The organism is Antarcticirhabdus aurantiaca (assembly GCF_009765365.1).
GTDB classification, from domain to species: Bacteria; Pseudomonadota; Alphaproteobacteria; order Rhizobiales; family Rhizobiaceae; genus Antarcticirhabdus; species Antarcticirhabdus aurantiaca.
In genome coordinates this window covers 230,687-342,344 of sequence record NZ_VTOM01000002.1, presented here as the reverse complement: position 1 = coordinate 342,344, position 111,658 = coordinate 230,687, and the positions used below count along the sequence as shown (strand labels likewise).

The following is a 111,658-nucleotide window of genomic DNA, read 5'->3' as shown; positions in this document are numbered from 1 at the left end:
AAGCCGTCCTCGCGCCCCAGCGTCATCGCACGGCCGTTGGCGGCGAAGGGGAAGCTGCCGACGAGGATCTCGCCGCCGCGCGCCTTCGCGCCCTCCGGCGTGAGGCCGACGGACACGATCTCGGGATCGGTGAAGGCGATGGCGGGAATGGCACGGGCGTCCCAGCGGCGCTTGTTGCCGGCGGCGATCTCGGCGACCATCTCGCCCTGCGCATAGGCCTTGTGGGCGAGCATCGGCTCGCCGGTGACGTCGCCCACGGCATAGACGCCGCGCATGGAGGTGCGGCACTGCTCGTCGACGGCGATGAACGGCCCGTCCATGTCGAGCACCAGCTCCTCGCGGCCCCAGCCTTCGGTGAGAGGCTTTCGCCCGACGGTGACGAGCACCGCGTCGACGGCTAGGCGCCGCTCGGCGCCGTCCGAGCCTTCGAGCACGAGGTCGCCCGAGCCGCCCGAGGCGAGACCCCGCGCCTTGGTGTCCGTCAGCACCTCGACGCCGAGGGCGTCCAGCCGGGCGCGGACCGGGCGCACCAGCTCGGCGTCGAAGAGCGGCAGGATCTCGGGTGCCGCTTCAACGATGGTGACGCGCGAGCCGGCCTTGGCGAAGGCCGTGCCGAGCTCGGCGCCGATGTAGCCGCCGCCGATCACGGCGAGGCGCTCCGGCGGGCGGGTCAGGGCAAGGGCGCCTTCGGAGGAGATGACCTTGCCGCCGAAGGGCAGGCCGGGCAGCGCCACCGGCACCGAGCCCGTCGCGATCACCACGGTCTCCGCCGCGATGCGGGTCTCGCCGGTCTCGCCCTCGACGATCACGGTCTTGCCGTCGAGGAAGCGGGCGCGGCCGGGGACGGTGCGCACCCGGGCCTTCTTCAGGAGGCCGGTCACGCCGTTGTTCAGGCGGTTGACGATGCCGTCCTTCCAGCCGACCACCTCGGCCCAGTCGAGGCTCGGCGAGCCGGCGGCGATGCCGGGAATGGCCGCGTTCTGCCCCGCTTCCACGAGGCGATGGAACTCGTCGGCGGCGTGGATCAGGGCCTTGGAGGGCACGCAGCCGATGTTGAGGCAGGTGCCCCCCGGTCGGCGGTCGTCGACGATCACGGCGTCGAGCCCGAGCTGGCCGGCGCGGATGGCGGCGACGTAGCCGCCGGGACCGGCGCCGATGACGAGGAACTGGCAGGTCAAGTCGGCCATGGGATCACGCCTCGATGAACAGCATCGCCGGGTTCTCGACGAGCCCCTTGATGCGCTGGACGAAGACGGCCGCGTCCCAGCCGTCCACCACGCGGTGGTCGAAGGAGGAGGAGAGGTTCATGCGCCGCCGCGGCACGAAGCGCGCGCCGTCCCAGACCGGCCGCACCTCCATGCGGTTGACGCCGAGGATCGCGACTTCCGGATGGTTGATGACGGGCGTCGTCGCGATGCCGCCCAGCGCCCCGAGCGAGGTGACAGTGACGGTGGAGCCCGTCAGCTCCTCGCGCGTCGCGCCGCCGCGCTTGGCGGCCTCGGCGAGACGGGCGATCTCGGCGGCCATGTCCCAGAGCCCGCGCGCCTCGGCATGGCGCAGCACCGGCACGACGAGGCCGGCATCGGTCTGCGCGGCGACGCCGACATGGACGCCGCCATATTGGCGGATGATCCCGGCCTCGTCGTCGAAATGGGCGTTCATCGCCGGGCTGTCCTTCACGGCGAGGACGAGGGCGCGCACCAGGAAGGGCAGGAGCGTCAGCTTCGGCCGCTCGCCGCGCTTGTCGGCGTTAAGGGTGGCGCGCAGCTGCTCCAGCGCCTCGCAATCCACCTCCTCGACATAGGTGATCGGCGCGATGCGGTCGCGGGCCGTCGCCATCTTCTCGGCGATGCGGCGGCGCAGGCCCACGACCTTGACCTCGATGACGGAGGTGTCCGCGCCGCGCCGGGCTGCGGAGGACGGCGCCCCGCCCTCGCCGCGATCGAGATGGGCGGCGAGATCCTCGGCGGTGATGCGGCCGGCCGGACCGGAGCCCGCGATGCGGCGCAGGTCCACGCCCGCCTCGGTCGCGCGGCGGCGGACGGCGGGCGAGGCGAGGGGGCGCTCGCCGGCCGGGCGGGGACGGCCGGGTTGCGTGGCCGACGAACGGCCTGCCGCCGGGATGGCCGGTCGGCCGGTTTCTTCCTTCGGAGGAGGAGATGGAGCGGGTCGGTCGGAGGGGGGGACCTCGCCGCGGCTGCTCTGCCCAGCCGCGTCACCCGTTCGAGGCTGCGGTCCGCCATCCGCTCTCGACTTCGCGTCTTCGTCGACGGGGGAGATCGCGCCTCCGGCTGGCCGGTGACCATCGGAGGCCCCGCTCTCGGCCGGTGTTTCACGTGAAACGGCCGCCTCCGCCGGCTCCGTTGCCACCGCACCGCCCCCGACTTCCAGCCGGATCAGCGGCGAGCCGACCGCCAGCATGTCGCCGACGCTCCCGCCGAGCCAAGCGACGGTGCCTTCGACGGGGGAGGGGATCTCCACCGTCGCCTTGTCGGTCATGACGGCGGCGAGCACGGCATCTTCGCGGACGGTGTCGCCGACGGCCACGTGCCATTCGACGAGTTCGGCCTCGGCGACACCCTCGCCGACGTCGGGCAGGCGGATCGTGCGGGTGCTCATGCGATCAGCCCTCCATCGCGCGGGTCAAGGCTTCGCCGACCCGGGCCGGGCCGGGGAAGTAGTTCCATTCCTGCGCGTGCGGGTAGGGCGTGTCCCAGCCGCCGACGCGCCCGATCGGCGCTTCGAGGTGATAGAAGCAGCGCTCCTCGACGGTCGCGACGAGCTCGGCGCCAAAGCCGGAGGTGATCGTCGCCTCGTGGACCACGACGCAGCGCCCGGTCTTCTTCACCGAGGCCTCGATCAGCTCGACGTCGAGCGGCACGAGGGTGCGAAGATCGATGACCTCCGCGTCGATGCCGGTATCCTCGGCCGCCGCCAGCGCGACGTGGACCATGGTGCCGTAGGCGAGCACGGTCACGGCGGAGCCCGCGCGGCGCACCTCGCCCTTGCCCAGCGGAACGGTGTAGCGCCCTTCCGGCACCTCGCCGAGCGGGTGCTTGGCCCACGGCGTGACCGGGCGCTCGTGGTGCCCGTCGAAGGGACCGTTGTAGAGCCGCTTGGGCTCCAGGAAGATCACGGGATCGTTGTCCTCGATCGCCGCGATCAGCATGCCCTTGGCGTCGAACGGGTTGGACGGGACGACGGTCTTCAGGCCGGAGACGTGCGTGAACAGCGCCTCGGGCGACTGCGAATGCGTCTGCCCGCCGAAGATGCCGCCGCCGGTGGGCATGCGCACCACGAGCGGCGCGGTGAAGTCGCCGGCCGAGCGGTAGCGCAGCCGCGCGGCCTCCGAGACGATCTGGTCGTAGGCGGGATAGACGTAGTCGGCGAACTGGATCTCGACCACGGGGCGCAACCCGTAGGCCGCCATGCCGATGGCCGCGCCGACGATGCCGCTCTCGTTGATCGGCGCGTCGAAGCACCGGCTCTTGCCGAAGCGCTCCTGGAGGCCTGCGGTGCAGCGGAACACCCCGCCGAAATAGCCGACGTCCTCGCCGAACACGACGACGTCGGGGTTCGCCTCCATCATCACCGCATGCGCGTCGCGGATCGCCTCGATCATGGTCATGCGCGGCATGGGACGGGCTCCTGGGGGTGGTGGGGCATTGCTGCCGCAACGATGCCGAAGAGGGCGCCTCCCCCTCTCCCGCCCATGGGAGAGGGTGCCCCGAAGGGGCGGGTGAGGGTTTTTCCAGGGATCGCCGCGGAGGCACGCAGGGCAGCGGAAACGCGACGGCCGGAGACCCTCATCCGCCTGCCGGCACCTTCTCCCGAAACGGGAGAAGGGAGCGGTGGCGCCGCCGCAGACCGGCCGGAGAAGGCGCTGCGGCCCCTCTCCCCGACGGGGAGAGGGTGGCTGCGATGCGGAGGCATCGCGGCCGGGTGAGGGCCTCGTAGGGCGCGAGCGCGTCCATGGATGACGGGTGCCGACGCGTCCACCGCGAACGGACGCAAACGCCGGCGCGCTACGGAGCCCTCATCCGCCCCTTCGGGGCACCTTCTCCCCAGGGGGGAAAAGGAAGTGGCGGCTGAAGCGCCGCGCTCTACCGATGACGGGTTCATCCTCAATACCCCGCCTCCTGCCGCTGCCGGCGCAGGTGCGGGGGGAGCGTTTCGTAGACGTCCTCGAACATGTCGCGCACGCTCGGGCCGGGGCCGTCGTGAAGGGTGCCGAAGGTCTCGGCCTCGCGCTGGGCGGCCAGCACTTCGGCGTCGATCTCGGCTTCGGCCTGGACGTGGCGCTCCTCGGTCCAGGCGCCGATCGTGACGAGGTGGTTCTTCAGGCGCGTGATCGGGTCGCCGAGCGGCCAGGCGTCGGACTCGTCCTTCGGGCGGTAGGCGGCGGGGTCGTCGGAGGTGGAGTGGGCGGCGGCGCGGTAGGTCACCCATTCGATGAGCGTGGGGCCGAGGTTCCGCCGCGCCCGCTCCACCGCCCATTTCGAGACGGCGTGGACGGCGAGGTAGTCGTTGCCGTCGGCCCGGAGCGAGGGGATGCCGAAGCCGAGGCCGCGGGCGGCGAAGGTGCCCGAGCCGCCACGGGCGATGCCCTGGAAGGTCGAGATGGCCCACTGGTTGTTGACGACGTTGAGGACCACGGGCGCCTTGTAGGTCGAGGCGAAGACGAGGGCGGCGTGAAAGTCGCTCTCGGCGGTCGAGCCGTCGCCGATCCAGGCGGCGGCGACGCGATTGTCGCCCTTGATGGCCGAGGCCATCGCCCAGCCGACGGCCTGGACGAACTGGGTCGCGAGGTTCCCCGAGATCGAGAAGAAGCCGTGTTCCTTGGAGGAGTAGAGGATCGGCAGCTGCCGGCCTTTGAGCGGATCGCGGCGGTTGGAATAGATCTGGCTCATCATGTCGACGAGCGGGTAGTCGTCGGCGATCAGCAGCCCGGCCTGGCGGTAGGTCGGGAAGTTCATGTCGCCGGCTTGAATCGCCTTGCGGAAGGCGCAGGCGATCGCCTCCTCGCCGAGGCACTGCATGTAGAAGCTCGTCTTGCCCTGGCGCTGCGCCATCAGCATGCGCCGGTCGAAGGCGCGCACGCGCATCATGGTCTTGAGGCCGGCGAGAAGCTCCTCGTCGGTGAGCGATCCCGCCCAGTCGCCGACCGCCCGGCCCTCGCGGTTGAGGACGCGGATGATGGAATAGGCGAGGTCGCGGATCTCGGCCGGGTCGACGTCGACCGGCGGGCGCTTCACCGAGCCGGCCTTGGGGATCTTCACGCCGGAAAAGTCCGGCCGCCCGCCAGGGCGCACCTCGGGCTCGGGAACGTGCAGGCTGAGTCTCAAATCCATCCGATCCTCCCAAATCGTGCGGCCGCGGCCGGTCCTATCCCTGTTCCGCCGAGCCCTTCGCCGCGGCGCGGTCGAGGAAGCGGCCGATGCGGGCGCGCGCCTCGCCGTCCTCCCAAGCATCGGCGAGAAGCGCGGCGGTGCGCGCCAGAACGGCGTCGTCGATGACGGGCCCGCCCGAGCGGGCGAGCGCCTTGGCGCGCGCGACCGCCGCGGGGGCGGTGCGGCGATAAGGGGCGAGCTCCGCCGCCACGGCGGCGTCGAGGCCGTCCCCCGGCACGGCCTTGGCGAAGAGGCCGAGCGCGACGCCCTCCGTTGCGTCGAAGGCGCGGGCGGAGAAGAAGACGCGGCGGGCGGCCCCCTCGCCCATGCGGGCGAGAACGAAGGGCGAGATCGTCGCGGGGATCAGCCCCAGCGCCGTTTCCGTGAAGGCGAAGCGCGCGCTGTCGGCTGCGAGGGCCACGTCGCACACCGCGATCAGCCCGAGCCCGCCGCCAAAGGCCTGGCCGTTGATCCGGCCGATCAGGGGCTTGGGCAATTCGTTGAGGCTGCGCAGCATTCGGGCGAGCGCCATCGCCTGGTCGAGCCGGGCGGCGCGGGGCGCGTCGAACTGCTCGCGCATCCAGGCAAGGTCCGCGCCCGCGCAGAAGCTCCGGCCCTCGCCCGAAAGGACGACGGCTCGGACCGTGTCGTCCGCGCCGAGGTCCTGTGCCGCCCGCGTCAGCTCGGCGATGGTCGCGGCGCTCAGCGCGTTGTGCTTGGCCGGGCGGGCGAGCGTCAGCCGCGCGGTGCCGGCCTCGTCCACGGCGACGCGGATCGTCTCGAAGCCGCTCATGCCGCCGCCTCGCTTCCCGTGCGGAGCGAGCGCGCGAAGGCGGCGGCCCGCTCCAGCGCGGTCGGGTCGAGCCCGGTGTCGAAGCCGAGTTCGACGAGGCGGCGGTGGAGCGACAGCGTGTCGACGTTGCCCGCCGCGCCCGGCGCGAAAGGACAGCCGCCGAGGCCGGCGACGGAGGCGTCGAAGGCGCGAAGGCCGAGATCGAGGCTCGCCTCGACGTTGACGAGCGCCCGACCGGCCGTATCGTGGAAGTGGCCGGCGAGGCGGGTCGCCGGCAGCTCGGCGAGGAGTGCGGCGAGCATGGCGCGGATCGTCTCCGGCGTGGCGCGCCCGAGCGTGTCGCCGAGCGAGATCTCGGCGCAGCCGAGTTCGGCGAGCGAGACGGCGACGGATGCAGCGGCCACGGGCGCGACCGGCCCGTCATAGGGGCAGTCGGTGACGCAGGAGACGTAGCCGCGCAGCGGCAGGCCGGCGGCGCGCGCGGCCTCCGCGACGGGGCGGAAGCGCTCGAGGCTGTCCGCGATCGAGCAGCCGATATTGGCCTGCGAGAAGCCCTCGGAGGCCGAGGCGAAGATCGAGACGGCGTCCGCACCGGCGCCGCGCGCGGCCTCGAAGCCGCGAAGGTTCGGCGCCAGCGCCGAATAGCGGATGCCGACACGCCGCCGGATGCCGGCGAGCACCGCGGCGCCGTCCGCCATCTGCGGCACGCGCTTGGGCGACACGAAGCTCGCGGCCTCGATCTCGGCAAAGCCCGCCTGCGACAGGAGGTCGACCAGCCGGACCTTGTCGGCGGTCGATACCGCGCGCGGCTCGTTCTGGAGGCCGTCGCGGGGGCTGACCTCGACGATGCGGACGGCGTCGCGCGCGCTCACGGCACCTCCTCCGCCAGCGTCAGGAGAACGGCACCGCTCTCCACGGCGTCGCCGAGCGAGACGGACACGGTTGCCACGCGCCCGTCGCGCGGGCTCCTCAGCGCGTGCTCCATCTTCATCGCTTCGAGGACGGCGAGGACGTCCCCTTTAGCAACCGCGGCGCCGGATTCTGCGACGAGCCGCACGAGGCCGGGCATCGGCGCGACGATGCGGTCGCTCGCCGCGGCCGCCACGGTGTCGCCGCTTGCTGCCTCGCGCCAGAAAGTAAAGCGGTGCGCCTCGCTGCCGAGGAAGATGGTGATACCGTCCGCGTCCCGTGCGACGAGGGCGCTGCGCCGTCGTCCGTCGCGCTCGAAGACGACCCTGCCGTCCGCTTCGCGGCGGCAGATGCCGAAGCATGCGGAACCGTCGGGGAGCGCGACATCGAAGTCGTCGGTTTCATCGGTGTGAACGACTACCTCGCGGCGTTCGCCTGTTTCATCCTGGAGGAGCGCGACTTGGCGTGCCCGTCCCCAGGCGCGGAAGCTGCGCAGCGCGTCGAAGGGATCGCGCCAGCCGATCGCGTCCGGCACCGGTTCGAGGTGGCCGAGGCAGGCGAGGGCGGCGAGCGCCAGGACCTCGTCGGCCTCGACGCGCGCGGGCGCCGTCAGCGCCTCGCCGCGGCGCTCGATCAGTCCGGTGTCGAGCATGCCGGACAGGACGTCGGGGTCGGCGGCGAGGCGGGCGAGGACGCCGAGATTGGTGGCGGGGCCGGCGATGCGGGTCTCCGCGAGCGCCGCGCGCAGCCGCCGGAAGGCCTCGGCTCGGGTTGCGCCGTGAACGACGAGCTTGGCGATCATCGGGTCGTAATGCGGCGTCACGCGGTCGCCCTCGCGCACGCCGGTCTCGACCCGAACATTCCCTTCGGGAAAGCGGAGCGTCGAGAGCCGCCCTGTCGACGGCAGGAAACCGGCCGCCGGGTCCTCGGCATAGAGGCGCGCCTCGACGGCGTGGCCGGACAGGCGCACGTCGTCCTGCCCGATGGGAAGATGTTCGCCCATGGCGACGCGCAGTTGCAGCTCGACGAGGTCGAGGCCGGTGACGAGCTCGGTCACAGGATGCTCGACCTGAAGGCGCGTGTTCATTTCCATGAAAAAGAAGCGATCGGGCCGCAGACCTTCGGAGGCGTCGAGGATGAACTCCACCGTGCCGGCGCCGCGATAGTTCACCGCCCTTGCGGCGCGCACCGCCGCCTCGCCCATGACGGCGCGCAGCTCCGCCGTCATACCGGGCGCGGGTGCCTCCTCGATGACCTTCTGGTGCCGGCGCTGGAGCGAGCAGTCGCGCTCGAAGAGGTGGACGAGGTTGCCGTGCGCGTCCCCGAAGACCTGGACCTCGACGTGGCGGGGCGCGGCGACGTAGCGCTCGACGAGGCAGTGCGCGTCGCCGAAGGCGGCCAGCGCCTCGCGCCGCGCGCTCGCGAGGGCATCGGCGAAGTCGGCCGCGCGTTTCACGCGGCGCATGCCCTTGCCGCCGCCACCGGCTCGCGCCTTGATCAGCACGGGATAGCCGATGCGCTCCGCTTCCCGTGCCAGCCGCGCGGGATCGTCCTCCTCGCCGTGAAAGCCCGGCACCACCGGCACGCCCGCCGCTTCCATCAGGCGCTTGGCCGCGTCCTTCAGGCCCATGGCGCGGATCGAGTCCGGCCTCGGACCCACGAAGATCAGGCCGGCGGCCTCGGCGGCTTGCGCGAAGTCGGCGTTCTCCGACAGGAAGCCGTAACCCGGATGGATGGCCTCCGCCCCCGTGCGCCGCGCCGCGTTCAGGATCGCCGCGCCATCGAGATAGCTCTCCGCGGCCGGCGCCGGGCCGATGCGCACCGCCTCGTCGGCGAGGGCCACGTGCAACGCGTCGCGGTCGGCATCGGAGAAGACGGCGACGCAGCGCATCCCCATCCGCTTGGCGGTGCGCATGACCCGGCAGGCGATCTCGCCTCGGTTGGCGACGAGGAGAGTGCCGATCATCGCGCCCTCCCGCCGCATAGGCTCAGGGCAGCGTCAGCTCGTCGAAAGCGAGCCGCGTCATGCCGTCCGGCACGCGCAGTCGCCGATCGGCGCTGAGGAACACCGTGCAACCGGCTTCCAGCGCGCAGGCGACGTGCAGGGCGTCGGGTAGGGTGAGGCGATTCGCGGCGCGAAGCTCCGCCGCTTGCAGGATGACGTGGCGGTCCAACGGGATGAGGCGCGCCACCACGCCGTCGAAGAAGTCGAACACCGATTGGGCGAGAGTCGTGTCCTTGTCGCGCAGGGGCTTCACCAAGCATTCCAGCAAAGCGACGTCGCTCGACACGACTCGGATCGCTCCGTCGTCGATCCCATCGACAAAGGCGTCCTGCGCAGGGTTGAGTGGCCGCGTGCGCTCGATCATCGCGATCGCGGCGTTTGCGTCGATGTAGTAGATCGCTGGAGAGGGCACGCTGCGTCAGCCCCGGTCTTCCCATTCGTCCCGCAGCGCTCGGATGTCCGCGACGATCTCTTCGACCGTGCGGTCGCTGGGGGCGGAACCCATGAGCTCGCGCAACGAACGCTTCCGCTGCCCGGGCACCGGTCCATCCGCCGCCGCGCGCAGGATCTCGCGGATCTCGGCTTCCGTGGAGCGGTCGTTGGCCTTGGCGCGGGCTTTGAGCTTGTCGAGGACGGCGTCGTCGAGACGCCGGACGGTGACCTGGGCCATGGGGCATGCCTCCTGGTGAAGGCATCATGATAGCCGATCGGAGGTGGTGGCGCATCATCGTCGTCACATCCGGAAGAGGCCGAAGCGGGTGTCGCCGATCGGCGCGTTCAGCGCGGCCGACAAGGACAGAGCGAGAACCTCGCGGCTCCTGGCCGCCGGCACGACGCCGTCGTCCCAGAGCCGGGCGGAGGCGTGGAGCGGGTCGCTCTGCCGCTCGAACTGCTCGATCGTCGGGCGCTTGAAGGCCTCCTCCTCGGCCTCGCTCCAGCTTTCCCCCCGCCGCTCGATCGCCTCGCGGCGGACCTGCGCCAGCACCCCCGCCGCCTGCGGGCCGCCCATGACGGCGATGCGCGCGTTGGGCCAGCTCCACAGGAAGCGCGGCCCGAAGGCGCGGCCGGCCATGCCGTAATTGCCGGCGCCGTAGGAGCCGCCGATCAGCATGGTCACCTTCGGCACCGCCGTGGTGGAGACGGCCGTGACGAGCTTGGCGCCGTGCTTGGCGATGCCGCCGGCCTCCGCCGCGCGGCCGACCATGAAGCCGGAAATGTTCTGGAGGAAGAGGAGCGGCACCTTGCGCTGCGAGCAGAGCTCGACGAAGTGGGCGCCCTTCACGGCGCTTTCGGAGAAGAGGACGCCGTTGTTGGCAAGGATGCCGACGGGCATGCCGTGGAGATGCGCGAAGCCGCAGACCAGCGTTTCGCCGTAAGCCGCCTTGAACTCGTCCAGCCGGGAGCCGTCGACGAGCCGGGCGATGACCTCGCGCACGTCGTAGGGTTGCCGCGGGTCGGCGGGCACGATGCCGGGGATCTCGGCCGGATCGTAGGCCGGATCGCACGGCGTCTCGACTGCGATCGCGGGGCGCTTCCGCGCGTTGAGGTTCGCGACGATGCGCCGGGCGATGGCGAGGGCGTGGGCGTCGTTTTCCGCGATGTGGTCGGCGACGCCGGACTGGCGGGCATGCACCTCCGCGCCGCCGAGCTCCTCGGCCGAGACGATCTCGCCTGTCGCCGCGCGCACGAGCGGCGGGCCGGCGAGGAAGATCGTGCCTCCCCCGCGTACGATCACCGTCTCGTCGCTCATGGCGGGCACGTAGGCGCCGCCGGCCGTGCAGGAGCCCATGACGACGGCGATCTGTGCGATGCCGTCCGCCGACATCCGCGCCTGGTTGAAGAAGATCCGGCCGAAATGGTCGCGGTCGGGGAAGACCTCGTCCTGATTGGGCAGGTTCGCGCCGCCGGAATCGACAAGGTAGAGGCAGGGCAGGCGGTTCTCGTCCGCGATCTCCTGCGCGCGCAGGTGCTTCTTGACGGTGAGGGGATAGTAGGTGCCGCCCTTCACCGTCGCGTCGTTGGCGACCACCATCACCTCGCGCCCCGAGACGCGCCCGATCCCGGCGATGAGCCCCGCCGCCGGCACCTCGCCGCCGTAATGGCCGTGCGCGGCCAGCAGGCCGATCTCCAGGAAGGGCGAGCCGGGATCGAGGAGCCGCTCCACGCGCTCGCGCGGCGGCATCTTGCCCCGCGCCACGTGGCGCGCCCGCGCCGCCTCGCCGCCGCCCGCGAGCGCGGCCCGCGCCGCCTCGCGCACCCGCGCCTCGGCCTCCAGCATTGCCGCGCGGTTGGCGGCAAAATCGGGCGAGCGGGTCGAGATGGCGGAGGCGATCACGGGCATCAGGCGCTCTCCCGGAAGATCTCGCGGCCGATCAGCATGCGGCGGATCTCGGAGGTGCCCGCGCCGATCTCGTAGAGCTTGGCGTCGCGCAACAGGCGCCCGGCGGGATAATCGTTGGTGTAGCCGACGCCGCCCAGCGCCTGGATCGCCTGCAGCGCCATCTGCGTCGCGGCCTCGGCGGCGTAGAGGATGCAGCCCGCCGCGTCCTGCCGGCTGGTCTCGGCGCGGTCGCAGGCCGCCGCGACGGCGTAGACGTAGGCGCGCGTGGCATTGGCCTGGACGTACATGTCGGCGAGCTTGCCCTGCATGAGCTGGAACTCGCCGATCGGCCGGCCGAACTGCTCGCGCTCGTGAAGAAAGGGCACGACGAGGTCGAGGCAGGCGGCCATGATGCCGAGCGGCCCGGCGGCCAGCACGACGCGCTCGTAGTCGAGCCCGCTCATCAGCACCTCGACGCCGCCGCCGACGCGCCCGAGGATGTTCTCGGCGGGAACCACGCAGTCCTCGAAGAGGAGCTCGCAGGTGTTCGATCCCCGCATGCCGAGCTTGTCGAGCTTCTGCGCGGTGGAGAAGCCCGCCATGCCGCGCTCGACGAGGAAGGCGGTGATGCCGCGGGGGCCGGCCTCCGGCTCGGTCCTGGCGTAGACGACAAGGGTCGAGGCGTCCGGCCCGTTGGTGATCCACATCTTCGAGCCGTTGAGCACGAAATCCCCGCCCCGCGCCTCGGCCCGAAGGCGCATCGAGACGACGTCCGAGCCCGCCCCCGTCTCCGACATGGCGAGAGCCCCGACATGCTCGCCGGAGATGAGCCTGGGCAGGTATTTCCGCTTCTGCTCCGGCGTGCCGTTGCGGCGGATCTGGTTGACGCAGAGGTTGGAATGGGCGCCGTAGGAGAGGCCGACCGAGGCCGAGGCGCGGCTGATCTCCTCCACGGCGACGCAGTGGGCGAGATAGCCCATGCCCGCCCCGCCGAACTCCTCCTCGACGGTGACGCCGAGAAGGCCGAGAGCGCCCATCTCCGCCCAGAGCTCGTTCGGAAAGGCGTTGTCGCGGTCGATCTGCGCCGCGCGGGGAGCGATGCGCTCGCCGGCGAAGCGGCGCACCATGTCGCGCAGCGCCTCGACCTCGTCCGGCAGACCGAAGTTCAGGCCCCGCTCGAACATGACGCCTCCTCCTCGTGATCCAGGCCGACGCTGCGCGCGGCCATGGCGACGTAGATGTCCTCGATCGCCTCGCGCGAGAGCCGGCCCGCCGGGTCGTACCAGGTGGTGACGCCGGTCAGCATGGCGATCAGCGCCATGGCTTCGATGGTGGGGTCTTCGATGCGGAAGGCGCCGGAGCGCTGCCCGTCGCGCAGGATGTCGCGCAGGCGCCGCTCATAGGCGCCGCGCAAGGCGTTGATGCGGGCGCGGTTCTCGGGCGCGAGGCTGCGCAGCTCCATGTAGGAAAGGAACACCGCGTCGGCGGCGTCGAAATGGTAGCGCACGTGGAAGCGGGCGAAGGCGGCGAGGCGCGCCGCCGGGCTCGCCTCCGCGCCGGGCAGAACCGCATCCAGCGCCGCCGTCAGCCGCAGGAGATGCGTCTCCATCAGCTCGGCGAGGATGTCCTGCTTGGCGGGAAAGTGGTTGTAGAGGGCGCTCGCCCGAACACCCACGCGGGCGGCGATGTCGCGCATCGAGACGGCGGAGAAGCCTTGGGCGGCGAACAGCGCCTCGGCCGCGCGGCGGATCGCGTCGCGCGTCGCCTCGCCGCGGGCCGTTGTCCCGGCGGCAGAGGCGGCGGCCGGTCCGGCCTGCTTGTCGGCGAACGCTTCCACGGGCCCTCCCAAGCCGATGAAATGAACGGTCGTTCATTCATATGCCGGGGCGGGGCCCCGTGCAAGTGGGTTGCCCCGCTATCGAGGAAGCGCTTGCGGCGGAAGGACTTTGCCCTCATGAGAGGAGCGGGGATGCTTGGCCGGCGAAACGATGCTTCGCGGGCCGAAGGGTCGGATCGAAACGCACGGGGTTGTTCAAGCTGGCGGAACGCATGCAGGCGCTCCCCGGGCTCGGCTGGGGGCTGGCCGCTCTCGCCTTCGCCCTCGCCACGGTCGTGCGCTTCCTGTCCGACGGCCTCCTGCCGCCGGGCTTTCCCTACCTCACCTACTTTCCCGCCGTGGTCTTGACGGCCTTCTTCGCCGGCACCGGCCCGGGCGCGCTCTGCGCCGTCCTGTCGGGCCTCGGCGCCTGGTACTGGTTCATCCCGCCCTTCGGCACCTTCTCGCTGAGCTCTTCCGTTCTGGTGGCGCTCGCCTTCTACGTCTTCGTGATCGCGGTGGATCTCCTCTTCATCCACGTGGCGACGACGACGGTCCGGGCGCTGGAGCGCGAGCGGGGCGTGTCGGGCGGGCTCTACGAGCAGCAGCGCGTGATGTTCCAGGAGCTGCAGCACCGCGTGGCGAACAACATGCAGTTCGTCTCCAGCCTCCTCAACCTTCAGAAGCGCAAGCTCGCCCACGATCCCGCTTCCGCCTCGGCGGCGATCGACGAGGCCAAGGCGCGCATCGACACGATCGGGCGGATCCATCGCCGGCTCTACGATCCGGACACGGCCAACCGGCCCGCCGAGCGCACCTTTCAGGACCTGTGCGAGGACGTTCTGGCGTCCAGCGACGCGTCGGGCGTCCGGGTCGAGGTGAGCGCGCCCGGCTTCGTGTTCGGCCTCGACCGCCTGTCGACGCTGTCGCTGATCCTCGTCGAGCTCGTCACCAACAGCTTGAAGCACGCCTTTCCCGGCGGGCGCGGCGGCCTCATCCGCGTCGTCTTCGAGCCGGCCGGAGGCGGCCGGGTGCGAATGACGGTCGCGGACGACGGCGTCGGCTTCGACCTGTCGCGCCTCGGCACCAATCGCGGCTCGCTCGGCCAGCGCATCGTCGGGGGGCTTGCCACCCGGATTGGCGGCGAGGTCGCCTACGCCAACGAGACCGGGGCCGTGACGCGGCTGACCTTCAAGCCCTGACGGGCTTCCGGCCTCAGCCGGCCTCGTCGATCGCTTCGAGGATGACGTTGTCGTTGGTGTAGATGCAGATCTCGGCCGCGATCTTCATGGCGCGCCGGGCGATCTCCTCGGCCGGGAAGTCGGTGTCGGCGAGGGCTTTCGCCGCGGCGAGGGCGTAGTTGCCCCCAGAACCGATCGCCATGACGCCGGCTTCCGGCTCCAGAACGTCGCCGTTGCCGGTCAGTGTCAGGGTGATGTTCTTGTCGGCGACGATCATCATCGCCTCGAGGCGCCGGAGATAGCGGTCGGTGCGCCAGTCCTTGGCGAGTTCGACGCAGGCGCGCATCAGCTGGTCGGGATACTGCTCGAGCTTGGATTCGAGCCGCTCCAGCAGCGTGAAGGCATCGGCGGTCGCGCCCGCGAAGCCCGCGATGACCGCGCCGTTCTTGCCGATGCGGCGGACCTTGCGGGCATTGCCCTTCATCACCGTGTTGCCGAGGGACACCTGACCGTCGCCGGCGATCACCACGCGCCCGTTCTTGCGGACGGTGACGATGGTGGTGCCGTACATGGTGGCGGGATCGTGCGCTTGCGCGTTCATGGATGGTCTTTCGATAGCGCCGTCGCCCGTCCCTCCTTGCAAGCGGACCGGCGCGGCCGTGGGTCTCGCCGCCCATATGGGGTGCGCCGCCGCATCCTGCAAAAGGCCGCGCCAGCCGCGCCAAGCCTTGGCGCGGCGGCCCGAAGGTTGGTAAGGGGTGCGGCGAGCCCGACCATCCCGCCCGAGCCGGAACCCTTCGCGATGACCGACAGCGCCGCCCCCGCTTCCCCGACGCCACGTGCCGGCGGGCGCCGGGGTCACGTCGAGCGCACCACGAAGGAGACTGCGATCCGCGTCGCCGTCGATCTCGACGGCACCGGCGAGGCCCGCGTCTCGACCGGCGTCGGCTTCTTCGACCACATGCTCGACCAGCTCGCCCGCCATTCGCTGATCGACATGGAGATCGAGGCGAAGGGCGACCTCCACATCGACGACCACCACACGGTGGAGGACGTCGGCATCGCGCTGGGGCAGGCCATCCGCCAGGCACTCGGCGAGCGGCGCGGCATCGTGCGCTACGCCTCGCTGGACCTTGCCATGGACGAGGCGCTGACGCGCGCGGCGATCGACGTGTCGGGCCGGCCCTTCCTGGTCTTCCGGACGGAGTTCCCGGCGCAGAAGATCGGCACCTTCGACACCGAGCTGGTGCGCGAGTTCTTCCAGGCCCTCGCGCAGAATGCCGGGCTGACGCTGCACGTGACGAACCTCTACGGCCTCAACGCCCACCACATCGCCGAGACCTGCTTCAAGGCGGTGGCGCGTGTCCTGGGCTCGGCGATCGCGCACGACCCGCGCCAGGCCGGGCGCGTGCCCTCCACCAAGGGGATGCTCGCGTGAGCGCCTGGACCGTCTTCGAGCCGAAGGACGCGACAGGCCGCACGGCCGGCGCCGTGTTCCTGCGCGACCGCTTCTCCATCCCCGCCTTCCTGTTCGGCCCGTTCTGGCTCCTGTGGAACCGGCTCTGGCTGGAAGCGATCGTCGTGATCGCGCTCGTGGCCAGCCTCGGCGTCCTGGAGCGGGCAGAGGGCTGGGCGCTCGCCGGCAACGTCCTGCCGCTTCTTCTCGCGCTGCTGATCGGCCTGGAGGGGCCGGAGCGCCGCGCGGCACGCCTGCGCCGCGCCGGCTGGCGGGAAGCTGGCACCGTCATGGCCGACAATCGCGACGAGGCGGAGCTGCGCTACTACGCCGGCGCGACGAGCCGCTCGGCCCTGGACAGCGCCGCCCCCGCTGCCTCTGCTGCCTCCGCTCCAGCCGCCCTCGCGCCGCGGACGGGCTCCTTCGGCGGCTTCTTCGGCGGAGGGCGCCCGGCATGAGCGGCACCCTCGCGATCATCGACTACGGCTCCGGCAACCTGCGCTCGGCGACCAAGGCCTTCGAGCGCGCCGCCCGCGAAGGAGGCTCGGACGCGCGCGTTCTCCTGACCAGCGATCCCGAGGCCGTGCGCGCCGCCGACCGCGTCGTTCTGCCGGGCGTCGGCGCCTTCGCCGACTGCCGCGCCGGCCTCGACGCGGTGCCCGGCATGGTGGAGGCGCTGCGCGAGGTGGTGGAGCGCCGCGGCCGCCCCTTTCTCGGCATCTGCGTCGGCATGCAGCTCATGGCGAGCCGCGGGCTGGAGAAGGCGATCACCCCCGGTCTCGGCTGGATCGCCGGCGACGTCGCGCGGATGGAGCCGGCCGATCCCGGCTTGAAGATCCCGCAGATCGGCTGGAACACGCTGTCCGCCCGCGCGCCCGGGCATCCGCTCCTCAAGGACATCCCGACGGGCGAGACCGGGCTCCACGCCTATTTCGTTCATTCCTTCCACCTCGCCGCGCAGGACCCAGCCGATGTTCTCGCCACCGTCGACTATGGCGGGCCGATGACGGCGATGGTGGCGCACGACAACCGCGCGGGAACGCAGTTCCACCCCGAGAAGAGCCAGACCCTCGGTTTGAAGCTCCTCGCCAACTTCCTCGCCTGGGCGCCCTGAGCGTCCACGGCCCCTCATCCGGTCCGTTTCCATGCCGATCCTGTTTCCCGCCATCGACCTGAAGGACGGCGCCTGCGTGCGCCTGAAGCTCGGCCTCATGGAGGAGGCGACGCTCTACAACGAGGACCCTGCGGCGCAGGCGCGAAGCTTCCTGGCCGACGGCTTCACCCATCTCCACGTCGTCGACCTCAACGGCGCTTTCGAGGGCCGCGCCGTGAACGGCGCGGCGGTGGAGGCGATCCTCGCCGCCGTCGGCCAAACCATGAAGGTGCAGCTCGGCGGCGGCATCCGCACGCTGGCCGACGTCGAGCGCTGGCTGAGCCTCGGCCTGTCGCGCGTCATCCTCGGCACGGTCGCGGTGCGCGATCCCGCTCTCGTGCGCGAGGCGGCGCGGCGCTTTCCGGGCCGGGTCGCCGTCGGCATCGACGCCAAGGGCGGCAAGGTCGCGGTGGAGGGCTGGGCCGAGACCTCGCAGCTCACCGCGACCGACCTCGCCAGGCGCTTCGAGGATGCCGGTGTCTCCGCGATCATCTACACCGACATCGACCGCGACGGCGTGCTCGCCGGCATCAACTGGGAGGCGACGATCGCCCTTGCCGAGGCCATCGCTATCCCCGTCATCGCCTCCGGCGGCCTCGCGTCGCTCGACGACATCAGGCGCCTGACGCAGCCCGACGCCGCAAAGCTGGAGGGCGCGATCTCGGGCCGGGCGCTTTACGACGGGCGCATCGACGCGCGCGAGGCGCTGGCGATCCTGCAGGGGTGAGGCGGCTCGCGGTTTCACGTGAAACCGGCGCCATGGCGGTTCGTCAGTTCAACGAAGCGCCGGCTTGCCCTATGTTGAGGGCATGAACATCCAGGTCCCGACGATCCGCACGGCCGACGACTTCCTTGCCTGGAACGAAGGGCGGGAAGGCCGTCGCGAGTTCGTGCGGGGAAGGATCGTCGAGATGATCGGTGGCTCGCACCAGCATGCCGAGTTGGCGGGGCAACTTCTCTTTCTCCTCAAGCTGCGCCTGCCTGCCGATCGCTACAGCGTCACGCCCGCTGATTTCGCTGTTCGGACGCCGTTCGGCATTCGCTATCCCGATGTCATGGTTTCGCCGCGCGGCATCGGTCCGCGTGATCTGGCGACGGCGGAAGCCTTGTTGATCGGCGAGGTCCTTTCCCCGTCCTCCGTCGCCTTGGACTTCGGCGAGAAGATGCAGGAATACACCGCGCTTCCCGCGCTCCTTCACTACGTCGTCTTGTCCCAGGACGAGCCGCGCGTCTGGCTCTGGCGACGCGGCGAGGATGGGGCGTTCGGATCGCCCGAGATGATCACCGGTCACGACGCGGTCCTGCCGCTGGCGGGCTTCGGAATCGAGCTGCCGCTCGCCGAGCTCTATCGCGGCATCGCCTGACGATCGGGAACCCGGCCCGGCGCCCGACCATTCCACCCGCTCGCAAGGGACGATTGCGACAGCGGTACCATCATCATGACGATCTCTCGTACTCTCGGCCTCGCCCTCGCCGGCGCGCTTCTCGCCTCCGGCGCGGCTTCGGCCCAGGTCTCCGTCGAGCAGGACGCGGCCAGCAACAAGCTCCTGATCAACCAGCGCGATCAGGCCGGCAACGCGCCGCAGAAGGACAAGGTCTTCACCACCGGCAACGACAAGAACAGCGTCACCCACGTCCAGCAGCGCGGGCAGACCGATGCGGTGGAGGCGGCGCAGACCGGCGAGACCAACACGATCCGCGCCAACCAGCGCGCCACCGACAACGCGATCTCGGCCACCCAGACCGGCGAGACCAACACGACCGTGGTCCGTCAGACCAACCCGAAATAAGGCGCCGCCCGCCCCGAAATCGCGCCGCCGGCCCTTGACGGAGGCCGGCGGATGCCGCTCAAGGCGGGCATGACGCTGAAAGCCCGCATCATTCCCTGCCTCGACGTCAAGGACGGCCGCGTCGTCAAGGGCGTCAACTTCGAAGCCTTGCGCGACGCGGGCGATCCCGTGGAGGTCGCCCGCGCCTACGACGCGGCGGGCGCCGACGAGCTCTGCTTCCTCGACATCACGGCGTCCTCCGACGACCGGGGCACGCTGCTCGACGTCGTCGCGCGCACGGCCGAGGGCTGCTTCATGCCGGTGACGGTGGGAGGCGGCGTGCGGGCGGTTCAGGACATCCGCAACCTGCTCCTGGCCGGCGCCGACAAGGTGTCGATCAACACCGCCGCCGTCGCCCGGCCCGAATTCGTGGCGGAAGCGGCCGACAAGTTCGGCGACCAGTGCATCGTCGTCGCCATCGACGCCAAGCGCGTCAGCGCGGAGAGCGAGCCCGGCCGCTGGGAGATCTTCACCCATGGCGGGCGCCGCCCGACCGGCATCGACGCGGTCGAGTTCGCGCGGAAGGTCGTGTCGCTCGGGGCCGGCGAGATCCTCCTCACCTCCATGGACCGCGACGGCACCAAGGCGGGCTTCGACCTCGGCCTGACCCGCGCCGTCTCCGACGCGGTCCACGTGCCGGTGATCGCCTCCGGGGGCGTCGGCACGCTGGACCACCTCGTCGAGGGCGTGACCCAAGGGGGCGCGGCCGCGGTGCTGGCCGCCTCGATCTTCCACTTCGGCACCTATTCGATCGCGGAGGCCAAGGCGCACATGGCGGCCGCCGGCATCCCGATGCGCCGCGACCCGCCCGACGTCGGCAACCGGGCCGTGCGGGAGGGATCGGCGCGATGAGCGGCGCGGAACGCTTCACCCTGGCGGATCTCGAAAACATCGTCGCCGAACGGGCCGCATCCGACGATCCGAAGTCCTACACGGCCAGCTTGAAGCGGAAGGGCCAGCCCGTCGCCGCCAAGAAGCTCGGCGAGGAGGCGGTGGAAACCGTGATCGCGGCGATCGAAGGCGATCCCGCCCGCTTGACGTCGGAGGCCGCGGACCTGCTTTATCATCTTCTCGTGGTGCTGGAGATCGGCCGCGTGCCGCTCGCCGACGTCATGGCCGAACTGCGCCGCCGCACCGCGCAGACCGGACTGGAGGAGAAGGCGGCCAGGAATCCCGGCTGATGGATCAGCTCGCGCCAGCTGAAGTCTCGCCCTACCGCGTCTTCTCGGCGGAGGAATGGGCGCGGCTTCGCGCCGGCACCCCGCTGACCCTGACGAAGGAGGACGTGGAGCGCCTGCGCTCCACCGGCGACAAGGTCGATCTTCGCGAGGTCGAGCGCATCTACCTCGCCGTCTCGCGCCTCCTGTCGGCGCATGTCGAGGCCTCGCAGCTCCTGTTCCGCCAGCGCCAGGCGTTCCTGGGCGGCGAGGAGAACCGCAAGACGCCTTTCGTCATCGGCATCGCCGGCTCGGTGGCGGTCGGGAAATCCACGACGGCGCGCCTCCTGAAGGAGCTTCTCGCCCGCTGGCCCTCCTGTCCCAAGGTGCAGCTCGTCACGACCGACGGCTTCCTTTACCCCAACGCCGTGCTCGAGGCCGAGGGGTTGATGAAGCGCAAGGGCTTTCCCGAAAGCTACGACGTCGGCGCCATCCTGCGCTTCCTGTCGGACGTGAAGGCGGGCGTGCCGCGCGTCGAGGCGCCGGTCTATTCGCACCTCGTCTACGACGTCGTGCCCAACGGGCGCGTCAGCGTCGAGGCGCCGGACATCCTGATCTTCGAGGGGCTGAACGTCCTCCAGGTCCGCGACATGCCGCGCGACGGCAAGGCGGTCCCCTTCGTCTCGGACTTCTTCGACTACTCCATCTACATCGACGCCGACGAGGCCGACATCCGCCGCTGGTACGTCGAGCGCTTCATGCGCCTGCGCGACACCGCCTTCCGCCAGGACGCCTCCTATTTCCGCCGCTACTCGCTGATCGGCGAGGCGCAGGCGCTGGAGGTGGCCGAAACGCTGTGGGAGACGATCAACGCGCGCAACCTGCGCGAGAACATCCTGCCCACCCGTCCGCGCGCCGACCTGATCCTGCGCAAGGGGCCCGGCCACCTCACCGAGCAGGTGGCGCTGCGCAAGATCTGACCGCCCCCGCGCCCCCCGCGTGGCGGAGCGCCGCAGAACGGCCTTCCTTGCCGTCATTTAACGTTCGCCGGCCCGTCAAAGGCGCTATGCAAGGCTGGCCTCACGACCGGTTCCCCCCGCGCTCGCGCGCCCGCGCGCCGCGCCCCTGCCGAGGACAAAGTCCCCCGTGTTCGTTTCCTTCTTTCCCCAACCGAAACTGTTCTTCTGGTCGGTTCTCGGCTGGGCGGCGCTGTGTATCGGCGCCTGGTACCTCGGCGCCTCCGAGATCGGGCCGCTGATCGGGCTGCCGCACACCGACGGCGAGCTGCCGGTCGGCGTGTCGCGCTTCTGGTCGGCCGATTTCATCTGGTTCTACATCTACTTCTGGGTCGCGGTCGGGCTCTTCTACCTGTTCTGGTCCCGCTTCCGACCGCATCCCTGGGCGCGCTGGTCGATCCTGGGCTCGGCGCTGATCCTGTTCGTCACCTATTTCCAGGTCCAGGTCTCGGTCGCCATCAACGCCTGGTACGGCCCGTTCTGGGACTTCATCCAGAACGTCCTGTCCAAGCAGGTGACCGCGACGGAAACCGACCTTTACAGCCAGATCGGCAGCTTCGCCGGCATCGCCTTCGTGGCGATGAACGTGTCCGTGCTCAACGCCTTCTTCGTCAGCCACTGGATCTTCCGCTGGCGGCACGCGATGAACGATTTTTACATGTCGCACTGGCCGAAGGTCCGGCACATCGAGGGTGCCTCGCAGCGCGTCCAGGAAGACACGATGCGCTTCTCCCAGATCATGGAAGGGCTCGGCGTCGCCTTCATCGACTCCATCATGACGCTGTTCGCCTTCCTGCCGCTGCTGGTGGCGCTTTCGGCCAACATCACGGCCCTCCCGATCATCGGCCCGATCGAGCATCCGCTCGTGGTCGCCGCGATCGCCTGGTCGGTCTTCGGAACGCTCGCCCTCATCATCGCCGGCATGAAGCTGCCGGGCCTGCAGTTCCGCAACCAGCGCGTCGAGGCGGCCTACCGCAAGGAGCTGGTCTACGGCGAGGACGACGCCGCCCGCGCCGAGCCCCTGACCGTGAAGGCCCTGTTCCAGAATGTGCGGACCAACTACTTCCGGCTGTACTTCCACTACGTCTACTTCAACGTCGTGCGCTACACCTACATCCAGGCGAACGGCATCTTCTCGCTGGTCATCATGGTGCCATCGATCGCTGCGGGCACGATCACGCTCGGCCTGATGAACCAGATCACCTACGCCTTCAGCCAGGTCACCTCGTCGTTCCAGTTCCTTGTGAATTCCTGGTCGACGATCGTCGAGCTGCTCTCGGTCCACAAGCGCCTGCGCGCCTTCGAGGCGGCGATCACCGGGGAGGAACTGCCGGACATCGACCAGCGCTACCTCGCCCGCCGCGACGCCGGCGCGCCGGACGAGGTCGCCGCGGCGCCCTGACGGTCTGTGGATCGACGGTTTGGCACGCAGGGAGGCGCCGGATGCGGCGCCTCCCTTTTTCATGTCGGGCCTCAGCCCTTCAGCGCCGCCGCATGGTCGCGGGCGTAGGTGGCGAGACTGCGTGGCTTGGCGCCGGTGAGGCGCTCGACGCCGTCCGTGACCGCGGCCGTCCAGTTCTCGCGCACGGGGTGGAAGATCGCCGCGAGGAAGCCGGCATAGCCGGGATCGGCGCCGGCCGCGGTCGCCGCCTCGATGAAGGCCTCGTCGCTGACCGCCTCGTAGCGGATCGGCCGGCCGGCCGCCTTGGAGAGGATCTCGGCGGCCTCGGCATAGGAGAGCGCTTCCGGGCCGGTGAGGTTGAAGGCCTCGCCGTCGAAGCGGTCTTCGCTGAGCGCGGCCGCCGCGCTCGCAGCGATGTCGCGCGCGTCGATGAGGCTGGAGCGGCCGTCGCCGGCGGGCAGGCGGATCGTGCCGGCGAGGACGCCCGCGCGCCAGAAGGTGTGGAAGTTGTCCATGAACCAGTTCGGCCGGATGACGACGTGCGGCAGGCCGCGCCTCGCCAGCATCAGCTCCACCTGGCGATAGGGGATGGAGTCGTCCGCCTCGACGCCGAAGACCGAGAGCATCACGACCTTGGTGCCGCGGCGCGCCGCCGCTTCCACCACCGGCGTCAGCGCGCCCAGCACGTCGAGCGTGCCCGAGGGCGCCATCAGGAAGACGGCGTCCGCGCCGGCGAGCGCAGCCTCGATCGAGGCGGGATCGGCAAAGTCGAAGCGCGTGCCGACCGTGCCGTCGGGGCCGTTGCCGGACCGGGAGGCGGCGCGCACGGCATGTCCGCGCGACAGGAGGTCGGAGACGAGCGGCCGGCCCACCGTGCCGGTGGCGCCGAGAACGAGAATGGTCTTGCCCATGGGATGCTCCCTAGGTATCCAGAAGATACTATGTGACGACGAGCAACCATCTACGCCGATCCCGCGACCGGCGAAAGAAGGCACGTTGCGGTGACGTGGTCACCTCGGGGAAACCGGAGAGAAGGAGGCCGGGATGCAGGACGGACAGCGGATCATGGGTGCGGTGGCGATGCCCTACGACGTCTTCGCGGCGAACTGCCCGACGCGGCTCGTGCTCGACCGCCTCGCCGACAAATGGGCGCTGCTCGTCCTGGAACGGCTGCGCGGGGAAACAGTGCGCTTCAACCGGCTGCGGCGCGACGTCGAGGGCGTGTCGCAGAAGGTCCTGTCGCAGACCCTGAAGCGGCTGGAGCGCGACGGGCTCGTCGCCCGCACGGTGATCCCCACCGTGCCGGTGACGGTGGAATACGCGCTGACGCCGCTCGGGCTCAACCTTGCCGACACCGTGTCGGCCTTCGCGCACTGGGCCGAGCGCAACATCGAGGCGATCCTCGCCGCGCAGGCCGCCTATGACGGGCGGGGCGGGGCGGGCGCGTAAAGGTCGGCCCGCGTCGGCGGCAGGCCGGAGGCGCCGAGATGCTTGTCGCGCTTGGACGCCAGCGTCTGGTTGATCATCACCGTGCCGCGCTCGAAGGCGAGGGCGCAGCCCGCGAGATACAGGAGCCAGAGCCGCGCCTGCGGCTCGCCGACCTCCGCCACCGCCTCGTCCATGCGGGCGGTGAGCCGCTCCGCCCAGAGGCGGCAGGTGCGGCCGTAATGCTCGCGCCAGTTCTCGACGTCGTGGACCTCGAAGCGGTGCGCCTCCAGCCGCTCCAGCGAATGGCCGATGAAGTCCAGCTCGCCGCCGGGAAAGATGTAGCGGGTGATCGCGCGATATTCCGGCCCGCCCTTGTGGAAGGCGCGGCGCGTCTTCTTGGCGGGGCGGGCGATCGTGTGGTGGAGATAAAGCCCGCGGGGGCGCAGCAGGCGCCGCACGGCCGCGAAATATTCGTCGTGATGGGCGAAGCCCACATGCTCGAACATGCCGATCGAGGCGACCTTGTCGAAGGTGCCGGTCAGCTCCTGGAACGGCTTCAGCTCGATCGTGACGCGATCGGCGAGCCCCGCATCGGCGATGCGGCGGGTCGCGAGGTCGAACTGCGCGCGGCTCAGCGTCACGCCGTGGCCGGCGACGCCGTAGGTCCTGGCCGCGTGGATCAGGAGCGCGCCCCAGCCGCAGCCGATGTCGAGGAACCGCTCGCCCGGCTGGAGACGGAGCTTGCGGCAGATCATGTCGAGCTTGTCGGCCTGCGCCCGGTCGATGTCGTCGTGCCACTCGGTGAAGTAGGCGCAGGAATACACCATGCGCTCGTCGAGGAAGAGCCGGTAGAAGCCGTTCGACACGTCGTAATGGAAACGGATGGCGCTCGCCGAGGAGCCGCTGGCGCCAGCCTCGGGACTGGCCTCGGCGCCCGCCGGCGCTTCGCGCCGCGCCTGGCGCGAGAGCGACAGCAGGGCGGGCAGGAGGGCGACGAGGCGCCGCCGCCCGAGCCGCTTGAGAAGCGCCTTGGCCTTGACCTTCGGGCGCTTGGCCGCGAGATCGAAGATCGTGCCGTTCTCGACGTCGATCGCCTTGGTCACGTAGGCCTCGACCGCCGTCTCGATGCGCGGGCGAAGGCAGAGGCGCGCGAGAACCGCCGGATCGTTCAGCGCCAGCGTCGGGCCGGTTTCCGGACCGATCCGTTCTCCGGTCCAGAGCCGCAGGCCGACGTCGAGATCGAGCGCGAGCGCCGCGTCGCGCACGAGGGCCGCCAGCTTCTCGTCGTGCCGCATGGAAGCCCCCTCGTTCGGCATCCGCGTCGCGTTCCACGTGAAACCGATGGAGCCAGGCGGTTGATAGCGCGACTGGCGGCTCGCGCGACAGGGGCGGGCGCGCGGCTTCTCTTAGCCGGGAAATCTGTCAGCCGCGATAGCCGGGAAAGCCCGGCACCCCGCCGCGCCTCGGCGGCTCGGGCCGGGCGGACGGCGCGGGCGGAGCCGGAGGACCGGCGTCGGGGCTGCGGGGCGGCACGGCCTCGGCACTCGCGTCCGGGCTGCACCAGCTGCGCCGTGCCTTGCCGTCATAGGGCGCGACGTGGCCCTCGTTCAGGAGCGTGCGCGCGACGTCGCGGTCGCCCGCCCGCATGTCGGCGAGAACGCGGCCGAAATACTTGTCGCCGGTGATCGCCGTCAGCGTGACCTCGTTGTTCGCCGCAGCGACGAGCGCCGCGAAGCGGTCCTGCGCGGCCTGCGCGGCCGCCTTCTCGGACGCGCATTTGCCGCGATGCTCCGGCGCGTCGATGCCGTGAAGGCGCACGGCGACGTAGACCGTCTGCCCGGGCCAGACATAGGCCGCGACCTCGGCCGTGTCCCCGTCGCGCACCTTCAGGATGCGCGCCGTCACCGGCCCCGGCACGGTCTCCAGGTAGTCGTCCTCCGCCGCCGACGCGCCGCCGGCCAGGACCAGCGCCGCCGCCAGGACCGCAAACGAAAACCGGATGGGATCAACGATCGACATGGCGCCGCCTTCAGGAGCTTCCGCCACCATATAGGATCTAAATCCTAACGAACAGAGTCCCGCGGGCGGATCGCGGCCTTGAGGGGCCGCGATCCGCCGAGTGCGTCAGTGGGCGAGGGCGCGCTCGAGCTCGGCCTTGGACATCTTGGAGCGGCCGGCAACGTCGCGCTTCTTGGCCTCGGCGTAGAGCTCGGCCTTGGAGCGCTCCGCGCCCTTGCCGCGCGCGGCCGGCTTGGCGCCGCCGTGATGGCGGTCCTTGGCGGTCTTCTCGGCGACGTCGCCGGGCTGGGCGGAGAACTGCTTGCCCTTCTTCGTGTCGCGACGCTTCTTCTCGGTGGTGCGCGTGTACTCGGCGTCGGACAGGTGCTCGCGCGCCTTCTTCGGCAGGTAGCGCTCGCCAGTCTGACCGCTCGCCTTGCCGGACTTGGTGTTCCACTCCTCCTCGGTCCACTGGTGGAGCGAGTTGTCGGCGCGCTTCTCGCCCTTGAAGCCGCCGCCCTCCTTCTTGTACTCGGCGGTCGCCATCTGGGCCTTGCGGGCCGACCACTGGCCGGCCTTCCCGCCCTTCGAGCCGCTCGTCACCTTCTTCTTCACCTTGTCCCAGAGCTGGGGATTGGTGTGTTCGGCCGTCGTCGACATGGAGTTTCTCCGCTCGTCCTGATGTTGAGCGGGCAATGCGCGAAGCGGCTCGAAGGATGCGGGGCGCGCCTCGATTGCGGCGCCTCGCCGCAAGCGCGAAACTTTCGGTAGATGGAAGGAAACGGCGGCGCCGCGCGCTGGCGGCGCCGCCGTCCCGCCGGGCGATGCCAGGCCTCAGCCCTTCTGGCCCTTGGCGCCGAAGCCGACCGGGGCCGGGGTGGCGGCGCTCGCCTTGGCCTTCTTGTCGGCCTTCGGCTTGCGGGTTTCCTTGTTGCTGCGCATCTGACCCTTGGCCATCTCGTTCTCCCGCGTTCGAACCGCGCCCGTCTGGCCGGGCTTCGGCGAGGCCGCGATGGTCGGTCGCGGCGCGGTCCGCGTCAAGGCGGCTTTCCGACGAGCGATGGCGACTGGCCGCCCCGCCCCCGAGCGGCTAGAGGACGGACGCCTCCAGCCCGGATCCCGCCGCGATGACGCATGCGCAGCCGACCCCCGCCGCCTCGAGCGACAAGCCTCCGCTGCGCCGCGCTGGCGTCTGGGGCTGGATGCTCTTCGACGTCGCGGCGCAGCCCTTCTTCACCGTCGTCCTCACCTTCGTCTTCGGCCCCTATTTCGTCGGCCAGCTCGCGCCCGATCCGGCGACGGGGCAGGTCTGGTGGGCGGGAACGGCGACGGTCGCCGGCCTCGTCATGGCGCTCGCCTCGCCGGTGCTGGGCGCGGTGGCGGACCGGGCGGGGCCGCGCAAGCCCTGGATCGCCGCGCTCGCCGCCGTGAAGGTCTCGGCGCTGGCGCTTCTCTGGTTCGCCGAGGCCGGCTCGCCGCTTCTCTACGCGGCGCTTCTCGTCGGCTCGGCGCAGATCGCGGCCGAGCTGTCCGGCGTCTTCAACGACGCGATGATGCCGCGCCTCGTGTCCGGCCCGGCGGTCGGGCGGGTGTCCAACGTCGCCTGGGGCCTCGGCTATGCCGGCGGGCTCGTCTTCCTGTTCGCGACGCTCGCCTTTCTCGCGGCCTCGCCCGAGAGCGGGCGCACGCTTCTCGGACTTGCGCCGCTCTTCGGCCTCGATGCCGCGTCCGGCGAAGGCGCCCGCGCGTCGGCGCCGCTCGCCGGACTCTGGTACCTCGTCTTCATCCTGCCGATGTTTCTTCTCACCCCCGACCGGCCCGCCGGCGCGCCGCTCGGCGCGGCGGTCCGCGCGGGGCTCGCCGATCTCAGTGCGACCCTCGGGGACGCGCGCCGGCGGCCGATGCTGGTGCGCTTCCTTCTCGCGCGGATGCTCTACCAGGACGGCATCAACGCGCTGCTCGTCCTCGGCGGCGCCTTCGCCGCGGGCATGTTCGGCTGGAGCATCGTCGAGAGCGGCGTCTTCGGCATCCTTCTCAACGTCGCGGCCATCGCGGGGTGCCTCCTGGCCGGCGCGCTCGACGCGCGCGTCGGCTCGCGGGCGGTGGTGCTCGCCTGCGTCGCCGTTCTCGGCGTCGCGACGCTCGGCCTTGCCTCGACGGAGCCGGGCTCGACGCTCTTCGGCCTCGTCGCCTTCGCGGCGCCGGCGAGCGAGGCGGGCGTGCTCTTCGCGACGGCGGCGGAAAAGAGCTACCTCGCCTTCGGCCTTCTCGTCGGCCTCGCCTTCGGTCCCGTCCAGGCCTCCTCGCGCGCCATGCTGGCGCGCGCCGTCGCCGAGGACGAAGCGGGCCGCTACTTCGGGCTCTACGCCCTCACGGGGCGGGCGACGGCCTTTCTCGCGCCCGGCCTCGTCGCGCTCCTGACGAGCGCCAGCCTCGCCTTCACCGATCCGCTGACCGCCTCGCGGATCGGCATGGGCGGCCTCGTCCTGTTCTTCGCGGCCGGCTTCGCGCTGCTTCTGCGCGTCCGGTTGCCCGCGCGCTGACGGAGCGCCGCCGCTCCCTTCGTTTGGCGGGAGCGCGGCGATCTTCCCTAGCGTAATGTAGCGGCGCCTCCGGTCCGGCGCGCCGCCTCGCCCGCGTGTGAATGGGGAGGCGCGACGGGGAGGGTCGCCTCATGTCCGACAGCATCGCCGCGCCCGCCGGAGCGGCCGCGCGATCCGTCCTCGACCGACAAAGGCTCGTCGCCTGCGGCCTTCTCGTTCTCGCCTCGCTGCTCTGGGGCTACGGCAACGTCGCGCAGAAGACGGTGCTGCTCCATGTCGGCCCCTTCGCCGCGGTGTCGCTGCGCACCGTTCTCGGCTTCCTCGCCGTTCTGCCGATGGCGCTGGCCGAGCACGGATCGGTTCGCGCGAAGTCGGTGCCGCCGCCGGCGCGGGGCGAGGTCGCCAGCCTGTCGCTCGTCGGGCTGCTCTTCACCCTGGCGGTGCTCGTCCAGCAGGCGGCCTATGCCAGCGCCAGCGTCACCAATGCGAGCTTCCTCGTCACCTTCGACTCGCTCGTCGCGGCGCTGATCGGCTGGCTCCTGTTCCGGGAGGCTCCGGGGCGGCGGCTCGGGCTCGCCATCCTCGCCTCGCTCTTGGGCGGGGCGCTGATGTGCGGGGCGACGGGCGGGTTCGCGCGCACGACCCCGGGCGATCTCGCAACGCTTCTCTCGGCCATGCTCTTCGGCGGCTGGGTCGTGGCGCTGAAGCGGCACTGCACGGCCCATCCGGGCCGGCCCTTCCGCGCGGCGGCGGCGCAGTTCGGCTTCGCCGCGCTCGCCACCGCGCCGGCGGCGATCTGGCTGGAGGCGCCGAGCGGCGCGGCGCTGAGCGCCGCCCTGCCGGATCTCCTGACGCTCGGGCTGCTCGCGACGGGCGCCGCCTTCACGCTTCAAACGGTGGCGCAGCGCCACGTGTCCGCGCCCTCGGCCGCCATCCTCGTCTCCGCGGAAGGCGTGTTCGGAACGCTGGCGGCCGTGGCCCTTCTCGGCGAGCGGCCGGGGCCGGAGGCGCTGATGGGCGCCGGCCTCGTATCGGCCGGCCTTCTTCTCGTGCTTCTGCCGGCACCGCGCCCGGCTGCCCGAGCCTGACAGTCTCTCAGTGGCGGAAGTGGCGCATGCCCGTCAGCACCATGGCGATGCCCGCCTCGTCGGCGGCCTTGATCACCTCGGCGTCGCGCATCGAGCCGCCGGGCTGGATCACGGCGGTGGCACCCGCCGCGACCGCCGCGAGGAGCCCGTCGGCGAAGGGGAAGAAGGCGTCGCTCGCCACCACCGAGCCCACCGTCAGCGGCTCGGCGCGGCCCGCGCTCGCCGCGGCGTCCTCGGCCTTGCGCGCGGCGATGCGCGAGGAGTCGACGCGGCTCATCTGCCCGGCGCCGATGCCGACGCTGGCGCCGTCGCGGGCGTAGACGATGGCGTTGGACTTCACGTGCTTGGCGAGGCGGAAGGCGAAGAGGAGATCGGACAGTTCGCGCTCGCTCGGCGCCCGCTTCGTCGCGACGGTGAGGTCCGCCCGCTCGATCCGGCCGTTGTCGCGGTCCTGAAGAAGGAAGCCGCCGGCGACGGTGCGCAGCGTCGTGCCGGGCGCGCGCGGGTCCGGCAGGCTGCCGGCGAGCAGCAGGCGCAGGTTCGGCTTGGCCGCGAAGACGGCGACCGCGTCCTCGTCGGCGTCCGGCGCGATGACGACCTCGGTGAAGATGCCGGCAATGGCTTCCGCCGCCGCCCGGTCGAGCCGGCGGTTGAGCGCCACGATGCCGCCGAAGGCCGAGACGGGGTCGCAGGCGAGCGCCTTCTCGTAGGCGTCGAGAAGGCTCGTGCCCACCGCCGCGCCGCAGGGGTTGGCGTGCTTGACGATGACGACGGCCGGCGCCTCGTTCGCGTCGAACTCGGCGACGCATTCGTAGGCCGCGTCGGTGTCGTTGATGTTGTTGAAAGACAGCGCCTTGCCCTGGAGCTGGCGGGCGGTGGACACGCCGGGCCGCGTCTCGGCCGTGCGGTAGAAGGCGGCGCTCTGGTGCGGGTTCTCGCCGTAGCGAAGGGGCTGGGCGAGGGTTCCCGTCAGCGTGGCGCGGCTCGGAAAGGCCTCGCCGAGGCTCGCGGCGAACCAGCCGGAGACCGCCGCGTCGTAGGCGGCGGTGCGGGCGAAGGCCTTGGCCGCCATGCGCCGGCGGAAGTCGAGGCTGGTCTGGCCGCCCGAGGCGCCCAGCGCGGCGACGAAGGCGGCGTAGTCGGCGGGGTCGGTGAGGACGCAGGTATAGGCGTGGTTCTTGGCGCCCGCCCGCGTCATGGCCGGGCCGCCGATATCGATGTTCTCGACGATCGAGGCCGCGTCGGCGCCGGAGGCCACCACCTCCTCGAAGGGGTAGAGGTTGACCACCAGGAGGTCGATGCCCTCGATCCCGTGCTCGGCCATGGCGGCCGCGTGGGCGGGATCGTCGCGGATGGCGAGGAGGCCGCCGTGGACCACGGGATGGAGCGTCTTCACGCGTCCGTCCATGATCTCCGGAAACTTGGTGACGGCGGAGACGTCGGTGACGGCGACCCCGGCCTCCGACAGGGCGCGCGCGGAGCCGCCGGTGGAGAGGATCTGGACGCCGCGGTCGGCGAGGGCCCGGGCGAGGTCCACGAGGCCGGTCTTGTCGAAGACGGAGATCAGCGCGCGGCGGACCGGCACGGCGTCGGGAGCGGGAGTGGCGTTGGCTGCGACGGCCATGGCGTTCTGCGCCTCGTGTCTGGGCGGATCGATGAGGGTTCGCCCCTTCTATGCCGCGGCGCGGGACAATGGCAACGCGGGGGCGGGCCGGCGCGGATGCGGCGGGCGGGGCTCGGTCTCGCAGGTCCGGCGCCGCCCAATCACCGCATCGTCATTGCCGGCGTTCCGCGGCGCCACGAGGGTGTCGCCTTCCTGCACTACGCAAGTCCGGATGCTTGCGTTAGGGGAATTGCAAGCCATTGCCCACAAGTTCCGCGGGCGGCGCGGCCGCGCGCGAGCCAGGCCCCCGCCTTGCCGACCCCACAGGAAGGATGACGATGCTGAACCTTTCCCGCACCCTCAAGCGCATGGCCGGTGCCGTCGCGCTCGTCGCGGGCCTGTCCGCCGCGCCGGCTCTCGCCCAGAGCTGCGGCAACGACGCCTCCGGTTTCAACGCCTGGAAGCAGGAATTCGCCCAGCGCGCCCAGGCCAACGGCATCTCGCAGCGCACCCTCCAGGCCTCGCTCGGCTCCGTCACCTACAATCCGAAGGTCATCAGCCTCGACCGCAACCAGAAGAGCTTCCGCCTCTCGCTGGACGACTTCATGGCCCGCCGCGCGCCCCCGTCCTTCGTGACGAAGGGCAAGCGGATCATGCGCGACAACGCCTCGCTCCTCAACAATGTCGAGCAGCGCTACGGCGTGCCGAAGGAAATCCTCGTCGCGATCTGGGGCATGGAGACGGGCTTCGGCGCGAATTCCGGCGACATGAGCGTCATGCGCTCGCTGGCGACGCTCGCCTATGACTGCCGCCGCTCGGACTTCTTCACCGCCGAATTGCTGGCGGCGCTCGCCATCGTCCAGCGCGGCGACAAGAGCCCGGACCAGATGGTCGGCGCCTGGGCCGGCGAGATCGGCCAGACGCAGTTCCTCGCCACGAACTACCTGAAATACGCGGTGGACGGCGACGGCGACGGCCGACGCGACCTCATCCGCTCCAAGGCGGACGTCCTCGCCTCCACCGCCAACTTCCTGCGTCAGCATGGCTGGCAGCCGGGCGCGGGCTACATGGAAGGCGAGCCGAACTTCGCGATCCTGCGCGACTGGAACCGCGCCCAGGTCTACCAGCGCGCGCTTGCCCTCTTCGCCTCGAAGCTCGCGAGCTGAGTTCCCAAGCGTTTCACGTGTGACACGATCGACAAGGGCGCTCCGGGAGGACCGGGGCGCCCTTGTCGCGTTTCAGGCGGCGTCGAGCTCGGGATAGTGGCGGAAGATGCCGTTCTCGTTGAAGCCGGTCGCCCGGTCGCTGGCGCGATAGGCCGCGATGCGGGGAAGAGCGTCGACTTTGTCCGCCAGGGCATGGGCGAGGGGATAGTCCGGGCGCAGCGTCTCCATGCGTTTCGGGAAGGCGTAGGCGAGGCCGCGCAGCACCTGATAAAGGCCGAGATCCGCATAGGTGATGTCCGGCCCCACAAGAGTTCCGGAGTCGTGCGGATTGCGCGCGATCAGCGCCTCGTACCAGCCGAGGAACTTCGGCATGCGGCTTTCGCGGAACTCCGCGGCCCGGCGCGTCGCCTCCGGCTTCTGATCCTCGTAATAAAGGCCGACGCCGACGGGGTGGTGGACGTCGTGCGCTTCCGCCACGAGGTCGGCGGTGGTGACGGCGATCGAGCGCGCAAAAATCCGCTCGGCTTCCGCCTCCGGCGCGAGGCCGTGGTGCTCGCCGAGAAAGGCCGCGATCACGGCGCTCTGCGAGACCACGAGCTCGCCCTCCACAAGAAAGGGCGGCGCGAAGGGCAGCGGTCCGTCATGGCCGCGTCCTACCATGAAGGCCTGCATCGCCGCGACTCCGCCACCCTCGGCCTCGGGCAGGCGGGCGACGTCGCGATAGGGCACGCCGGCGGCTTCGAGGACGAGGCGGGCGAACTCGCCGCGGCCGGGCAGGCCGGGCCAGTAGTAGAGGTCATAGGGCATCGGCGGATCACCTTCTGGAGCGGCCCGGAGGCGGCGCGCCGGCGCCGTTCCGGGCGGGAAGCTCCGGCGCAAACCCGGTGACGGCGCGAGGGTTCCGGGACAGCCGAGAGGCGGTCCTATGTGCTAAGTGCGACGTTAGGTTTCTCTTCCCATTACGTCAATTTTGCTCGCAAGGCCTGGACAGGACGGGATTTTCCAAAAAGGATAACCGTTCAATGATCATCCCGGGATGATCACGAACCGTTTCGCGAGGTCGTTCATGACAGCTCACGTCCGCTCCTTCACGCCCCGCCGCCTTCTCGGCGCGCTTGCCGTTTCCACCGTCCTGGCGCTGACGGGCGCCGTGTCCGCCGCCCAGCTGAACCTCCACAACGGCGGCGACGTCACCTCGCTCGACCCGCACAAGCTCTCGGGCGACTGGGAGAACCGCGTCGTCGGCGACATGTTCGAGGGGCTGGTGGCGGAGGACGCGCAGGCCCAGCCGATCCCCGGCATGGCCGAGAGCTGGACGGTCTCGCCGGACGGCCTCGTCTACACCTTCAAGCTGCGCGAGGGCGTGAAGTGGTCGGACGGCCAGCCGGTAACGGCGGGCGACTTCGAATTCGCCTTCAAACGGCTGATGGACCCGAAGACGGCGGCGCAGTACGCCTATCTCCAGTACCCGATCAAGAACGCCGAAGCGATCAACACCGGCAAGATCACCGATCCGAACCAGCTCGGCGTGAAGGCCGTCGACGACAGGACGCTCGAGATCACGCTCGAGAACCCGACGCCCTTCTTTATCGGCGCGCTGACCCACTACACCGCCTATCCCGTGCCGCGCCACGTGGTGGAGGCCAAGGGCGACGCCTGGGTGCGCGTGGAGAACATCGTCACCAACGGGCCCTATCGCCCGACGGAATGGGTGCCGGGCAGCCACGTCCAGACCGAGAAGAACCCGGAATGGTACGACACGGCGAACCTCAAGATCGATGGCACGCGCTTCTTCACGCTGGAGGACCAGGCCGCGGCGCTCCGGCGCTACCGCGCCGGCGAGTTCGACATCCTGACGAGCTTCCCGACCGACCAGCTGAAGTGGATCGAGGAGAACCTCCCCGGCCAGGCGCATGTCACGCCCTTCGCCGGCCTCTACTACTACGTCCTTAATTCCACCAAGCCGCCGCTCGACAACGCCAATGTGCGCAAGGCCCTGTCCATGGCCGTGAACCGCGAGGTGATCGGCCCGCAGGTGCTCGGCACCGGCGAGCTGCCGGCCTATAGCTGGGTGCCGCCGGGCATCGCCAACTACGAGGGCGGCCCCGCCACGGTCGCCTGGAAAGACGAACCCTATCCGCAGAAGCTGGAAGAGGCGAAGGCGCTGCTCGCCGCGGAAGGTTACGGGCCGGACAAGCCGCTGAACCTCGTCTTGCGCTACAACACCGAGGACAACCACCGGCGCGTCGCGGTCGCGATCGCCGCGATGTGGAAGCCGCTCGGCGTCAACGTCGAGCTCGTCAATGCCGAGGTGAAGGTCCACTACGCCGACCTTCGCGAGGGCGACTTCGCCGTCGCCCGTGCCGGCTGGCTCGCCGACTACGACGACCCGATCAACTTCCTCGACCTCCTCAAGGGCGGCATCGAGATGAACTACGGCCGCTGGACCAACGCCGAGTTCGACAAGCTCCTGGCCCAGTCCCAGACGACGCAGGACTTGGTGGAACGGGCGAAGATCCTCAAATCAGCGGAGCAGATCGCGCTCGACGACTCGGCGGCGATCCCGATCTACTACTACGCCACGCGAAACGTCGTGTCCCCGAAGATCACCGGCTTCGAGGACAACGTGAAGGACATCCACCGCACGCGCTGGCTGACCAAGGCGGAGTGAGGCGGCGCCGTCGGATGGGGGAGGCGCGGGATCGCCGCTTCCCCCCTTCTCCCCCGCGGGGAGAAGGTGCCGGCAGGCGGATGAGGGCTTGAAGGCCGCGACGCGTCCACCGCGCCCCCTTCTCCCGTTCCGGGAGAAGGTGCCCCGAAGGGGCGGATGAGGGTGTCCACAGGGCTCCGGCGTTTGCGGCAGTTCGCGGTTGGACCGCCGGCACCCGTCATCCGCGGACCCCGAAGCGCCCTACGAGACCCTCCACCCGGCAGCACAGCCTCCGCATCGCAGCCACCCTTCCCCGAAACGGGAAAGGGGCGGGCGCCGCGTTCAAACCCGTCGCGACGTATCCGGCCCCCTCGCTTCTCCCGCTTGCCTTCCTAAAACCATTCCATAGCCGGGCACGGACCCGGCCCAACATCGCGGAGGCCGCCTTGCTCGGTTTCGCCTTCCGCAGGCTTTTGACCGCGATCCCCGTCGTTCTGATCGCCGTCACCGCCTGCTTCTTCATCCTGCGCCTCGCGCCGGGCGGCCCCTTCGACCAGGAGCGGGCACTGCCGCCCGACATCCTCGCGAACCTTCGGGCGCATTACGAGCTCGACCTGCCGCTCTACCAGCAGTACCTCAACTACCTCTGGCGGCTGCTGCAGGGCGACCTCGGGCCCTCCTTCGTGACGAAGGACTATACGGTCGGCGAGCAGATCGCGATCGGCCTGCCCTATACGCTGACCGTCGGCGGACTCGCCTTCCTGCTCGCCGTCGTGATCGGCGTCGCGGCGGGCATCTACGGCGCGCTCTACCAGAACAAAGGGCTCGACTACGTCATCGCCGCCGCCCTGATGATCGGCCTCGTGGTGCCGAACTTCCTCGTCGCGCCGATCCTGCAGCTGGTCTTCGGCGTGCAGCTCGCCTGGCTGCCGGTGGGCGGCTGGGGCGACGGATCCTGGCCCTTCCTGGTGCTGCCGGTCTTCGTGCTCGCCTTCCCGCACGCCGCGCGCATCTCGCGCCTGATGCGGGGATCGATGATCGAGGTCCTGAACTCGAACTTCATCAAGACCGCGCGGGCCAAGGGCATCGGCGCGCGCCGCACGGTCCTGCGCCATGCGCTCAAGCCCGCGCTCACCCCCGTCGTGTCCTATCTCGGCCCCGCCGCCGGCTACCTCCTCACCGGCTCCATCGTGGTGGAGGAGATCTTCGGCATTCCCGGCATCGGTCGCTACTTCATCCAGGCCGCGCTCAACCGCGACTACGGCATGGTGCTGGGCACGGTCGTCTTCTACATGCTCCTCATCGTCCTCCTGAACCTCCTCGTCGACCTCGCCTACGCCCTTCTCGATCCGAGGGTGCGCGCGCGATGACCCTCTACGTCGACAAGCGCGAGGCGCTGGAGCCCTTCGCGAAACACGAGGCGGATGCCGTCCAGGGCAAGCCGCGCTCGCTGACGCGCGACGCGATGCGCCGCCTGTTCTCCAACAAGGCGGCGGTGGTCTCGCTCGTCGTCTTCGTTCTGATCGTGGGCACGGCGCTGATCCTGCCACCGTTCCTTCCCTACGACTACGAGACGCCGGACTGGGCAGCCTTCTCCGCCCCGCCCTCGGTCGAGAGCGGGCACTATTTCGGCACCGACCAGAACGGGCGCGACCTCCTGGCGCGAACGCTCTACGGCACGCAGGTCTCGCTGCTCGTCGCCCTCATCGCGACAACCGTCTCGGTGGTGGTCGGCGTCCTTTACGGCGCTGTGTCGGGCTTCGTCGGGGGGCGCGTCGATGCGGCGATGATGCGCTTCGTCGACGTGATGTACGCGCTTCCCTACATCCTCTTCGTCATCCTCCTGATGGTGATCTTCGGACGCAACGTCTACCTCCTCTTCGCCGCGATCGGGCTCCTGGAATGGCTGACCATGGCGCGTATCGTGCGCGGCCAGACGCTGTCCCTGAAGGAGCGCGAATTCGTCGAGGCGGCGCGGGCGAGCGGCGTCTCGACCTTTCCGATCATCCTGCGCCACATCGTGCCGAACCTCGTCGGCCCGGTGGTGATCTTCGCCTCGCTGACCATCCCCGAGATCATCGTGACGGAGAGCTTCCTGTCCTATCTCGGCTTCGGCGTGCAGGAGCCGCTGACCTCGCTCGGCACCCTCATCTCCGAAGGCGCCGACGTTCTCGAGGTCATGCCCTGGCTCCTTCTCTTCCCCGGCGCCACGCTCGTCGCGCTCCTCCTGTCGCTTGCCTTCATCGGCGACGGCCTGCGCGACGCCTTCGACCCGAAGGATCGGTGACATCCATGACGTCCGCTTCCTCCTCCGCCCCCCTCCTCGAACTCACGGGCTACTCCATCCGCTTCGCCACGCCGGACGGCGAGGTGCAGGCGGTGAGCGGGCTCGACCTCACCCTTGCCGAGGGCGAAACGCTGGCGATCGTCGGGGAGTCGGGCTCGGGCAAGTCGCAGTGCTTCAACGGCATGTTCGGGCTGCTCGCCCGCAACGGGCGCACCGAAGGCCAGGCGCGGCTCGCCGGGGCCGACCTCCTGGCGCTTTCGCCCAAGGCCCTCGACGCGGTGCGCGGGCGGGACATGGCCATGGTGTTCCAGGACCCGATGACGGCGCTGAACCCGGCGCTGAAGATCAAGCGCCAGCTCTCCGAAACGCTTGAAGTGCACCAGGGCCTGTCGCGGCGCGAGGCGGAGGCGAAGAGCCTAGCCATGCTGAAGCGCGTCGGCATTCCCGAGGCCGAGCGGCGGATGAACCAGTATCCGCACGAGCTCTCGGGCGGCATGCGCCAGCGCGTCGTGATCGCGATGGCGCTTTTGTGCCGGCCCAAGCTCATCGTCGCCGACGAGCCGACCACGGCGCTCGACGTCACCATCCAGGCGCAGATCCTGGAGCTGTTTCGCGAGCTCGGGCAGGAGATGCGGACCGCGCTCGTCCTGATAACCCACGATCTCGGCGTGGTGGCCGGCGTCGCGGACCGCGTGGCGGTGATGTATGCGGGGCGGATCGTCGAGGAGGCCGGCGTCGACGCGCTCTTCGACGCGCCGGCGCACCCCTACGCCGCCGCCCTCCTCGCCTCGATCCCGCGCATCGACCGCGACGGGGGAAGCGTCGAGGCCATCCCCGGCCGGCCGCCCAACCTCATCCATCCGCCTTCGGGCTGTCCCTTCCACCCGCGCTGCCGCTTCGCCGACGAGCGCTGCGTCGCCGAGCGCCCGCCGCTTGAGCCCGTCGCGCGGGAGGGGCATGCCATCGATGCCGGCCGCCGCGTCGCGTGCTGGCACCCCTTCGCGGCGGCGCGCGCCGGCAGCGCCGCCGCCGCTCCGACCCCGGAGGCCGTTCTCCATGGCTGAGCCGATCCTTTCCGTGCGCAACCTGTCCACCACCTTCTCGGTGCGCCAGCCCGGGCTCTTCGCGGCGCCCCTCGCGCTCAAGGCGGTGAGCGACGTGTCCTTCGATCTGGGCGCGGGCGAGACGCTCGGCATCGTCGGCGAGTCCGGCTGCGGCAAGTCGACCCTCGGCCGCTCGATCCTGCGCCTGGTCGAGCCGACGGCCGGCCAGGTTCTCTGGCAGGGCCGCGACCTCGCCGCCTTCTCGCCCGCCGAGATGCGGCGCGCCCGGCGGGACCTGTCGATCATCTTCCAGGACCCGATCGCCTCGCTGAACCCGCGCATGACGGTCGGCGACATCATCGCCGAGCCCCTGCGCGTCGCCGAGCCGGACCTGTCGAAAAAGGACCGGCGCGCCCGCGTCGAGCGTGTCATGGCCGAGGTCGGGCTGGTGCCGGACATGATCAACCGCTACCCGCACGAGTTCTCCGGCGGCCAGGCGCAGCGCATCGGCATCGCCCGGGCGGTGGTCACCGAGCCCAAGCTCATCGTCTGCGACGAGCCGGTCTCGGCGCTCGACGTGTCGATCCAGGCGCAGATCGTCGCGCTCCTCGACGACCTGAAGACGCGCCGCGGGCTGACGTTGCTCTTCATCAGCCACGACCTGTCGGTGGTGCGGCTCGTTTCCGACCGCATCCTCGTCCTTTATCTCGGGCGCGTGGTGGAGACGGGGCCCCGGCGCGACGTCTTCGAGCGCCCGGCGCATCCTTACACGCGCGCGCTCCTGTCCGCCGCGCCGGTGCCGGACCCCGCCGCCTCGCGGAGCCGGCGCCGGGTCATGCTGGCGGGCGATCCGCCCTCGCCGATCAACCCCCCCTCCGGCTGCGCCTTCCGCACCCGCTGCCCGATCGCGGAAGACATCTGCGCCAAGGTGCCGCCCCCGCTGGCGGAGGTGGCGCCCGGCCACGCCGGCGCGTGCCACTTCGCCGGCGAGGAAGCGCGGCGCCGGCTGGATGCTGTGGCGGCGGCAGGGGAGAGGAGCGCGGCGTGAGCGCTCAGTATCCGGCTTCCTTCATGTGGCGGAAGGCGAGGATAATCACGGCGTCGAGTAGCCGATCGTAGGTGTAGAGGGCGACGTAGCCCGATGCGCCGAAGTGGATCGGAAGTTCGCGAAGGCCGGGGAGATCGTCCGGCACCGGGCGGCCGATCTCGGGCGCGTCGGACAGGAGTCGGAACTGACGTCGGATCACGTCGGAAGCCCGCCGGCTCGCCTGGGCGTCCCGCGCGTTCAGGAAGCGTCGGCAGCGGTCGAGGCCGGCCGCCGCGCGCGACGTGACGATCAGCCGTGGCAAGCCGGCGGATCCGTTTCCTCCTCGGTACCCCAGCCGGAGAGCCAGCGGTCGACGTCCTCGCCGGTGAGGTGGTGACCGGTCGCCCGGAACTCCGCTTCCGCCTCTCGCGCTTCGCGCAAGAAATCGTCGCGCGCTTCGCCGCGGCGAACGAAATCCTCGATCGCCTCGCGCATCAGGCCTTCTTCCGAGCGGCGATGCCGTTTCGCCAACTGCCGAACCCTGGCTTCCAGGGCGTCGTCGATCGTCACCGATGCCGCCATGGTCGGCATGATCCTTCGATGATGGAGCCAAGGAAACGATACAGCGCAGCCGGTCGGGCGATCAAGCAAGAGCCCGAACGCGAACGGCCCCGGCGTCGCCGCCGGGGCCGTCGGACGTCGTCGCGCTGCCGCGCCTCTCAGGCCGCCGCGAGCATCGAGGCTTCCGGCGCCTTGGCGCCCGTCATCAGCGCGACGGCGTCGGACATGGTCGCGGCCTTGGGGTCGATGACGCAGAGGCGGCGGCCGAGGCGGTGGACGTGGATGCGGTCGGCGATCTCGAAGACGTGCGGCATGTTGTGGGAGATGAGCACGATCGGGAGACCGCGCGAGCGCACCTCCAGGATCAGGTCGAGAACCTTTCGCGACTCCTTCACGCCGAGCGCGGCGGTCGGCTCGTCCAGGATCAGCACCTTCGAGCCGAAGGCGGCGGCGCGCGCCACCGCCACGCCCTGGCGCTGGCCGCCCGACAGCGTCTCGACCGGCTGGTCGATGTTCTGGATGGTCATGAGGCCGAGCTCGTTCAGCTTCTCCCGGGCGACCGAGCGCATCTTCGGCTTGTCGAGCATGCGCAGGTACTGGCCGGCGAAGCCCTCGCGGCGGATCTCGCGGCCGAGAAACATGTTGTCGGCGATCGAGAGGGCGGGCGACAGCGCGAGCTGCTGGTAGACCGTCTCGATGCCGGCGTCGCGCGCCGATTGCGGGTTGGGGAACTGCACGGGCTTGCCGTCGAGCCGGATCTCGCCCGAATCCGGCACCACCGCGCCGGAGACCGCCTTGATCAGGGTCGACTTGCCGGCGCCGTTGTCGCCGATCACGGCGAGGATCTCGCCGGGGTAGAGGTCGAAGTCGGAATTGTCGATCGCGACGACCTTGCCGTAGCGCTTGTTGAGGCCGCGGGCGAAGAGGACGGGTTCCTGGGTCATGCCGAGACCTTTCTGATCCACTGGTCCGCCGCCACCGAGAGGATGATCAGCGCGCCGACGGTGAGCTGCGTCCATTGCGGGTCGGTGCCCCAGATGCGCAGGCCCATGGCGAAGACGCCGACGATGAGCGCGCCGATGAGCGTGCCGAAGACCGAGCCGCGCCCGCCGAAGAGCGAAGTGCCGCCGATGACCACCGCGGTGATCGACTGGATGTTGGCCTCCTGGCCGGAGGTCGGCGAGACCGAGCCGATGCGCCCGATGAGCGCCCAGCCCGCCAGCGCGCAGATCAGCCCCGAGGCGGCGTAGACGGAGATGAGGGTGCGCGAGACGCTGATGCCCGACAGGCGCGCGGCGTCCTGGTCGTCGCCGATGGCGTAGACGTGCCGGCCCCAGGCCGTGTTGTTGAGGATGTAGAAGACCAGGAGCACCAGGAGCACCATGAACACGGCGCCGTAGGAGAAGGTGGCGCCGAAGATGCGGAAGGTCTGTCCGAAGAACTGGAGCAGCGGCGCGCTCTCGGCGAGCTCGGTGGCGCGGATCGTCTCGTTGGCCGAATAGATGAAGTTGGCCGCGAGGAAGATCGACCAGGTGCCGAGCGTCACGATGAAGGGCGGCAGCTTCAGGCGCGACACGAGGTAGCCGTTGACGAAGCCGCAGAAGGTGCCGAGCGCGAGGCCACAGGCGATGGCGAGCGGTACGGGCAGGCCGAGCCGCACCGCGAACTGGCCCATGACGACGGAGGACAGGACCGCGATCGCGCCGACCGACAGGTCGATGCCGGCGGTGAGGATCACGAGGGTCTGGGCGACGCCGATGATGCCGACGATCGTCACCTGCTGGAGGATGAAGTTCAGCGTCTGGAGGCTGAAGAAGCGCTGCCCCAGGAGCACGCCGAAGATCGCGACGGACACGGCGAGAACCAGCACCGGCACCATGGTCGGATTGGCGTGCAGGAAGTGCTGGAGCCGGGCGAGGCCGCTGGTGCGGCTCTCGAACTCGGCGACGCGGGTTTCCCGCGCCGCGGCGGCCTCGAAGTCGGATGGACCGCGCGGCCGCGGCGGCGCGGCTGCGGGACTGCCTGTGGTCTCGCTCATGGGTTCCTCCCGGCGGATGTCGTTCTGGTCGGTCGCGTCCGCTCGGGCGAAGTCTGCGCCCGTGTCGTTCGGCGGACAAGGCGGCGGTGCTCATGCACGCGGCCGGATGCGCCGGCTCGACCGGCGGCAGTGGTCCGGCCTCCCCGCGAGGGAGGCGATCGGCGCGATGTCCCGCTCGAAGGGGTAGATCAGCGGGTCGCGCGGGCCGTGCTTCGTCTGGCCCGATTCTCCGGCGGCCGTTGGCCGCCGGAGAATGGTTCGCTCGCCGGGGATCAGCCCCAGCAGGCCTTGGCCGCTTCTTCCGAGGTCATCGACTTGATGCCCTCGGCCGGCTTGTCGGTAACGAGGTCGACGCCCGTGTCGGTGAAGTCGAGGCCGGCGGTGGCCTGCGGCTTCTCGCCGGTGTCGGCGAACGTCTTGACGGCCTCGACGCCGAGCGCGGCCATCTTCAGCGGGTACTGCATGGAGGTCGCGCCGATGATGCCGGCCTTGACGTTCTCGATGCCGGGGCAGCCGCCGTCGATCGACACGACGAGGACGTTGCCCTCCGCGCCCACCGCCTTCAGCGCCTCGTAGGCGCCGGCGGCGGCCGGCTCGTTGATCGTATAGACGACGTTGATCGAGGGGTCGCGCTGGAGAAGGTTCTCCATGGCGGTGCGCCCGCCTTCCTCGTTGCCGTTGGTGATGTCGTGGCCGACGATGCGCGGGTCCTCCTCGTCGCCGATGACGTTCTTGTCCTTCACGTCGATGCCGAAGCCGGTCATGAAGCCCTGGTCGCGCAGAACGTCGACGGAAGGCTGCGACGGGATGAGGTCGAGGAAGGCGATCTTGGCGTTCTGGGCCTCGTCGCCGAGCTGGGCCTTGGCCCACTGGCCGATCAGCTCGCCGGCGGTGAAGTTGTTGGTAGCGAAGGTCGCGTCGGCCGCGTCGATCGGCTCCAGCGAGGTGTCGAGGGCGATGACGAGGATGCCCGCGTCGCGCGCCTGCTTGACGGAAGGAACGATCGCCTTCGTGTCCGAGGCGGTGATCAGGATGCCCTTGGCGCCGCCGGCGATGCAGCTCTCGATGGCCGCGACCTGGCTCTCGGTGTCGCCGTCGATCTTGCCGGCATAGGTCTGGAGGTTGACGCCGAGCTCCTGGGCCTTGGCGAGCGCGCCTTCCTTCATCTTCACGAAGAAGGGGTTCGTGTCGGTCTTGGTGATGAGGCAGACGAGCGGCGCGTCCTGGGCGGCGGCCGGAGCGACGGCGCCGAACGAGCCGGCGACGAGGAGCGTCGCCGAGGCGAGAAGGGCGCGCGTGAAATGGGTCATGAAGGTCCTCCCGAACGATAAGCGTCGCGGCATCGATCGGGACGCCGGCGGCCGACGCCGCGGGTAGCCTCCCGGCCGCGAATGGCCGGCCTCCCGCCGGTCTCCACGAAAAAAGCAAAACACGAGGTTGCACCCGCTGTCAAATATAAATCAACAGGATTTAATTATTGGCGACAGCGAGTGACTGCTCTAGAGTGGCGCGACGCGGCTGGGGAGAGCCGCGCCGGTTCCGCTCGGACGACGGGTCGGAAGCGCGCGAAGACGGGGAGGTGCGACGGGACATGAGCGAGAGCTTGGCGCTGCGGCGGGACGAAGAGGCGTCCGGCGCCGCCGACAAGGTGCGCGGCTCCAACCAGGCGGGCCTTCGCGCCCACAACGAGCGCGCCGTCCTGTCGCTGATCCGCCGCAACGGGGCGCTCGCCAAGGCCGACATCGCGCGCCGCACCGGCCTGTCGCCGCAGACCGCTTCCGTGATCATGCGGGCGCTCGAGGCCGAGAAGCTGGTGCTGCGCGCCGAGCCGCGGCGCGGCCGCGTCGGCCAGCCCTCCGTGCCGATGCGGCTCAATCCCGACGGCGCCTATGCCTTCGGGCTGAAGATCGGCCGGCGCTCGCTCGACATCGTGCTCATGGACTTCGTCGGCACGGTGCGCGGCCGGCGCAGCCGCCCGGTGCCCTATCCGACGCCGGAGGGCGTCTGCGACTTCCTGGCCGAGGCGCTCGACGCCCTCAGCGACACCCTGCCCCCGGAAGCGCGCGAGCGCGTCGCCGGCATCGGCGTCGGCATGCCGTTCCAGCTCTGGGACTGGGCCGCCGAATGCGGGGCGCCGCCCGGAGCGATGGACGGCTGGCGCGGCTTCGACGTGTCGGCCGCCCTGTCGGCACGAACGGGCCTGTCCGTCCACGTCGCCAACGACGCGACCGCCGCCTGCGGCGCCGAGCACGCCTTCGGGGGGGAGGAAGGAACGGACTTCGTCTACTTCTTCGTCGGCTCGTTCATCGGCGGCGGCATCGTGATCGACGACGCGCTGGTGGTGGGGCGCGACAACAATGCCGGCGCGCTCGGCTCGATGCCGGTGCCGCGCCGGGACCGCCCCGGCGCCGAGCAGCTCATCGCCGTGGCCTCGCTGCATCTCCTGGAAGCGGCGGCGGCGGCCTCGGGGCTGACCTGGAGCGGTATGCGCGACCCGGCTTTCGATTGGACGCGGCTCGGCACGCTTCTCGACGCCTGGATCGAGGAGGCGGCGCGCGGCATTGCCCACGCCGTCGCCTCGGCCTGCGCGGTCTACGACTTCGAGGCTGCGGTGATCGACGGGGCCTTTCCGCCCTTCGTGCGCGAGCGCCTCGTCGAGGCGGTGCGCGCGGGCCTGTCGCGGATCGACGCGCAGGGCCTGTCGCCGGTCGCCGTGCGCCCCGGCACGATCGGGGCGCAGGCGCGCGAGATCGGCGCGGCGAGCCTGCCCTTCTTCGCCAAGTTCCTGCTCGACCACCGCGTCCTCTACGCCGAGCGCAGCTGAGGCCTCGTCAGGCGCCCGCCTGCCAGGCCCTCACCGCGTCGAGCGGGTAGAGCAGCATCAGGACGTTGAGGGCGAGGCCGTCGCGGATCAGCCAGCCGGTGAGGAGCTCGAAGCCGATCGCGATCGCGATCGTCGCCCAGACCGGAAGACGCGCGGCGAGAAGGAAGCCGACGCCCATGAAGGCGATGTCGCTGACCGAGTTCAGAACGCTGTCGCCGAAGTAGTCGAGCGCGATCGTCGCCTCGCGATAGCGCTGGATCACGGCGTCGGTGTTTTCGGTGATCTCCCAGGCGGCCTCGAGGAGCGTCGCGGCGACGAGCCGGGTCCCGAGGCTCCGGCGGCGCAGAACGAGCCAGCCGAGGAGATAGAACACGAAGCCGTGGATGACGTGCGAGAACGTGTACCAGTCGGCGATGTGCTGCGAGTTCTGCGAACTCACCACCTCGCCGTGCCAGAGCTTGACGGTGCCGCAGTCGCAGATCGGAACGCGCCCCATGGCCAGAAGCGTCAGGGCGGCGAGGGCGACGATCCCGAGAACGAGGACGATGTGGACCGGCCGGATGCCGGCGCGCGCGCGCGCGACGGGTGTGGAAGCGGGGCGCCGGCGCGACTGGGGCGGGGCGGAGCCGAGGGGGGCGGTGGGCAGCAGGGGACGCGCCTTTCGAACGGGGATGGCAAGCCTCGAACAAGGATCGCCGGTCTGTCTGTCCTGCGGCTGGAGGCCGCGTCCCGCAAGCCCACCCCGCCCGGAACCTGTTGGTCATGCTGCGATACAAACGGCGCGTCTGGATCCTTGCGGCGTCCCTCGCGGCGCTCGCCGGCTACGTCGACGCGATCGGCTTCCTGGCGACGGGCGGGCGCTTCGTGTCCTTCATGAGCGGCAACACCACGCGCATCGGGGTCGAGGCGGCCGCGGCCTCGGCGGTCGCCCTCGAAACCGGCGGCCTGCTTCTCGCCTTCGTGTCCGGCGTCGTTCTCGGCTCGCTTCTCGGGCGCGTGACCGGGATCTGGCGCCGTCCGGCGGCGCTGCTTCTCGTATCCGGCTTCCTCGCCTGTGCCGCCGGGCTCGACAGCGCGGGCCTCGCCTATGTCGGCCTGCTTCTCGCCGCCGGGGCGATGGGAGCGGAGAACACCGTCTTCGAGCGCGACGGCGAGGTCTCGATCGGCCTCACCTACATGACGGGAACCCTGGTGAAGCTCGGCCAAAGGCTGGCCGAAGCGCTGACGGGCGGGCGGCGGGCGGCCTTCCTGCCCTATCTCCTGCTCTGGCTGGGTCTGGCTTGCGGGGCGCTCGGCGGGGCCTTCGCCTATCCGATCGTGGGGCTCTCGGGCCTGTGGTTCGCCGCGCTCGCCGCCGCGATGCTCGCCGCCGTCGCCGCGCTTCTTGATTGAGGATCTCCGTCCGAGCCCCTTGACGTGCCGGTTCCGCGATCAAGCTTCCATCCTCAACGAAGGCACACTCGCGAAAGGAAGTTCGCATGGGAGACGCAGGCGTGGGTTGGATCGCGGCCATCATCATCGGCGGCATCGCCGGCTGGCTCGCATCGATGTTCATGAAGTCGGACACCGGCGTTCTGATGAACATCCTTCTGGGTATCATCGGCGCGGCGATCGCCAGCTTCCTGTTCGGCATCATCGGCGTCGGCTTCGGCGGCTGGCTCGGCTATCTCGTGGCCGGCTTCCTCGGGGCCTGCATCCTGATCGCCATCTCGCGGGCGGTGACGGGGCGGCGCGCCCGCTACTGACCCGGAGCATCTGGCGGCGCCCGACGCGGACGCCGCCCTCTGGCCCGGTATCCGGCCGGGCAACGCCAAAGAAAAGGGGGCTCGCTCGCCCCCTTTTTTCGTGCCGCCTCACTCGACCTTGGTGATCCGCCCGTCGACATAGGGCGTGTAGGCGCCGTTCTTCGAGGCGAGGTAGTCGGCGACCACCTGATCCATCGGCGGGCCGAAGTCGTAGGCGTTCTTGGCCGTGACGAAGACGTCGTAGCCGTCGCCGCCGCGGCGCATGAAGTCGTTCGACACCACGGAATAGGTCTTGGCGGGGTCGATCGGGACCCACGCGTCCCCCTGGCGCACGCGCACCGCCTTGATCCGCCCCTTGCCCGGCTCCGGCGCATGGCTCCAGTCGACCTGGAGGCCGGCGACCTGGGGGAAGCGGCCGCCGCCCTCTTCGACCTGGGACATCCCGTTCTCCAGCGCGTCGAGGATGCCCTGGCCGCTGAGCTGGAAGGTCGCGACCGTGTTGAGGAAGGGAAGAACGGTCAGCACCTCGCCCTGCGTGACCTCGCCCGCGTCGATCGAGGCGCGAAGGCCGCCGCCGTTGATCAGGGCGATCGTCACGCCTTGCGGCGCCGTGCGCTCCAGGAGCGCGTCGGCGACGAGGTTGCCCATCTGGCACTCGCCCTTTCGGCAGGTCTCGCGCGAGCCGTCGATCGGGGACGGGATGCTCGCCACCACCTTGTTGCGGATCTCGTCCAGCGGCTTGGCGAGCTCCTCCACCACCGCCAGCGTTTCGGGGTCCTCCGCGACGGAGGCGTCGAGGAGGCGGGGCGCGCCGGAGGCGGCCGTCACCTTGCCCGCATCGTCGAAGGTGATCGTCAGGTCGCCGAGGTACTTCGAATAGGACTGCGCCGTCACGATCGGGACGTCGGTTCCGTCCGGCGCCTTGACCAGCGTCGGGTACTTGCCCTCGGCCCCCTCCATGTCGCCGAGAAGGGTGTGGCTGTGGCCGCCGACGATGACGTCGATGCCGTCGACCTCCGCGGCGAGCTTCTGGTCCGGCACGTAGCCGAGATGGCTGAGGACGACGATCTTGTTGATACCCTGCGCGCCCAAGGCGTCGATCTCGCGCTTTACCGCCACCGCCGGCGGCTCGAAGGCGACCTCGCCGGTGGAGGCGATGTCGGGCGTGTCCGGCGTCGTCAGGCCGATGATGCCGATCCGCTCGCCGCCGACCTCCACCACGGTCGAGGGCAGGATCAGGTCGCCGGGCAGGTCCGTCTCGTTGGCCGGATCGATGTTGGCCGACAAGAGCGGGGTCTTCAGCGCGCGCGCGAATCTGGCGAGGACGGGCGGCCCGTCGTCGAACTCGTGATTGCCCACCGCCATCGCGTCGTAGCCGAGGCGGTCCACCATGGCCGCCGTCGCCTCGCCCTTGTAGCGGGTGTAGAAGAGCGTGCCCTGGAACCAGTCGCCCGCGTCCAGCACGAGGACGTTGCCGCCGGCCGCGCGCCCCTCGTCGATGGCCGTGGCGAGGCGCGCGGCGCCGCCGAAGCAGGCCTTTTCCGCCGCTTCCTTGTCCGAACAGGTCGAGGACGACTTGTTGATCGGCTCGAAGCGGTCGTGGACGTCGTTGGTGTGGAGGATGGTGAGGTCGAAGGCCCCGGCCGGGCCGGCGAGCCCGAGGCCGAGCGCGGTCGCCGCGGCGGAGGCGAGAAGAAGCGATCTCATGGAAGCGTCCTGTCGTCTGTCTCGTCGAGGTTCGACGCGGCGGGCGCGGCCGGAGCCGGCCCGCTATGGCGCGCCGCGCGAAGGTTAGACCGGTCCGGCCGCCGAAGACCACCCGTCTTCGCGATCGCGGACGAGGGCGGCCTTTCTCCGTTCGTTGATTGACGGATCAATCAATCAAACTATGCTCCGCCGCACCATACGCCGCAGGGCCGGCCGCTTGTCGCGCAGGGGAGAGGCGCGCCATGCTTCGACGCCCGACAAGCCTCGAGGAGGAGCGCGCCCATGGCCCGACGCGGGGTCGAAGCCGAACGCCGGGACGCTCTCGTCCTCGCCGCCATCGCCACCATCGAGGAGGCGGGCTCGCTCGAAGTGACCGTCGCGGCGATCGCGCGCCGCGCCAACGTGTCCTCCGCCCTCGCGCACCATTACTTCGGCGGCAAGGACGACCTGATGATCGCGGTGATGCGCCATCTGCTGGTCGTCCTGCGCGACGCGGTGCTGACGCGCCTGCGCGACGCGCAAGGGCCGACCGAGCGGCTGCGCGCGGTTCTGTCGGGCTGCCTCGACGCCGATCAGTTCAGCCGCGAGATCGTCTTCGCCTGGCTGTCCTTCTATCTCCATGCCCGCCGCTCGCCGGAAGCGTCGCGGCTGCTCTCGATCTATTTCCGCCGCCTCGATTCCAACCTCGTCGCGGCGCTGCGCCCGCTCTGCCGCGACGCCGATGCCGCCCGCACCCTGGCGCGCGGCATCGGCGCGGCGGTGGACGGCATCTGGCTGCGCCAGGCCCTGGCGAGCGACGGCGGGCCGAACGGCGCGGACGCGGTCGCCAGCATCATGCGCTTCGTGGACGGGGAGATCGGCCGATGAAGATCGTCGCGGAGGCCGACTACGTCCTGGTGGGCTCGGGCTCGGCCGGCTCGGCGCTGGCCTATCGCCTGTCGCAGGCGCCGGGCGGGCACGACGTGGCGGTGATCGAGGCGGGCGGCACCGACGTCGGCCCCTTCATCCAGATGCCGGGCGCCCTGTCCTTTCCGATGAACATGCCGCGCTACGACTGGGGCTACAAGGCCGAGCCCGAAGCGCGCTTGAGGGGGCGGGCGCTCGTCACCCCGCGCGGCAAGGTGATCGGCGGCTCCTCCTCGATCAACGGCATGGTCTACGTGCGCGGCCATGCCCGCGACTTCGACCATTGGGCCGAGAGCGGCGCCAGCGGCTGGGCCTTCCGCGACGTCCTTCCCTACTTCAAGCGCATGGAGGACATGGAGAACGGCGACCCCGACTGGCGCGGCACCGACGGTCCGCTCCACGTCCAGCAGGGGCGGATGGAGAACCCGCTCTACCGCGTCTTCATCGAGGCGGGCGCGGCGGCCGGCTATCCCGTCACCGCCGACTACAACGGCGCCGCGCAGGAGGGCTTCGGGCCGCTCCAGCAGACGATCCGCGGCGGCCGGCGCTGGTCGGCGGCGAACGCCTATCTGCGCCCCGCCCTCCAGCGCGGCAACGTCCGGCTCGTGTCAGCCCACGCGCTGCGGGTGCGGCTGGAGAACGGGCGCGCCGTCGGCGTCGAGATCGCGCGGGGGAGCCGGCGCACGGGCCTCGTGCGGGCCCGGCGCGAGGTGATCCTGTGCGCCGGCGCGATCAACTCGCCGCTCGTTCTCATGCATTCGGGCATCGGCGATCCCGAAACCCTGGCCGCCGCCGGCATCGAGGCGCTCGTGCCGCGCCGGGGCGTGGGCAAGAACCTCCAGGACCACCTGGAAGCCTATATCCAGCAGAGCTGCACGCAGCCGATCACCCTCAACGGCTATCTCAACCTGTTCTCCAAGGGCCGGGCCGGGCTCGAATGGATGATGCTCCACACCGGCCACGGCGCGACGAACCACTTCGAATCCGGCGGCTTCATCCGCTCGGGGGTGGGCGTCGACTATCCCGACATCCAGTTCCACTTCCTGCCGGGCGCCATCCGCTACGACGGGCGGGGCGCGGCGGAGGGCCACGGCTTCCAGGCCCATGTCGGCCCGATGCGCTCGAAGTCGCGGGGCGAGATCCGCTTGACGGGAAGCGACCCGATGGCCGCCCCCTCGATCCGGTTCAACTATATGAGCCATCCCGACGACTGGCGCGAGTTCCGCCAGGCGATCCGGCTGACGCGCGAGATCTTCGCCCAATCGCCCTTCGACGGCTATCGCGGCCCCGAGATCCAGCCGGGCGCCGCCCTGAAGAGCGACGAGGACCTCGACGGCTTCATCGCCGCCCATGCCGAGAGCGCCTACCACCCTTGCGGCACCGCGCGCATCGGCGCGGCGGACGATCCAGACGCCGTGGTCGATCCGGAGTGCCGCGTCATCGGCGTGGAGGCGCTCCGGGTCGCGGACTCCTCGATCTTCCCGCGCGTCACCAACGGCAATCTCAACGGCCCTTCCACCATGGTCGGCGAGAAGGCCGCCGATCACGTCCTGGGACGGGGCATGCTGACGCCGGAGGACCGCGCGCCGGTGATCGCGGAAGGGTGGCGGGAGCGCCAGCGCTGACGGGCGGGGAGACCCCCGCGCGATTTGACTTTCGACCCCCGGATGGCCCAAGTCGCGGGTCATCCAGACACCATCCGGGAGTTGTCCGTCCATGACCGCCTCCACGACCGACCGCACGGAAGTTCACGGCCTGAAGGTCGCGAGCGTGCTCAAGCGCTTCGTCGACGAGGAGGCGCTGCCGGGGACGGGGGTGGAGCCGGACGCCTTCTGGGCGGGGCTCGCGTCGATCTTTGCCGACCTCGCGCCCAAGAACCGCGCGCTCCTCGACACCCGCGAGCGCATCCAGGCGCAGATCGACGCCTGGCACCGCGAGCGCCGCGGCAAGCCGGTGGACGCGGCCGCCTACCAGGCGCTCCTGCGCGAGATCGGCTACCTCGTTCCCGAAGGCGGCGACTTCGCCATCGAGACGGCGAACGTCGATCCCGAGATCGCGACCGTTCCGGGGCCCCAGCTCGTCGTGCCCCTGATGAACGCGCGCTACACGCTGAACGCGGCCAACGCGCGCTGGGGCTCGCTCTACGACGCGCTCTACGGCACCGACGCGCTCGGCGACGCGCCAGACGGATCCGGCTACGACGCGGCGCGCGGCGCCCGGGTCGTCGCCTGGGCCAAGGAGTTCCTCGATCAGGTCGCGCCGCTCGCCGGCGGCTCGCATGCCGACGTCGAGGCCTATTCGGTCCGCGACGGCGCGCTGTTCGTTTCGACCGCCGGCGGCGAGACGGGCCTCGCCGACCCCCGCGCCTTCGCGGGCTTCCGCGGCGCCGCCGAGGCGCCCGAGGCGGTGCTGCTGCGCCACAACGGGCTTCACGTCGAGATCGCGATCGACGCCGGCCACCGGATCGGGGCGGGCGACAAGGCGCACGTCGCCGACGTCCTCCTCGAATCCGCCGTCACGGCGATCTGCGACTGCGAGGACTCGATCGCCGCGGTCGACGCGGAGGACAAGACGGCCGTCTACCGCAACTGGCTCGGCCTGATGAAGGGCGACCTTGCCGACACCTTCGAGAAGGGCGGCCGCAGCGTCACGCGGCGCCTGAACCCGGACCGGGACTACGCGGCCGCGGACGGATCGCGCCTGACGCTGCCCGGTCGCGCCCTCCTCCTCGTGCGCAACGTCGGCCACCTCATGACCAACCCGGCCGTGCTCCTCGCCGACGGGTCGGAGGCGCCGGAGGGCATCCTCGACGCCATGGTCACCTCGGCCATCGCGATCCACGACCTCCAGAAGACCGAGGGCTCGCGCAACTCGCGCACCGGCGCGGTCTACATCGTCAAGCCCAAGATGCACGGGCCCGAGGAGGTCGCCTTCACGGATGAGATCTTCGGCCGGGTCGAGGCGGCGCTGGGCCTCAAGGCCAACACGCTGAAGGTCGGCATCATGGACGAGGAGCGCCGCACCACGGTGAACCTCAAGGAGTGCATCCGCGCCGCCAAGGCGCGCGTCTTCTTCATCAACACCGGCTTCCTCGACCGCACCGGCGACGAGATCCACACCTCCATGGAAGCCGGCGCGATGGTGCGCAAGGCGGCCATGAAGGACAAGCCCTGGATCAAGGCCTACGAGGACCGCAACGTCGACATCGGCCTCGCCTGCGGCTTCCGCGGCGTCGCGCAGATCGGCAAGGGCATGTGGGCGATGCCGGCCAAGATGGCCGACATGCTGGCCCAGAAGATCGGCCACCCCAAGGCCGGCGCCAACTGCGCCTGGGTGCCGAGCCCCACCGCCGCGACGCTGCACGCCACGCACTACCACCGCGTCGACGTCCTCGCCCGCCAGGACGAGATCGAAGCGGGGGGGCCGCGGGGCAAGCTGGAGGACATCCTGACCATCCCGCTTGCCGAGGGGGTCAACTGGTCGCCGGACGAGATCCGCGCCGAGCTCGACAACAACGCGCAGGGCATCCTCGGCTACGTGGTGCGCTGGGTCGACCAGGGCGTCGGCTGCTCGACGGTGCCGGACATCCACGACGTCGGCCTGATGGAGGACCGCGCCACCTGCCGCATCTCCTCGCAGCACATGGCGAACTGGCTGCACCAGGGCGTCGTCACGCGCGAGGAGGCGATGGCCGCGATGCGGCGCATGGCCGAGAAGGTCGACGCGCAGAACGCCGGCGATCCCGCCTACGAGGCGATGGCCGGCCGCTTCGAGGAGTCCATCGCCTTCAAGGCGGCCTGCGACCTCGTCTTCGAGGGCCGCGAGCAGCCCTCCGGCTACACCGAGCCGGTTCTCCACCGCCGCCGCCTGGAGAAGAAGGCCGAGCAGCGCGCGCGCGGCTGAGCCGGGAGCCTGACGGGGAGGGGACCGGCATGGAAACGAGCCGGCGGCGCAGCGTCCTGTTCATGCCGGCCTCGAACCCGCGGGCGATCGAGAAGGCGCGAAGCCTTGCCTGCGACGGCGTCATCCTCGACCTCGAGGACGCCGTCGCCGAGGAGCGCAAGGCCGAAGCGCGGCAAGCCGCCGTCGCCGCGCTCTCGCAAGGCGGCTTCGGCGCGCGGGCGAGCGTCGTGCGGGTCAACGGGCCCGGCACGGCGCATTTCGGGGCCGACGCCGCGACGCTTGCGGACATCGGGCCGGACGTCGCCGTTCTCCTGCCCAAGGTGGAGGCGCCGGGCGACGTGGAGGCGGCGGCACGGCACCTGCCGAACCGGCCGCTCTGGGCGATGATCGAGACCTGCCGCGGCGTCCTTGGCGTCGGGGAGATCGCGCGCGCCGCCGAGCGCCTGCCGCTCGCCGCCCTCGTTCTCGGGCCGAACGATCTCGCCCGCGAGATGGGCTGCCGGCTGTCGCCCTCGCGCCGACCGATCTGGGGCGCGCTGACGCAGATCGTCCTCGCCGCGCGGGGCTACGGCCTTCTCGCGCTCGACGGCGTCTTCAACGACATCGAGGACGAGGCGGGCTTCGAGGCCGAAGCGCGCGAGGGCGCCGATTTCGGCTTCGACGGCAAGACGCTGATCCACCCCCGCCAGATCGAGCCCTGCCACCGCGCCTTCGCCCCGGACCCCGTCGAGGTCGCCTTCGCCCGCTGCGTGGTGGAGGCCTTCCATCGGCCCGAGAACGCCGCCCGCAACGCGCTGCGGGTCGAGGGCCGGATGGTGGAGCGCCTGCACCTCGCCGGCGCCGAGCGGATCCTCGCGCGCGCCGGCGAGGCCTGACCCCCGCGCCCGCGCGAAAAGCGGCGCCGCCGTCATAGTCATGGCGGGGATCGGGGCCTATGAGGACGGCGCTGCGCCGCACAAGAAGCGGTGGCGCCGCTTCGAGCCCCAGCGACCTCCCGGAATCCTTCCATGTCCCGAAACGGCGTCTTCCTGGCCTTTCTAGCCTATATCGCCTTTGCCATCAGCGACGCCTCGATCAAGCTCATCGGCGGGCGGATCGACACCTTCGAGATCGCCTTCCTCGGCGCGATCATGGGCTTCTCGGCGCTGCCCTTCATCCGCCGGCCGGACGAGCGCTACGGCGACGTCCTGCGCTCCACCGTCTGGCATCTCTGGGCCCTGCGGGCGGTGTCGACCGGCATCTCGGCGGCGTCGAGCGTCCTCGCCTTCACCCACCTGCCGATGCCCGAGGCCTTCTCGCTGATCTTCCTGATGCCGATGTTCGTCACGCTCCTGTCGATCGTCTTCCTGAAGGAGGAGGTCGGCGTCTGGCGCTGGTCGGCGATCGTCCTCGGCTTCGTCGGCGTCCTGATCGTGCTGCGGCCGGGCTTTCGCGAGCTGAACGTCGGCCATCTCGGCGCGCTCGTCGCCGGCCTGTCGGGCGCGGTGTCGGTCGTGTCGTTCCGCATGGCCGGGCCGCAGGAAAAGCGCATCTCGCTGTTCGGCGCGGGCCTCGTCGGCGCCCTCGTCCTCAACGGCGTCCTGATGCTGCCGAACTGGAGCGTGCCGGCAGGGGCCGACCTCGCCTTCCTTCTCGGCTACGGCCTCCTCTCGGTCGTGGGCCAGGTGCTGATCATGCTGGCGGTGCAGTACGCCCCCGCCAGCCACATCGCCATGCCGCAATACAGCCAGATGGCCTGGGCGCTCCTGTTCAGCTACCTCCTGTTCCACGAGCCGGTGGACGGCATCGCGCTGGTCGGCATCGCCGTCATCTGCGCGGCGGGGATGCTGACCTGGGCGCGCGAGCGGATCAAGCTGCCGCGCCTGCGCCGCTCCTCGGTCATCCGCCCCCGTTGATCGTGCCGGCGTTCTTCAGGAACTTCTCCCGCACGGCCTGAACGGCGCTCTTGTCGCCCTTCAGGTCCTCGCGGGCCTCGTCCTCCGGCCCGACGCGCCGGGGAGCGGACTTCGTCCCGTTTTCCGTCTCGTCGGGATAGTGCAGCCCGCCCGCCATGGTTTCGTCGACCTCGGTGACGTCGTCGGGGTCGGGCCGGGGATCGCCGCTTTTCGCGTCGCTCATGAAGCGTCTCCTGTCACAGTTCCAGGAGCGCGTAGGGGCGCCCCTCGGGTTTGGGGATGTGGCGCGCCACGTTGTAGACCGGCGCGCCGCCGGGGGTGCGCCCCTCGAAGGCGCCGCGATGGGCGTGGCCGTGGATCACGGCGCCGACGGGAAAGCGGTCGATCGTCTCGGCGAGCCGCGAGGAGCCGAGAAAGGGGAAAATCTCCGGCGGCTCGCCCATCACCGTCTCGGCGATCGGCGCGTAGTGGAGAAGCACGAGGGCGCGCCGCGTGCGAACGCTCCGCAGGCCGTTCTCCAGCTTCATCGCCTCGGCGACGCTTTCGGCCACCATGGCCTTGATCGCCGGCTCGCCGAAGGAGCCGAGCATCGCCCGGCCGAAGCCGCCGGCAAAGCCCTTCACGCCGACGAAGCTCAGGCCCTCGATCTCCACCGCCTGCCCGTCGAGGAGGTGAACGCCGGCCTGGCGCAGGATAATCGAGACCTCCTCGACCTGCCCGCTCTCGTAGTCGTGGTTGCCGAGGACCGCCACTACCGGCACCGAGCAGGAGCGCATGTCCTCGGCGAGGATCTCGGCCTCCCGCACCTTGCCGAGATCGGTGAGGTCGCCGACGATCGCCAGCGCCTGCGCGTTGCGGCCGACATCGGCGAAGAGGTCGCGCCAGGGATGGCGGTCGGTCTCCTTGACGTGGAGATCGCCGATCGCCGCGACCCTCAGGCGCCGCCGGTCGGGATCGCCGCCCTCCGTCCGCTCGTCAATCGTTGCGCCACTCGCCCTCGCCTCCGACATCGGCAAAACCCCATTCCTTGACGTCGATCTCGTAGTCGATGCGCGAGAACATGCGCCCGCGGCAGACCTTCATCTGCGGGGCGGGCAGCTCGCGCTGCCTGGCGAGGCGCTCCAGCAGCTCGTCGAGGAGCCAGGCGGGCACGTGCTCGCGCTCGGTCGGATAGATCCAGCGGAAGGTGAGGAGGTGGGTGAGCAGCACCTCCCAATGCAGCTCCATGTAGCCGAGGAGCCGCTCCCAATCGATCTGGTCGTGGGCCTTCAGGATGACGTGGGCGACGTCGTTGCCGTCGTAGCGGTGGCGCAGCTGGATGAAGCTCTTGGAGAAGACGAGCTCGGTCGGGCCGATGATGCGCACCGGCGTGCCGAAGAGGTCGATCCGGCGCGAATGCTCGAACCAGGCGTCGCCGACGGGCATGGTGCCGTTGGACGAGGCGAAGATGACGTCGAAGAAGTGCTTGCCCTTGAAGACCTTGCCGAGCCAGCGCTCGTCCTCGATCTCGACGGCGTGGCCCTTGGCCTGGAAATGGGCGAGGATGCGCGGGAAGTCGCCCGCCTTGCAGAAGATGTCGAGGTCCTTCGTTTCGCGCACGATGCCGGTATAGGCGCTGACGGCATAGGTGCCGGCGAGAAGGAAGGGCATGCCCGCCGCGTGCAGCTCCTCGAGCACCTCGACGTAGAAGCTTTCCGCCTCCGGGTCCTTGAGGATCGGCGAGGCCTTGGCGTCGAAGGCGGCCCCGCCCGCGGGGACGCCGGATGGCTGATGGTTCATGCGCGTCTGGCTCCGCGGCCGGCCTCGCGCCGCCCGTCGGGCTCAACGGGGCGCGGCGCGGTGGGTTCCGGCCGCCGCGCCGCGCGAGGGCATCAGCCGCTCATGCGCTCGAAGCCGGCATCGTCGTTGCCGCTGCCGCTGTCGAGGTCGAGCGCGACGCCGCGGGAGGACGCCGCCGGGCGGCGTGCCGGCTGGAAGCCGCTCGCCCGCGCCTGAAGCGCGCGAACGTCCTGGCGAGCCGGAGCGGCAGAGGAAGCCGGAGCCGGCGCCGCGGCACGCGGCGTCTGCGGCCGGGTCGCAACCGCGGCCGGCGTCTCCGTGTCGATCCGGAAGAAGCCGGCGCGCTCGTTGAGGGCCTCGGCCTCGGCCGACAGCTCGCCCGCCGTCGCGGTCATCTCGTTGGCGGCGCCCGCGTTGGCTTGCGTCACCTGGTCGAGCTGCTGGATGGCCTGGTTGATCTGCTCGATGCCGATCGACTGCTCGCGGCAGGCCGCCGAGATCTCGCCCACCAGCTCGGCCGTGCGGCGAATGTCCGGCACCAGCCGCTGCAGCATCTCGCCCGCTTCCTCCGAGACCTGCAGCGTCGACACCGACAGCTCGCCGATCTCGGCCGCCGCCTGTTGGCTGCGCTCGGCGAGCTTCCTCACTTCCGAAGCGACGACCGCGAAGCCCTTGCCGTGGCTGCCGGCGCGGGCGGCCTCGATGGCGGCGTTGAGCGCCAGGAGATCCGTCTGGCGGGCGATCTCCTGCACCACCGTGATCTTCTCGGCGATGGTGCGCATGGCCTCCACCGACTGGGCGACGGCAGTGCCTGTCTTCTCGGCGTTGACGTTCGCCTGGGCCGCGATCTTCTCGGTCTGGGCGGCGTTGTCGGCGTTCTGACGAACGTTGGCCGTCATCTCCTCGACCGCGGCCGAAGCCTGCTCGGAAGCCGCGGCCTGCTCGGTCGAGCCGGAGGAGAGCTGCTCGGCCGTCTGCGCCGACAAGGCCGAACCGGAGGCGACCTGGCCCGCGGAGCCCAGGACGCTGCCGATGATCCCGTTCAGCTTCAGCCGCATCTGGCAGATCGCCGTCAGGAGATCGCCGATCTCGTCGTTGTAGTTGTGGTTAATCCGCTCGGAGATGTCGCCGCGCCCGATCTTCTCGGCATGGTGCACAGCCAGCTTCAGGCCGCGGTTCAACGTCGAGCCGATCCACGCCGCCGCGCCGACCCCGGCCAGGAGCGCGGCCGCCAGGATGGCCACCATCCAGGCGCGGGCGGACTCGAAGGTCGCGGTCGATGCGGCGGCGTAGCTGTTGGCCTCGTTCAGGGTGGCGTCCGTCAAAGCGCCGAGACGGGTCGCGAGCTCCTCGGCGATAGGCGCCTGCCGCACCTCGATCAGCTCCTGGGCCGACTTCATCGCGGCCGCATCGCGGTCGGCCTCGCCGACGAGTTCGACGATCTCGTTAATCACCGACTTCATCTCGTCGATCGTCGGCTGGACGGGCGCGAAGGCCTGCCATTCCTCGGGCGTGGACGCCTGCCGAAGGCCGTCGATCTTCTGGTCGAGCAGACCCCAGTCCTTCGTCAGCTGCGCCTTGAGCCGGTCCAGCTCGGCCGCATCGGATGTGATCATCAGCCGCACGGTCGCACGGCGGGCGTCGGTGATCGCGAGCTGCACGCCCTGGATGTTCTCCATGCGGGCGAAGGGCCCTTTCACGAAACTCGTCATGGCCGCGCTGGTTTGCGACATGCCCGACAGGCCGACATAGCCGGCACCGGCGATCATGATCAGTACGGCACCGAACGACGCCGCTAGCTTCATCCGGATCGGTAATCGCATCCTCGTCCTCACTATTGCGAGCTGCCGCATCGTGTGACCGGCCATTGGGTGCGAAAGTAACGGCAATGTATGTTTCTTTAGTTTAAATAAACTAAGGTCTACTTCCCATCGTGTTTTCCCCGCGTTTATAGACCTTCCAGTTCTATAACATTCTGAGATTACATCATCTGCATCGTCTGGTTCCAGTATGTCATCCGCGGTAGCGCGACCCGTCGCCCTTACCCTGGAATCGTTCCAATCTATTGTTATTGTTTGCTTTTCCGGAATGGATTATGACGCCCGGCATCCGCGTCACCGCTCGTACGGTCGCCCATGCTCGTTCCATTCCTCATCATGCTCCGCGAGGGGCTCGAAGCGGCCCTGGTGGTCGGCATCGTCGCCGGCTATCTCGCCCGGACCGGCCGCGCCGCCTGGCTGCCGGCGGTCTGGACCGGGATCTTCCTGGCGCTCGCCCTGTCCTTGTTCGCCGGTGCCGGCCTCCAGCTCGCCAGCGCCGAGTTTCCGCAAGGGATCCAGGAACTGTTCGAGGCGCTCGTCGGCCTCGTCGCGGCGGGCATGCTGACGGCGATGGTCCTGTGGATGCGGCGGGCGGCGCGCTCGATGTCCAGCGATCTCCGGGCCTCGATCGACGCGGCGCTCGCGGGCGGCTCGGGGCGCGGCGTGGCGCTGATCGGCCTCGTCTTCTTCGCCGTCGCGCGCGAAGGTCTGGAATCCGTGTTCTTTCTCCTCGCCCTCTTCCAGCAGAGCCAGGGGGCGGCAGCCCCGCTCGGCGCGCTTCTCGGCATCGGCGTCTCGGCGGTTCTCGGCTACGGCATCTATGCCTGGGGCCTGCGCCTCGACCTCAAGCGCTTCTTCCGCTGGACCGGCGTCTTCATCCTCTTCGTCGCGGCCGGGCTCCTCGCCGGCTCGCTGCGCCACCTTCACGAGGCCGGCCTCTGGAACGGACTTCAGGCCGTGCCCTTCGACCTGTCCGGCTGGCTTCCGGCCGACGGCCCGGTCGGCGTGGTTCTCGCCGGGCTCCTCGGCTACGTGCCGGATCCGACGCTGGGCGAGCTGATCGTCTACGTCCTGTTCCTCGTCGCCTCGCTGACGCTGTTCCTGAAGCCCGCGGGCGGCGACACCGGCGCGCCCCGCCCGGCCGCGGCCGGCCTGTGACCGGAGGCTCGCCGTGACCGCTCCCGCGTCCCGTCCCTCTTCTCCGCCGAACGGATCCGGCGCGCCGAGCCCGCGCGCGCAGCGGATGATGCGCCTCTCGGCCGTCGGCGGGGCGGTCCTGATGCTGGCGGGCGGCTTCGCCTTCTACGCCGCCTCGCAGGTCGCGGCCTCGCGCGGCCCCGCCGACGCGGACGCCGTCACCGTGACGCTGCGGAACGGCGCCTGCGAGCCGATGGCGCTGGAGGTGCCCGCCGGGCGCTCCACCTTCCGAATCGTCAACGAGACCGACCGCGCGACGGAATGGGAGATCCTCGACGGCGTCATGGTGATGGAGGAGCGCGAGAACATCGCGCCCGGCATCACGCAGACGCTGTCCGTCCGCCTTTCTCCCGGCAGCTACGCCATCACCTGCGGCCTCCTGTCGAACCCGCGCGGAACCCTCACCGTCACCGCCGCCGCAGTGACGGCCGGCGCGCCGGCGACCCGGCCCGCCCTCACCGCCTTCATCGGCCCGCTCGCCGAATACCAGGTCTTCGTCGGCGCGGAAGCGAACCGCCTCGTCAAGGCGACGGCGGCCCTGGATGCGGCGGTGCGCTCGGGCGACCTCGACGCGGCGCGCACCGCCTATGCCGCGGCGCGCCTGCCCTTCATGCGCCTGCGGCCCGCCGCCGCGCGCCAGGGCGACCTCGACGCGGCGATGAACGCGCAGGCCGCCTATCTGGAAAAGCGCGAGGCCGACCCGGCCTTCACCGGCTTCCACCGCCTCGAATACGGTCTCTTCGCGCGCAACAGCCTCGACGGCCTCGCGCCCGTCTCGGCCAAGCTCGCGGCGGACGCGGCGACGCTGAAGGAGCGGCTGCGGGCCGACAGGCCGACGCCGCAGGGCATGGGCGAGAACGCCGAGCGCCGGCTCGCCGCGCTCGCCGACACGACCATCCCCGCCGGCGAGGACGCTTACGCCGCGAGCGACCTCGCCGACATCGAGGCGGAGCTGTTGGGCGTCGCCAAGATCGCCCGCCTCTTCGTGCCGATCGCCGAGGACGGCGCGCCGGCCGCCGCCGGCCAGGTGGAAGCGCGGCTGGCCGAGTTCGACGCCGCGCTCGCGGCCCTGCGGGGCGCGAACGGCTATCCGTCCTACGGCGCCGTCGACGCGCCCGCACGCGAGGCGCTTGCGGCACGAGCGCGGGCGCTGCGCGACAGCCTCTCGGCGATGAACGCCGCGCTCGGGCTCGGCGAAGGAGACCTCACGTGACCGCGCCGCGCTGCCCCGCCCACGGCCTCGTCACCGACCGGCGCCGGCTGCTTCTCGGGCTCGGCCTGGGAGCCGCGGCGGCGGCCGCCTGCCCGGCGGGCGCCGCGAGCCTTGCCGGCAACGAGGCGGCCGACGCGCCGGAAAGCGCCGACGCCAACGCTGCCGTTCCCTTCTACGGGCGCCGTCAGGCCGGCATCGTGACGCCCCGGCCGGCCGCCGGGATGATCGCGAGCTTCGACACGCTGGCCAGGACACCGGAGGAGGTCGAGCGCTTGTTCCGGCTCCTGACCGAGCGCTTCGCCTTTCTCGCCGTCGGCGGCCCGGTGCCCGAGCTCGACCCGAAGCTGCCGCCGCCCGACAGCGGCATCCTCGGTCCCGTGGTGCCGCCCGACCGCCTGACGATGACGCTCTCGCTCGGCGCCTCCTTCTTCGAGAACCGGCCCTGGGCCGCGCCGCTGAGGCCGGCGCGCCTCAGCCGCATGACGAAGTTCCCGAACGACGCGCTCGACGCCGACCTTTGCCACGGCGACCTCAGCGTCCAGATCTGCGCCAACACGCCCGACGCGACGATCCACGCGCTGCGCGACCTCATCAAGCAGGCGCCGGACCTCCTCCTGATCCGCTGGAAGCAGGAAGGAACCGTGCCGATCCTGGCGCCGCGCCCCGACGGGCGCACGGAAAGCGCGCGCAACTTCCTCGGCTTCCGCGACGGCTCGGCCAATCCGGACTCGCGCGACGAGCCCCTGATGGAGCGCGTCGTCTGGACGCGCGGCGGCGAGAACGGCGAACCGGCCTGGACGACGGGCGGCAGCTATCAGGCGGTGCGCATCATCCGCAACTTCGTCGAGCGCTGGGACCGCACCCCGCTCGGCGAGCAGGAGCGCATCATCGGCCGCCTGAAGGCCAGCGGCGCGCCGATGACCGGAACCGACGAGGCCGAGCTGCCCGACTACGCCGCCGATCCGGACGGTGCCCTGACGCCCTTCGACGCCCACATCCGCCTCGCCAATCCGAGGACGCCCGGCTCGGAGGCGAGCCTCATGCTGCGCCGGCCCTTCAACTATTCCAACGGCGTCACGAAGAACGGCCAGCTCGACCAGGGGCTCCTCTTCATCGCCTACCAGGCCGACCTCGAAGCCGCGTTCATCGCCGTCCAGAAGCGGCTCGATGGCGAGCCGCTGGAGGAATACGTCAAGCCCGTCGGCGGCGGCTACTTCTTCACCCTGCCGGGCGTCGAAGCGCCCGGCGACTATCTCGGCCGCCCGCTTCTCGAGGCGGCCTCCGCCTGAAGCGCTCCCGCACCCCTTCCTCGTTCACGGAGTCCGATCCCATGCCGAAGCTCACCCTCCGCGGCGCCGCGGCGCTCGCCTTCCTCGCCGCCGCGCCCGGCCTCGCCTCGGCCAACGTGTCGCCGCTCGACATCGTCCAGCCGGTCGCGGACTACAAGATCTACGTGTCCGAGAAGCTCGACCAGCTCGTCACCGACACCAAGGCCTTCACCGACGCGGTGAAGGTGGGCGACGTCGAGACGGCCAAGCACCTCTTCCCCTCGACGCGCATGAGCTACGAGGCGGTGGAGCCGATCGCCGAGCTCTTCAGCGACCTCGACGCCTCGATCGACTCGCGCGCCGACGATCACGAGAAGGCGGAAGAGGATCCCGGCTTCATCGGCTTCCACCGCATCGAGTACGGCCTGTTCTCGAAGAACTCGGCCGAGGGCCTCGGCCCCGTCGCCGACAAGCTGATGGCGGACGTGACCGACCTCCAGTCGCGTATCGAGAACCTCGTCCTGCCGCCTGAAAAGGTCGTCGGAGGCGCGGCGGCGCTGATGGAGGAGGTCGCGGCGACCAAGATCTCCGGCGAGGAGAACCGCTACAGCCGCACCGACCTTTGGGACTTCCAGGCGAACTTCGACGGCTCGCGCAAGATCTTCGACCTCGTCCGGCCGCTGATCCAGACCGACGACGCCGCCTTCGTCGCCAAGGTGGATGCGAGCTTCGACACGGTCGACGAGACCCTCGCCAAGTACCGCGAGGGCGACGGCTTCAAGCTCTACGAAGCCCTGACCGACGACGACCGCCGCGTGCTGGCCGCCAACGTGAACACGCTGGCCGAGGACCTCTCGACCCTGCGCGGCAAGCTCGGCCTGGACTGAGAGCTGCCGGGATCGATATCCTCATAAGATCGTTGAAAATAGCATTGAATGCCACTTCAGAGCGATCTAAGAGCACCTGAATCTATAAATAGCTGATATCGCGCGAAAGAACGCGAACCGCTTTCGGGCGGTTCGCGCTATCATCCGCCTCGCACCGGAAACGAGGGAGCGGGCGAGATGGAGCGGATCGGTCTGATCGGCGGGATGAGCTGGGAAAGCACCGCGGTCTATTACAGGCGCATCAACGAGATGGTGCGCGAGCGCCTCGGCGGCCTCCATTCGGCCGACATCGTCATGCGCTCGGTCGACTTCCACGACATCGTCGAGCTGCAGAAGGCGGGCAACTGGGCGGAGGCCGGGCGGCGCCTCGCCACGGCCGCGCGCGAGCTCGAAGCCGCCGGCGCGCGGATGATCGTGATCTGCACCAACACCATGCACCGCCTTGCCGACGAGGTCCGCGCCGCGGTGCGGGTGCCGCTCGTCCACATCTGCGACGTGACGGGCGAGGCGCTGGTCGCCGCCGGCCGGCGCCGCCCGCTGCTTCTGGCGACCCGCTACACGATGGAGGACGGCTTCTGGCGCGACCGGCTCGCGGCGCGCACCGGCATTCGCGCCGTCGTGCCGGAGGCCGAGGCCGACCGCGCCGCCGTCCACGACATCATCTTCGGCGAGCTGTGCCGCGGGATCGTCTGTCCGAAGTCGCGCGAGCGCTACCGGGCGATCGTCGCGCAGGCCGCCCGCGCGCAAGGCGCCGACAGCGTGATCCTCGGCTGCACCGAGATCGGCCTCCTCGTCGGTCCGGCGGATCTCTGCCTGCCGGTCTTCGACTCGACGCTCCTCCACGCCGACGCGGCGGTGGAGCTGTCGCTCGGCACCGAGGCTCTCGCCCTCGCGGGCTGAGGGCCGAGAGCCGGCGCCTTCAGTCCAGCCGGAAGCGCGACAGGCGCCGGCCGATCTCGGCCACCGCGGCGTCGCCGACATTGGCGAAGGCGACGCGCAGGAAGTCCTCGCCCGCCGGTCCGAAGAACGATCCGGGCAGGGCGACGATGCCCATCCGCTCAGCCAGCGCCTCCGCCACGATGCGCGAGGACACGCCGCGGAAGGGGTGGCGCAGATAGGCGAAGTAGGCGCCGATCTGGAGGAGATCCCAGCCCGGCACCGCCGCGATCGTGTCGCGAAAGAGCGCGGCGCGCGCGGCGATGGCGCGGGCCGTCTCGTCGCGGAACGGCGCGAGCGCCGCGATCATCCCGTCCGCCGCGAGCGCCGCCTGCGGCACGCGCGGGGCGCAGATCTGGACGCAGTCGATCACCTTGACCAGCTCCCCCACCATGCCCGTCCCGGCCACCACCGCCCCGAGCCGGTGGCCCGGGATCGCGTAGGCCTTGGAGAAGGAATAAAGGCTGAGGAGGTGGGTGTCCGCGCCCTCCATGCCGAAGAGGCGGTGCGGCGGCCCCGCTTCGGGATCGAGGAAGTCGCGATAGGTCTCGTCGAGGATCAGCGCGATGTTGCGCTCGCGGCAGATCGCGAAGAGCCGTTCGATCGCCGCCGGCGGATAGACCGCACCGGTCGGGTTGTTGGGCGACACGATCACCAGCGCCCGGACCCTGTCGTCGATCGCCGCCTCGACGGCTTCGGGGCTCGCCAGGAAGCCGTCCTCGGGGCGGGTCGGCAGGGGGCGCGCCTCGATGCCGAGCATGGCGAGCGTCATCTGGTGGTTGAAGTACCAGGGCGTCGGCAGGAGCACGGCCTCGCCGGCGCGGGCGAGCGCGACGATCGCGGCGACGAAGGCCTGGTTGCAGCCGGCGGTGACGACGACGCGCTCGGGCGCGATCTCCGTTCCGTAGCGGGCCGAGACGTGCGCGGCATAGGCGGCGCGGAAGGCGGGGTCGCCGGGGATCGGCCCGTAGCGCGCGACGGCCGGCGCCTCGGCCGCCCGGCCCAGCGCCTCGGCGAGGAGGGCGGGCGGCGGATGGCCGGGAACGGCCTGGCTGCAGTCGATCAGCGGCCCGGCGCGCCCGTCATAGGCGGCGCCCCAGGCCGCGCCGAGGGCGACCGGCGGGGCGCCGACACCCCGAACCAGCGGGTTGGCAAGGCTCATCGGATGCCCTCCTCTCGCATGCGCGACGCAGGCAACGCCGTCAGGCCGCCGCGGACCGCGCGTCGAGGACGCTAGAGATCAGCGCGGCGAGGCGCGGCACGCCCTCGTTCACGGCGCGCGCGTCGGCAAGGGTGAAGGACAGGCGCAGCGTGTTGCGGCCCGACCCGTCGGCGTGGAAGGCGGCGCCCGGCACGAAGGCGACGCGCGCCTCGCGCACGGAGCGGGCGAGGAGCTCGGCGGCGTCGATCCCCTCCGGCAGCGTGACCCAGGCGAACATGCCGCCTTCCGGGCGGTTCCAGGCGACCCCGGCCGGCATGGCGGCTTCCATCGCGCCGAGCAGCGCGTCGCGCCGGGCGCGATAGCTCTCGATCAGCATGGAGACCTGCGCGTCGTAGGCGCGCTCGGCGACGTGGGCGATGGCGATCTGGTTGATCGAGGGGCTGTGGAGGTCGGCCGCCTGCTTCATCAGGACGAGCTTGTCGACGACGACGCGCGGCGCGCAGATCCAGCCGACGCGAAGGCCGGGCGCGAGGATCTTGGAGAAGCTGCCGCAGTAGATCGTGCGGGCGTTCTCGATGCCGCCGGAACGCGCGCAGTCCAGCGCCAGGATCGGCGGCACGGACTCGCCCTCGTAGCGCAGCGCCCGGTAGGCCGCGTCCTCGATGACGACGGTGCCGAGCTCGGCCGAGAGGTCGAGCACCGCCTCGCGCTGTGCCTTGGAGAGCGTCGCGCCGCTGGGATTGGCGAAGTCCGGCACGAGATAGGACAGCTTGACGCGCCCGCCCGCCGCCGCGGCCGCGTCGGCGTAAGCCGCGGGCGTCGTGTTGCCGCCGTCGGGGTTCAGCCGGTCGTAGCGCGGCTCGTAGGCGTTGAAGGCCTGGAGCGCGCCGAGATAGGTCGGCCAGGTGACGAGCGCCGTGTCGCCCGGCGACAGGAACAGCTTGCCGAGATAGTCGAGGCCCTGCTGCGAGCCGGAGGTGATGAAGATGTTCCCCGCGTCGCAGGGCACGCCGAGCTTGCCCATCTCGCCCGCCAGCCAGCGTCGGAGCGGCAGGTAGCCCTCGCTCACCTGATACTGGAGCGCCGCGCCCGCGCCCGGCCCCTGAAGGATCTCGGCATATGCTTCGGCGAAAGCCGCCTTCGGAAAGAGGGCAGGGTCCGGGATGCCGCCGGCAAAGGAGATGATGTCGGGCTGGTCCAGGAGCTTCAGGAGCTCGCGGATCTCGGAGGCCCGCATCCGGCTGGAGCGGGTGGCGAACAGGTCGGTCGGGTTCATGGGGAGGCTCCTCCTCGCGATGGCCTCGCACGCGGCATCATATAAGTCAACAATGCTGACCTAATTTCGCGCCGCAGCACGCGAGGGCTCGCGCGATCCTGATCCGGCCGGCATGGCGGGCGGATGGAGGAGACCCTATGTCGTCGCCCGGGAGGTCCCAGACATCAAGACGGGACGAAACCGAATGGACGACATGAACACGCAGCTCCGGCCGACCGGAGCCGAACTCACCGACATCGACTGGAAGACGCTCGGCGCCCTCGCCGAGGACGGCCACGGGACGATCCCCGAGGGCGCCGACCTGGAGCGGCTCGACGAGCTGGGGCTCGTCACCCGGGTCGGCATCACCTGGGGGCTGACCGCGGCGGGCCGGGCTCGGCTGACTGCTGAAGCCTAAAACTCCCTCGCAACACGGCGGACACGGAGCCGAAACCCGGTTCCCGGTCCGCGACATGCGCCTGCAACGCGGCCGGACGATCCTCGCTCCTCCACCCACGGACCCGCTCGCGCGAGACGCGCCTGCGGGTCCTTTCCCGGGAGATCCCGCGATGATCCGCACCGCTCTTCGAGCCGCCGCCCGGCGCCGCCGGGCCCACGCCACCTTCCGCGCCCTCGACCAGCTCGATGCCGTTCTCCTCGACGACATCGGCCTGACGCGCCAGGACGTGGAGCAGCTGCGCCCGGCCCGCCTCGGCCGCGGCCTGTCCCGGTTTCGCTGATCGGCGGCCTCCGGCGCGCCGCACTGCAACAAGTCGCTAGGGCGCAAGGAACTTCTCGCCGCCTCGCGCGCTTTCCTCCGGTCCAATTCCTTCGGCACCTGGGGTAGGCCCGTGAAATTCGAGAACAACTTCAAAGCCGCCCGGATCACGGGTCGGCCCGCGCTCAAGCGCGCGCGCATCGAGAGCGGACGGCCCTTCCCGCGCGGCGCGACCTGGGACGGGCTCGGCGTCAACTTCGCCCTGTTCTCGTCGACGGCGACCAAGGTCGAGCTTTGCATCTTCGACAGCGAGGGCAAGACCGAGCTCGAGCGCATCGAGCTGCCGGAATACACCAACGAGATCTTCCACGGGTACCTGCCCGACGCCCGCCCGGGCCTCGTCTACGGCTACCGCGTCCACGGCCCCTACGAGCCCGATGCCGGCCATCGCTTCAACCCGAACAAGCTCCTGATCGACCCCTACGCCAAGCAACATGTCGGCGCGGTGCAGTGGGATCACGCGCTCTTCGGCTACACGATCGGCCACGCCGACAAGGACCTGTCCTTCGACGAGCGCGACAGTGCCGCCTTCGTGCCGAAGGCACGGGTCGTCGACCAGGCCTTCACCTGGGGCGACGAGCGGCGCCCGAAGGTGCCCTGGGAGCGCACGATCTTCTACGAAACCCACGTCAAGGGCTTCACCCAGCGCCATCCGACCGTGCCGAAGAGCGATCGCGGCACCTTCGCGGGCCTCATGCACCGCGACGTGGTCGACTACATCAAGAGCCTCGGCGTCACCTCCGTCGAGCTCCTGCCGATCCACTCCTTCGTGGACGACAGCTACCTCGTCGAGAAGGGCCTGCGGAACTACTGGGGCTACAACACGCTCGGCTTCTTCGCGCCCGATCCGCGCTACCTCGCCACGCCCTTCGTCAACGAGTTCAAGGAGCTCGTCGCGACCTTCCACCATGCCGGGCTCGAGGTCATCCTCGACGTCGTCTACAACCACACGGCGGAGGGCAACGAGCTCGGGCCGACGCTGTCCTTCAAGGGCATCGACAACAGCGCCTACTACCGCCTGCTGCCGGACCAGAAGCGCTACTACATCAACGACACGGGCACCGGAAACACCGTCAACACGTCGCATCCCCGCGTGATGCAGATGGTGACGGACTCGCTTCGCTACTGGGCCGGCGAGATGCGCGTCGACGGCTTCCGCTTCGACCTCGCCACCATTCTCGCCCGCGAGCCGACCGGCTTCTCGGAGGAGTCGAGCTTCCTCCATGCCTGCATGCAGGACCCGCTGCTGACCGAAGTGAAGATGGTCGCCGAACCCTGGGACTGCGGCCCCGGCGGCTACCAGGTCGGCCGCTTTCCGCCGGGCTGGGCCGAGTGGAACGACGGTTATCGCGACACGGTGCGCGCCTTCTGGAAGGGCGACGAGGGCAAGGTCCCGGCGGTCGCGGGCAAGATCTCGGCCTCGGCCGACCTCTTCGACAAGCGCGGCCGTCGCCCCTGGGCGAGCGTCAACTTCATCACCGCCCATGACGGTTTCACGCTGCACGACCTCGTCTGCTACAACGACAAGCACAACGAGGCCAACGGCGAGGACAACCGCGACGGCCACAGCCACAACCTGTCCTACAATTACGGCGTCGAAGGGCCGACGGAGGACGAGGGCATCACCGAGGTGCGCTTCCGTCAGCTGCGCAACTTCTTCTCGACGCTGCTCTTCTCGCGCGGCACGCCGATGATCCTGGCGGGCGACGAGTTCGCCCGCACGCAGAACGGCAACAACAACGCCTATGCGCAGGACAACGAGATCGGCTGGATCGACTGGAACGTCACGGAAGAAGGCCGCGGCCTCGCCGAGTTCGTCCAGAAGCTGATCATGCTGCGTCAGTCGCTGCCGATGCTCCGGCGCGGCCGCTTCCTGCACGGCACCTTCGACGAGGAGCTGGGCGTCAAGGACGTCGCCTGGATGTCGCCCTCGGGCGGCGAGATGGGCGATGCCGAGTGGACCGACACCGGCGCGCGCTGCTTCGGCGTCCTTCTCGACGGCCGCGCCCAGTCGGAAGGCGTCCGCCGCCCCGGCACGGACGCGACCATGCTCATCGTCATGAACGCCCACCACGACGTGGTGAACTTCAAGCTGCCGGACGTCGCGGGCGGCCTTCGCTGGCGCTGCATCGTCGACACCAACCTGCCGGACCGCGACGAACTCGTGCCCTTCGAGTTCAACACGGACTACATGGCGACCGGCCGCTCCTTCCTCGTCTTCCTCTTGGAGCCCGAGGAAGGCCATCCGACCTCGGAGGCCGCGAGCCGCGCCTTCGCCCACGTCGCGGAAGCCTTCGCGGAAGCCGCCATCGAGCGCGTGCGCTTCTCCGACGAGGTGGACGAGACGGAGACCGAGAGCGACGAGCCGGAGGAAGCCCCGCTCGCCTGAGGGCGGGCGACCGCTTCCCGTACCAGCACATTGTGGGGCGCGGCGCCGGATCGATCTCCGGCGCCGCGCCTTTTTCGTCAGAACCACGAGAACCCCAAGGGAGCCCATCCGGCATGAAGGCCATCCGCCTCGACAAGCCCGGCGGCCTCGACCGCCTCCGCCTCCACGACCTGCCCGATCCGGGCCGGCCCGGCCCCGGCCAGATCCGGGTGAGGATCAGCGCCAGCTCGCTGAACTATCACGACTATGGCGTCGCCTCCGGCCGCATGCCGACCGAGGACGGGCGCATCCCCATGTCGGACGGCGCCGGCACGGTGGAGGCCGTGGGGGAGGGCGTGGAGGACTTCGCGGCCGGCGACGCGGTCGTGTCCTGCTTCTTCCCGCTCTGGCAGGACGGCGAGGCGGCGGTCGCCGACTTCAAGACGACGCCCGGCGACGGGATCGACGGCTATGCGCGCGAAAGCGTCGTCGCGCCGGCCTCCTGGTTCACCCGCGCGCCGAAGGGGTGGAGCCACGCGGAAGCCGCGACGCTGACCACCGCCGGCCTCACCGCCTGGCGGGCGCTCGTCGTCGACGGGGGTCTGAAGGCCGGCAACGACGTCCTCGTCCTCGGGACCGGGGGCGTCTCGATCTTCGCGCTGCAGATGGCCAAGGCCATGGGCGCGCGGGTGGCGGCGACGTCGTCATCGGACGAGAAGCTGGAGCGGCTGCGCGCGATGGGCGCCGACTTCACCGTGAACTACAAGGCCGATCCCGAATGGGGCTCGGCCGTCATCGACTGGACGGGCGGGCGCGGCGTCGACCACGTGGTCGAGGTCGGCGGCCCCGCGACGCTGCCGCAATCGATCAAGGCGGCGCGCATCGGCGGTCACCTCGCGCTGATCGGCGTCCTCACCGGGCGCTCGGGCGAAATCCCGACCGCGCTCATGATGGCCCGCCAGCAGCGCCTGCAGGGTCTCATCGTCGGCAGCCGCCGGCACCAGGAGGACATGGTGCGCGGGCTCGAGGCGACGGGCATCCGGCCGGTGATCGACCGGAGCTTTCCGCTGGAGGGCATCGCCGACGCCTTCCGCCACGAGGAGTCCGGCCGGCACTTCGGCAAGATCTGCCTGGAGTTCTGACGAACCCCGGCGCCGTCCTACATGACGGCGCCGAGCTGCCAGGGCACGAACTCGTTGTCGCCGTAGTCGAAGCTCTCGCTGACGGTCTTGCGGCCCGAGGCGGTGTCGAGGATCAGCTGGAAGATGCGCCGGCCGTTCTCCTCGATCGTCTCGGTGCCGGAAACGATCGTGCCGCAGTCGATGTCCATGTCCTCGCGCATGCGCTCAAACATCGGCGTGTTGGTGGCGAGCTTCAGCGAGGGCGCGGGCTTGAAGCCCGAGACCGAGCCGCGGCCGGTGGTGAAGCAGATGAGGTTGCAGCCGCCCGCGACCTGGCCCGTCACCGCCACCGGATCGTATCCCGGCGTGTCCATGAAGACGAAGCCCTTCTCGTCGATCGCTTCCGCGTATTCGTAGACCGCCTGGAGGCGCGAGGCGCCGCCTTTCGCGACCGCCCCGAGCGACTTCTCGAGGATCGTCGTGAGACCGCCCTGCTTGTTGCCGTGGGAGGGGTTGTTGTTCAGCTCCGCGTCGCCGCGCGCGGCATAATCCCGCCACCACTCGATCCGGTCGAGGAGCTTCTGGGCGACCGCCGGGGTCGCCGCGCGGCGGGTCAGAAGATGCTCGGCGCCGTAGATCTCCGGCGTCTCGGCAAGGCAGGCCGTGCCGCCGTGGCGCACCAGGAGGTCCGCGGCGAAGCCGAGCGCGGGGTTCGCCGAGATGCCGGAATAACCGTCCGACCCGCCGCATTCGAGCGCCAGCGTGATGTGCTCGGCCGATTCCGGCGTGCGCCGGACGGCGTTCAGCGCCGGCAGCATCGCCTCGATCTCGGCGATCGCGGCGGCGATCGTCGCGCGGGTGCCGCCCGTGCCCTGGATCGTCATGGTGCGCAGCGCCTCGCCCTCGGTCAGGCCCTGGCGCTTGAGGAGGAGCGGGATCTGGTTGGTCTCGCAGCCGAGCCCGATCATCAGGACGGCGCCGACGTTCGGGTGCGTGGCGTAGCCCGCCAGCGTGCGGGCGAGGTAGCGATAGCCCTCGCTCTCCGTGTTCATCGCGCAGCCCATGCCGTGGGTGATCGCGATGACGCCGTCGACGTTGGGATAAGCATCGAGCCGCCCCGTCGCCGGCGCGAAATGCGCGGCGACGGCGCGCGAGACGGTCGCCGAGCAGTTCACCGAGGACACGATGGCGAGGTAGTTGCGCGTGCCGACCTTTCCGCTCGGGCGGCGATAGCCCATGAAGCGGGCGCGTTCCGCCTCCGGCACGTAGTCCGGCTCCTGCGCCCCCGCGCAGAACTCGTGGGTCAGGTCGACCTCGGCCATGGCGAGGTTGTGAGTGTGGACGTGGGAACCCGCCTCGATGTCGCGGCTGGCGAAGCCGATGGTCTGCCCGTACTTCGTGACCGGCGCGCCTTGCGGGATGGCGACGGTCGCCACCTTGTGGCCCTGGCCGATGCGGTCGCGCAAGGCGAGGCCGTCGACGGTCGGGGTTTTGGCGGGGTCGAGGGTCGCGCGCGCGATCAGGACGTTGTCGGCCGGATGCAGGCGGATCAGGGGCGAGGCGCGTTCGAGAACGTCGAGCATGTCAGGTGTCCTTGGGTGTCTCGGCCTCGACGCCGCCGGCATGCACCGCGCTCATCACGGCGAAGGAGCTGTCGAGGTGGATGGTCATGGCGAGCTCGGCCTGGTCGGGATTGCGCCGCTCCAGCGCCCGCACGATCGTCGCGTGCTGTTCGGTGGTCTCGGCCAAGTGGCCGGGCACGGGCGCCGAGAGGTGGCGCATGCGGTCGAGATGCGCCTTCATCAGGTGGACGAACTTCCACATGCGGGGAAAGCGGCTGATCGCCACGATGCTCGCGTGAAAGGCGTCGTCGACCTCGATGTAGTCCTTCAAGGCGCCGCGCCGCAGGATGTCGCGCATGTCGGCGATCAGCGCGTCGAGGCGGGCGATGTCGGCGGGCGTGACGAAGCCGGCGGCGCGGCGGATGCTTTCGACCTCCAGCGCGCGGCGGATCACGAAGCCCTCTTCCGCGACCTCGTAGGCGATCTTGGAGACGTAGGTGCCGGAATGGGGGAAGACGTCGACAAGGTCCTCCTCGGCCAGCCGCTTCAGCGCCTCGCGCACCGGCGTGCGCGACACGCCCCAGCGCAGGCACAGCTCTTTCTCCGAGATCGGCGCGCCCGGCGCCATGTCGAGGCGCACGATGGCATGGCGAAGCAGCTCATATATCTGCTCCGCCTTCTGGGCCGGCCGCTCGACCGTTTCCCGAGCCGCTGCGCCCGTCGACATCGCGAATTTTCCGTTGGTTGTCCGCCGGGGCGGATCGTGCCGCTCCCTCGGTCCTGTCCAACTCATATATCGGTTGACGCGGCGTCTGGCAAATGCGGATTGTCCGCCGCAGCGCGGTCGCTTCGCAGGCGGCGGGCGGAGACGGGAGAAGGTCATGGCGACGGGCATCGACGCGCACCAGCATTTCTGGCGGATCGCCCGCGGCGACTACGGCTGGATGAACGAGAGCGTGGCGCCGCTCCTGCGCGACTTCGGGCCGGACGACCTCGCCCCCCACCTCGCCCGCGCCGGCATTCACCGCACGATCCTCGTCCAGGCCGCGCCGACGGAGGCCGAGACGGCCTTCATGCTGGAGATCGCCGCGGCGAACGAGTTGGTCGCCGGCGTCGTCGGCTGGCTCGACATGGATTCCGATGCCTTTCCCGAGCGCCTGGATGCCGTCCGCCAGAATCCGCGCCTCGTCGGCATCCGGCCGATGCTGCAGGATCTCGACGACGACCGCTGGATCCTGCGCCCGCGCGTCCTCGCCAATCTCGAACGTCTGGCGACGAGCGGCCTCGCCTTCGACATCCTCTGCCTGCCGCGTCATCTGCCGCATGTCACAGAGGCGCTCGGCCGCGTGCCGTCGCTTTGCGCCGTCCTCGACCATATTGCCAAGCCCGAGATCGCGGCGGGCCGGCTCGATCCCTGGCGCGCCGATATCGCGGAGCTCGCGCGCCTGCCGAACGTGTCCTGCAAGGTCTCGGGCCTGGTGACGGAGGCCGCGCCCGACTGGCGGCTTGAGCACTTCCGCCCCTATGTCGACCACGTCACTGAGTGCTTCGGCGAGGACCGGCTGATCTTCGGCTCGGACTGGCCGGTCGCGACGCTCGCCGCGAGCTACGCCGAGGTCGCGAACCTCGCCCGCACGCTCCTGTCCGCCCGCTTCGGCCCCGAGGCTCTCGCCAAGATCTTCGGCGGCAACGCCGCGCGCTTCTACCGCCTCAGCGACATATAAGCCGGCTCATTCATTACCCCAGCAGCATGCGGACGTGGTCGTTGAGGAAGCGGCCGGCGGGGTCGAGCCGGCGGCGCAGCGCCCGGAAGTCGCCGGCGCGCGGGTAGAGGTGCGTGACGTCGTCGGTGTCGAGGAAGTGCAGCTTGCCCCAGTGCGGGCGGGAATCGTAGCGCCTGAGGATCGCGTCGACGTCGCGCAGGTAATCCCAGTAGTCGACGCCCGGCCCGCCGGAGACGGAGAGCGTGATCGAGTCCTGCCGATGGAAGGGGCTCATCCAGGCCTCGTCGCCGGCGGTGAAGCGGTACTCGATGGGGTAGATGCAGTTGGTGTGTTTGTTGAGCATCAACTCGCGCACCGCGCGGACCGCTTCCTTCCCGTGCTCGAGCGGCACGGCGTATTCCAGCTCGTGGAAGTTCGGCACGTATTCGATGGGGTAGACGTCGGAGGAATAGGCGATCTTCTCGAAGGGCGCCTCCATCGGCAGCCGGTCGGTGATGTCCATCACCTTCATCTCGCAGACGTCGGACGTCGCCTTGGTGGTGGAGAGCGGCGCGTCGGCCGTGTCGGCGAGGCAGTAGAGGTGGCGGCTTTCGGGGACGGGGCACCAGAAGAAGCCGAAGTGCCGGTGCTCGGCGGCGAGCTGGTCGTGCCGCTCCATGCACGTCTCGAAGTCGTCGCGCCAGAGATGTTCGTGAAGATTGTAAGCCGGCACGGTCTTCAGCGTGATCGCCGAGATGACGCCGAGGGTCCCGAGCGAGACGCGGGAGGCGAGGAGCATGTCGGGGTCCGAGCCGTCGACGGCCAAGACCTCGCCGTTCGGCTGAACGAGGCGGAGCCCCGCGATCTGCGAGGCGAGGCAGCCGAGCGTGATGCCGGTGCCGTGCGTGCCGGTGGTGAAGGCGCCGGCAATGGCCTGGCTGTCGATATCGCCCTGGTTGGCGAGCGACAGGCCGAGCGCCTTCAGCGCGCGGCCGACATCGCCGATGCACGTGCCGGCGGCCACCGTGACGTGCTCGCCCTCGACGGCGAGAACGCCCTTCATCTTCTCCAGCGAAAGCCGGAGGCCCGTGGTTCCGACCACCGGCGTGAAGGAATGGCCGGAGCCCGCGACGCGCACCGGCAGATCGGCGGCGTCCGCCTCCGCCACCATCTCGCAGAGCTGCGCCTCGCTTTCCGGCGAGGCCTTGTAGCGCGAGATGCAGGACTGGTTGCCGACCCAGTTGCGCCAAAGACCGCCCTTCTCGAATGCCATGGGAAAGCGTCCTTTCAGATCGCGGTGAAGGCGTTGTCGACGAAGAGGTGGGCGCCGTTGACGAAGCTCGCCTCGTCGCTGAGCAGGAACAGCGCGGCGCTCGCCACCTCTTCCGGCCGGCACATGCGCCCTTGGGCGGCCCGGATCGCGGCCTCCGAGGCGTCGACGCCGAAGCCCGAGAGGAGCTCGACCTCGCGATTGCCGTGGGCGGTGGCGATGAAGCCGGGGCAGACGGCGTTGCAGCGCACGTTGCGGTCGCGGAACTCGACGCCGATGGCCCGCGCGAACATGTGCACCGCCCCCTTCGTCGTGTCGTAGAGCACCTCGGCCGGGGTCGCGGCCACCGCCGAGATCGAGGAGGTGCACACGATCGAACCGCCGCCGGCCTCGATCATGCCCGGGAGGACGGCGCGCGTCATCAGGAACATGGAGCGCACGTTCACGTCCATGAGCCAGTCGTATTCCTCGTCGGTAGTCTCCAGGAACGGCTTCACGACGATCGATCCGGCATGGTTGAAGAGCGCGGTCGGGGGCCCGAAGGCGCTCGTCGCGGCAGCCACCGCCGCCTCCACCGCGTCGCGCTTCGACACGTCGGCCTCGGCGAAGATCGCCTCGCCCCCGCCCGCGCGGATCTCGGCGGCGAGCGCCTCGCCCTTGCTCACCTGCCGGTCGACGATCGCGACCCGCGCGCCCTCGCCGGCGAAGAGCCGCGCGGCGGCCGCCCCGCAGCCGTCCGCGCCGCCGGAGACGATCGTGCTGCGCCCGTCGAGGCGTCCTGGGCGTTCCACCATGTGAAGGCTCCTCCTGAATGAAAAGCGGCGGGAGCGTCTTCCGCGCCCCCGCCGGTCGAGCGGTCCGGCCGGCTTCAGCGCGTCTCGCCGACGGCCGTTTCCGCGGCGCGGATGGCGGCCTGGCGGCGGGCGATCTCGTCGCCGATCGGCGGGCCGGTGAAGCGGCGGCGCTCGAAGGCGAACCAGACGATGCCCGCGATCGCGAGGAAGCCGAGGGTGATGTAGAGGGCGTTGCCGTTGGGCGGCTGCACGCCGAGGACGAAGATCAGCGCCATGGCGAGGACCGAGAGGACGCCCGAGACCATGAAGGCGCCGCGGCCAATGTTCCACGGCCCCATCTTCGGCCACTTGGTGCCGCCGTAGGCGAGGAGCCCCGCGACGATCGGGATGGCGAAGGAGAAGAACAGGAAGATCACCGTGCAGGACACGACGATCGCGTAGGCCGAGGTTTCGCCGAAGCTGATCAGCGAGGTGCCCCAGACGAAGAGGACGGACAGGACCGCGCCCGTCCAGATCGCCGCGACGGGCGTGCGGAAGCGCGGGTTGACGCGGGCGAGCGCCTTGGAGGCCGGCAGGCCGCCGTCGCGCGAGAAGGCGAAGATCATGCGCGACACCGAGGTGACGGTCGCGAGGCCGCACAGGAACTGCGCCACGAAGATCGCGGCGAAGAGGATGGTGCGAAGCGTTCCGGGGACCTGCGTGTCCATCGCCCAGAAGAAGACGTTCCAGCCCTGCGCGGCGGCAGCATTCATGTCCGGGATCATCAGGACGAAGGAGCAGAGGACGACGTAGCCGGCGATGCTCGACCAGAGCACCGAGGAGACCATGCCCTGGGGCACGGACATCGCCGCGTCGCGGGTTTCTTCCGAGGTGTGCGCCGAGGCGTCGTAGCCGGTGATTGTGTAGATCGGAAGAAGCAGGCCGAGGAGGAAGGCCCAGCCCATCGACATGTCCGGCCAGACGTTGCCGCCCGCCGCGCCCGAATAGTTGTGGAAGGTGAAGAGGCGGGCCACGTCCCAGGAGGGCGCGAAGAGGAGGCAGGTCGCCGCCAGCGCCACGGAGGTGACGAGGATCAGGGAGCCCGAGAAGTCGGTGAGCTTGGCGGTGAGGCCGATGCCGACGTGGTTGATGATCGCCTGGAGCGCGGTGATGAGGGCCAGGAAGCCGATGCGCGTCCCGATCGTGTCCTCCATGCCGAGGGAAGGACCGAAGGCGCCGAAGAAGAAGTAGTAGGTGCCGACGTTGATCGCGCCGAGAACGGTGACGAGGCCGAGGAGGTTGAACCAGGCGGTCAGCCAGCCGATGAAGCGGTTCCCCAGGATCGAGCCCCAGTGATAAAGGCCGCCCGCCGTCGGATAGGCCGAGGCGATCTGCGCCATGGCGATGGCGAAGACGGCCGAGACGAGGCAGCCGAGCGGCCAGCCGATGCCGATCGCGGCGCCCCCGGCGCCCGAGGTCGCCTGGGCGAGCGAGTTGATGCCGCCCGACAGGATGCAGATGATCGAGAAGGAGATGGCGAAGTTGGAGAAGCGGCTCATCCGCCGCTCCAGCTCCTGGGCGTAGCCCATGGAGTGGAGCACCTGCATGTCGGCGTGCTTCTGGTCGTCGGTGTAGCCGGGCGGCGGCGCGCCGGCGGAGGAGGCGGGGGTCGTGGTCATCGGGCATCTCCGCGTGGGCTGAGAGGACGAGGCTCCGGCGGCTGAAGACGAAGGCGGGGAAACGAGGTCCGACGCGGGGTCCCGGCATGCCGTGTGCACAGACTGGAGGCAGGCTCAAGGAACTGGCAATGTCACCAAAGGGCTATTCGCCCCTGCCGCGGCGCTGCTAGGTTTCGCGCTTCGCGGCAGGCGGCGCACGCGACGGGGAGCCGGAGCATGGAGCGAAGGACGGAGCGGGACGGCGGCGCCGGCGATCGCGCCGGCTGGCAGAACGGCGTCGGCGCGATCATCGCCCATCTGGGCCGGCCCGAGCTGCCGGACATCCTCGACGCGGCGCTGCGGGGGCTCGCGTCCTTCGACCTCAGCGTGATCTTCGCCTATCCCGAGGGCGCGCGGCCGCTGCACCTTCACGACGGACTCGGGCTCCACCGTCCCGGCGCCGCGCTCGACGCCTATCTCGACGGCGCCTTTCTCCTCGATCCCTTCTACGTCGCCTGCGCGAAGCCCGTCGCGCCGGGTCTCTACCGGATGAGCGACCTCGCTCCCGACGCCTTCTTCGAGGGGCACTACGTCAACAACTGGGAGGTCCATCCCTGCATCTCGATGGAGTCGGGATCGCTCGCGGAAGAGATCGGCTACGTCGTGCCGCTGCCGGGCGGGCCGATGGCGGTCTACTCGCTGATGCGCAGCGCCGGCTCGGCGCCGTTCGACGCGGCGGAGTTCGAGCGCCTGGCGTCCGTCGAGCCGGTGGTGCGCGAGGCGATCCGGGCGCAGTGGCGCGATCTCGCGGTCCCCGCGATGCGCGTCGAGGCGGCGGGGGAGGCGGGGGAGGACGGCGCCGAACTCGTGCTCGACCGCGCCTTCGCGGGCTTCTGCCCGGGGCTCCTGTCGACGCGCGAGCGGGTGGTGACGCAGATGGTGCTGCGCGGCCACTCGACCCATTCCGTCGCCGCCCTCCTCGGCATCGCGGAAGGGACGGTCAAGAACCACCGCAAGAGCATCTACGCCAAGCTCGGCATCGCCAGCCAGCAGGAGCTGTTCAGCCTCTTCCTCGCCCACATCCTGGCGCGGCGGGATGGCCCGGACGCGGCGAGCCGGGCCGCCTGAAACGAGGAGCTTCGTCGCCCCCATGGTTGACGCGACCGCATCCCGGCCCGACATCAGGCCGCGCGCGACGCATCGGCGCGGCGACTGACAAAAGGCGGCCATGACCCAGACGGCTCCCCATCACCTGCCCGAGCCGGGCCGCAACTGCTTCCGCATCGAGACCGCCGAGCGCATGTCGGTGATCGTCGATGCGGACGCCTACTTCCGCGTCGCCCGCGCCGCCATGCTGAACGCCAAGAAGCGCATCACCCTCGTCGGCTGGGACTTCGACGCGCGCATCACGCTTGGCCATGACGGCGACGACGAGGGGCCGCGAAAGCTCGGTCCCTTCATCACCTGGCTGGTGGAGCGCAATCCGGACCTCGAGATCTTCCTCCTGCGCTGGGACGTCGGCGGGCTCAGCACGCTGTTTCGCGGCACCACGATCTTCACGCTGATGAAGTGGATGGCCCATCCGCGCATCCACACCAAGCTCGACCGCGTCCATCCCATCGCCTCCTCGCACCACCAGAAGATCGTGGTGATCGACGATTGCCTCGCCTTCTGCGGCGGCATCGACATGACCGCCGACCGCTGGGACACGCGCGAGCACGCGCCCAAGGACGAGCGGCGCCGGCGCCCGAGCGGGGCGCGCTACAAGCCCTGGCACGACGCGACGACGGCGATCAGCGGACCGATGACCAAGGCCATCGCCGAGATCTGCCGCGAGCGCTGGAAGACCGCGGGAGGCGCGCCGGAGCTGACGCCCGTCGAGGGCGTCTCGGCCTGCTGGCCGGAGGGGCTCGACGCCCATTTCCAGGCGCTGCCCGTCGCCGTGTCGCGCTCGGCGCCGGAGGTCGAGGGGCGCCCGCCCGTCCACGAGATCGAGGCGCTCTATCTCGACCAGATCGCGCGGGCCAAGCGCTTCATCTATGCCGAGAGCCAGTACTTCGCCTCGCGCCGCATCGCCGAGGCGATCGCGCGCCGCCTCGACGAGCCGGGCGGCCCGGAGGTGGTCGTGATCAACCCGGTGACGGCGCAGGGCTGGCTGGAGCCGATCGCGATGGACACGGCCCGCGCCCGCCTCGTCGAGGCGCTGCGCCGGCGCGACCGCGACGGGCGCTTCCGGATGTACCATCCCTTCAACGCGGGCGGCGAGGCGATCTACGTCCATGCCAAGGTGCTCGTCGTCGACGACCGCATCCTGCGCGTCGGCTCCTCCAACATGAACAACCGCTCGATGCGCCTCGACACGGAGTGCGACGTGACGGTGGACGCCGACCTCGGCGGCGGAACGGCGGTGTCGGACCGGATCGCGGCGATCCGCAACGACCTTCTCGCCGAGCATCTCGGCACCGATCCCGCGCGCGTCGCGGCCCTTCTCGATCAGACCGGATCGCTGGTCGCGACGATCGAGGCGCTGCGCGGCGAGGGGCGCACGCTGCGCCCCTACGAGGCGCCGGAGCTGACGGCGATCGAGGAATGGCTCGCCGACAACGAGGTGCTGGACCCGGAAGGGCCGGAGGAGATGTTCGAGCCGCTGTCGGGCCGCGGCCTGTTCCGCAACTGGCGCCGGCGGCGGCGGCATCGCCGGGCCTGACCCGCTTCTCTTAATCCGGCAGGCTTGCGGGTCGCGCGCCGCGCGGTTTGCGCTATGGAGGAGCGCGACGCGCCGGACGCGCGATCGCAACACTTGCAGGAGAAGCCCATGAGCGCCGATCGCGAGAGCGCGACCTTCGTTTTTCCGCCGCCGCCGGTCCCGGCGCTCGCCGTGTCGGGCACCGACGCGCTCTTCCCCGTCCACCGCATCTATTGCGTCGGGCGCAACTTCGCCGACCACGCGGTCGAGATGGGCCACGATCCCTCCCGCGAGGCGCCCTTCTTCTTCCAGAAGAACCCGGACGCGCTGCTGCCCTCGGGACAGGACTTTCCCTATCCCCCGGCATCGAGCGACGTGCACCACGAGATCGAGCTCGTCGTGGCGCTGTCGAGCGGCGGCACGGACATCCCGCTCGAGCGCGCGATGGCATGCGTCTTCGGCTACGCCGTCGGCCTCGACATGACGCGGCGCGACCTCCAGGGCGAGGCCAAGAAGGCGGGACGCCCGTGGGAAACGGGCAAGAGCTTCGAGGCGTCCGCGCCCTGCACGCCGATCGTGCCCGCCGCCTCCGTGCCCGAGACCGGCCGGGGCGCCATCTGGCTCAAGGTCAACGGCGAGACGCGCCAGGACGGCGATCTCGCGCAGATGATCTGGAAGGTGCCGGAGATGATCAGCTACCTCTCGGGCCTCTTCACCTTGCGAGCCGGCGACCTGATCTTCGCGGGAACGCCGGCGGGCGTTGGCGCGGTGAAGCGCGGCGACGAGCTTGTCGGCGGCGTCGAGGGCATCGGCGAGATCCGCACCCGGGTCGTTTGAACGGGAGGGCCCCAGTGCCCTTCGAGGCTCGACGTTGCCGGGTAGGGCGCGGCTCCGCGCCCTACCGCGAATAAGTGGCGCGGTGCGCGGGCCGTCGCGTCATGGCGCCTTCGAGAACGGGAAAATCAGCGCAACGAGAACGGGAAAATCAGCGCAAAAAGAAAGGGCTGCCACGGCCTGGAGGGGGATCTCACCGCGACAGCCCTTCTCTTCTCAAGCGATGCCGGTCCCAGAGGGGGATGGGGAACGGGGCACCGCGTACCGTTCGATCCGAAAGCGGGGGACGTGCTTGGACCGAAGGACGACGCTTAACGTCGCGTCGTTGATCAGAAGATGAGGCGGGGGAAGGGATAAATCAAGACGCGAATGCGCGACTGCACGTCACAAGGACGTGAGTCGTTCGAACATTGCGGTCACGTAACAAAGACACGAGCACCGCGCCGGATGCAAGCGGCCGGACGGTCCCGCTCACCGGTCGCGCCCTGAGTGTTGCGGCGACGCCACGCCGCCGCCGAGGCGCGGAGCCGTCATCCTCGCAGGCGCGAGGCATCGAGCGGCGGCGAGGGCTCTTCCACGGCTTGGCGCGAACCGCTATTCCGGGCCCATGAAACAGGGCGACCATCTCTTTCTCGTCGACGGCTCGGCCTACATCTTCCGGGCCTACCACGCGCTTCCCCCCCTCACCCGCAAGTCCGACGGACTGCCGGTCGGGGCGGTGTCGGGTTTCTGCAACATGCTGTGGAAGCTCGTGGAGGAATCGCGCGACACCTCCGTCGGCGTCGCGCCGACGCACTTCGCGGTGATCTTCGACCATTCCTCGACGACCTTCCGCAACGCGCTCTACGACGGCTACAAGGCGCACCGCCCGGCGCCGCCGGAGGATCTGCGCCCCCAGTTCGCGCTGATCCGCGACGCGGTGCGCGCCTTCGACCTGCCCTGCATCGAGAAGCAGGGCTTCGAGGCCGACGACCTCATCGCGACCTATGCCCGCCTCGCGGTGGAAGCGGGCGGCGACGTCACCATCGTGTCCTCCGACAAGGACCTGATGCAGCTCGTCGGGCCGAAGGTTACGCTCTACGACCAGATGAAGGACAAGCGCCTCGGCCCCGATGCCGTGTTCGAGAAGTTCGGCGTCTACCCCGAGAAGATGATCGACCTCCAGGCGCTCGTCGGCGACACCTCCGACAACGTCCCCGGCGTTCCCGGCATCGGCCCGAAGACGGCGGCGCAGCTCCTGGAGGAGTTCGGCACGCTCGAAGCGCTCCTGGAGCGCGCGGGCGAGATCAAGCAGCAGAAGCGGCGCGACAGCCTCGTGTCCTTCGCCGACCAGGCGCGGCTGTCGAAGCAGCTGGTGACGCTCGACGCCAACACGCCGCTCGACGTCGCGCTCGACGACCTCTTCATCCACGAGCCGGACGGGGAGAAGCTCGTCGCCTTCCTGAAGGCGATGGAGTTCACGACGCTGACGAAGCGCGTGGCGGCCAAGCTCGGCACGGACGTCGCCGAAGTCGGCACGGCCAAGCTGTCCGTCGACCGTCAGGCACGCGGACCCGACCTCGACCCGCAGGCGCCCGCGTCTCCGCCCGCACCGTCCGGCGACAGCGCTCTGCCCTTCACGCCGGAGGCGCTGGCCGCCGGTCGGCGCGAGGCGGCGGCTGCCGAGACGATCGACCGCTCGGCCTACGAGACGATCCGCGACGCCGCGACGCTGAAGCGCTGGATGGCGGAGGCCGTGGAGGCCGGCCTCATGGCCTTCGACACCGAGACCGCCTCGCTCTCGGCGATGAACGGCGCGCTCGTCGGCGTCTCCTTCGCGCTGGCGTCGGGCCGGGCCGCCTACGTGCCGCTCGGCCACGTCGCGCCGCCGGAAGCGGCCGACCTCCTCGCCGAGCCCGGCGCGGCCGAGAAGGCGGTCGGCGCGCAGATCCCGATGAACGAGGCCCTCGCCATCCTCAAATCCGTCCTCGAGGACCCCTCCGTCCTCAAGATCGCGCAGAACGCCAAGTACGACTACCTCGTGATGCTCCGCCAGGGGATCGCCGTCGCGCCGCTCGACGACACGATGCTGATCTCCTACGCCCTCGACGCCTCGTCCTCGCTCGAAGGGCACGGCATGGACGAACTCTCCGAGCGCTTCCTCGGCCACAAGCCGATCTCCTTCAAGGAGCTCTGCGGCTCGGGCAAATCCATGCGCTCCATCGCAACTGTCCCCATCGACAAGGTGACGGAATACGCCGCCGAGGACGCCGACGTGACGCTGCGGCTCTGGCGCGTCCTCAAGCCCCGCCTGCCCGCCGACGGCCTCGCCCACGTCTACGAGCGCCTGGAGCGCCCGCTGGTGCCGGTTCTCGCCCGCATGGAGGAGCGCGGCATCAAGGTTGACCGGCAGATCCTGTCGCGCCTGTCGGGCCGCTTCGCCCAGAAGCTCGGGGAGATCGAGGCGGACATCCAGGCCATCACCGGCGAGGGCTTCAATCCCGGCAGCCCCAAGCAGCTCGGCGACATGCTGTTCGGCAAGCTCGGCCTGCCCGGCGGCAAGAAGACCAAGACCGGGCAATGGTCGACCGACGTGAAGGTGCTGGAGGAACTGGCCGCGGACGGCCACGAGCTGCCGCGCCGCATCGTCGACTGGCGCCAGCTCACCAAGCTGAAGAACACCTATACCGACGCCCTCGTCACCCACATGGACGAGGCGGGGCGCATCCACACCTCCTTCTCCATGGCCTCGACGACGACGGGGCGCCTGTCCTCCACCGAGCCGAACCTCCAGAACATCCCCGTGAGGACGGAGGAAGGGCGCGCCATCCGCTCGGCCTTCATCGCGGACGAGGGGCGCGTGCTCCTCTCGGCCGACTACAGCCAGATCGAGCTGCGGCTGCTCGCCCACATGGCGAGGATCCCGCAGCTGGTGGAGGCCTTCCAGGCGGGCACCGACATCCACGCGATGACGGCCTCCGAGATGTTCGGCGTGCCCGTCCAGGGCATGCCGGCGGACGTGCGCCGGCGCGCCAAGGCCATCAACTTCGGCATCATCTACGGCATCTCGGCCTTCGGCCTCGCCGCCCAGCTCGCCATCCCGCGCGAAGAGGCCGGGCTCTACATCAAGCGCTACTTCGAGCGCTTCCCCGGCATCCGCGACTACATGGACGAGACCAAGGCCTTCGCGAAGGCCAACGGCTACGTCTCGACGCTGTTCGGGCGCCGGGCGCACTATCCCGACATCCGCCATTCCAACCCCCAGGTGCGCGCCTTCAACGAGCGCGCCGCGATCAACGCCCCGATCCAGGGCACCGCCGCCGACATCATCCGCCGTGCCATGATCCGCATGGAGCCCGCGCTCGCCAAGTCCAAGCTCTCGGCCCGCATGCTCCTCCAGGTCCACGACGAGCTGGTCTTCGAGGTCGAGGCGGACGAGGTGGATGAGACCAAGGCCCTCGTCGCCTCCGTCATGGAGGCGGCCGCCGGCCCAGACCTCGACCTCGCCGTGCCGCTGGTCGTCGAGGCAAAGGCCGCGGGGAACTGGGAAGAGGCGCATTGACGCGGAACCGCGTCCCCCTGCAACCACTTCGCCCACTCCGTGTTGCCTTGCCGCGCGACGGCTGATCGAAGAAGATCGCTCGCGCTGAACGGGTGGGAGAGGTGCGTCGCCTGCGCCTTTCAGCCGCAGGGCGGTGGCGCCTGTCGGCGCAATCCGATTAAGAGTGGCTGCGAAAGGTTGAAAGGAGACCGATGGATCTCGAGAACAACGGACCGTCGGAATCGCAGGCGGCCACCAGCCAGCTTGGTGGCACGATGCCGGAAGGCATCAGCGCCGCGGCCCTGGCCAAGGTGCCTCTTGCCCTTGTCCTGACCAACCCGCATATCGAAGACAATCCGATCGTCTACGTCAACGAAGCGTTCGGCCGGATTACCGGCTACGCGCCGGCCGCCGCGATCGGGCGCAACTGCCGCTTCCTCCAGGGTCCCGAGACGGATCCCGGCGCGCCGCGCCGCATCCGCGAGGCGCTCGAGACCCAGCGCGACATCTCTCTCGACATCGTCAACTACCGGGCGGACGGAACGAAGTTCCTCAACCGCCTGATGATCACTCCGCTCTACGACGGCGAGAACAAGCTGCAATGCTTCCTCGGCGTGCAGCGCGACATGGGCGAAGGCCCTCTCGACGCCCTGACCGCCCGCGACGGCGGACCCGGCTCGATCTCGATCGACACCCTGCTCGGCGAGATCCAGCATCGGGTGAAGAACCACCTCGCCATGATCATCGGCATGATCCGCATGCAGGCGCGGATGAAGACGAGCGAGGAAAGCTTCCACGCCCTCGCCCGCCGCATCGAGAGCCTGCAGCTCCTCTACCAGGAGATGACGGAAGCGGGCGTCGCCAGCACGCGCTCGCGCAACGTGCCGCTCGGCGCCTATGTCAGCCGCATCGCCGCCACCATCGGCCATCTCGACGGGCGCCGCTCGGTGCGCATCAACGTCGACTGCGACGCGGTGGACGTGAACGTCGACCGCGCCGCGCGCATCGGCCTCCTGTTCTCGGAGCTTCTCACCAACGCGCTCAAGCACGCCTTCGAAGGGCGCCACGAGGGCCTCGTCGAGGCCCGGCTGAAGATGCTGTCCTCCGGCGTCATCCGCCTCACCGTCACTGACGACGGCGTGGGTCTGAAGCCCGGCGTCGAGTGGCCCTATTCCGCCGGCGCCGCCGATCCGGAGCCGATCGACGCCGACACCGTGCGCGAGATCGAGAACCAGGCCCGGAGCGACGAGGCCGAGGGCACGCAGGCCCACGCCAACGTCGCGCGCCAGATGGCGGACGCCATCACCCGGGGGAGCCAGGGCCAGCTTCACCTGCGCCGTCCCGGCCAGCCGGCCGATCCGACGCCCAACGCCCTGACCGCGCCGGCCTCGGCCGAGCCGCGCTCGGAAACCAGCGGCGGAAAGGGCCTGGGCGGGCGGATCGTCGTGTCTCTGGTGCGGGGCCTGGGGGCCCGGCTCGACGTCAATTCCGACACGATCGGCACGACGGTCACCGTCGACATTCCGCGCGAAGGGGAGGCCGGCGAATGACGGGGGCCGCATCCGACCGTCTCATCGTCGCGCTCGACCTGTCCTCGCGGGCGGAAGCGGAAGCCGTCGTCACCGAGCTCGGCGATGCCGTGTCCTGGTACAAGATCGGCTATCAGCTGGGCTTTGCCGGCGGCCTGCCGCTGGTGTCCGAGCTGTCGCGCATGGGCAAGAAGGTCTTCCTGGACCTCAAGCTCCTCGATATCGCCAACACGGTGGAGAAGGGCGTCGAGAGCATCGTGTCTCTGGGCGCGGCGATGACCACGGTTCACGCCTATCCCCAGACCATGCGCGCCGCGGCCAAGGCTGCGGCCGGGACGGATCTCGTGGTTCTCGGCGTCACGGTGCTGACCTCGTTCGACGCGGCGGACGTGCGCGAGGCGGGCTACGCCGCCGCGCCGGCCGACCTCGTCCTCCAGCGCGCGCGCCAGGCCGCGGAAGCCGGCATCGGCGGCGTCGTGTCCTCGGCCGAGGAGGCCGAGAGCGTGCGCGCCGTGCTGCCGGCCGGCATGGCGCTCGTCACCCCCGGCATCCGCCCCGCCGGCACGCAGGCCGGCGACCAGAAGCGCGTGATGACGCCGGCGGACGCGCTGCGCGCCGGGGCGACCCACCTCGTCGTCGGACGGCCGATCGTCGCCGCCCCCGACCGTCGCGCCGCAGCCGGCGCCATCCTCGCCGAGATCGCGCCCCTAGCCTGACCGGGCGACCGGCCGGGCCGCCTCAAACGAGCCAGAGCCCTTCCGTGAAGGCGGGGGCGAGGTGGGACACGTTCTCCGGGCTTTCGGAGAAGCCGATCAAAACGTCCGAGCGGGTCGCCGCGCCCGAGGCGAGGAGGCCCGTCCAATAGTCGAGCCCGGCCTGCTCGCCGGGTCGATCCAGGACGTTCTGGTAGAGCGCGTTGACGAAGGCGGCGTTGGCGAGATCGGCGCCGAAGTTCGTCTTGAACTCGGGCGAGTTGAGGAAGCCGCCGGCGATGTCCTTCAGGCTCGCGCCGCGGTCCACCATCGCCACCCAGTAGCGCAGGCCCGCCGCGTCCGGCACCCGGTCGAGCGCCGCCTCGTACATCCGGTAGACCGCACCCGCCGTTTCGCCCGCGGCGACGTCGATGGCGACCGTCTGGTCGCGGAACTGCAGGCGCTCGACACCGGTCAGGTTCAGGCTGCCCGCCGTGCCCGTCACCGTCCAGGCCGTGCCGGCCTGGGCGATGCGGACGTCGGCGCGCGCGACGTCGAGCGTGACCACGTCGAGCCCGCGCCCGCCCTCGATCCGGTCGCGCCCGGCGGTGAAGGCGTAGAGGTCGTTGCCCGCGCCGAGGTCGACGTAGTCGTTTCCGCCGCCGTCGTAGATCCGGTCCGCCGTGCCCGTCAGGTACATGACGTCGTCCTTGTAGAGGAGCGAGCCCGCCGAAACCGGCACGTCGACCTCCAGCGCCGTCGCGACCTTGATGTAGCTGTGGTCGAACACTTCGATGCTGTTGATCGAGCGCAGACCGTCCTTGTCCATGGTGAAGCGCAGGTCGATCAGGAAGTTCTCGCCGCCGGAATGCACGGTGATCTGCTCGTAATAGCCGGGCTTGGCGCCGACCGGCAGCGAGGCGCGTTCGGTAAAGAAGGTCGGGCTGAAGCCCGGGCTCAGCCGCGACAGGTGCTCGACGAGGCCGCGGCCGTAATCGGTGAAGGTGACGATCATCGGACAAGCCTCCGGGACGGGAATGCGGCGGACGATTGTCCAGCGGGGCGCCGAAGTAAACCGGTCACCGTTTGTTAACGTAAACCCCGGCGCTCGCGCACCTGTCCGAGCCGCGCGCGGAGCATAGGTTACCCCCGTCGAAGCATGGCGAAGGGGGGCGAGATGCCGAAGGCTTACTGGATCGCGCGGGTCGATGTGCACGACCCGGAGGGCTACAAGGGCTACGTCGAGACGGCCGCGCCCGCCTTCCGCGAACACGGGGCGCGCTTCCTGGCGCGCGGCGGCGCGACGCACCGCCTGGAGGGCGAGATGCGCGCGCGCAACGTCGTGATCGAGTTCGACTCCATGGAGCAGGCGCGCGCCTGCTACGAGAGCGAGCAGTACCAGAAGGCCAAGGCCATCCGCGAGCGCTACGCCACGGCCGAGATGATGCTCGTCGAGGGCGTCGAGTAGGCGCCGGTGGCCGACGAGCCCGGCCGCCGCGCCTTCAAGGGCCTCGCACCGAAGGGCTATCGCATCCGGGTGATGGAGCCGGGCGAGGCGCCCGAGCTCCTGGCGATCGAGCGGGCCGCGACCGCGCTTCTGGTCGCGGCGGGGCGCGAGGAACTGGCAGGCGAGCCACCGCCGCCGCTCGGCGCCTTCGTGGAGCGCATCCTGGCGCACGACGTCTTCGTCGCCGAGAACAAGGCGAGCGGGACGCCCGCGGGCTTCGCGCTCGGGCGCGACCTCGGCGAGCTCTACTGGCTGGCCGAACTCTCCGTTGATCCCGCGCATGGGCGGCGGGGCCTCGGCACGGCGCTTCTCGCCGCCGTTCGCGCCCGGGCCGAGTGGTTCTTCCACCGCGCCCTCGGCCTGTCCACCTATGCCGAGGTGCCCTTCAACGCGCCCTTCTACGAGGCCCGCGGCTTCGTGAGGGTTTTGCGCAAGGATCTTCCGCCATTCTTGCTCGAACGCCTTCTTTCGGAAACGCCCGCGGGAGCCTTGCCCGAGGACCGGACCGTCATGGTGCGGTGGCTGTGACGGAACGTCATGAACAGCCGTGAATTGTGCAATGCAGCAAAGACTGCTAGACCAACCCGAGGGAACGAAGGCCGGAGGCGATGTTGTACCAGTTCTATGAGTGGAACCATGCCGCGCTCGCTCCATTGCGCGCGATCGCGGACGCGACCCGGCTCTTCTACCAGAACCCGCTCAATCCCTTGTCGCGCACCGAAGCTGGGCGCGCCGTGGCAGCCATGGCGGAGCTCTTCGAGCGCACGACCCGCGTCTACGGCAAGCCGGAATTCGGCCTTCACGAAACGGTGGTCGGCGGCCTGCGCGTTCCCGTCCAGGACAAGGCGGTCTGGGAGAAGCCCTTCTGCCGGCTCCTGCACTTCGAGCGTGCGCTTCCCGAAGGTCACAAGAAGGACCCGCGCTTCCTCGTCGTCGCGCCGATGTCGGGCCACTACGCCACGCTCCTGCGCGGCACGGTGGAAGCGCTGCTGCCCTATGCCGAGGTCTACATCACCGACTGGACCGACGCGCGCATGGTGCCGCTCGCCCAAGGGCGCTTCGACCTCGACGACTACGTCGACTACGTCATCGAGATGCTGCACGTCCTCGGTCCCGACACGCACGTGATCGGCGTCTGTCAGCCGGCCGTGCCGGTGCTGATGGCGGCCGGCGTCATGGCCATGGACGAGGACTCCGCCGCGCCCGCCACCATGACGCTGATGGGCGGCCCGATCGACACGCGCTCCAACCCGACCGCGGTGAACCAGCTCGCCAAGGAAAAGGGCATCGACTGGTTCCGCGAGAACGTCATCATGCCGGTGCCCTTCCCGCATCCGGGCTTCATGCGCCGCGTTTATCCCGGCTTCCTGCAGCTGTCGGGCTTCATGTCGATGAACCTCGACCGGCACCTCATCGCCCACAAGGACTTCTTCTGGCACCTCGTGAAGGACGACGGGGACTCGGCCGAGAAGCACCGCTCCTTCTACGACGAGTACAACGCCGTCATGGACATGACGGCCGAGTTCTACCTCCAGACGGTGGAGGAGGTGTTCATCAAGCACTCGCTGCCGAAGGGCACCATCACCCATCGCGGCCGGCGCATCGACCTCACCGCGATCCGGACCACCGCGCTCCTCACCATCGAGGGCGAGAACGACGATATTTCCGGCGTCGGCCAGACCGAGGCGGCGCAGGACCTGTGCACGAGCATCCCGGCCGCCAACCGCGTCCACTACGTCCAGCCCAAGGTCGGCCATTACGGCGTGTTCAACGGCTCGCGCTACCGCGCGGAGATCGCGCCGCGCATCCTCGACTTCGCGCTCACTCACGGCACCACCCACAGCGGCGCCGCGCAGCCGCGGCCGCTGGCCTCCGCTTCGGCCCCGATCCGCGAGGGCGCGGTGAAGGAGCGCAAGGCCAAGGCCGCGGCGCTGCGCCGGGGCGGAGCGGGCGAACTCGGTCTGGGCGAGCCGGCCGCCGCCTCCGTGCAAGCGCCGGCGACCGTCGACGTGGCGGAAGCCGCCCTGCCGGTCGAGCCCTTCGCCTCGCCGCGAGGCTCCGACGGCGCGACCGACGCGGCCCGGCCGGCATCCGGCGACAGCGCGCCGCCCGCGTCGACAGACGCTGCCGTCGAAGCCCCGATCCGGGCCGAGGCGGACGCCGAAGCGACCCCGGTCGCGGATGAGAAGGCCGCCTTCGAGCAGCCGGTGGCGCCCGAGGGGGCCGACGAGCCCGCGGCGGTGACGGAGGCTCCGGCCGACGAGGCCGCGGCGTCCGAGGCTGCGGCCGAGGTCGAGCCGGCACCCGTGCTCCTCGACGCCGCGCCGCAGGCGCCGGTTCTGCCCGAAATCGAGACGCTCGAAGCCAGCGCTTCCGCGATCGCCGAGACCGCCGCCCTGCGCGACGAGGCCCCGGCCGCGCAGGTCGAGCTGCCCGCGATCCAGGCCGCCAAGAACCGCGCCCCGAAGATCGAAGCCGCTTCTCCCAAGCCGAACCGCCGCCGTCCCTCGTTCCGCAAGCGCTGACGCGCCGAGGTCGAGGCCACACGATACGACGGGCGACGGGTTCGCTCTCACGAGGCCCGTGCTCCGTTCGATCGGTGTGCGGGCCTTCCGGTGTTAGGCGGCCGTTGATCAAGACGAGCCAGCGCGGGCGGGCCGCGGGCGCGGAACGCGAAAGCCGGTCGGGGATTTGCCGAGCGGGGAGGCGGCCCGCGCGTCGCGCTCCTCGCCGCCGCTTCCGTTCCCGTCGTCCTTCCGCGAGACCCGATTGCCTTCAGCCCCGCTTTCGCCCCGCCGCGTCAAACTCCTCACCTACAACGTCCGCCGGTGCCTGGGCACGGACGGGACCTTGTCGCCGGCCCGGATCGCGGCGGTGATCGCGCAGACCGGCGCCGAGATCATCGCGTTGCAGGAACTCGACGTCGGGCGGCCGCGATCGGGGGGCGTCGACCAAGCCGAGGCCATCGCCGCCGAGCTCGGCATGCGCGTCCACTTCAACGCGGCGCTGACGGTTCTCGAGGAGCGCTACGGCGACGCGCTCCTGACGCCTCTGCCCTCGCGCCTCGTCAAGGCCGGCCCGCTGCCGGGCCTCGCGGCCAAGCCGCACCTGGAGCCGCGCGGCGCGCTCTGGGCGGCGGTGGATCTCGGCGAGGCAAGCGAGCTGCAGGTGATCGTCACCCATCTCGGGCTGCGCTCGGCGGAGCGGCAGGCGCAGGCCGCGGCCCTTCTCGGCCCCGACTGGCTCGGCCATCCCGACTGCCGCGACCCGGCCGTGCTCCTCGGCGACTTCAACGCCGTGCCGGGCGGGCAGACCTTCCGGCGCTTGGCCGGCGCGCTCGCCGACTTGCGGCGCGCGCCGGGGATTGCGAGCTCGCCGGCGACCTTTCCGAGCCGCTTCCCGTTGCTGCGCCTCGATCACGTCTTCGCGCGCGGTCCTGTCCGGCCGCTCTCACTCGCCGCCGTGCGCACGCCGCTCGCCCGGATCGCCTCCGATCACCTGCCGCTCCTCGTCGAGGTCGAGGTGGACCGGGCGGTTGCGCGCGTGGCGCACCCTGCCGCGGCGTGACGGGCATGGCCGAGGCGGCTTCCGACGCGCGGCTCGAAAAGCCGGCCGGGCGACCCCATCCGCCCCGATGGCTCGGCCCCCTTGTCGCCGTCGCCGTGCTGACGCTCGCCGCCGCCCTTCTTTTGCGCACCCTCGGCAACTACAGCGCGGCCCGGCTCGCCGCCTCGATCGAGGCGGCTTCGCTGGCGCGCCTTGGCGCCGCCGCGTTGTTCGCGGCGCTGAGCTATCTCTGTCTCGGCCTCTTCGACTGGCTGGCGCTGCGCTATGCCGGGCGGCCGCAACCCTGGCGGCGGGCGGCGCTCGCCTCCTTCTGCGCCCTGTCGATCGGCCACAATCTCGGCTTCGCGGCGCTGTCGAGCGGCGCCGTGCGCTACCGCTTCTATTCGCGCTTCGGTCTGTCGGCCGGCGAAGTGGCGCGGGTGATCGTGTTCTGCGGAGCAACCGTCGGGCTCGGCCTTCTCGGCCTCGCCGCCCTCGTGTTTCTCGGCCGCCCCGGCCTCGTCTCCAGCCTCACGGGCCTGCCCGAGCCGGCGGTCCTGGGGCTGGGAGCGGGCTGCGCGGCGCTCGTCTGCGCCTATCTCGCGCTCGCCGCCCTGGCGCGGCGGCCGCTGCGGCTGCGGGCCTGGTCGCTGCGCATGCCGGGCTTCCGGCTCGCGCTCGCCCAGCTCTCAGTCGGAACACTCAACTTCGCCCTCGTCGCCGCCTGCCTCCATCAGGCGCTGAGCGCCGTCGCGACCGTCTCCTATCCGCAGGCAACCGCGGCCTATCTCCTGGCCAATGCCGGCATTCTCGTCAGCCACGTGCCCGGCGGCATCGGCGTCCTGGAGGCGGTGGTGACCTTTCTCCTGCCGAACGCCGACATCATCGCCGGGCTTCTCCTGTTCCGCCTCGTCTACTACCTCGTGCCGCTGGCGCTCGGCGGCGCCACCTTCGCGCTGACAGAGATCCTGGCGCGCCGCGCGCGCCGTCTCAGCGCTTCCGCCGGACCAGCCGGCGCAGCCCGCCGGCGAGCCTGAAGGGCCGCTTGGGATCGAGAAGCGAGGAGCCGGGCACCCGGTGGGTCGGGCCGGGACCGCTGCCGACCGCGTAGGGCTTGAGGCCCCGGGCGCCGGTATTGAGGGCATCGATGGCCGCGACGGTCGAGCCCATCTCCGCCACCGTCCGCTTCACCAGCATCGGATCGACGCCGAGATGCTCGGCGAGGAGCCGCTCGCGCAAGGCGCCGATCGCCCGCGCCGTCGCTTCCGTGCCCGCCTCGACGGCGAGGTCGCACTCCGTGTCGAGGCCCATGGAGCGGTTGTTGAGGTTGGAGGATCCGATCCGCAGGAGCCGGTCGTCGGCGATCAGGAGCTTGGCGTGAAGGAACACCTCGCAGTCGCTCTCCGCCGGCCCCGGCACCACCGGCTGGAAGACGCGCAGGCGATCGAAGCGGTCGGCGCGCTTCAGCCGGCGGATCAGCCGGTCGCGATTGCCACCCATCGACACCGTTTCGAGGAAGCCGTTGAGCCGGCGCGACACGAGGATCACGACCTCCGGCCCGCTCTCGCGGGCGAGGTGGCGCGCGAGGATCGTGCCGACCTCGAAGCTCGCGAGGTACTGCGCCTCGACATAGACGAGGGTGCGCGCCGCCGACAGGATGTCCAGGGTCAGCCGGCCGGACTCGCGTACCTCCGGCGCGCCGTTCCAGGCCGGCTCGGTGCGGGCGATGGCGACGGGGATGTCGGAAAAGTCCGGCGCGAGGTCCACGGGCCAGAGACGGCCTTCGGCCTCGACGCGCGGGGCGGGTGGCGACAGCGTCTCGCCGGTCGCGCGCTCCCAGCGTCGGCGCGCGAGATCGCCGAGGCCCATGGCCACCGGTCCCTCGACGGCCATCATCATGTCGTGGACCGCGCGGTAGGGTCGTCCGTCCGGGGTGCGGCGGCGCGGATCGTCCACCCGGTGCTCAGGCGTGTCCCAGCGGTCGACCGTGAGGTCGATGCCGCCGCAGAAGGCGAGCTCGTCGTCGATCACGACGACCTTCTGGTGGTGCGAGCCGTAGGCGGGGTGGTTCGTGTCGAGCCGCAGCGTGATGCGGGGATGGTTCTGCCAGTTGGCGCCGACGACGAGCGAGACGGCGTCGCTCGGCGCGTGGACCACGGCGACGCTCCAGACGAGGATGCGCACCTCGAGCTCCGGCCGCTCCTCGACGAGGCGGCGCAGAAGCGGTCCCAGCCGCTCGCCCGCCGGCTCGTCATCCGCCCCGCGCGAGAAGGCGATGCGGCCGTCGAAGTCCCAGCCGAGAACCATGATCGAGCGGCGGGCGCCGCGCAGCGCCGGCTCCAGCCGGGCGAAATAAGGAGCGGCGTCGACGAGAACGGCGGCCCGGGTCGCGTCTTCGATCCGCCAGCAGTTGCGGCCCGGCTGAAGCACGGCTTCGCCGGCGGGCGCGAGGCTCGGCGGGGCGGCGGAAGCGGAGGAGGAGAGCCTTGGTTCGATCGGCAGGTCCATCGGGCCTTCGCGGCAGGGGGTCAGACACGGAGCGGGCGCCATCGAATATCGGGCGCCGCGCGCGCTTGCCCAGCGGCGGACCGGTCGCGGCTGGACGAATGGCGCCGGGATCAGGCGGGGGTGGCGACCCCGTCGGCGGCGAGCTTGCGCTTGGCCTTGCGCGTCATCCAGACGGTGAGGATCACGGTCGCGGCGAAGCCGACGCCGAGCAGAAGCCAGTTGGCAAGGCTCGCCTCGCCGGTCGCCGCGGTGCGGCCGATGACCCCGATCCAGACGTTCATGATCGTGCCCGGCACGATGCCGAGCGCGCTGCCCAGGAGAAACGGCCAGAACCGCACGGCGGTGACGCCGAAGGCGTAGTTTTCGAAGGCGAAGGGCGTGATCGGCGTCAGCCGGGCGAGAAGGATCGTCATGAACCCGTCCTCTCCCGCCACTTCGTCCACGGCCTTGAGGACGGGACGACGCTGCAGCATCCGCTGGACGAAGTCGCGGGCGAGAAAGCGGGCGATGAAGAAGGATATGGAGGCGGCGAGGAGGCCCCCGAAGAAGCAGATGGCGAGCGCGCCCCAGCCGTAGGCCACGGCCGCGGCGAGCGTCATCGGAAAGCCCGGCACGAGAAGAACGGTGCCGAGGACGTAGGCCGCCGACAGCATGAGGATGCCGGGCCAGCCGAGGCCGTCCGCGAACGCGGCGAAGCGCGCGAGCCAGTCGTCGACCGGCAGGACGAACCAGGCGGCGAGAAGCAGCGCGAAGCCGCCGAGCGAGGCCGCCGCGACCCAGATGAAGTGGCGGCGTTCCGCGGCGGGATCGAGCGGAGAAGCGGAAGGGGCGGCCGGCGCGGCGTCGGAAGTCATCGGCCCCGCAATGCGCAAGCCCGCCCGAGCGTTCCCTCCGGCGCGACCCATCCGTCGATCTCCAGGGATCAGGCGCGAACGCGGCGGGTCCGCAGGTCCGCCTTGATGCTGTCGGCGGGCATCGGGCGGCCGACGTGGTAGCCCTGGATCTGATCGATCCGGTAGGCCCGCATCAGCGCCATCTGCTCGGCCGTTTCCACCCCTTCCACCAGCATGCGGTGGCCGCGGTTGCGGATGAGGGCGATGATGTCCTGGAGCATGGCGGCGCCGCGCGGGTCGGCGCTGTCGTGCAGGAAGGAGCGGTCGATCTTCACCGTGTCGAAGCTGATGAGGCGCAGCCAGGAGAGGCCGGCGAAGCCCGTGCCGAAATCGTCGAGCCAGATGCGGATGCCGAGCTGCTTCAGCTCCGAAATGCAGCGCAGGACGTCGGAGTGCATCTCCAGCTCGAGGCCTTCGGTGATCTCCAGGGCCAGCCGGTTGCCGGTGACGCCCGCCTCTCCCAGGATCGCCGCGACGCTCGCCGGGAAGCCCGGCGCGCGCAGCTGCACGGCCGAAACGTTGACGCTGACGACGAGGCCGGGATGGGAGGCTAGGATCTCGCGGCAGGCGGTCCGGATCGCCCAGCGCCCGAGCTCCAGGATCGCGCCGGTCCGCTCGGCGATCGGGATGAAGAGGCTCGGGGGCACGTTGGTGCCGTCCAGCATCCGCAGGCGCATCAGCGCCTCCACCGCCTCGACCTCGCCGGTGGCGACGTTCTGGATCGGCTGGTAGACGAGCGAGACGAGGTTCTGGGCGACGGCGATGCGCAGGAGCGCCGCGATGTTCTCGCTCTCGTCGCTGCTCTGGGGATCGTTGGGATCGAACAAGCGCACGCAGTTGCGCCCGTTCGCCTTGGCGCCGTAGAGCGCCCGGTCGGCCTCGTTGATCAGCTTCTCCAGCTTCGGCCCGATCTGGGGACGCGTCACGGCCGCGCCGACGCTGACCGTCACCACGCTCGTGCCGTCGCGCCGATGGCCGTGCGGCAGGCCGAGCGCCTCGACCGTGCCGCGGATGGTTTCGGCGAGGCAGGCGACCTCGTCGGCGCGCTTCAGGCGGGCGATGACGATGAACTCCTCGCCGCCGTAGCGCCCGATCGAGGCGTCGAAGGGCTTGAGCGCCGCCGCCAGGGCATGTCCCACCACCACGAGGCAGCGGTCGCCCGCCTGATGGCCGTGGAAATCGTTGTATTTCTTGAAGAAGTCGATGTCGATCAGGACCGTCGCGAAGCCGCGGCCGGTGTCCTGCCAGTCGGCCCAAAGGCGGCGGAGCTTCTCGTCGATGGCGCGCCGGTTGTCGAGACCGGTCAGGGGGTCGGTGTTGGACAGGCGCAGGAGGTCGCGGCTTCGGGCGTCGACCTCCTCCTGGCGCAGCTCCGCCTGGAGCGCGTTGAGGAAGACGTTGTAGCGCTCGGCGTTCAGCTTCCAGTTCACGAGGCCGGTGAAGCCGAAGCAGCAGAGATAGAAGGTGCCGAAGGCCAGCCGATAGGCCGGCGTCACCGGGGCGACGAAGATGGTGGCGGCGAAGAAGGCGGACAGGATCGCCACCGAGGCCAGGATCGAGCTCAGCGGGCGGAAATTGAAGAACAGGCTGGCGACCATCATGAAGATGGTGCCGAAGACCATGTAGTAGGACGCGCTGAGCGCGTGACTGCTGAAGACGGCGATGGCGAGCCAGGCGATGTAGCAGGCGACCACGATCCCTGCGCCGACGGCGTCGAGGACGTCCGCTCGGGCGTCGAGCCGCGTCAGGCCTTCGATCAGGAGGATCGCCAGCCCGCCGAAGAGGAGGCGCGCCAGCGTCGTCCAGGCGCCGACATCCGGGATCAGGACGAAGTCGAGCGGGGAAAAGGCCACGTAGATCGCGACCGCCGCCCACATCGTGTAGCGGGTGTCGACCCGCCGCGAGTCCTCGCGCCGCGCTTCGTAGAGTTCGCGGAGCGGGGCGGCGGCCTGCGCGTGCCAGCGCTTGGCCAACTCGGCTTCGACGAGCCGGGATAAGCTGGCGGTCATGGGTGAACCTGTCTCATCGCCTCTTGGTATCCTGTCGGCCGATCGTGTCCCGCTCGCGTCGGCCTCCATGCTCCGGATCCTCGGCCGGATGCTGCACATTAAGGCGCACTTCGGAATCGAGACTTAATCGCGGTGGAGCAATCCGATCCGTCCGCCACCGATCGATCCTGCAGGTTGGAGCGAACTGTCTGGAACTCTTACGTTAACCTTTAAATCAAATTGTCTACGAGTCCCGAGACTCACGGATGGTTGCGGAGGTAAAGATAGCTCGCCACTTCATCGAGCGGGACACAGCATGAGACAAGTAACGACGGCTATCGATGGTGAAAGTCTCATAACCCCAGAGCTCATCGGTTCGCAGCATGACTACGCGTCATCTGCCGCAGAGGATGGCCAGCTATCGATTGCTCGGACGCAACTCGCCCTGGCGCTCAGCCTTGTGGATCAACGCTTTCGCGCCGGCGAGGCCCCGGAGCGTGTGACTGCGCGCCTGTTCCACGAGATGCACAAGCTGCGCGCCCGCCTCGCGCCCGCCCTCTGGCAGGCTCTGGTGCCGCTGGCGCAGCGCCACCCCGTCGCGGCCATCGTCCACGAGGACCCGTTCACCGCCTGGTCCTTCGACAAGCCGCGGGGCTATTCGGGCGACGCTCGTCTCCTCGACTTCATCTACGGCCACGAAAGCGTCGCCTCGCTCGTTTCGGAAGCCAGCGATCGGGGCCGGGCGATCCACGCCTACACCGCGGCCGCCCCGGCAGCATCGGCGGTGCGCGAGCGCCGCGACCTGCTGGCGGCTCGCGTCGACGCCCTGGCCGCCGAGCGAGGCGCGGAAACCGAGATCCTGACGATCGCGAGCGGGCACCTGCGCGAGGGCGCCCTGTCGGATGCGCTCGCGGGCGGGCGCATCCGGCGCTGGGTGGCGCTCGACCAGGACCCGTTGAGCGTCGGCACGGTCGCGCGCGACTTCGCGGGCACCGCCGTCGAGGCGATGAACGGCTCGGTGAAGGGCCTCCTCTCGCAGCGCTACGGGCTCGGCCGCTTCGACTTCGCCTATGCCGCGGGCCTCTACGACTACCTGCCCCACGCGGCGGCCGTGCGGCTGACCGAAACCTGCCTGCGCATGCTGAAGCCCGGCGGGACCTTCCTGTTCGCCAACTTCAACCACGACATCGTCGACGACGGCTACATGGAGACCTTCATGAACTGGCCGCTGCTGCTGCGCTCCGAGCGCGAGATCTGGCAGATCGCCGAGGAAGCGGCGGCGCAGGTTTCCGACCGCGTCGAGACGGACGTCTTCCGCGGGGCCAACGGCAACATCCTCTACGCGGCGATGCGCCTAGCCTGACGACGCGCCCGCCTGCGGCAGATCGGCCACAGGCGGCATCCAAGCGGCGCGGTCCCAAGCTTCGCGCGAGGTTCGGGGCCGCTTCGCCAGATTTCCGCCACGACAAGCTTCGTTAACCATGCGGTCACGCGGGGCGCGATCTTCAGCATTCGCCAATCATTCGAGGCGAATTGTCGGATCGAATCCTTCCCGTCATCAGGGTCGTTCGGGTTGATCATGCGTCCGTCCTTCGTTCTTTCTCTCGGCTCCGTTCTTCTTGCCGGCGCGGTCCTGTCGGGATGCGCGGGCTACGGGTCCTACCGGCCGATGGGCTACAATGCCGTCGATCCGCGCGAGCAGGCCTGCATGGCGCGGGCCATGTTCTTCGAGTCGCGCCGCGACAGCGTCGAGGGCATGCTCGGCGTCGGGACCGTCGTCATGAACCGCGTCGCGAGCCCCAACTATCCCGATACGGTCTGCGAGGTCGTCGGGCAGAAGAACCAGTTCGCGCCCGGCGTCCTGACCCGCCCGATGGATGGCGGCGGGCGCGATCTCGCCTTCCGCGCCGCTTATTCCGTGCTGAAGGGCCAGCGCCTGCGCGAGGTCGGCCGCTCCATGTTCTTCCACACCGCCGGCTATTCCTTCGGCTACGACAACATGCACTACCTGGCCATCGCCGGGGGCAACGCCTTCTACGAGAAGGTCAGCCGGCAGGAGCGCGGCGACAAGCGCCTGCGCACCCAGGCCGAGGCGCTGCGGCTGCAGTAGGCGGGCGCCGGCCCCGTGGCGCCCGAGCCCCAGCCCGGCGCTCCGCCGCCGCGACGGGGAAGCGCCGCAGGCGCCCTTCTGTTTCTCGTCGGCCTCCTGGTTCTCCTGGCGATCCTCGTCGTTCTGTTCGGCATTTCGCCCTTCGCTCTCGCCTGTTCGGGCCTGCCCTTTCTCTGCTGACCGGCAGCTCGCCGTTTCCATCGGCAAGCGATGCGCTTATGGAGGCTCGGGAGCGGTCAGGATCGAAGGAGAGCAGGCGGTGACGGCATTCGTGGACAAGGCGCGCGTCGCCGAACTATCGGCGCGCATGTTCCTGGAGATCGGCGCGGTCGGCGCGCGGCCGGAGGAGCCCTTCCGCTTCACGTCCGGCTGGGCGAGCCCGGTCTATACCGACTGCCGCAAGCTCATCTCCTATCCCCGCATCCGCTCGACGCTGATGGACTTCGCCTGCGGGCGCATCCTGTCCGAGATCGGCTTCGAGAACATCGACGCGGTGGCGGGCGGCGAGACCGCCGGCATTCCCTTCGCGGCCTGGATCGCCGACCGGCTCGGCCTTCCCATGCTCTACGTCCGCAAGAAGCCGAAGGGCTTCGGCCGCAACGCCCGCATCGAGGGCGATCTCAAGGAGGGCGCGCGCGTCCTTCTCGTCGAGGACCTCGCCACCGACGGCGGCTCGAAGGTCGGCTTCGCCGAAGCGCTGCGCGAGGCGGGCGCCACCGTCGACCACACCTTCGTGATCTTCTTCTACGGCGTCTTTCCGGGCGTCGCGGAGGAGCTCGCCAAGGCCGGCCTCAGCCTCCACTCGCTCGTCACCTGGCACGACGTTCTCGCCGTCGCCAAGGCGCAGAAGAGCTTTCCGCCCGAAACCCTCGCGATCGTCGAGAGCTTCCTGTCCGATCCCGTGACCTGGTCCTCGGTCCATGGCGGGCGCGGCGGGGCGGGCTGAGCCGGCGGGCTTCGGCCCGATTGCGAATGGCCTGGAGCCTTTCTAAGGTCGCGCATCGATCCGCGCCTTCGGGAGGGGTGCCGCGCCCATGAACCGTTTCCTGATCGTCGACGATCACCCGCTGTTTCGCGAGGCGCTGCGCGGCGCGATCGAGGCCGTCGATCCCGAACCGGACATCCGCGAGGCGGCGGGCATCGAGGAGGCTGCGGCGGTCCTGCGCGAGGAGGGCGCCGAAGGCTTCGACCTCGCCCTTCTCGACCTGTCCATGCCCGGCATTTCCGGCTTCGAAGGCGTCACGACGCTGCGAAGCCGCTTTCCCAGCCTGCCGATCCTCGTCGTCTCGGCCCAGAGCGATCCGCGCGTGGCGCGCCAAGCGCTGTCCTACGGCGTGTCCGGCTTCGTGCCGAAATCCGCCAACCGGGCAGGTCTTGCCCGCGCCATCGCCGACGTCCTCGCCGGCGCGGTGCACCTCGCCGACGGACTCGAAGCCGACATCGCGGCCCTATCGCCGTCGGCCGCCGCCGATCCCGGCGCCGCGGGGAGCGGCCTCGAAGCGCGGCTCGCCAGCCTGACGCCCCAGCAGCTGCGGGTTCTCGGCATGATCCGCCAGGGCCTCCTCAACAAGCAGATCGCCTTCGAGCTCGGCGTCGGGGAAACGACGGTGAAGGCGCACGTGTCCGAGATCCTGAGGAAGCTCGGCGTCATCAGCCGGACCCAGGCCGTGGTCGAGACCGCCCGCCTCGACAAGGAGATCATGGCGCTGGCCGAGGCGGGGGCAGGGGTAGGCCCGACGGCCGCCTGATCACCTGAGGAGGTGGGCGGCCAGAGCCCGCAGCGCCGCCGGCCTGACGGGAATGCCGAGCCGCTCGCAGGCCTCGGGGCGCGGCGCGCCGGGCTCGTGCCCCTCGCGCCGCGGCACCAGGAGGATCGCCGGCACCGGACGGCCGAGAGCGGCGCGCAGGCGCTCCAGCGCGCGAAGCGCACCCGCCTCGCTGATCGGCCCGCCCGCCTCGCCGCCGCCGAGAACGACGAGGTCGGTGCTCGTTTCCGCCGAGGCCGCCCGCCCGTCGGCCGGCTCGCGCGCGACGCGGCAGCCCCAGCGCGCGAAGAGCACCCCGGCCGCGGCGATGGCCTCTCCGTCGCCGAGAAGAAGGACGCGCGCGCCGGCAAGCGGCTCCCGGCCGGCGGGCGGCGCGTCGAAGCCGGCGGGCAGAGGAGCCGTGCGGGGCACGAGAATGCGGAAGGCGCTGCCCCGCCCTTCCACGGAGCGCAGGTCGAGCGGATGCTCCAGCGCGTCGGCGAGGCGCCGGACGATCGACAGGCCGAGGCCGAGCCCCGCCGCCGCGGTGCCGGCGTCCAGACCGACGGCGCGTCCGCGATGGAACTCCTCGAAGATCAGCTCGTGCTGGTCGACCGGCACGCCGATGCCGGTGTCGCGCACCTCGAGGACGGCGTGGGCGCCGCGCCGGCGCACCGACAGGAGAACGCCGCCCCTTCGCGTGTAGCGGATGGCGTTGGAGGCGAGGTTGGCGAGGATGCGCCGCAGGAGGGCGGGATCGCTCGTCCCGAGGATCGTCGGTGCGCCCGCGACGCGCAAAACGAGGCCCTTACGGGCCGCGAGCGGCGCGAAGGCGCGCGCGACGGCCTCGAGAAGCGCGCGCAGCGGCACGGCGGCGAATTCCGGCCGCACCGCGCCCGCGTCGATGCGCGCCATGTCGAGGACGCTGGCGATCAGCTCCTCCATCGTGTCGAGCGCCGCCGCGATCGTGTCGAGCCCGCGCCGGCGCGCGGCCGCATCGGCGTTCGGCGCCTCGATGGTGGACAAGGACAGGCGGGCGGCGCTGAGCGGCTGGAGGATGTCGTGGCCGGCGGCGGCGAGGAAGCGCGTCTTGGAGCGGTTGGCGCGATCGGCCGCCTCGCGTGCGGCAAGGTTCTCGCGGCTCGTCTGCTCGACGCGGCACAACGCCTGGGACAGTTCCGCGGTGCGGCTGCGCACCTGGGCCTCGAGGTGGAGCGCGGTCTGGAACAAGGAAAAGGCGCCGGACTGCGTGTCCGTCATCCGCTCGACGCGGCGGATCAGCGCGGCGTTGACGGCTTCGAGCCGGCGCACCTCCTCCGCCGAGCGCTCGCGCGGCGAGCCGTCGCCGACGCGTCCGAGCGTTCCCAGAAGGACGCCCCGCGCCTGCGTCTCGTCCGCCCGCCCGGTCATTCCGCGGCGACCGCCAGCGGCCGGACAGCCGCCGACGCCGGGGCGGGCCGCCCGAAGGCGACGCCCGTGAAGGTCTGGTTGAGGTGCATGGCGCGGAACTGCTCGCCATAGGTCGTGAAGCCGAAGACGTCGAAGCGCTCGAAGACCTCGGCGATGCGCCGGCCGAACTGGCGCTGCTCGGCCTCCACGCGCCGCAGCACGCAATCGAAGCCGAGCACGAAGTCGATCCCGCCGAGATCGTCGCCGCACCGCGACAGCACCGCGCTCATCGACTCCGCCATGTCCAGCGGCTCGGCGAGCGTCAGGACGAGCCCCGTGTCGACGGCGCAGAAGAAGGACAGTCCTTCCGGCTCCAGGCGGCGGATCGAGCGGCAGAAATGCTCGCTCCCGACCTTCACCACCACGGGATAGGCGGCGAAGGACAGGCGGTCGAGGCCATCCGGGTCGAGGCCGAGGACCGTGGCGTATTCCTGCGCCGCCGGTGCACCGTTCAGCTCGCCGACGAGGCGGGCCTGAGCGTCGCATTCGGTCACGACGAGGTGGGTTTCGGTCGGGCGGAAATGATCGGACTTGAAGATGCGGAAGGGCAGGTTCGTGCGCAGGAGGCAGAGCGCCGCGGCGCCGGCGTGGACCTGCCCGTTGAAAAGGATGCGGGTCTGTCCGAAGGCCTCGCCGTCGCCGGCCGAGCCGCCGACGAGCGGCATGCCGCCGAGCCGGGCGTCGAAGGCGGACAGCACCGCCTCCTCGTCGTTGGACAGCCCGTCGAGGAAGCAGAGCGCGAGCGGTGACCAGGGAGGGGACGGGGGCGCATCGTCGGGATGCTCGGCCGGAGCGGGCGGGGGCATCGCGGCGAGCCGGGCCTGCAGCTCCTCGGCGAGCGCCGCGCCCTTTTCGAGCCCGCCCTGCGCCGCGTTCTCGGCGACGCCTGCCACGGCCTGGAAGCGGTCGGCCGGAAAGAACAGAAGCACCGCTCCGCCGTCGAGATAGCCGAAGGGGCCGATTTCGCCCGCGGTCGAGCAGCCGAGCTGGACGGGCACCTCGGGCAAGGCCCGGGCGAGCGCCGCCGCGAGGCGGGCGGCATCGAGCGCGGCATCGAAGAAGGCGAGAACGAGCGCGTAGGCGCCGCCGTCGACGAGGCGCGCGGCGGCCTTCGCCAGATCGTCCGGATCGCGGCCGCGATAGGTCAGCGTCGCGACGCCGCCCTCGTGCAGCCGCATCGCGGCGCGGTCGACTGGAACCACCTCACGCTCCTCCCGACGCGCCGGCCTCCCCGCCGATGCGACGGGAACGAGCTTAGGCCGGCAAGCCCCGGAGGGAAAGGGCGCGGCGCCCTTATGATCATCTGACCGAAGGATGCGCCTGGGAGCATCAGCATCGTAGAAGAGTGTCGGATGCTCGCTCAAGTCGAGAGCGAAAGTCCCACAGGTCAGGCCCGCAAGCATCGCCCGGCGCCATTCACCCGCGGGTGAGAGAGGGCCAAGTCGAGCCCGACTGTGCTGTCGATCGAAATTTCTCTGGTCTGGCAGGAGCTTGCGCGCAAGGCCAGTTGCCCCGAAATGACCTTGTTTTGGCCACGGGTGCTCCACGCCGACGCCACGGACAACGATCAGGAAGCCGGTCACCGCATGCCCCGCAACGGACCAACGGACGACCGAATGACGATCCTGCCCAAAGCCGCGCTCTCCGCAGCCCTTTTCTCCTGTGCCCTCCTCGCCGGTTTCGGCAGCGGACACGGGTCGGCTGCAGCTGAAACGCGCGCCGGGCTCTCCGGTTCCGCTTCCTATTACGGAAAGCAGTTCCACGGCCGGAAGACCGCCAATGGCGAGCGCTTCAACATGAACGCGATGACCGCCGCCCACCGCTCGCTGCCCTTCGGCACCAAGGTTCGCGTCACCAACCGCAACAACGGTCGCTCGGTGATCGTGCGCATCAACGACCGCGGCCCCTATGCCCACGGCCGGGTCATCGACCTCAGCCAGGCCGCCGCGAAGTCGATCGGCATGATCAGCTCGGGCGTTGCCCGCGTCGAGATCTCGCGCCTATGACACGCCGACCCGCGCCGTCCCGCCCGAACGGAGCCGGTCGGCACCCAGCGAAGCGGCAAGTTTTCGCTCCGGCGGGCGAGCGGGCCGCGAACCTTACGCCAGCCTGACGACGGAACGCCGCATGCCAGGGCCGCGAGCCCAGGTCGCGCGATTTTGGCTCTTGTGCGCGCCGCCACCCCTTTGATAAGGAGACGGCGCGCGAGACACCCGACACCACCGGGCGCGCCCATCGCGTCTTCCGCCCGCCGCCCGGCCTTTCGCGCCGAGGCTCGCGTTCGCAGAAGGCGCACCTCGACGGAGAGGTGGCAGAGTGGTTGAATGCACCGCACTCGAAATGCGGCATACGGGCAACCGTATCGGGGGTTCAAATCCCTCCCTCTCCGCCATTTGGATCCCTAAACCCTTATAGACGCAGGTAAGTCCTGCGCCGCAAGGCTTTCGTAATCGCCGTGGTGGTACACAACGGTGGTACACAGATGGTCCTGCGAATGGCCCGGCCCGAGAAGCACCCCAAGACAGGGGTCTACTACCTGCGCAAGCGCGTGCCAGCCGATCTGATCGCGCTGGTCGGGCGTCCGACGATCAAGCGCTCGCTCGGCACGAAGGACGTCGCCGAGGCGCGCAGGCTTCACGCCGAGGCGCTCGCCGAGATCGAGGCGCGGTGGCGCAATCTCAGGGCGGGGTACTTCCGGCCGACTGCCAAGGAGATGCACGCCCTCGCCGGCGAGTTCTACCGGGCCATCGTCCGCGACCACGAGGAAGGGCGCGCCTCGTTCTTCTTCGACGGCATCATCGGGCTCCTGTCTCGCAACTTCATCGAGTCGTCCAACGACGCGCAAGCTCATCGAGCCTTCCGGGATGCCTACGGATCGAAGATCGATGGCTTCTGCGAAGCCCGCGGCATCCGTCTCGATCCGAGCTTCCAGGGGCCCTTCGACCTTGCCGTCGCTCGCGCCGTTGCCGACGCGACGGACACGGGGGTCAAGATGATGGTGCTCGGCGACTATTCTCCCGACCCCGCCGCCTCGCGCTTCCCGCTCTTGGCCGAAGCTTTTCCGAACGGTCTGGTCAGCCGGGCGGCGTCCATGAAGTCCCTACGGATCGCCGAGGAGTTCGAGGCCTACTCCAGGGCGGCGAAGCTGGCGAAGTCGACGCAGAAGCGGTGGGGCCTGGCCTTGAAGACGCTGGAGGCGCAGGTCGGCCACGACGACCTCTCGCGGATGACGAGCGATGACGTGTCCGGATGGATCTCGACGTTGCGCAAGGGCGGCCGATCGGACAGGACGATCCGCGACGTGCATCTCGCGGGCCTGAAGGCGCTGCTGGGCTGGCTGGTCGGCGAGCGACGGCTCGCGACCAACGTCGCGTCCGGTTTCAGGATCAAGGTCGCCAAGTCGGTGGTGGAGCGCAGCCGCAGCCTCGACGACAAGGAGGCCGCCATCGCCCTGGCCGCCTCGCTCGAGACGCCCTCGGCGAAGCTAGGGCCGAGGCATGCCGCGGCCCGACGTTGGGTGCCCTGGCTGTGCGCTTACACGGGAGCGCGTCTCAACGAGCTCACGCAGATCCGGAAGGAGGACATCACCTTCGAGGGAAATATCCCGGTGCTGCGCATCACTCCGGAAGCCGGCACCGTGAAGACCGGCCGCTTCCGCTTGGTGCCGCTGCATCCGCACCTGAAGGAGCAGGGATTCCTCGACTTCGTTCACAGAGCAAAGGCTGGCCCGCTGTTTTACGAGCCTCTACCCAAGGGAGGTGCGGAGCGGGCGACGCCGCCTTTCAAAAAGCTCGGAGAGCGGTTGACGCGATGGGCTCGCTCAGTCGGGCTTGATGACCCACGGGTCGATCCGTTCCACGGCTGGCGGCATCGGTTCAAGACAGTCGGCAGGCGGACACGGATTGCGCCCGACGTCCTCGATGCCATTCAGGGCCACGTGCCGCGCACCGAAGGCGGGAACTATGGCGAGTTCGACGTAGCGACCATGTTTGCCGAAATCGTGCGAATGCCTTGTTACGAGATGAAGAAGGCAGATGTGGCTTCTCGTGGTTGGCGCGCTTCCAGCAGAGGACGGCACAAGGCGAGGATAGGCAGCTGAAGCTGCGATAGGTCAGTCCATGCCGCCTTGGCCGCGAAGCGGCTACCGTCGCCGACCCTGCGCATCGACGAGGCGCTGCGGGACAGCTAAACCCTCTCAAGCGAAGGCGCCAAGAGCTGCATGGGTGCGGCCGCAGGAAAGGCGTCTCCCTATCGGTCGATCGCCGGTCGGCCCGAAGGCCTCGCGATCTCGCGCAGATAATCGTCCGCGAAGTCGGTGCGAATCTCGATCCATAGGGGCGCGTGGTCGGACATCTGCCAAGTGCGCCATTTCTTGTAATGGTCTCCGGGCGTCTTCGCCTTGAACTTCAGTTTCTTTTCGGGGTCCTCCGCCGGCACATGCGGGGCGTAGACGGCCATGTCCTCGTCGCGGAACACGTCGTCAAAAAGCGGGACCAAGCCCCCGCCAGTGACTTTGAAGCGCCTGTCTTTCACTCGGACAGCGATCTGGTCGTAAAAGTGATCGCCCTTATGGCGGACCTTCTGGCCGTCGATCTCGGCGGGCACCTGGAAGCCCTTGTCCTGGAGGGCGGCCATGGTCTCGTGCTCGGGGCTGACCACGTTGAAGTCGCCGAGCAGGATGTAGTTCTCGGGCGCGCCGAGGTGATCGGCATCGGGTGTGGCATTGTCCTGCCGCTTGGCGAAGAAGCCAATCAGCTTGCGGATCTCGTCGATGCGCTGCCGGAGTTTGTCCCCAGAGTCGTCGCCGTAGTAAATGTGCACGGTGCACAGCGAGAAGCGGAACCAGCCCGACTGGAAGGCGACGAGGAACGGGCTGCGGGCGAATTGCTGTCGGGTCTCGACGGTGGTAGGCGGGATGTCGGGCTGGTCCTTCGCCCGGACCTTCTTGCGGGCGACCACGAGCTGGCCCTCGGGCAGCACGATCTCGCCGGCGACCTTCCGGAACCAGACCTTCTCGGTGTTGTAGACGAAGGCCATGCGCTCGCCGTTGCCGCCCGGTCCTTCGGTGGCGTCGGTAACGATGTAGTCCCACTCGCGACCGAGGATCCGCATCAGCTTGCGAAAAGGCCCGAGATCCTCGTTCACCTCCTGGATCGCGACGAGATCGAAAGAGGCGATCACCTCGGCGAGATAGTAGAAGGTCTCGGGCAGCCGCGGACCCCAGCCGAACTTGTTCGAGTCGAAGTCGCGGATGTTCCAGGTGGCGAGCAAGAGCAAGCCGTCGCTCTTGCGCGCCCGGACCGGAGCCAAGCGCTTGCGGATCGCCAGAAGCCGCTCGGCGCATCGTTCGGCGGCTCCGTTCTCCCCGGCGAGGTCACGACGTAGCCCGGCATAGTTGTTCGACATGGAAACCTCCACCTTCGATTCGCAGCACAGCATGCCACAAAGGTAGTCTGCGGTCGCGATCGAGTAAGTCCGTAGGCAACCCGGCGGAGGGATGTAATCGACGTAGGGCCGGCGTTTAGACGGTCAGGCCTGTAGATCGGCGCCAAGCTTCGACGCCGATCGGCGTGCCGACCTATCGATCGTGCCGATGTCAGCGAGGCTGCAAGTGGACGCCGATCTACACTCAGCCCATGGTTCAAGGGTCGGCCTGCCCGCACTTACGTGCTCCCGATGCCCCAGATCACGGATGGGTTCACCATAACACCGATCCGAAGACCAGCGGGATGTCAGGACACCGCCGTCATCATGCCGGATAACGGCCAAGTCGACAGGATGAACCGCACGATCAAGGGCGCGACTGTCAAACACTTCCACTGCGACAGTCACGGGCAGCTTCGAAGCCACCTACGGCTCTTCGTCGATGCCTATAATCATGCCCGCCGGCTCAAAATCCTGCGCGGCTTCACGCCCTACGAGTTCATCGCCCGCCCTTGGACACAAGAGCCCGATCACTTAACGCTCGATCCGTTACACCTCATTCCAGGACTGTACGATTTGACAGCTCAACGTCCTGGACGGCTTCTCGCCGAGGCGGGGGCTCACATACCAAAAGGCTTGGACGCCTCCGGGTCTCACATGCACGCATCCCGATGCGTTCGCGGAAAGTGTTCGCGTCCCAACGTGGCTGTCAGGCGGCCTTGAAATTGCGGAAGTGCTTCTCGAAAGATCCTCTCAGCCGAACCTCCAAATCAGGTGCCATCGGTGACATGCCGACTTCGTATTCTTTGTTGTGTCTAGAGAAGAGCCGATCGACAGAACCGGTATTCTGAGTGGAAACGAAGAATCTTCCGTTGATGTAGATGTCGTTGATCAGCCCGAGGAACGATCGTCCGAGATTTACACCCAGGCTGCTGCTCAGATAGTACTTGCATTCGATCGCGAGCAGGACCTTGCTGGATCGCGGGTGTACGCTCTCCCTGCGACAGGTGTCGGCTTCATCCTTGGATAAGACCGCGATGTCGCATTCATGGTTTACTTTGGACTTCCCGGATACGTAGATGCCGATGTGCGCCTCCAGTGTCTCCCGGGCCGGGAACTGTATCTCGGCGTAACAGTAATCGTGGGCGGTCGAGAAGATCGACGACGGAGAAGTGCGGAACCAGACATTGGCGGCAGGTGCGCCGCTGCGATCTAGCAGCCTGATCGCCGCGCCTTCGCGGCGGGCCGCCTCGAGCACAAGCGTCCAGACGTAGCATTCGTACAGATCGGCTCCATTGGAGGTGGCCGAGAGATTGGATCCCGCCGTGCCTGCGATGGCCGCGGCTATGTCGTCCCACATGTCGGCCCGCAGCGGCATCAGATCGGATCCGCGACCAGGGCGAGAAGGCGTTCGCGCAGTCCGGTCTTCCGGGACAGCTCGTCGATGAGCCGAGCGAGCGGTGCCGTTGCAGCGGCGGCCTGCTCTGCGACCCTGCGGTCGAAAAAAAGAGACGGATCGCCAACCTCTCCGGTCTTTGCGAGCGCGACCCACGGAGGCGGTGCGTCGTCATCTGGCTCGCGATAGCGTTCGATCGTCTCGACGAGCCGAAAGGCCATCATGTGCGGTACAATGAATGCCAGTCCAAGTGCTTCGAGTAACATATCCAGTTGTTCGACCTTCAGATACGCCTGCTTTCCTACAAACTCTCCGGTCGAAGTCGTCCGGGAGCGAGGAACCCCAGCTAGCTCATCAAGGCCGGGGCTGCCCCGCACCTTCAATTTTCGATCAATCGGCCGCCCCGCCTCCACCTCGGCTCGCCACTGGCCGATCATCTCGTCGGCTGTGCTGCTACCGGGCTGAGTAGATTGCTTTGCAATAGCATCAAGGATGGCATCCATGAGCGTCTGAGCTTCGTCTTCGCTGATCGCCATTCATCGTTCCCGGAATTGTAGCCGCCTTGAGCACGGAAGGCCGCTCGGCCTGCCAGATCGGAAATGAGCAAACCTGTCGCCGTTGGCTGCCAGGTTCGCGCTGCCGTTGATCCGGGAAATCTCACGCCGAGGACCCAAATGCAGGTCCGGCGGACGGCACGAGGACTGGCCCGTAGGGGCCGATGGCAGCAGGCCTCAGCGCCGCATTGCCTTCCCCCCGGTTTGAGGAAATGCAAAGGACGTTGGCGAGATCCTGCCAGAAGCCATGCGCTGCCTGCAAAGAACCCAGTGACTGTCCTGTGCGGATTGCCCGCTCCCATGCCAAGAAGTCCGTCAGGCCAGGCAGGTCCGTCATCGGCGGCATCGAAAAGGCGTCAGGGTCCTTGCTCTCCAAGATGCGTTCAATGAGGCTGAAATGTCTTGCGTAGACGTGAAGCGATCCAGCCACGTGACTATACGTTCCTATGTCTAGCCCGATCTCGCACGCTAGCATTTCCTGCAGCATCGTGAATAAAAACACGTCGTAGGGCAGTCCCCAGACCACATCGTTGCTTCGCATGTAAGCAATCGCGTGGACCCTTCCGTCTCTCACAAGGAATTGAAGTACGGTGGCGCAGGCCGTGTCCAGCGAATCGGACCGGAGCGCCTCCGGCGGCTCTTGCTGGAAGTTCAGGACGGCGCGTCTCGACATCGGATCCTCCCGGAGGATTTCCTTGAGGAGAGCCCATTGGCTCCGAGTGCCATCCGGCGTGCCGAAGATCCGGCGGCCGTAGCAGCTTCCGCGGATGGTCCGGCCATCCTCCGAAAAATCTCGCCACCGAGGCGCGTAGGAGCCGATAAACGAGAGCTCGTCCGATCCAGAGACGTGCCAGGCGAATTCGCCGATGGCCAGAGGCAGGCTCCAGCGGCGCTCGCGATTGGTGATGCAGCGACGGCGCGGATCTGCCAGCGTGAAACCTGCGGCGAGTAGCTCCAGAGTCTCCCGCCCTCGAGGCGAAGAGAGCCTTCCCTGACTCATGATCCGCTCCATGGCCCAGCGCTGGACCGCGTCCATGGAATGAAAAGAGGGCAGGGCAGCCGACGCGGTCAAGGCCTTGCCTGCCCCTGCGGTGGCCGAGCCAACGGGCCTCCCTCGCTCTGATCGATGCGTCCACCAGTGCCCTCCAGCCGGTCGATAGCGGAGCTGAGATTTCGATCGAGCTGCTGGACCCGTTCCAGCAGCGCACGATTTTCCTCGGCCAGATCCCCGTTGCTCCTATCGAGAGCTTGCCGCAGCAGCTCCGCCCTGGTCGCGTCGTTGGGCTGGAGGAAGCGCTGGACGAGCAGGAGGTTGCCGAAATTCAGCATGAAAGTCAGGGCGGCGAGGATGAAGGCCGCTGACGCGACGAGGCCTAGTATCTTCGTCCGATACTTCTCAAACTGTTCTTTGGCGAACCGTTCCGTGATATCTGCGATGTTGAGGAATTCAGTGCCGAAATTTGCCTCCATATTGATCCGCTTGTCGGCGAGATACCTGTCGTCATCAACCGGCCTCGGCTCTTCAAGCTCGGCGTCTTGAGCTACCGCATGGAACACTACTCGCAGGAATACGTCACCTTTCCGAAGGGTCTGCTCCCGCCTCCCGAAGTTTACGAAGAAGCTTCCGATCTTCCCTTTATAGCCTGGATCAACGATTCCGATGTTGAGAGCGAGAAGACCTTGGTTGC

Annotated in this window: 103 protein-coding genes, 1 tRNA gene and 3 pseudogenes (2 of these 107 cut by a window edge); 58 read left to right on the top strand and 49 right to left on the bottom strand. The window is 69.9% G+C overall.

Translation table 11 applies throughout. From position 1 onward, the window contains the following. From lpdA to FZN60_RS03720, 12 genes are all read right to left on the bottom strand, one after another. Positions 1-1,187: the 5' portion of a dihydrolipoyl dehydrogenase gene (gene lpdA / locus FZN60_RS03775; RefSeq protein ID WP_158871232.1), read on the bottom strand. The gene continues 214 nt to the left of window position 1, outside the view; 1,187 of the gene's 1,401 nt are visible here — the first part of the coding sequence; the start codon lies at positions 1,185-1,187; its stop codon lies beyond the left edge, outside the window. Positions 1,188-1,191: 4 nt separating this feature from the next. Beyond that, positions 1,192-2,619, bottom strand: a complete 1,428-nt coding sequence (locus FZN60_RS03770) for a dihydrolipoamide acetyltransferase family protein (protein ID WP_158871230.1) — start codon at positions 2,617-2,619, stop codon at positions 1,192-1,194. Positions 2,620-2,623: 4 nt separating this feature from the next. After that, a complete protein-coding gene (locus FZN60_RS03765) occupies positions 2,624-3,637 on the bottom strand; it encodes an alpha-ketoacid dehydrogenase subunit beta (RefSeq protein WP_158871228.1) in 1,014 nt (337 codons plus the stop codon). Between the two features lie 487 nt (positions 3,638-4,124). Further along, a complete protein-coding gene (locus FZN60_RS03760; protein WP_158871226.1) occupies positions 4,125-5,351 on the bottom strand; it encodes a 3-methyl-2-oxobutanoate dehydrogenase (2-methylpropanoyl-transferring) subunit alpha in 1,227 nt (408 codons plus the stop codon). 34 nt (positions 5,352-5,385) lie between these two features. Beyond that, on the bottom strand, positions 5,386-6,183 hold the full coding sequence (locus FZN60_RS03755) for a crotonase/enoyl-CoA hydratase family protein (RefSeq protein ID WP_158871224.1): 798 nt from the start codon (positions 6,181-6,183) through the stop codon (positions 5,386-5,388). Further along, positions 6,180-7,055, bottom strand: a complete 876-nt coding sequence (locus tag FZN60_RS03750) for a hydroxymethylglutaryl-CoA lyase (protein WP_158871222.1) — start codon at positions 7,053-7,055, stop codon at positions 6,180-6,182. The genes FZN60_RS03755 and FZN60_RS03750 overlap by 4 nt, the downstream gene beginning before the upstream one ends. After that, on the bottom strand, positions 7,052-9,058 hold the full coding sequence (locus FZN60_RS03745; RefSeq protein ID WP_158871220.1) for an acetyl/propionyl/methylcrotonyl-CoA carboxylase subunit alpha: 2,007 nt from the start codon (positions 9,056-9,058) through the stop codon (positions 7,052-7,054). The genes FZN60_RS03750 and FZN60_RS03745 overlap by 4 nt, the downstream gene beginning before the upstream one ends. A 22-nt stretch (positions 9,059-9,080) precedes the next feature. After that, complete coding sequence (locus FZN60_RS03740) at positions 9,081-9,509, bottom strand: type II toxin-antitoxin system VapC family toxin (RefSeq protein ID WP_158871218.1); 429 nt, start codon at positions 9,507-9,509, stop codon at positions 9,081-9,083. A 6-nt stretch (positions 9,510-9,515) separates the two neighbouring features. After that, complete coding sequence (locus tag FZN60_RS03735) at positions 9,516-9,767, bottom strand: FitA-like ribbon-helix-helix domain-containing protein (RefSeq protein ID WP_158871216.1); 252 nt, start codon at positions 9,765-9,767, stop codon at positions 9,516-9,518. Positions 9,768-9,830: 63 nt separating this feature from the next. Continuing rightward, positions 9,831-11,438 carry a carboxyl transferase domain-containing protein gene (locus FZN60_RS03730; RefSeq protein ID WP_158871214.1) on the bottom strand — a complete coding sequence of 536 codons (1,608 nt, stop codon included), beginning with the start codon at positions 11,436-11,438 and terminating at the stop codon, positions 9,831-9,833. Continuing rightward, the gene (locus FZN60_RS03725) at positions 11,438-12,601 is read right to left on the bottom strand and encodes an isovaleryl-CoA dehydrogenase (RefSeq protein ID WP_158871212.1); all 1,164 of its coding nucleotides are present in this window, start codon (positions 12,599-12,601) and stop codon (positions 11,438-11,440) included. The genes FZN60_RS03730 and FZN60_RS03725 overlap by 1 nt, the downstream gene beginning before the upstream one ends. Continuing rightward, positions 12,583-13,254: a TetR/AcrR family transcriptional regulator gene (locus FZN60_RS03720; protein WP_158871210.1), complete on the bottom strand. Its 672-nt coding sequence runs from the start codon at positions 13,252-13,254 to the stop codon at positions 12,583-12,585. The genes FZN60_RS03725 and FZN60_RS03720 overlap by 19 nt, the downstream gene beginning before the upstream one ends. A gap of 212 nt (positions 13,255-13,466) precedes the next feature. On the opposite strand from FZN60_RS03720, the gene FZN60_RS03715 reads away from it, so the two are divergent. After that, the gene (locus tag FZN60_RS03715) at positions 13,467-14,435 is read left to right on the top strand and encodes a sensor histidine kinase (RefSeq protein ID WP_158871208.1); all 969 of its coding nucleotides are present in this window, start codon (positions 13,467-13,469) and stop codon (positions 14,433-14,435) included. A 13-nt stretch (positions 14,436-14,448) separates the two neighbouring features. Here FZN60_RS03715 and hslV read toward each other — a convergent pair whose 3' ends face one another. Continuing rightward, positions 14,449-15,015, bottom strand: coding sequence for an ATP-dependent protease subunit HslV (gene hslV, locus FZN60_RS03710; RefSeq protein WP_158871206.1), 567 nt, complete (start codon positions 15,013-15,015; stop codon positions 14,449-14,451). A gap of 201 nt (positions 15,016-15,216) precedes the next feature. Here hslV and hisB point away from each other — a divergent pair, with 201 nt between their 5' ends. The 10 genes from hisB to sbmA all read left to right on the top strand — a co-directional run bounded on the left by hisB (position 15,217) and on the right by sbmA (position 22,427). After that, a complete protein-coding gene (gene hisB, locus FZN60_RS03705) occupies positions 15,217-15,852 on the top strand; it encodes an imidazoleglycerol-phosphate dehydratase HisB (RefSeq protein WP_158871204.1) in 636 nt (211 codons plus the stop codon). Further along, complete coding sequence (locus tag FZN60_RS03700) at positions 15,849-16,328, top strand: DUF2628 domain-containing protein (RefSeq protein ID WP_158871202.1); 480 nt, start codon at positions 15,849-15,851, stop codon at positions 16,326-16,328. The genes hisB and FZN60_RS03700 overlap by 4 nt, the downstream gene beginning before the upstream one ends. Further along, positions 16,325-16,984: an imidazole glycerol phosphate synthase subunit HisH gene (hisH, locus tag FZN60_RS03695; protein ID WP_158871200.1), complete on the top strand. Its 660-nt coding sequence runs from the start codon at positions 16,325-16,327 to the stop codon at positions 16,982-16,984. Before FZN60_RS03700 ends, hisH begins: the two co-directional genes overlap by 4 nt. 31 nt (positions 16,985-17,015) lie before the next feature. Beyond that, positions 17,016-17,750, top strand: coding sequence for a 1-(5-phosphoribosyl)-5-[(5-phosphoribosylamino)methylideneamino]imidazole-4-carboxamide isomerase (gene hisA / locus FZN60_RS03690; protein WP_158871198.1), 735 nt, complete (start codon positions 17,016-17,018; stop codon positions 17,748-17,750). 82 nt (positions 17,751-17,832) lie between these two features. After that, positions 17,833-18,387, top strand: coding sequence for a Uma2 family endonuclease (locus FZN60_RS03685; RefSeq protein ID WP_158871196.1), 555 nt, complete (start codon positions 17,833-17,835; stop codon positions 18,385-18,387). A 75-nt stretch (positions 18,388-18,462) separates the two neighbouring features. Then, on the top strand, positions 18,463-18,813 hold the full coding sequence (locus FZN60_RS03680) for a hypothetical protein (RefSeq protein ID WP_158871194.1): 351 nt from the start codon (positions 18,463-18,465) through the stop codon (positions 18,811-18,813). A gap of 69 nt (positions 18,814-18,882) precedes the next feature. Then, positions 18,883-19,704: an imidazole glycerol phosphate synthase subunit HisF gene (gene hisF, locus FZN60_RS03675; RefSeq protein ID WP_158871291.1), complete on the top strand. Its 822-nt coding sequence runs from the start codon at positions 18,883-18,885 to the stop codon at positions 19,702-19,704. Beyond that, entirely contained in the window at positions 19,701-20,033 is a 333-nt protein-coding gene (locus tag FZN60_RS03670; protein WP_158871192.1) for a phosphoribosyl-ATP diphosphatase, read from the top strand. Before hisF ends, FZN60_RS03670 begins: the two co-directional genes overlap by 4 nt. After that, positions 20,033-20,989 carry a type I pantothenate kinase gene (gene coaA / locus FZN60_RS03665; RefSeq protein ID WP_158871190.1) on the top strand — a complete coding sequence of 319 codons (957 nt, stop codon included), beginning with the start codon at positions 20,033-20,035 and terminating at the stop codon, positions 20,987-20,989. The genes FZN60_RS03670 and coaA overlap by 1 nt, the downstream gene beginning before the upstream one ends. A gap of 166 nt (positions 20,990-21,155) precedes the next feature. Next, positions 21,156-22,427 (top strand): peptide antibiotic transporter SbmA, encoded by a 1,272-nt coding sequence (gene sbmA, locus FZN60_RS03660; protein ID WP_158871188.1) that lies wholly within the window; start codon positions 21,156-21,158, stop codon positions 22,425-22,427. A 71-nt stretch (positions 22,428-22,498) separates the two neighbouring features. Here the strand turns inward: sbmA and FZN60_RS03655 are convergent, their stop codons facing one another. Then, a complete protein-coding gene (locus tag FZN60_RS03655) occupies positions 22,499-23,338 on the bottom strand; it encodes an SDR family oxidoreductase (RefSeq protein ID WP_158871186.1) in 840 nt (279 codons plus the stop codon). A gap of 133 nt (positions 23,339-23,471) precedes the next feature. Between FZN60_RS03655 and FZN60_RS03650 the strand changes: the two genes are divergently transcribed. Then, complete coding sequence (locus tag FZN60_RS03650; protein WP_422570107.1) at positions 23,472-23,876, top strand: winged helix-turn-helix transcriptional regulator; 405 nt, start codon at positions 23,472-23,474, stop codon at positions 23,874-23,876. Here the strand turns inward: FZN60_RS03650 and FZN60_RS03645 are convergent. The 4 genes from FZN60_RS03645 to FZN60_RS03630 all read right to left on the bottom strand — a co-directional run bounded on the left by FZN60_RS03645 (position 23,846) and on the right by FZN60_RS03630 (position 26,894). Then, positions 23,846-25,150, bottom strand: a complete 1,305-nt coding sequence (locus FZN60_RS03645; protein WP_158871184.1) for a class I SAM-dependent methyltransferase — start codon at positions 25,148-25,150, stop codon at positions 23,846-23,848. The genes FZN60_RS03650 and FZN60_RS03645 overlap by 31 nt on opposite strands. Before the next feature lie 127 nt (positions 25,151-25,277). Then, positions 25,278-25,874 (bottom strand): thermonuclease family protein, encoded by a 597-nt coding sequence (locus FZN60_RS03640; RefSeq protein WP_158871182.1) that lies wholly within the window; start codon positions 25,872-25,874, stop codon positions 25,278-25,280. Between the two features lie 105 nt (positions 25,875-25,979). Further along, positions 25,980-26,513 (bottom strand): hypothetical protein, encoded by a 534-nt coding sequence (locus tag FZN60_RS03635; RefSeq protein ID WP_158871180.1) that lies wholly within the window; start codon positions 26,511-26,513, stop codon positions 25,980-25,982. A gap of 174 nt (positions 26,514-26,687) precedes the next feature. Next, entirely contained in the window at positions 26,688-26,894 is a 207-nt protein-coding gene (locus tag FZN60_RS03630) for a hypothetical protein (protein ID WP_158871178.1), read from the bottom strand. Positions 26,895-26,980: 86 nt separating this feature from the next. Here FZN60_RS03630 and FZN60_RS03625 point away from each other — a divergent pair, with 86 nt between their 5' ends. Both FZN60_RS03625 and FZN60_RS03620 read left to right on the top strand, forming a co-directional pair. Further along, positions 26,981-28,396, top strand: coding sequence for an MFS transporter (locus FZN60_RS03625; RefSeq protein ID WP_158871176.1), 1,416 nt, complete (start codon positions 26,981-26,983; stop codon positions 28,394-28,396). Positions 28,397-28,527: 131 nt separating this feature from the next. After that, positions 28,528-29,484 carry a DMT family transporter gene (locus tag FZN60_RS03620; protein ID WP_158871174.1) on the top strand — a complete coding sequence of 319 codons (957 nt, stop codon included), beginning with the start codon at positions 28,528-28,530 and terminating at the stop codon, positions 29,482-29,484. A gap of 7 nt (positions 29,485-29,491) precedes the next feature. Here FZN60_RS03620 and purH read toward each other — a convergent pair whose 3' ends face one another. Beyond that, positions 29,492-31,108 (bottom strand): bifunctional phosphoribosylaminoimidazolecarboxamide formyltransferase/IMP cyclohydrolase, encoded by a 1,617-nt coding sequence (purH, locus tag FZN60_RS03615; RefSeq protein ID WP_158871172.1) that lies wholly within the window; start codon positions 31,106-31,108, stop codon positions 29,492-29,494. Positions 31,109-31,425: 317 nt separating this feature from the next. Here purH and FZN60_RS03610 point away from each other — a divergent pair, with 317 nt between their 5' ends. After that, positions 31,426-32,253 carry a lytic murein transglycosylase gene (locus tag FZN60_RS03610; RefSeq protein WP_158871171.1) on the top strand — a complete coding sequence of 276 codons (828 nt, stop codon included), beginning with the start codon at positions 31,426-31,428 and terminating at the stop codon, positions 32,251-32,253. Positions 32,254-32,325: 72 nt separating this feature from the next. On the opposite strand, the gene FZN60_RS03605 is transcribed toward FZN60_RS03610, so the two are convergent. Beyond that, positions 32,326-33,060, bottom strand: a complete 735-nt coding sequence (locus FZN60_RS03605) for a glutathione S-transferase (protein WP_158871169.1) — start codon at positions 33,058-33,060, stop codon at positions 32,326-32,328. A gap of 259 nt (positions 33,061-33,319) precedes the next feature. Between FZN60_RS03605 and FZN60_RS03600 the strand changes: the two genes are divergently transcribed. The 5 genes from FZN60_RS03600 to FZN60_RS03580 all read left to right on the top strand — a co-directional run bounded on the left by FZN60_RS03600 (position 33,320) and on the right by FZN60_RS03580 (position 39,281). Continuing rightward, on the top strand, positions 33,320-34,924 hold the full coding sequence (locus FZN60_RS03600) for a peptide ABC transporter substrate-binding protein (protein ID WP_158871167.1): 1,605 nt from the start codon (positions 33,320-33,322) through the stop codon (positions 34,922-34,924). A gap of 425 nt (positions 34,925-35,349) precedes the next feature. Further along, positions 35,350-36,273 (top strand): ABC transporter permease subunit, encoded by a 924-nt coding sequence (locus FZN60_RS03595; RefSeq protein WP_158871165.1) that lies wholly within the window; start codon positions 35,350-35,352, stop codon positions 36,271-36,273. After that, complete coding sequence (locus FZN60_RS03590) at positions 36,270-37,190, top strand: ABC transporter permease (protein WP_158871163.1); 921 nt, start codon at positions 36,270-36,272, stop codon at positions 37,188-37,190. Before FZN60_RS03595 ends, FZN60_RS03590 begins: the two co-directional genes overlap by 4 nt. A 5-nt stretch (positions 37,191-37,195) precedes the next feature. Further along, on the top strand, positions 37,196-38,254 hold the full coding sequence (locus tag FZN60_RS03585) for an ABC transporter ATP-binding protein (RefSeq protein ID WP_158871161.1): 1,059 nt from the start codon (positions 37,196-37,198) through the stop codon (positions 38,252-38,254). Beyond that, positions 38,247-39,281, top strand: a complete 1,035-nt coding sequence (locus FZN60_RS03580) for an ABC transporter ATP-binding protein (RefSeq protein WP_158871159.1) — start codon at positions 38,247-38,249, stop codon at positions 39,279-39,281. Before FZN60_RS03585 ends, FZN60_RS03580 begins: the two co-directional genes overlap by 8 nt. Positions 39,282-39,285: 4 nt before the next feature. On the opposite strand, the gene FZN60_RS03575 is transcribed toward FZN60_RS03580, so the two are convergent. From FZN60_RS03575 to FZN60_RS03555, 5 genes are all read right to left on the bottom strand, one after another. Next, the gene (locus FZN60_RS03575; RefSeq protein WP_158871157.1) at positions 39,286-39,582 is read right to left on the bottom strand and encodes a type II toxin-antitoxin system RelE/ParE family toxin; all 297 of its coding nucleotides are present in this window, start codon (positions 39,580-39,582) and stop codon (positions 39,286-39,288) included. After that, positions 39,570-39,842, bottom strand: a complete 273-nt coding sequence (locus FZN60_RS03570) for a CopG family ribbon-helix-helix protein (protein ID WP_158871155.1) — start codon at positions 39,840-39,842, stop codon at positions 39,570-39,572. Before FZN60_RS03570 ends, FZN60_RS03575 begins: the two co-directional genes overlap by 13 nt. A 137-nt stretch (positions 39,843-39,979) precedes the next feature. Next, positions 39,980-40,765: an ATP-binding cassette domain-containing protein gene (locus FZN60_RS03565; protein ID WP_158871153.1), complete on the bottom strand. Its 786-nt coding sequence runs from the start codon at positions 40,763-40,765 to the stop codon at positions 39,980-39,982. Then, the gene (locus FZN60_RS03560; RefSeq protein ID WP_158871151.1) at positions 40,762-41,859 is read right to left on the bottom strand and encodes an ABC transporter permease; all 1,098 of its coding nucleotides are present in this window, start codon (positions 41,857-41,859) and stop codon (positions 40,762-40,764) included. The genes FZN60_RS03565 and FZN60_RS03560 overlap by 4 nt, the downstream gene beginning before the upstream one ends. 272 nt (positions 41,860-42,131) lie before the next feature. Beyond that, positions 42,132-43,169 (bottom strand): sugar ABC transporter substrate-binding protein, encoded by a 1,038-nt coding sequence (locus tag FZN60_RS03555; RefSeq protein WP_158871149.1) that lies wholly within the window; start codon positions 43,167-43,169, stop codon positions 42,132-42,134. Between the two features lie 281 nt (positions 43,170-43,450). Between FZN60_RS03555 and FZN60_RS03550 the strand changes: the two genes are divergently transcribed. Beyond that, positions 43,451-44,683, top strand: a complete 1,233-nt coding sequence (locus tag FZN60_RS03550) for an ROK family transcriptional regulator (protein ID WP_158871147.1) — start codon at positions 43,451-43,453, stop codon at positions 44,681-44,683. A 7-nt stretch (positions 44,684-44,690) separates the two neighbouring features. Here FZN60_RS03550 and FZN60_RS03545 read toward each other — a convergent pair whose 3' ends face one another. Continuing rightward, entirely contained in the window at positions 44,691-45,245 is a 555-nt protein-coding gene (locus tag FZN60_RS03545; protein ID WP_158871287.1) for a DUF2585 domain-containing protein, read from the bottom strand. A 200-nt stretch (positions 45,246-45,445) separates the two neighbouring features. Here FZN60_RS03545 and FZN60_RS03540 point away from each other — a divergent pair, with 200 nt between their 5' ends. Both FZN60_RS03540 and FZN60_RS03535 read left to right on the top strand, forming a co-directional pair. After that, complete coding sequence (locus tag FZN60_RS03540) at positions 45,446-46,075, top strand: YoaK family protein (RefSeq protein WP_158871145.1); 630 nt, start codon at positions 45,446-45,448, stop codon at positions 46,073-46,075. 86 nt (positions 46,076-46,161) lie between these two features. After that, positions 46,162-46,428 carry a GlsB/YeaQ/YmgE family stress response membrane protein gene (locus FZN60_RS03535; protein ID WP_158871143.1) on the top strand — a complete coding sequence of 89 codons (267 nt, stop codon included), beginning with the start codon at positions 46,162-46,164 and terminating at the stop codon, positions 46,426-46,428. 108 nt (positions 46,429-46,536) lie between these two features. Here the strand turns inward: FZN60_RS03535 and FZN60_RS03530 are convergent, their stop codons facing one another. After that, complete coding sequence (locus FZN60_RS03530; RefSeq protein ID WP_158871141.1) at positions 46,537-48,135, bottom strand: bifunctional metallophosphatase/5'-nucleotidase; 1,599 nt, start codon at positions 48,133-48,135, stop codon at positions 46,537-46,539. A gap of 282 nt (positions 48,136-48,417) precedes the next feature. Between FZN60_RS03530 and betI the strand changes: the two genes are divergently transcribed. The 5 genes from betI to FZN60_RS03505 all read left to right on the top strand — a co-directional run bounded on the left by betI (position 48,418) and on the right by FZN60_RS03505 (position 54,839). Further along, positions 48,418-49,002 (top strand): transcriptional regulator BetI, encoded by a 585-nt coding sequence (gene betI / locus FZN60_RS03525; protein ID WP_158871139.1) that lies wholly within the window; start codon positions 48,418-48,420, stop codon positions 49,000-49,002. Further along, positions 48,999-50,666, top strand: coding sequence for a choline dehydrogenase (gene betA / locus FZN60_RS03520; RefSeq protein WP_158871137.1), 1,668 nt, complete (start codon positions 48,999-49,001; stop codon positions 50,664-50,666). The genes betI and betA overlap by 4 nt, the downstream gene beginning before the upstream one ends. A 91-nt stretch (positions 50,667-50,757) precedes the next feature. After that, entirely contained in the window at positions 50,758-52,944 is a 2,187-nt protein-coding gene (locus FZN60_RS03515) for a malate synthase G (RefSeq protein ID WP_158871135.1), read from the top strand. A 29-nt stretch (positions 52,945-52,973) separates the two neighbouring features. Next, positions 52,974-53,819, top strand: a complete 846-nt coding sequence (locus tag FZN60_RS03510) for an HpcH/HpaI aldolase/citrate lyase family protein (RefSeq protein ID WP_158871133.1) — start codon at positions 52,974-52,976, stop codon at positions 53,817-53,819. Positions 53,820-53,951: 132 nt separating this feature from the next. Then, positions 53,952-54,839 carry a DMT family transporter gene (locus tag FZN60_RS03505; protein ID WP_158871131.1) on the top strand — a complete coding sequence of 296 codons (888 nt, stop codon included), beginning with the start codon at positions 53,952-53,954 and terminating at the stop codon, positions 54,837-54,839. Here FZN60_RS03505 and FZN60_RS03500 read toward each other — a convergent pair. From FZN60_RS03500 to FZN60_RS03485, 4 genes are all read right to left on the bottom strand, one after another. Continuing rightward, the gene (locus FZN60_RS03500; protein ID WP_158871129.1) at positions 54,823-55,062 is read right to left on the bottom strand and encodes a hypothetical protein; all 240 of its coding nucleotides are present in this window, start codon (positions 55,060-55,062) and stop codon (positions 54,823-54,825) included. The two genes, FZN60_RS03505 and FZN60_RS03500, sit on opposite strands and share 17 nt — an antisense overlap. 13 nt (positions 55,063-55,075) lie before the next feature. Next, positions 55,076-55,849, bottom strand: a complete 774-nt coding sequence (locus tag FZN60_RS03495; protein ID WP_158871127.1) for a metallophosphoesterase family protein — start codon at positions 55,847-55,849, stop codon at positions 55,076-55,078. Continuing rightward, positions 55,815-56,618: a nucleotidyltransferase family protein gene (locus FZN60_RS03490; RefSeq protein ID WP_158871125.1), complete on the bottom strand. Its 804-nt coding sequence runs from the start codon at positions 56,616-56,618 to the stop codon at positions 55,815-55,817. Before FZN60_RS03490 ends, FZN60_RS03495 begins: the two co-directional genes overlap by 35 nt. A gap of 92 nt (positions 56,619-56,710) precedes the next feature. Beyond that, positions 56,711-58,423, bottom strand: coding sequence for a methyl-accepting chemotaxis protein (locus FZN60_RS03485; protein WP_246726570.1), 1,713 nt, complete (start codon positions 58,421-58,423; stop codon positions 56,711-56,713). Between the two features lie 330 nt (positions 58,424-58,753). On the opposite strand from FZN60_RS03485, the gene efeU reads away from it, so the two are divergent. From efeU to FZN60_RS03460, 5 genes are all read left to right on the top strand, one after another. Next, positions 58,754-59,596, top strand: coding sequence for an iron uptake transporter permease EfeU (gene efeU / locus FZN60_RS03480; RefSeq protein ID WP_158871121.1), 843 nt, complete (start codon positions 58,754-58,756; stop codon positions 59,594-59,596). Positions 59,597-59,609: 13 nt separating this feature from the next. Next, entirely contained in the window at positions 59,610-60,848 is a 1,239-nt protein-coding gene (gene efeO / locus FZN60_RS03475; RefSeq protein WP_246726568.1) for an iron uptake system protein EfeO, read from the top strand. After that, a complete protein-coding gene (gene efeB, locus FZN60_RS03470) occupies positions 60,845-62,137 on the top strand; it encodes an iron uptake transporter deferrochelatase/peroxidase subunit (RefSeq protein WP_158871119.1) in 1,293 nt (430 codons plus the stop codon). The genes efeO (FZN60_RS03475) and efeB overlap by 4 nt, the downstream gene beginning before the upstream one ends. 41 nt (positions 62,138-62,178) lie before the next feature. Continuing rightward, on the top strand, positions 62,179-63,003 hold the full coding sequence (gene efeO / locus FZN60_RS03465; RefSeq protein ID WP_158871117.1) for an iron uptake system protein EfeO: 825 nt from the start codon (positions 62,179-62,181) through the stop codon (positions 63,001-63,003). 177 nt (positions 63,004-63,180) lie between these two features. After that, on the top strand, positions 63,181-63,903 hold the full coding sequence (locus FZN60_RS03460) for an aspartate/glutamate racemase family protein (protein ID WP_158871115.1): 723 nt from the start codon (positions 63,181-63,183) through the stop codon (positions 63,901-63,903). Positions 63,904-63,922: 19 nt separating this feature from the next. On the opposite strand, the gene FZN60_RS03455 is transcribed toward FZN60_RS03460, so the two are convergent. After that, positions 63,923-65,101, bottom strand: coding sequence for an aminotransferase (locus FZN60_RS03455; protein ID WP_158871112.1), 1,179 nt, complete (start codon positions 65,099-65,101; stop codon positions 63,923-63,925). Positions 65,102-65,141: 40 nt separating this feature from the next. Beyond that, on the bottom strand, positions 65,142-66,377 hold the full coding sequence (locus tag FZN60_RS03450) for an aminotransferase-like domain-containing protein (protein WP_158871110.1): 1,236 nt from the start codon (positions 66,375-66,377) through the stop codon (positions 65,142-65,144). 184 nt (positions 66,378-66,561) lie between these two features. Here FZN60_RS03450 and FZN60_RS03445 point away from each other — a divergent pair, with 184 nt between their 5' ends. From FZN60_RS03445 to FZN60_RS03430, 4 genes are all read left to right on the top strand, one after another. Beyond that, the gene (locus FZN60_RS03445; RefSeq protein ID WP_158871108.1) at positions 66,562-66,774 is read left to right on the top strand and encodes a hypothetical protein; all 213 of its coding nucleotides are present in this window, start codon (positions 66,562-66,564) and stop codon (positions 66,772-66,774) included. A 151-nt stretch (positions 66,775-66,925) separates the two neighbouring features. Continuing rightward, positions 66,926-67,096, top strand: coding sequence for a YjiS-like domain-containing protein (locus FZN60_RS03440; RefSeq protein WP_158871106.1), 171 nt, complete (start codon positions 66,926-66,928; stop codon positions 67,094-67,096). A gap of 111 nt (positions 67,097-67,207) precedes the next feature. Continuing rightward, the gene (gene glgX / locus FZN60_RS03435) at positions 67,208-69,523 is read left to right on the top strand and encodes a glycogen debranching protein GlgX (RefSeq protein WP_158871104.1); all 2,316 of its coding nucleotides are present in this window, start codon (positions 67,208-67,210) and stop codon (positions 69,521-69,523) included. Positions 69,524-69,636: 113 nt separating this feature from the next. Further along, positions 69,637-70,644, top strand: a complete 1,008-nt coding sequence (locus FZN60_RS03430) for a zinc-dependent alcohol dehydrogenase family protein (protein WP_158871102.1) — start codon at positions 69,637-69,639, stop codon at positions 70,642-70,644. Between the two features lie 17 nt (positions 70,645-70,661). Here the strand turns inward: FZN60_RS03430 and FZN60_RS03425 are convergent, their stop codons facing one another. Continuing rightward, entirely contained in the window at positions 70,662-72,206 is a 1,545-nt protein-coding gene (locus FZN60_RS03425) for a UxaA family hydrolase (RefSeq protein ID WP_158871100.1), read from the bottom strand. A 1-nt stretch (position 72,207) separates the two neighbouring features. Then, positions 72,208-72,912, bottom strand: a complete 705-nt coding sequence (locus FZN60_RS03420) for a GntR family transcriptional regulator (protein ID WP_158871098.1) — start codon at positions 72,910-72,912, stop codon at positions 72,208-72,210. 154 nt (positions 72,913-73,066) lie between these two features. Between FZN60_RS03420 and FZN60_RS03415 the strand changes: the two genes are divergently transcribed. Next, a complete protein-coding gene (locus FZN60_RS03415) occupies positions 73,067-73,909 on the top strand; it encodes an amidohydrolase family protein (protein ID WP_158871096.1) in 843 nt (280 codons plus the stop codon). A 13-nt stretch (positions 73,910-73,922) separates the two neighbouring features. Here the strand turns inward: FZN60_RS03415 and FZN60_RS03410 are convergent, their stop codons facing one another. The 3 genes from FZN60_RS03410 to FZN60_RS03400 form a co-directional block, all read right to left on the bottom strand. After that, positions 73,923-75,161: a D-arabinono-1,4-lactone oxidase gene (locus FZN60_RS03410; RefSeq protein WP_158871094.1), complete on the bottom strand. Its 1,239-nt coding sequence runs from the start codon at positions 75,159-75,161 to the stop codon at positions 73,923-73,925. Between the two features lie 14 nt (positions 75,162-75,175). Further along, positions 75,176-75,952 (bottom strand): SDR family NAD(P)-dependent oxidoreductase, encoded by a 777-nt coding sequence (locus tag FZN60_RS03405; RefSeq protein ID WP_158871092.1) that lies wholly within the window; start codon positions 75,950-75,952, stop codon positions 75,176-75,178. 74 nt (positions 75,953-76,026) lie between these two features. Further along, positions 76,027-77,538, bottom strand: coding sequence for an amino acid permease (locus FZN60_RS03400; RefSeq protein ID WP_246726574.1), 1,512 nt, complete (start codon positions 77,536-77,538; stop codon positions 76,027-76,029). 288 nt (positions 77,539-77,826) lie between these two features. On the opposite strand from FZN60_RS03400, the gene FZN60_RS03395 reads away from it, so the two are divergent. The 6 genes from FZN60_RS03395 (at position 77,827) to pyrF (ending at position 86,874) form a co-directional block, all read left to right on the top strand. Next, positions 77,827-78,717 (top strand): helix-turn-helix transcriptional regulator, encoded by an 891-nt coding sequence (locus tag FZN60_RS03395; RefSeq protein ID WP_246726566.1) that lies wholly within the window; start codon positions 77,827-77,829, stop codon positions 78,715-78,717. Positions 78,718-78,817: 100 nt separating this feature from the next. Continuing rightward, positions 78,818-80,296 (top strand): phospholipase D-like domain-containing protein, encoded by a 1,479-nt coding sequence (locus FZN60_RS03390; RefSeq protein ID WP_158871088.1) that lies wholly within the window; start codon positions 78,818-78,820, stop codon positions 80,294-80,296. A 108-nt stretch (positions 80,297-80,404) separates the two neighbouring features. After that, positions 80,405-81,112 carry a fumarylacetoacetate hydrolase family protein gene (locus FZN60_RS03385; RefSeq protein ID WP_158871086.1) on the top strand — a complete coding sequence of 236 codons (708 nt, stop codon included), beginning with the start codon at positions 80,405-80,407 and terminating at the stop codon, positions 81,110-81,112. A gap of 604 nt (positions 81,113-81,716) precedes the next feature. Next, a complete protein-coding gene (polA, locus tag FZN60_RS03380) occupies positions 81,717-84,650 on the top strand; it encodes a DNA polymerase I (RefSeq protein ID WP_158871084.1) in 2,934 nt (977 codons plus the stop codon). 191 nt (positions 84,651-84,841) lie between these two features. Then, on the top strand, positions 84,842-86,179 hold the full coding sequence (locus FZN60_RS03375; RefSeq protein WP_158871082.1) for a PAS domain-containing protein: 1,338 nt from the start codon (positions 84,842-84,844) through the stop codon (positions 86,177-86,179). Beyond that, on the top strand, positions 86,176-86,874 hold the full coding sequence (gene pyrF, locus FZN60_RS03370) for an orotidine-5'-phosphate decarboxylase (protein WP_158871080.1): 699 nt from the start codon (positions 86,176-86,178) through the stop codon (positions 86,872-86,874). The genes FZN60_RS03375 and pyrF overlap by 4 nt, the downstream gene beginning before the upstream one ends. Positions 86,875-86,896: 22 nt before the next feature. Here the strand turns inward: pyrF and FZN60_RS03365 are convergent, their stop codons facing one another. Further along, positions 86,897-87,865 carry a DUF4214 domain-containing protein gene (locus FZN60_RS03365; RefSeq protein WP_158871078.1) on the bottom strand — a complete coding sequence of 323 codons (969 nt, stop codon included), beginning with the start codon at positions 87,863-87,865 and terminating at the stop codon, positions 86,897-86,899. Positions 87,866-88,027: 162 nt separating this feature from the next. Between FZN60_RS03365 and FZN60_RS03360 the strand changes: the two genes are divergently transcribed. The 5 genes and pseudogenes from FZN60_RS03360 to FZN60_RS03340 all read left to right on the top strand — a co-directional run bounded on the left by FZN60_RS03360 (position 88,028) and on the right by FZN60_RS03340 (position 92,940). Beyond that, the gene (locus FZN60_RS03360) at positions 88,028-88,318 is read left to right on the top strand and encodes a DUF1330 domain-containing protein (RefSeq protein WP_158871076.1); all 291 of its coding nucleotides are present in this window, start codon (positions 88,028-88,030) and stop codon (positions 88,316-88,318) included. A gap of 6 nt (positions 88,319-88,324) precedes the next feature. Continuing rightward, on the top strand, positions 88,325-88,885 hold the full coding sequence (locus tag FZN60_RS03355) for a GNAT family N-acetyltransferase (protein WP_158871074.1): 561 nt from the start codon (positions 88,325-88,327) through the stop codon (positions 88,883-88,885). An 80-nt stretch (positions 88,886-88,965) separates the two neighbouring features. Further along, a pseudogene (locus FZN60_RS28815) lies at positions 88,966-90,234 on the top strand (polyhydroxyalkanoate depolymerase); the annotation flags it as partial. 892 nt (positions 90,235-91,126) lie between these two features. After that, positions 91,127-91,924, top strand: coding sequence for an endonuclease/exonuclease/phosphatase family protein (locus FZN60_RS03345; protein ID WP_158871072.1), 798 nt, complete (start codon positions 91,127-91,129; stop codon positions 91,922-91,924). A 5-nt stretch (positions 91,925-91,929) separates the two neighbouring features. Then, complete coding sequence (locus FZN60_RS03340; protein ID WP_158871070.1) at positions 91,930-92,940, top strand: lysylphosphatidylglycerol synthase domain-containing protein; 1,011 nt, start codon at positions 91,930-91,932, stop codon at positions 92,938-92,940. Here FZN60_RS03340 and FZN60_RS03335 read toward each other — a convergent pair. The 3 genes from FZN60_RS03335 to FZN60_RS03325 all read right to left on the bottom strand — a co-directional run bounded on the left by FZN60_RS03335 (position 92,894) and on the right by FZN60_RS03325 (position 97,313). After that, positions 92,894-94,411: a phospholipase D-like domain-containing protein gene (locus FZN60_RS03335; RefSeq protein ID WP_158871068.1), complete on the bottom strand. Its 1,518-nt coding sequence runs from the start codon at positions 94,409-94,411 to the stop codon at positions 92,894-92,896. The two genes, FZN60_RS03340 and FZN60_RS03335, sit on opposite strands and share 47 nt — an antisense overlap. Before the next feature lie 110 nt (positions 94,412-94,521). Further along, on the bottom strand, positions 94,522-95,265 hold the full coding sequence (locus FZN60_RS03330) for a TVP38/TMEM64 family protein (RefSeq protein ID WP_158871066.1): 744 nt from the start codon (positions 95,263-95,265) through the stop codon (positions 94,522-94,524). A 68-nt stretch (positions 95,266-95,333) separates the two neighbouring features. Then, on the bottom strand, positions 95,334-97,313 hold the full coding sequence (locus FZN60_RS03325; protein ID WP_199266472.1) for a putative bifunctional diguanylate cyclase/phosphodiesterase: 1,980 nt from the start codon (positions 97,311-97,313) through the stop codon (positions 95,334-95,336). A gap of 295 nt (positions 97,314-97,608) precedes the next feature. Here FZN60_RS03325 and FZN60_RS03320 point away from each other — a divergent pair, with 295 nt between their 5' ends. The 5 genes and pseudogenes from FZN60_RS03320 (at position 97,609) to FZN60_RS03300 (ending at position 101,150) form a co-directional block, all read left to right on the top strand. After that, on the top strand, positions 97,609-98,655 hold the full coding sequence (locus tag FZN60_RS03320) for a class I SAM-dependent methyltransferase (protein WP_158871062.1): 1,047 nt from the start codon (positions 97,609-97,611) through the stop codon (positions 98,653-98,655). A 306-nt stretch (positions 98,656-98,961) separates the two neighbouring features. Further along, a pseudogene (locus FZN60_RS03315) lies at positions 98,962-99,345 on the top strand (cell wall hydrolase); the annotation flags it as partial. Between the two features lie 72 nt (positions 99,346-99,417). After that, positions 99,418-99,582, top strand: coding sequence for a hypothetical protein (locus FZN60_RS03310; RefSeq protein WP_158871058.1), 165 nt, complete (start codon positions 99,418-99,420; stop codon positions 99,580-99,582). A 79-nt stretch (positions 99,583-99,661) separates the two neighbouring features. Next, positions 99,662-100,348: an orotate phosphoribosyltransferase gene (locus FZN60_RS03305; RefSeq protein WP_158871056.1), complete on the top strand. Its 687-nt coding sequence runs from the start codon at positions 99,662-99,664 to the stop codon at positions 100,346-100,348. 88 nt (positions 100,349-100,436) lie between these two features. Beyond that, positions 100,437-101,150 (top strand): response regulator, encoded by a 714-nt coding sequence (locus FZN60_RS03300; RefSeq protein WP_158871054.1) that lies wholly within the window; start codon positions 100,437-100,439, stop codon positions 101,148-101,150. Here the strand turns inward: FZN60_RS03300 and FZN60_RS03295 are convergent, their stop codons facing one another. Together FZN60_RS03295 and FZN60_RS03290 are read right to left on the bottom strand one after the other, a co-directional pair. Beyond that, positions 101,151-102,557, bottom strand: coding sequence for a sensor histidine kinase (locus tag FZN60_RS03295; protein ID WP_158871052.1), 1,407 nt, complete (start codon positions 102,555-102,557; stop codon positions 101,151-101,153). Continuing rightward, complete coding sequence (locus FZN60_RS03290; RefSeq protein WP_158871050.1) at positions 102,554-103,798, bottom strand: FIST N-terminal domain-containing protein; 1,245 nt, start codon at positions 103,796-103,798, stop codon at positions 102,554-102,556. The genes FZN60_RS03295 and FZN60_RS03290 overlap by 4 nt, the downstream gene beginning before the upstream one ends. A gap of 414 nt (positions 103,799-104,212) precedes the next feature. On the opposite strand from FZN60_RS03290, the gene FZN60_RS03285 reads away from it, so the two are divergent. The 3 genes from FZN60_RS03285 to FZN60_RS03275 all read left to right on the top strand — a co-directional run bounded on the left by FZN60_RS03285 (position 104,213) and on the right by FZN60_RS03275 (position 106,695). Next, complete coding sequence (locus FZN60_RS03285; RefSeq protein WP_158871281.1) at positions 104,213-104,602, top strand: septal ring lytic transglycosylase RlpA family protein; 390 nt, start codon at positions 104,213-104,215, stop codon at positions 104,600-104,602. A gap of 296 nt (positions 104,603-104,898) precedes the next feature. Then, positions 104,899-104,988, top strand: a tRNA-Ser gene (locus FZN60_RS03280). Positions 104,989-105,090: 102 nt separating this feature from the next. Beyond that, positions 105,091-106,695 (top strand): DUF6538 domain-containing protein, encoded by a 1,605-nt coding sequence (locus FZN60_RS03275; protein WP_158871048.1) that lies wholly within the window; start codon positions 105,091-105,093, stop codon positions 106,693-106,695. A gap of 149 nt (positions 106,696-106,844) precedes the next feature. On the opposite strand, the gene FZN60_RS03270 is transcribed toward FZN60_RS03275, so the two are convergent. Beyond that, positions 106,845-108,002 carry an endonuclease/exonuclease/phosphatase family protein gene (locus FZN60_RS03270; protein ID WP_158871046.1) on the bottom strand — a complete coding sequence of 386 codons (1,158 nt, stop codon included), beginning with the start codon at positions 108,000-108,002 and terminating at the stop codon, positions 106,845-106,847. Between the two features lie 354 nt (positions 108,003-108,356). Here FZN60_RS03270 and FZN60_RS03265 point away from each other — a divergent pair. Next, positions 108,357-108,590: pseudogene (locus FZN60_RS03265) on the top strand (IS481 family transposase); the annotation flags it as partial. A gap of 139 nt (positions 108,591-108,729) precedes the next feature. On the opposite strand, the gene FZN60_RS03260 reads toward FZN60_RS03265, so the two are convergent. From FZN60_RS03260 to FZN60_RS03245, 4 genes are all read right to left on the bottom strand, one after another. Next, positions 108,730-109,398, bottom strand: coding sequence for a hypothetical protein (locus FZN60_RS03260; protein WP_158871044.1), 669 nt, complete (start codon positions 109,396-109,398; stop codon positions 108,730-108,732). Further along, complete coding sequence (locus tag FZN60_RS03255; RefSeq protein WP_158871042.1) at positions 109,398-109,952, bottom strand: hypothetical protein; 555 nt, start codon at positions 109,950-109,952, stop codon at positions 109,398-109,400. Before FZN60_RS03255 ends, FZN60_RS03260 begins: the two co-directional genes overlap by 1 nt. A gap of 121 nt (positions 109,953-110,073) precedes the next feature. Next, the gene (locus FZN60_RS03250; protein WP_158871040.1) at positions 110,074-111,042 is read right to left on the bottom strand and encodes a thymidylate synthase; all 969 of its coding nucleotides are present in this window, start codon (positions 111,040-111,042) and stop codon (positions 110,074-110,076) included. After that, on the bottom strand, positions 111,039-111,658 hold the 3' portion of the coding sequence (locus FZN60_RS03245) for a dCTP deaminase domain-containing protein (RefSeq protein ID WP_158871038.1). The gene runs 229 nt beyond the window's last position; the window shows 620 of its 849 coding nt (coding positions 230-849); its start codon lies off the right edge, out of view; it ends in the stop codon at positions 111,039-111,041. Before FZN60_RS03245 ends, FZN60_RS03250 begins: the two co-directional genes overlap by 4 nt.

Coding starts and splice junctions, on each gene's coding strand:
- FZN60_RS03445 (WP_158871108.1), top strand. CDS start 66,562: ATGGACGACATGAACACGCAGCTCCGGCCGACCGGAGCCGAACTCACC.
- FZN60_RS03635 (WP_158871180.1), bottom strand. CDS start 26,513: ATGTCGACGACGGCCGAACACACCAATCCCCAGCTCTGGGACAAGGTG.
- FZN60_RS03430 (WP_158871102.1), top strand. CDS start 69,637: ATGAAGGCCATCCGCCTCGACAAGCCCGGCGGCCTCGACCGCCTCCGC.
- hisH (WP_158871200.1), top strand. CDS start 16,325: ATGAGCGGCACCCTCGCGATCATCGACTACGGCTCCGGCAACCTGCGC.
- FZN60_RS03755 (WP_158871224.1), bottom strand. CDS start 6,183: ATGAGCGGCTTCGAGACGATCCGCGTCGCCGTGGACGAGGCCGGCACC.
- FZN60_RS03645 (WP_158871184.1), bottom strand. CDS start 25,150: ATGCGGCACGACGAGAAGCTGGCGGCCCTCGTGCGCGACGCGGCGCTC.
- FZN60_RS03455 (WP_158871112.1), bottom strand. CDS start 65,101: ATGAGCCTTGCCAACCCGCTGGTTCGGGGTGTCGGCGCCCCGCCGGTC.
- FZN60_RS03605 (WP_158871169.1), bottom strand. CDS start 33,060: ATGCCCTATGACCTCTACTACTGGCCCGGCCTGCCCGGCCGCGGCGAG.
- FZN60_RS03340 (WP_158871070.1), top strand. CDS start 91,930: ATGGCCGAGGCGGCTTCCGACGCGCGGCTCGAAAAGCCGGCCGGGCGA.
- FZN60_RS03685 (WP_158871196.1), top strand. CDS start 17,833: ATGAACATCCAGGTCCCGACGATCCGCACGGCCGACGACTTCCTTGCC.
- efeO (WP_158871117.1), top strand. CDS start 62,179: ATGCCGAAGCTCACCCTCCGCGGCGCCGCGGCGCTCGCCTTCCTCGCC.
- FZN60_RS03585 (WP_158871161.1), top strand. CDS start 37,196: ATGACGTCCGCTTCCTCCTCCGCCCCCCTCCTCGAACTCACGGGCTAC.
- FZN60_RS03500 (WP_158871129.1), bottom strand. CDS start 55,062: ATGAGCGACGCGAAAAGCGGCGATCCCCGGCCCGACCCCGACGACGTC.
- FZN60_RS03285 (WP_158871281.1), top strand. CDS start 104,213: ATGACGATCCTGCCCAAAGCCGCGCTCTCCGCAGCCCTTTTCTCCTGT.
- FZN60_RS03515 (WP_158871135.1), top strand. CDS start 50,758: ATGACCGCCTCCACGACCGACCGCACGGAAGTTCACGGCCTGAAGGTC.
- FZN60_RS03715 (WP_158871208.1), top strand. CDS start 13,467: ATGCAGGCGCTCCCCGGGCTCGGCTGGGGGCTGGCCGCTCTCGCCTTC.
- FZN60_RS03275 (WP_158871048.1), top strand. CDS start 105,091: ATGGCCCGGCCCGAGAAGCACCCCAAGACAGGGGTCTACTACCTGCGC.
- purH (WP_158871172.1), bottom strand. CDS start 31,108: ATGGCCGTCGCAGCCAACGCCACTCCCGCTCCCGACGCCGTGCCGGTC.
- FZN60_RS03460 (WP_158871115.1), top strand. CDS start 63,181: ATGGAGCGGATCGGTCTGATCGGCGGGATGAGCTGGGAAAGCACCGCG.
- FZN60_RS03620 (WP_158871174.1), top strand. CDS start 28,528: ATGTCCGACAGCATCGCCGCGCCCGCCGGAGCGGCCGCGCGATCCGTC.
- FZN60_RS03385 (WP_158871086.1), top strand. CDS start 80,405: ATGAGCGCCGATCGCGAGAGCGCGACCTTCGTTTTTCCGCCGCCGCCG.
- betA (WP_158871137.1), top strand. CDS start 48,999: ATGAAGATCGTCGCGGAGGCCGACTACGTCCTGGTGGGCTCGGGCTCG.
- FZN60_RS03485 (WP_246726570.1), bottom strand. CDS start 58,423: ATGAAGCTAGCGGCGTCGTTCGGTGCCGTACTGATCATGATCGCCGGT.
- FZN60_RS03580 (WP_158871159.1), top strand. CDS start 38,247: ATGGCTGAGCCGATCCTTTCCGTGCGCAACCTGTCCACCACCTTCTCG.
- betI (WP_158871139.1), top strand. CDS start 48,418: ATGGCCCGACGCGGGGTCGAAGCCGAACGCCGGGACGCTCTCGTCCTC.
- FZN60_RS03320 (WP_158871062.1), top strand. CDS start 97,609: ATGAGACAAGTAACGACGGCTATCGATGGTGAAAGTCTCATAACCCCA.
- FZN60_RS03550 (WP_158871147.1), top strand. CDS start 43,451: ATGAGCGAGAGCTTGGCGCTGCGGCGGGACGAAGAGGCGTCCGGCGCC.
- FZN60_RS03300 (WP_158871054.1), top strand. CDS start 100,437: ATGAACCGTTTCCTGATCGTCGACGATCACCCGCTGTTTCGCGAGGCG.
- FZN60_RS03610 (WP_158871171.1), top strand. CDS start 31,426: ATGCTGAACCTTTCCCGCACCCTCAAGCGCATGGCCGGTGCCGTCGCG.
- pyrF (WP_158871080.1), top strand. CDS start 86,176: ATGACGGGGGCCGCATCCGACCGTCTCATCGTCGCGCTCGACCTGTCC.
- FZN60_RS03390 (WP_158871088.1), top strand. CDS start 78,818: ATGACCCAGACGGCTCCCCATCACCTGCCCGAGCCGGGCCGCAACTGC.
- FZN60_RS03540 (WP_158871145.1), top strand. CDS start 45,446: ATGCTGCGATACAAACGGCGCGTCTGGATCCTTGCGGCGTCCCTCGCG.
- FZN60_RS03375 (WP_158871082.1), top strand. CDS start 84,842: ATGGATCTCGAGAACAACGGACCGTCGGAATCGCAGGCGGCCACCAGC.
- FZN60_RS03325 (WP_199266472.1), bottom strand. CDS start 97,313: ATGACCGCCAGCTTATCCCGGCTCGTCGAAGCCGAGTTGGCCAAGCGC.
- FZN60_RS03400 (WP_246726574.1), bottom strand. CDS start 77,538: ATGCAGGTGCTCCACTCCATGGGCTACGCCCAGGAGCTGGAGCGGCGG.
- FZN60_RS03415 (WP_158871096.1), top strand. CDS start 73,067: ATGGCGACGGGCATCGACGCGCACCAGCATTTCTGGCGGATCGCCCGC.
- FZN60_RS03650 (WP_422570107.1), top strand. CDS start 23,472: ATGCAGGACGGACAGCGGATCATGGGTGCGGTGGCGATGCCCTACGAC.
- hisA (WP_158871198.1), top strand. CDS start 17,016: ATGCCGATCCTGTTTCCCGCCATCGACCTGAAGGACGGCGCCTGCGTG.
- FZN60_RS03555 (WP_158871149.1), bottom strand. CDS start 43,169: ATGACCCATTTCACGCGCGCCCTTCTCGCCTCGGCGACGCTCCTCGTC.
- FZN60_RS03440 (WP_158871106.1), top strand. CDS start 66,926: ATGATCCGCACCGCTCTTCGAGCCGCCGCCCGGCGCCGCCGGGCCCAC.
- FZN60_RS03495 (WP_158871127.1), bottom strand. CDS start 55,849: ATGTCGGAGGCGAGGGCGAGTGGCGCAACGATTGACGAGCGGACGGAG.
- FZN60_RS03255 (WP_158871042.1), bottom strand. CDS start 109,952: ATGGCGATCAGCGAAGACGAAGCTCAGACGCTCATGGATGCCATCCTT.
- FZN60_RS03260 (WP_158871044.1), bottom strand. CDS start 109,398: ATGCCGCTGCGGGCCGACATGTGGGACGACATAGCCGCGGCCATCGCA.
- FZN60_RS03655 (WP_158871186.1), bottom strand. CDS start 23,338: ATGGGCAAGACCATTCTCGTTCTCGGCGCCACCGGCACGGTGGGCCGG.
- efeU (WP_158871121.1), top strand. CDS start 58,754: ATGCTCGTTCCATTCCTCATCATGCTCCGCGAGGGGCTCGAAGCGGCC.
- FZN60_RS03450 (WP_158871110.1), bottom strand. CDS start 66,377: ATGAACCCGACCGACCTGTTCGCCACCCGCTCCAGCCGGATGCGGGCC.
- FZN60_RS03330 (WP_158871066.1), bottom strand. CDS start 95,265: ATGACTTCCGACGCCGCGCCGGCCGCCCCTTCCGCTTCTCCGCTCGAT.
- FZN60_RS03560 (WP_158871151.1), bottom strand. CDS start 41,859: ATGAGCGAGACCACAGGCAGTCCCGCAGCCGCGCCGCCGCGGCCGCGC.
- FZN60_RS03425 (WP_158871100.1), bottom strand. CDS start 72,206: ATGCTCGACGTTCTCGAACGCGCCTCGCCCCTGATCCGCCTGCATCCG.
- FZN60_RS03490 (WP_158871125.1), bottom strand. CDS start 56,618: ATGAACCATCAGCCATCCGGCGTCCCCGCGGGCGGGGCCGCCTTCGAC.
- FZN60_RS03590 (WP_158871163.1), top strand. CDS start 36,270: ATGACCCTCTACGTCGACAAGCGCGAGGCGCTGGAGCCCTTCGCGAAA.
- FZN60_RS03420 (WP_158871098.1), bottom strand. CDS start 72,912: ATGTCGACGGGCGCAGCGGCTCGGGAAACGGTCGAGCGGCCGGCCCAG.
- FZN60_RS03360 (WP_158871076.1), top strand. CDS start 88,028: ATGCCGAAGGCTTACTGGATCGCGCGGGTCGATGTGCACGACCCGGAG.
- FZN60_RS03735 (WP_158871216.1), bottom strand. CDS start 9,767: ATGGCCCAGGTCACCGTCCGGCGTCTCGACGACGCCGTCCTCGACAAG.
- FZN60_RS03570 (WP_158871155.1), bottom strand. CDS start 39,842: ATGGCGGCATCGGTGACGATCGACGACGCCCTGGAAGCCAGGGTTCGG.
- FZN60_RS03395 (WP_246726566.1), top strand. CDS start 77,827: ATGGAGCGAAGGACGGAGCGGGACGGCGGCGCCGGCGATCGCGCCGGC.
- FZN60_RS03365 (WP_158871078.1), bottom strand. CDS start 87,865: ATGATCGTCACCTTCACCGATTACGGCCGCGGCCTCGTCGAGCACCTG.
- FZN60_RS03670 (WP_158871192.1), top strand. CDS start 19,701: ATGAGCGGCGCGGAACGCTTCACCCTGGCGGATCTCGAAAACATCGTC.
- FZN60_RS03335 (WP_158871068.1), bottom strand. CDS start 94,411: ATGGACCTGCCGATCGAACCAAGGCTCTCCTCCTCCGCTTCCGCCGCC.
- FZN60_RS03505 (WP_158871131.1), top strand. CDS start 53,952: ATGTCCCGAAACGGCGTCTTCCTGGCCTTTCTAGCCTATATCGCCTTT.
- FZN60_RS03565 (WP_158871153.1), bottom strand. CDS start 40,765: ATGACCCAGGAACCCGTCCTCTTCGCCCGCGGCCTCAACAAGCGCTAC.
- FZN60_RS03535 (WP_158871143.1), top strand. CDS start 46,162: ATGGGAGACGCAGGCGTGGGTTGGATCGCGGCCATCATCATCGGCGGC.
- FZN60_RS03295 (WP_158871052.1), bottom strand. CDS start 102,557: ATGACCGGGCGGGCGGACGAGACGCAGGCGCGGGGCGTCCTTCTGGGA.
- FZN60_RS03410 (WP_158871094.1), bottom strand. CDS start 75,161: ATGGCATTCGAGAAGGGCGGTCTTTGGCGCAACTGGGTCGGCAACCAG.
- FZN60_RS03270 (WP_158871046.1), bottom strand. CDS start 108,002: ATGTCGAACAACTATGCCGGGCTACGTCGTGACCTCGCCGGGGAGAAC.
- FZN60_RS03745 (WP_158871220.1), bottom strand. CDS start 9,058: ATGATCGGCACTCTCCTCGTCGCCAACCGAGGCGAGATCGCCTGCCGG.
- polA (WP_158871084.1), top strand. CDS start 81,717: ATGAAACAGGGCGACCATCTCTTTCTCGTCGACGGCTCGGCCTACATC.
- FZN60_RS03405 (WP_158871092.1), bottom strand. CDS start 75,952: ATGGTGGAACGCCCAGGACGCCTCGACGGGCGCAGCACGATCGTCTCC.
- FZN60_RS03530 (WP_158871141.1), bottom strand. CDS start 48,135: ATGAGATCGCTTCTTCTCGCCTCCGCCGCGGCGACCGCGCTCGGCCTC.
- FZN60_RS03625 (WP_158871176.1), top strand. CDS start 26,981: ATGACGCATGCGCAGCCGACCCCCGCCGCCTCGAGCGACAAGCCTCCG.
- FZN60_RS03765 (WP_158871228.1), bottom strand. CDS start 3,637: ATGCCGCGCATGACCATGATCGAGGCGATCCGCGACGCGCATGCGGTG.
- FZN60_RS03725 (WP_158871212.1), bottom strand. CDS start 12,601: ATGTTCGAGCGGGGCCTGAACTTCGGTCTGCCGGACGAGGTCGAGGCG.
- FZN60_RS03510 (WP_158871133.1), top strand. CDS start 52,974: ATGGAAACGAGCCGGCGGCGCAGCGTCCTGTTCATGCCGGCCTCGAAC.
- FZN60_RS03730 (WP_158871214.1), bottom strand. CDS start 11,438: ATGCCCGTGATCGCCTCCGCCATCTCGACCCGCTCGCCCGATTTTGCC.
- FZN60_RS03770 (WP_158871230.1), bottom strand. CDS start 2,619: ATGAGCACCCGCACGATCCGCCTGCCCGACGTCGGCGAGGGTGTCGCC.
- hisB (WP_158871204.1), top strand. CDS start 15,217: ATGACCGACAGCGCCGCCCCCGCTTCCCCGACGCCACGTGCCGGCGGG.
- hslV (WP_158871206.1), bottom strand. CDS start 15,015: ATGAACGCGCAAGCGCACGATCCCGCCACCATGTACGGCACCACCATC.
- FZN60_RS03760 (WP_158871226.1), bottom strand. CDS start 5,351: ATGGATTTGAGACTCAGCCTGCACGTTCCCGAGCCCGAGGTGCGCCCT.
- FZN60_RS03640 (WP_158871182.1), bottom strand. CDS start 25,874: ATGTCGATCGTTGATCCCATCCGGTTTTCGTTTGCGGTCCTGGCGGCG.
- coaA (WP_158871190.1), top strand. CDS start 20,033: ATGGATCAGCTCGCGCCAGCTGAAGTCTCGCCCTACCGCGTCTTCTCG.
- hisF (WP_158871291.1), top strand. CDS start 18,883: ATGACGCTGAAAGCCCGCATCATTCCCTGCCTCGACGTCAAGGACGGC.
- FZN60_RS03600 (WP_158871167.1), top strand. CDS start 33,320: ATGACAGCTCACGTCCGCTCCTTCACGCCCCGCCGCCTTCTCGGCGCG.
- FZN60_RS03680 (WP_158871194.1), top strand. CDS start 18,463: ATGACGATCTCTCGTACTCTCGGCCTCGCCCTCGCCGGCGCGCTTCTC.